Raw genomic sequence first — 115,343 nt, 5'->3', positions numbered from 1 at the left:
CTCCTCCATCTCCTCCGTCTGGACCTCCTTTAGGAACATTTTTTTCTCTTCTAAAACTTATACAACCGTCACCTCCATTTCCAGCTTTTACATGTATAATTACTTTATCAATAAATTTCATTAAATAACCTCTTGTTTTCATAAAAATTATTTATTACAACGAGTTATTTTATATAAAACAAATTAATTAAATCTGAATTATATTTTAAAATAAGATATATACTTTAAATTTATTTAATTAATTTGTAAAAATAATTTTGAATATACATAATATATAAAAAAATATTATTTGACATAGACTAAAATATTTCAATATCTTATATTATATAATATTTTTTTTAAAAAAGTAATTATATATGTTTTAATGAATAAAAATTATTCATATTATTTAATAATAAATTGTTATCTTACATGAACATATTTTTTCTTTTTTCTTCCTTTTTTTTCAAAACTAACTATCCCTTTTATTAAAGCAAATAAAGTATAATCTTTTCCACAACCTACATTTTCTCCTGGATGAAATTTAGTTCCTCTTTGTTTTACAATGATACTTCCTGATGATATTGTTTGTCCTCCAAAACATTTAATTCCTAATCTTTTAGAATTAGAATCTCTTCCATTTCTGGTGGATCCTCCTGCTTTTTTATGTGCCATAAATTAGTCAACCTTTATGTCGTTTGTTATATTTACAATAGTGATGTCTGTAAAATGCTGTCTATGTCCTTGTTGTTTTTTGTAATGTTTTCTTCGATTAAATTTTATTATATTTATTTTTTTATTTCTACCATGTATCAAAATCTTTGCTTGTACTTTTCCTGTATTTAAAAAAGGATAACCAAATGTGGTATTAGATTTTTTAGAAATCATTAAAATTTTACTAATTAAGAATGTTTCTCCAATTGCAATATCTAATTTTTCTAATCTAATTGTATCTCCTTTATAAGCTTTATATTGTTTTCCTCCAATTACAAATACTGCGTACATAAAGTTCTCCAATGTAAACAAATAATCTAATGTATTTGACTAAACTATAAATACAGTATTTAAAATACATTCAAAATATATTATGATGTTTTTTTATATAAAACAATTTTTATATTTTATATAAAATAGCTATTTTATAAATTTCAAAATCTTATATATCGACAACATATAAAATAATAAAATCTATTATTATTGTAACAATAAAGTTATTTAATTATATAAGAGTTATTTTGGCTCCTAATGAGTTTAATTTTTTCTCTATACGTTCATATCCTCTCCTTACATGAAATATGTTATTCACAATTGTTATTCCTTCTGCTATACATCCTGCTAATATTAAAGTAGCAGTAGATCTTAGATCTTTACCTATAACATAATTTCCAAATAATTTATTTACTCCGTAGCATTTTAACAAATTTTTCTTGGTTTTATTTTTAGCTCCCATTTTAGTTAACTCTGAAATGTGTGTATATCTATTTTCAAATATTGTTTCAGTGATAATACTATTTCCTACTGCTATTAAATTTAATAGTGTTATTTGCGGTTGTAAATCTGTTGGAAATCCTGGATAAGGTGAAGTACATACATTCACAGATTTAGGACGTTTATTATACATATTTAAGTTAATCCAAGTTTTTCCGCACGTAATTTTTGCTCCTGTACTGCAAAGTATGTTTATAACAGATTTTAAAACATTTGGATTAGTATGAGTACATGTAATATTACCCTTGGAAATTGCTGCAGCTATTAAAAAAGTACCAGTTTCTATCCTATCAGGTGAAATATAATACTGTTCACTATGTAATTTGTTAACACCTTGAATGTATATTGTGGATGTTCCTACTCCAAAAATTTTAGCTCCTAATTTATTCAAAAATTTTACAAGATCTGTAATCTCTGGTTCACGGGCAGCATTTTTAATAATAGTGATACCATTAGCTAAAATAGCAGCTCCAATAACAGTAATTGTAGCACCTACACTAATTAATGGCATATATATAATAGTACCTTGCAAATTTTTTGTAGTATAAACTTTAATATAATTTTTATTTATAATAAATTTCGCGCCTAATTTTTTTAGCCCATAAATATGTAAATTAATTGGTCTAGATCCAATAGAACATCCTCCTGGAAAGTCTATACAAACTTTTTTAAAACGTATTAATAATGGAGATAAAAGCCAAATAGAAGCTCTAATTTTTCTTACAAGTTTATAAGGAACTTGACATGTTGTTAAATGACTTGCATCAAAAATTATTACATCAGAAAATTTTATTTTTACTCCAATATGTGTTAACAATTTTATAGCAATTGTTACATCTTTTATTTTAGGTACATTACTAATTTTGATCGGAGACTTTGACAATAATGAAAGAAATAATATAGGTAAAGCTGAATTTTTCGATCCAGATATTTTTATCTCTCCATTTAATATAGTTGGTCCTTGAATATAAAATTTATTCATTAAACTCTTAGTAATAGATTTTTTTTAAAAAATTTAGTATCTATAATTATTTTAAAAATAATAATATTATTATTGTTAGTATTAATTATTTTTGTTGTTTATTTTTAATACTCCATTCTTTAGCTGTGTATGTATTTATTGTAATAGCATGAATATGTTTTTCAGTAATTAGTTCGATTAATGGATTATATATAACTTGTTGTCTTTGTACACTAGTCATGTTTAAAAAAATATTACCCACAGCAGTAATTTTAATAAGATTTACATCCTGCGAAACATTTAATCTGTCTAAAGGTATATTTTTTAAAAGTATTTTTATTTTTTCTTTCAGCATAACACAGATCTCTAAAATAAAATGTTATTTCATAGTAAATCTTCTAATCTATTAGATTGAAGGATAGATATTATTATATTATACTGAGTAGTAGTAGTTTCAGCAACATGATTTTTTCATCATAAAAAATTATCTTTAAATATATAAAAATAATTTTTTTAATGAAAATTAACTGTATATTTTAAAGTTATAAATATATTAATTTAATTATGTATATACTATAACATTGATTATTTACAACTTCTAAAACATTCTAATGAAAATATTAAAATAAACTTATAGAGAAAATATTATGACAAATTTGTTTCCTATGACTTTAAGAGGTGCATATAAATTACGTAAAGAATTAGAAGAATTAAAAAATAATAAAAGACCTAAAATTATTCGTTCTATAAAAATTGCTAGGGAACATGGAGATTTAAAAGAAAATGCTGAATATCAAGCGGCTCGTGAAGAACAAAGTTTTTGTGAAGGTAGAATTCAAGATATAGAGGCAAAATTATCTAATGCACAAATTATAGATATTTCTAAAATTTCTAATGTAGGAAAAATAATTTTTGGAGTTACTATTACTATATTAGATGTACGTAACAAAAAAACATTTATTTACCAAATTGTTGGACATGATGAATCTGATTGTAAAAATAAGTTACTTTCAATTCATTCTCCATTAGCTAGGGGATTAATTGGAAAATATGTAGGAGATATAGTGCAAATTAATACTCCAAAAGGTAATATCGAGTTCGAGATATTAGCAGTAGAACATATATAAATATGTATCATTAAAATTTAATTAGCAAATAATAAATAAATTTTTTTTAAATATGACAAAATTCACTCATTTTTGTTAAACTTAAATTAATTTTAATAATTAATTATTTTAAAAAATAATACTTGTATTAGTTTTTAGTTATTTATTAATTAATATTTTTATATTAGGATATCGAACATTTAATTATTGTTAATAATATTTAAATAATTTATTTGTAATAATCTAAAATTATACTAGATATTATTAAATTACTAAAATATATTTTTATTAAAATTTTACTAGTAAATTAAACAAAATATTGACGATTTATTATCATACAATTAATTAATTGATTACATCTTTATATTATAGAAATAAATGTATTAACAAATAAAAAAAATTTTATATTCTGGAACTAGTATATGTCACAAAAAAAAAGTTCTCATATATGGATAAGAGAACATCAGAAAGACATTTATGTTAAACAAGCTTTATTAAAAAAATTAAGATCTAGGGCATGGTTTAAATTAAAAGAATTAGATCAACGCGATAATTTGATTAAAAAAAAAATGTGTATATTAGATTTAGGATCATCCCCAGGCAGTTGGTCTAAATATGCTGTTAAAAAAATAAATTATAGAAATAAAGTCATTGCATGTGATATAAGACCTATGAAATTTATTCCAGGAGTAAATTTTGTTCAAGGGGATATACAAAATAAACATTTTCTAAACACATTTATTAAATATTTAAATTCTAAAAAAATAAATTTAATAATGTCTGATATGGCTCCTAATATTAGTGGTAATTCTTATATAGATACTGCACTTTCTATTAAATTAGCACAATTAGCTTTTTTTATTTGTCAATCAGTATTAATATATCAAGGTGATTTTATAGTAAAAGTATTTCAAGGAGATAATTTAAATGAGTATTTACAAATAATAAAAAACTTTTTTTTAAAAGTTAAAATTAGAAAACCAAATTCTTCAAAAACACGTTCTAAAGAGTTATATATTGTAGCAAAAGGGTGGATAAAAAAAAATTTTTCCTTATTGTCTTTTTAAATAATTGTAATGTGAGGTTGATTCCTTGAGTGACATGGTTAAAAACTTGGTCCTCTGGATAGTTATTATAATTATTTTAATGTCTGTATTCCAGAGTTTTAATACTAATGAAGTAACTAATCGCAAAGTTGCTTATTCTACTTTTTTGTCAGAAGTAAATCAAGACCAAGTACGCGAAGCGAATATTGATGGTCGTAAAATTAATGTAGTTAAAAAAGATAATACTAAATATCACACTTATATTCCTATTAACGATCCTAAATTACTTGATAGTTTACTAGTAAAAAATATTAAAGTAATAGGAAAAACTCCTGAAGAACCTAGCTTAATTACTACTGTTCTTATTTCTTGGTTTCCAATGTTATTATTAATCGGAGTATGGATTTTTTTTATGAGGCAAATGCAATTAGGTGGTGGTAAAGGAGCTATGTCTTTTGGAAAAAGTAAAGCAAAAATGCTTACAGAAAATCAGATTAAAATTACTTTTTCAGATGTCGCAGGATGTGATGAAGCTAAAGAAGAGGTTAAGGAACTGGTAGAATATTTAAGAGAACCAAAACGTTTTCAAAAACTAGGAGGGAAAATTCCTAAAGGTATTTTAATGGTAGGGCCTCCAGGAACTGGTAAAACCTTACTAGCAAAAGCAATAGCTGGAGAAGCAAAAGTTCCTTTTTTCACAATTTCAGGATCTGATTTTGTAGAAATGTTTGTCGGCGTTGGAGCTTCTAGAGTAAGAGATATGTTTGAACGTTCTAGAAAATCAGCTCCCTGTATTATGTTTATTGATGAAATTGATGCTGTAGGACGTCAAAGAGGTACAGGTTTAGGTGGTGGGCATGATGAAAGAGAACAAACATTAAATCAAATGTTAGTAGAGATGGACGGTTTTGAAGGTAATGAAGGTATTATATTAATTGCTGCAACAAACAGACCAGATGTTTTAGATCCTGCATTACTAAGGCCTGGACGTTTTGATCGTCAAGTTATAGTAGGATTACCTGATATTAGAGGTAGAGAACAAATTCTTAGGATTCACATGCAAAAAGTTCCATTATCTAAAGATGTAAATTCTATGGTTATAGCTAGAGGTACTCCTGGTTTTTCTGGAGCTGATTTAGCAAACTTAGTTAATGAAGCTGCATTATTTTCAGCAAGATGTAATTTTAAAGTTGTATCTATGTTAGAATTCGAGAAAGCTAAAGATAAAATTATGATGGGTGCTGAACGAAAATCTATGGTTATGACTGATTTACAGAGAGAATGTACAGCTTATCATGAATCTGGTCATGTTATTGTTGGTAGATTAGTACCAAATCATGATCCTGCACATAAAGTAACTATTATTCCTAGAGGTAGAGCATTAGGAGTAACATTTTTCTTACCTGAAGGTGATGCATTAAGTATTAATCGCCAAAAATTAGAAAGTCAAATATCTACTTTGTATGGTGGTAGACTAGCCGAAGAAATAATTTATGGGCCTGATCAAGTATCTACAGGGGCGTGCAACGATATTAAAATAGCAACAAATTTAGCTCGTAATATGGTTACACAGTGGGGTTTTTCAAAAAAATTAGGGCCATTGTTATACGCAGAAGAAGAAGAAGAAATTTTTTTAGGTAGAAGTGTTACTAAAGCTATGCATATATCTAATGAAACAGCGAGAATTGTTGATGAAGAAGTTAAATTATTAGTAGAGTCAAATTATCAAAGAGCTCGTAACATTTTGAATACCAATTTAGATGTGTTACATGCAATGAAAAGTGCATTAATAAAATATGAAACCCTTGAATCATTTCAGATTGATGATTTAATGAATAGAAAAGTAGTAAGAGTTCCTGTAAATTGGAAAGAAAATAATTGAAATTAACAATTTTATATAAAAAATATGTAACAATAACCTATTAAAAATAGGTATTATGATATTAATGTTTCATCATAATAATTTTATTAAAAATAATTATTTAAATAAAATGTATTTAAAATGATATTTTTTATAAAACATGTACAAAATACATATTTTAATAAATAATTAAAAATATTGAATTTGTAATTTAATCTTGTTTAATTTACATATATTTTACATATCACTACCTTATAAACAAGGTAGTATGATTGTTTATATACATAATATAGAATATAATGAACTTAACATTTTTTATCATAAAGAAATCAACTAATAACAAAAAAATTAATAATTTTATTGTATACATGTAAAAAATAAACATTTTTTAGTTATTAATTATATACAAATATATTCTAGTTTTTAAAATAATTTACATGATTTAAAAAAATTGTTCTTATAAAAAATATTTCAGTACTTTTTTGGTGCTGCTAACATGTAGCACCATTAGTAATAATTATTTAGAATTTAAAATTTATTTTATGAAAAATATAATACTATATTTTAGTAAAATATATTATTACTATAATAATAGTCTTGTAATAATAAAATATTAATTTTAAATTATATAATAAATTCATAACAAATTAAATTTTTTTGTATAAACAAAATATTGAATATTATTAACATAAAATTATATTAGATTTATTACATTTTTTTAAAATATTTTTTTGTTATTTTGATAAATAATTATTAATCAGTCATTAATAATGAATTTTCGTTCAAAATATAGAATTGTTGTAATGTACAAAATATATAAAAAATAAATATTTTTAAAAATAATTTTTTTATACAAAATTATACATATTTTTTTATATTTTATATGGTATTATTATTTTAATAACATTTATTTAAAATCAATAATGTATTTATTTAAATTGCTATATAAATAACTGATTTTTTTAAAAAAAATCAGTTATGTATTATTTATTATGTAAATTTTTGGAGATAATTTATGCATTTAACAATTTTTTTGTTATTTATATTTATTAACGTCATTTTTATTTTATTAGTTATGCTTCAAACCGGAAAAGGTATGGGAACAAATTCTTTAGATTATTTAAAAAATGATCGTTCTATACTTACAAGTACTATTTTTTATAACAATACTATTATCATTTCAAGTATTACTTTAGCAATTATCTTTTTTGTTTTAAATTTATTATTATGTAATATTGTTATTAATGAACGAAACAAAAGTGTTGTTTTAAATAAAAATAATATTTTTGTTTCTTCTTTAATTAAAAAAAATGTTAATAAATAATTGTTTAAGTTATTAGATAGTCTTAAGTAATAATTTTTTGATAATTATCACTACAATTATTATTGTTGTTGTAATTATTATTACTAATGTAATTAATCAATTAACCGAGATGGTGAAATAGGTAAACACGCTACTTTGAGGAAGTAGTACCTTGATTATTAAGGTTTATGGGTTCAAATCCCATTCTCGGTATTGTTATTAATAATAAATTTATATAATGTGTTTAAATAACATTGATAATTCATATCACATATGAATAAGATTACTTCAAATATAAAACATATAAATTTAATTAATTTTTTATATATATAATTAAAAAAACTATGTCAGAAATTTTTTTAACCCCGTTATATCGGGGTTTTTTATTACAAACAAATGTAAATAATTTGTATTAATTATTTAATTAATGATTGATGAATACATAATACGTCGCTTGTATTAAATATGAAATTAAAGTTAATATATTTTTTTAATTGTATAAATATAATTTATATATTAAATGTTTATAAATAATTTTTTTATTTTATTTAATTTAAAAAAACAATTTGTTAATTTTGTATAGCAATAATGTATTTAAAAAAGTTTAAGGTATATTTATATGAACAAAGAAATTTTAGCTGTTGTAGAAGCTGTTTCTAATGAAAAGTCTTTACCTAGAGAAAAAATTTTTGAAGCGTTAGAAATAGCTTTAGCTGCTGCTACAAAAAAAAAACATGGACAAGAAATTGATGTGAGGGTAAGTATTAATCGAAAAAATGGAGAATTTAATACTTTTCGTCGTTGGAGTGTTGTTACTAAAGTGACTAATCCTATCAAAGAAATCACTTTAGAAGCTGCTAAATTTGACAATGAATCAATTCAACTAAAAGATTTTATCGAAGATAAAATAGAATCTGTAATTTTTGATCGTATAACAACCCAAACAGCGAAACAAGTAATAATACAAAAAGTAAGAGAAGCTGAAAGAGCAATGTTAGTAGATCAATTTCGTAATTATATTAATGAAATTGTTACAGGGGTTGTGAAAAAAATTAATAGAGATAGTATTCTTTTAGATTTAGGAAATAATGCTGATGCATTAATAATAAAAGATGATCTATTACCTAGAGAAAATTTTAGGTTAGGTGATCGAGTTAAAGGGTTATTATATAATATTAAATCAGAATCAAAAGGTACTCAATTATTTTTAAGTCGCTCTAAACCTAAAATGTTAATTGAATTATTTAAAATAGAAGTTCCAGAAATTGGAGAAAAACTAATAAAAATTAAATCAGTTGCTAGAGATGCTGGGTCAAGAGCAAAAATAGCTGTAAAAACAAATGATAATCGTATTGATCCAGTAGGTGCTTGTGTAGGAATGAGGGGAGCTAGAGTTCAAGCTGTATCTAGCGAACTTTGCGGAGAAAAAATAGATATTGTATTATGGGATGAAAATCCTGCACAGTTTGTTATAAATGCTATGGCTCCAGCAGATGTCGCTTCTATTATGGTGGATGAAGATAAACATAGTATGGATATTGCTGTTGAATCTTCAAATTTAGCACAAGCTATTGGTAGAAATGGACAAAATATACGTTTAGCTTCATTACTTAGTGGATGGGAATTAAACGTTATGACCACTGAAGACTTAAAATTAAAAAATCAAAAAGAAGTTTTAGAAGTAATTAAAAAACTTAAAAAAAATTTAAAAATTAATGAACTTACAGCTAAAATATTAGTGAAATCAGGACTATGCTCATTTGAGCAATTAGCATTAATTTCAATTAAAGAACTATTACAAATTCCAGGAATAAATCAAGAAATAGCTAAAATTATTAAAGAAGAATCACAAAAACAATTATCTTTAATTAAAGATTTACAAAAAAATAATTTAACACAACAATCAAATTTAACTTCAATATTCACTTTGAATGGTATAGATAAAAATATAGCCAATAAACTCGTTGAAAAAAATATATTGACTTTAGAAAATTTAGCTGATCAAAGTATCGATGATTTAATTTGTATTAAAGAGTTATCATCCGATCAAGCAGGAAAATTAATTATGGAAGCTAGAAATGTTTGTTGGTTTCGCATGAAAACCTAATAAATAGGAGATTTTTTATGTATAATGTATATTTAAGAACATTAGCAAAAGATATCAATATTATAGAATTAGATTTAATTCAATATTTTTTAAATATTGGAATATCAAAAAATTTGAACAGTTTTGTAACAATAGAAGAACGAAAACAGTTATTTAAATATTTAAACAAACATAATATAAAATTTAACCATACTTTAGTTTTGTATAAACAAACTGAAAAAAAAATACATACAGAAAGAAAATATAAAAAAGTACAAGTAGAATTTAAAAAAATAAAAAATTATAATAAATTTAATATTAATAGGAAAGAAATTTGTTACAAAAATAATAACATTAAAAATAAAGAACTAATATGTAACAAAAATTATCAATTAAATAATCATAGTAATATTGTAAATAAAAAATTAAATGATAAAAATATTAATAGTACCTCAAAAATAACAAATAATTTTAAAAACCATATTGTATCTAAAAATAAAAATTACATTTCAGAGAAATTAAAAGAAAAAAATGTTATTAGCATCATTAATAAAAAAAATAAATCTTTAATTAATAAAGGATTGTCACTTCCTTTAAAAAATTCTCAAAAATTATTAAATGCTAATAGATCATCTCATCGTAAAAGTTCTTATTTTTTATTTAATAAGCCTAACAATTATAAAAATAATTTAAAGTTAAATCAAAAATATCAAAATAAAAAATTAAACAATACATACGAAATAAATAAAAATGAACAATTAGAAAATAAATTTGAAAAAAAAACATTGAAATTTAGTAATAGAAATAATAATGATAATTTTAAAAATAATTTTAAAAATAGTTTATTACAACAGTCATTTCAAAAACCTAACCAAATTATTAATAGAGACGTCATAATTAGCAACACTATTACAGTTACTGAGTTGGCTAATAAAATGGCTATCAAAGTACCTATATTAATAAAAAAAATGATTAGCTTAGGTATTACAGCTTCTATTGATCAAGTGTTAGATAAGTCAACAGTTAAATTAATAGCTATAACAACAGGTCATAAGGTAATTGTTCGTAAAGAAAATCAATTAGAAGAATCAATAATACATGATAGAAATACTAGCAGTAACAATATTTTAAAAATTAGACCTCCAGTAGTTACAATTATGGGGCATGTGAATCATGGTAAAACATCTCTACTAGATTGTATTCGTTCAACTAAAATAGCTTCTAAAGAATGTGGGGGAATTACTCAACATATAGGAGCATATCATGTTAAAATTAAAGATAATGTTATTACATTTTTAGATACTCCAGGTCATGCAGCTTTTACTTCTATGCGTTTAAGAGGAGCTAAAATTACAGATATTATTATATTAGTAGTTGCTATAGACGATGGGGTGAAACCTCAAACTATAGAAGCTATTCAACATTCTAAGGCAGCTAATGTACCTATTATAGTAGCAATTAATAAAATTGATAAATTAGAAGAAGGTAATTTAAATCAAATTAAAAACGAATTATCTAAATATGATCTTCTTTCAGAAGAATGGGGTGGAGAAAATATATTTGTTAATGTTTCTGCAAAAAAAAATATAGGTATTAAAAATTTATTAGATGCAATTTTATTACAATCTGAAATATTAGAATTAAAAGTTAAAGCAAATGGGATGGCTAAAGGAATTGTTATTGAATCTTATTTAAACAAAGGAAAAGGTCCTATAGCTACAGTTTTAGTGAAAGAAGGTATATTGAATCAAGGAGACATAGTAGTATGTGGTATTGAGTATGGTAAAATTCGCAATATGAGAGACGAAGATGGTAACACAATTTTTACAGCTAGTCCTTCAATACCGGTAGAAATCATAGGACTATCAGGTATTCCTATAGCTGGAGATTATTTTACTGTTGTTAAAAATGAAAAAAAAGCTCGAGAAGTAGCATTGTACAGGCAGTCGAAATTTAGAGAAATTAAACTATCTAGAAAAAAAAGATTAAATTTAGAAAATTTGTTTGATAACATTAATAAAAGTGATGATACTCAATTAAAATTAATTTTGAAAGTCGATATGCAAGGTTCTTTAGAAGCTATTTCTGAGTCTTTATATAAAATATCTACACCACAAGTTAAAATTAATATTATTAATGTTGGTGTAGGTAGTATTACAGAAACTGATGCTTCTTTAGCGGCAGCATCTAATGCTATTATCTTAGGATTTAATGTCAGAGCTGATTATTCTGCTAAAAAAGTTATTGAATCTGAAAATGTTGATTTAAGATATTATTCAATAATTTATAATTTATTAGATGACATTAAATTGGCAATAGATGGATTATTAATACCTAAAAACCAACAAGAAATTATTGGGCTAGCAGAAGTTAGAAATATATTTAAATCTCCTAAATTTAAAGTTATCGCTGGTTGCATGGTTTTAGAAGGAATTATTAAACGTAATCATCCTATTCATGTTTTAAGAAAAGATATAGTAGTATATAAAGGAGAATTAGAATCATTACGTCGTTTTAAAGATGATGTTGATGAATTAAGACATGGTATGGAATGTGGTATTGGAGTTAAAAATTATAATGATATACATATAGGTGACAAAATAGAAGTTTTTAAAATAACAAATATTAAACAAAAAAATTAACAATAATGCAGTATAAAAATTACAAATAATTATACATAAATTGTATCAGGTAACATTATGATTAAAAATTTTAATCGTATATTAAAAGTATCAAAAGAAATAAAAAGAGAAATATCTTTAATTTTACAAAAATCAATTCATGATCCTCGTATTAATTTTATTATTACAATTTCAAATATAGAGTTATCTCGTGATTTTAGCAAAGCTAAAATATTTGTAAATTTCTTAGAAAACAATAAAAAAAATATTAAAAATATAATTAATATTTTACAAGGTGCTGCTAAATATATTAGAAACTTACTAAGTAAACGTATGATACTAAGAAAAGTTCCTATCATTACTTTTTATTATGATGAATTTTTTACTAATGCTACTAGAATATTTAAGGTAATTGAAGGTTTAAATGTTACAAAGGTAAATGTATAAATAATTTAAATGGTTACATAATATGTTATTATCATCAAAAAAAAAAATATTAATGGATTATTATTATTAGATAAACCTAAATATCAATCTTCTAATAAAGCGATACAACAATTAAAAACACTTTTTAATGCTAAAAAAGTTGGGCATTCTGGTTCTTTAGATCCAATTGCTACTGGTTTATTACTTGTTTGTTTTGGTGAAGCTACTAAATTTATAAAATATTTAGTAAATTTAAATAAAAGTTATATAGTAACAATAAAACTTGGAGAAACTACTTCTACTTTTGATTCTGAAGGAATAATAACAAAAAAATGTTCAGTACGTTGTACATATATTAAAACTATACAAGTTTTAAAAAAATTTGTAGGAGAAACTTATCAAATTCCTCCTATATATTCAGCAATTAAATACAATGGACGATCATTATATAAATACGCTCGTTTAGGAATTAAAGACATTCCTATAAAAAAAAGAAAAATTTTTATACAAAATATACTATATATTAACCAATATAAGAATTTCTTAAAATTACTTGTTACATGTTCTAAAGGAACTTATATTCGTAGTTTAGTTCACGATATAGGAACTGAATTACAATGTGGAGGGCATGTAGTTAATTTAAGAAGGTTATCTATAGGAAATTATTTAATTTCTCAATCTTTTACTTTAAAACAGTTATATGCTATCAATAAGGAAATATTTAAATATAATAGTTGTTGCAAGTATCAAAGTATTAACGAATTACTACTATCTATTGACACACCATTATTAATGTTTCCTAGTATTAATATTACATATTTACAATTCGTTTTATTTAAAAAAGGTCAAAAAGTATTATTGTCTCATAGTATATATTATAAAAATAAAATAGTAAGAATTACATATGGATTATTAAAACAATTTGTGGGGATAGGATTTATAGATAATAAAAATTATTTAGTGCCACGTCGTTTAATCACTATTTATTAAAATTAATAATGATATATATATTAATATATATATTTCATTTAATAATTATCGATAATAATTTTAAAATAAGTAATGTAATGTATATCTTTAAATATCAGGAGTAGTATATGTCTTTAACAAAATTAGAAAAAGAAGGAGTACTTTCAAATTTTGGATCAAATAAAAATAGTGGTAGTACAGAAACTCAAGTAGCATTAATTAGTTACCAAATTAATAAATTACAAAGTCATTTTTTAAAAAATAAAAAAGATTATGGAGGCCGTCGTGGATTATTAAAAATGGTTTCTCAAAGAAAAAAATTGTTGAGTTATTTAAAAAAAAAATGTTTTTCGCGTTACAATTCATTATTAAAAAAATTATCTTTACGTCGATAATTTTTTTTAAGTTTATTATTTTAACGTTTATATACGTTTTTATTTATATAAAAAAAGAATTAACTGTTATAAAAGGGCTATTTAGCCCTTTTTAATAAAAAAAATATTTTAAAATTATTTTTTTATACCAACAAAAAAGTATTTTATTTATTAATGATAAATATATTAGAAATATGGTACTTATTTATAATAACAATTATTAATATATAATTATTAATTATTTAACTTTTTATATAATCATTGTATTAATACATAAATGTTAAGGATATTATTTTGTTAAATCCAATTGTACATAATTTTAAATATGGAAAACATACAGTTATTTTAGAAACTGGAATAATTGCTCGTCAAGCAACAGCTGCTGTTATTGTTAACGTAGAAGATACTACAGTATTAGTTACTATGGTTACTCAAAATAAAGAAAATTTAGAAAATAATTTTTTCCCTTTAACAATAAATTATCAAGAAAGAGCTTATGCTGCAGGGAAAATACCTGGAGGATTTTTTCGTAGAGAAGGTCGGCCAAATGAAAATGAAGTTTTAATTTCTAGGTTAATCGATCGACCTATAAGACCGTTATTTCCAACTAATTTTTTAAACGAAATTCAAATTATTATAACTGTTCTTTCTGTAAATCCTCAAATTAATCCAGATGTTGTATCCATTATTGGAGTTTCTACTGTTTTATGTTTATCAGGAATTCCTTTTAATGGCCCAATAGGTGTTGCTAGAGTAGGTTTATTAAATGATCAATATATTTTAAATCCTACAGTAGATGAATTAAAATCTAGTAGTTTAGATATGGTAATTTCAGGTACTGAAAATGCTATTATTATGGTTGAATCTGAATCGAATATATTAGAAGAAAATAAAATACTTAATGGTATATTATTTGGACATGAACAACAACAACTATTGATTGATAATATAAAAAAATTTGTTAGTAAGTCTAAAAATACTTTTGTAGAATATTCGCTGATGCCTACGAATCAAGATTTATTGGAAAAAGTTATTCAATTAGGTACAAACCAATTTTTAGAATCATATAATATTTTAAATAAAAAAGAAAGATTAAAAAAAATAAATATTATTAAAAATGAAATTATACAAGTATTATCTTGCGAAAATTATGATTTAAGTACTATTAATTTTGAAAATATGTTTTATATCTTAGAAAAAGAAATAATTCGTAATCGTATTTTAGATGGAGGATTGAGAATTGATAAACGGAAAAACGATGTTGTTAGACCATTAGATATACGAGTAGGTATTTTACCTAAAGCTCATGGATCTTCTTTATTTACTAGAGGAAATACTCAAGCACTAGTTTCTATTACTTTAGGAACATCTCGAGATGCTCAAAATTTAGATGAATTATTAGGTGATAAAACTGATAATTTTTTATTTCATTATAATTTTCCTCCGTATTCTGTTGGAGAAATAGGAATAATTGGTTCTCCAAAAAGACGAGAAATAGGACATGGAAGATTAGCTAAACGTAGTCTTTTGTCAGTAATGCCACATATAGATAACTTTCCGTATACTATTAGAATAGTTTCTGAAATAACAGAATCAGATGGTTCTTCTTCTATGGCTTCAGTGTGCGGAGCTTCATTAGCATTAATGGATGCTGGTGTTCCTATTGAATCTTCTGTTGCTGGAGTTGCAATGGGATTAATAAAAAATAGTGATAAATATGTAATTCTTTCAGATATTTCAGGAGAAGAAGATCATTTAGGTGATATGGATTTCAAAGTAGCTGGAACTTATAAAGGAATCACAGCTTTACAGATGGATATGAAAATAGAAGGTGTTACAAATAATATTATTTTATCATCTTTGAATCAAGCTAAAGAAGCTAGAATACATATTTTAGATTGTATGGGAAAAACGTTGCATGTTCCACGTAAAGAAATTTCTGAATTTGCCCCTAGAATTCATACGATAAAAATTAATCCAGAGAAAATTAAAGATGTTATAGGTAAAGGAGGTTCAGTTATAAGAATGCTAACAGAAGAAACTGGTACGATAATTGAAATTGAAGATGATGGAACAATTAAAATTTCAGCGTCGATAGAAGAAAAAGCAAAACATGCAATACGTAGAATTGAATCTATAACTGCTGACGTTGAAGTTGGAAATGTTTATTCTGGAAAGGTTACTCGTATCGTTGATTTTGGTGCTTTTATTTCAATAGGTATTGGAAAAGAAGGATTAGTACATATTTCTCAAATTTCTAACAAACATATAAACAAAGTAAGTGATTATCTTAAGTTAGATCAAATTGTATTTGTTAAAGTTTTAGAAATTGACCGCCAAGGTAGGTTAAGATTAAGTATTAAAGCAGCGACTTAATAAACACATTTATTTTAAATACTTACAAATTTAATTTTTTTAAATTTATTTCGTATTATTAACATAATATCTATCTCAGTATATTTTAAATATTGTTAAAAATATAATATTTTAATTTTGCTGAGATGCGTAATATTTCATTGTAATTTGTACCAAATATAAAAAATCCATTCTAAACAATTATTTAATTTATTATTGTTTATAACATATAAAATATATACATACATATTTCTACAAGTAGTTGTACTTAATTTATTTAATATATTTTTATATGTAAAAACATATTAAATAAATACATTTTTTTTGTGTTTTGTTTAAATAATGATTTATTAAACATAATTTTATTAGTATACTAATATTATCTTTAATAATAAAATTTTTTAAATGTAATTAGATAAAATTTCTAATTATTATTAAAATGATTGAAATTAACTATTTGATATCAGTGTTAATTATCTATTTTATCTAATTAATTAGAATAATTAAATACAAATTAATTTTTTATCGGTAAAATAAAAATAATTCTTAATTTGTAAAAACAATTTGGACCGGTTCACATTTTTTAATGAAAATAAAAAATACTATTATAAGTAGTTATGTAGACTGGTCTCTGAACAATAAGAGGCAAGATATATTACATGGCTAATATTAATGATACATTTGCTCATTTAGGTTTAAATTCTTTACTTGTAAAAGCTTTGAATAATATGGGATATACAAAACCTTCTCCTATTCAAGAAATTTGCATCCCTTATTTATTAAAAGGTAGAGATGTATTAGGAATGGCTCAAACTGGTAGTGGGAAAACGGCTGCTTTTTCATTACCGTTATTACATAATATTCAATTGAATTTAAAAGCTCCTCAAATATTAGTATTAACTCCAACTAGAGAATTGGCTGTACAAGTAGCTGAAGCATTTACTGACTTTTCAAAATATATGAAAGGAGTTATAGTATTAGCTTTATATGGAGGGCAACGTTATGATGTACAATTAAAAGGTTTAACTAAAGGTCCTCAAATAGTAGTTGGTACTCCAGGACGTTTATTAGATCACTTGAAAAGAAAAACATTAATTTTGTCAAAATTAAGTTGCATCGTTTTAGATGAAGCAGATGAAATGTTACGTATGGGTTTTTTAGAAGATGTTGAAAATATTATGAATCAAATTCCAAAAAATCATCAAACTGCTTTATTTTCTGCAACAATGCCTGAATTAATACGTAGAATTTCTCGTAGATTTATGAAAACTCCAAAAGAAATAAAGATTCAATCAAATGTTACTAATTGCCCTGATATTAAACAAAGTTTTTGGATAGTAAATAGAAGAAAAACTGATGCTTTAGTACGATTTTTAGAAGTAGAAGATTTTTCAGCTACAATTATTTTTGTTAGAACTAAAAATGCTACTTTAGAAATTTCGGAATCTTTAGAAAAAAGTGGTTATAATAGCGCAGCATTAAATGGAGATATGAATCAATCAGTTAGGGAACAAACATTAGAAAAATTAAAAGATGGTCGTTTAGATATTTTAATTGCCACTGACGTTGCTGCTAGAGGGTTAGATGTAGACCGTATTAGTTTAGTTATTAACTATGATATTCCTATGGACGCTGAATCATATATTCATAGAATCGGTCGGACAGGAAGAGCAGGTAGGAAAGGGAAAGCATTACTTTTCGTAGAGCATAGAGAGCGTCGTTTATTACGTAATATAGAACGTATTGTAAAATTTAATATATCTGAAGTTAATTTACCAAAAAACGATTTATTAGTTGAGCGTCGTTTAAAAAAAATTTCAGAAGTAATACAAAAAGAATTACAAAGCAAAGATTTAGAAAAATACCGTAACTTATTACCAAAATTATATCCTTTTTCTAATCATTTGAAAATAGAAAATTTAGCTGCTGTATTATTAAAAATGGCTCAAGGAGATAGACCATTAATTATTCCTCCAGAACTAATACGTAAATCAACATATCATACAATTAAAATGAAAGAAAACAAAAAATATTTATATAATAAAAATAATAAGTTTAATAATTTTAATAGAAAATTTATTAATAATAATGTAGATTTATATAGAATTGAGGTAGGCCGCAATGATGGTGTAGAAGTACGTCATATTGTAGGAGCGGTAGCTAATGAAGGAAATATTGATAGTAGTAAAATTGGTAACGTAAAGTTGTTTCCTGCTTATGCTACAATCGAATTATCCAAAGGATTATCTAAAGATTTACTATGTAATTTCAAAAATACACGTATTTTAAATAAGTTAATTCGAATAAAATTGTTAAATAATTTAAATAGAAAAGAACGTTTTATTTCAAATAAAAGATGTAATCGTTTTGAGAAATCTAGTAATTCTAGTTTTTTTAAAAAAAGATTATAAGTAATATTTACATGTCCAAAATAATGAAAATAATATAATTAGTATTTATGCCACTTGGTGGCATATTCATAATACTAATTTTATAACAATAAAAATATCATATTATTCAATAACATTTTATACACTAATAATTATTTTATGGCTATAGCATCGATTTCTATTTTTACATCTTTAGGTAATCTAGATACCTCTACACAGGATCTTGCAGGAAATATTGATTTATGCTGTAAAAAAAATTTTTTGTAGACATAATTTATTTTTTCAATATCAGATATATTAATAACATATAATGTCATTTTAATAATATTGTTAATTTTTAAACCAGATGATTCTACAATTGATTTAATATGCTCTAATGCTAATTTAGTTTGTTCTATAATACTAATAGGTATTTCTCCAGAAACAGTATCAATTGGAATTTGTCCAGATGTTATAACAAAATCGTTTTTTTTTAACCCTTGATTATAAGGTCCAATTGGATTTGGTGCTTGTTTAGTATGTAATATAGTTATCATTATTTTTTTATTTTTTATAAAGTTTTTTATAGTATACATATTATTAATAATTATTAGTATTATTTTAAATAATATTAATAACAGAAACTATTTATAGTTAAACAAATTTTAATAATTATCAATTGTCAGTATAATTATATATGTTATAAATTTTAGGAATTTTCTTAAAAGCAAATAAAAATTTTCTAAAAATATTTTTGTTGACCAATAACGTTACTAATAAAAATGTTTAGAATATTAACATTTTTTAAGTAAAATGTTTATATTGATATTTAACTTCAATAAGTTTATTAAAAAAATCATCTATATTTTAAAGAAAATTTTATTAGTAATTTATATTCATTTATTAATAATTTAAATATTAATTAATTTATATTTATACTATGTTTATCAATATTTCTTATTAATTAATATTATTAAAGCAGTATACAATATGGATTTTTACATAAAGTAGCTACCATTAAAGCTTTTATCGTATGTAATCTATTTTCCGCTTGTTTAAAAACAATACTATTTTTTGACTTAAACATCTCATTAGTAATTTCAACACCATCATTTAGATCATATTTATTTGATAAATAATTTCCAATTATTGTTTGCGAATTATGCAATGCAGGCAAGCAATGTAATATTTGAGTATTTATATTTTTAGTTAAAGATAATACTTTAGAATTTACTTGATATTTTTTTAAGTCACAAATCTTGTCATACCATATATTTTTAGAATCTCCCATAGATATCCAAACATCAGTATATATATAATCAACATTATTAACACCTGTTTCAATATCTTCTGTACACAAAATTTTAGCATTAGATTTCTTCCCTTGTAATATACATTTATTTAAAAAGTCTTTATCAGGCCAATATTTTTTAGGAGCTATTAGCCTAAGGTCTAGACCCATTAATACTGTTGCTTCTAAGATAGAATATCCTATATTATTACGAGTATCTCCTATATAAGCCCAACTAATTTCAGATAATGGTTTATTTTTAAAACTGTTTTCTTGAATAGTTAATAAATCAGCTAATAGTTGAGTAGGATGGAATTTATTTGTTAATCCATTCCATATAGGTATAGTAGAATTTTTAGAAAGTAATTCTATCGTTTGGTGCGATTTTCCTCTGTATTGTATTGCATTGTAGTATTGACTTAAAATTTTAGAGGTATCTTGAATTGATTCTTTATATCCCATATGTATAGTACCTGGTCCTATATATGTTACATGTGCTCCTTGATCAAAAGCAGCTGTTTCAAAAGCAAACCGGGTACGAGTCGACTCTTGTTCAAAAATAAGTATAATATTTTTTTTTAATAGGCATTGTTTTTCTTGTTTTTGTTTTTTTTTATTTTTTAACGTTAAAGCTAAATTAATTAAATAAGTAATTTCTTCATTAGTATAATCTAATAATCTTAAAAAGTTACGTTTGTATAATGTATTCATATAAATTATTCTTTAAATTTAAATTAGTTAAATATTTTTTATTATTGTTTAAAAATAATAATTTTTATTATTATTTTCACGTATTAGTTGTTACTAATTATTTTTTATTATTTATGAAAAATTCAACAATATATTAACTTAAAATAAATAATTATTTTATTATTTAAGTATATTAAGTGTTTTAATATTAGTAAATACATTATTTATTTAATGATCATTAAGGTTTTTATATTTTATATAAATATAAAACTCTATCATTATTAAATTTAAATTTAATAATATAATTTATTTTCTAATACTATCAGTGTTAATATATAAATTTTGAATTTATTAATTTTTATGTAAATTTAATTATTGATTGTTATAAAAAACATATTATACGCAAGTAATAGTAATAGTAATAGTAATAGTAATAGTAATAGTAATAGTAATAGTAATAGTAATTTTTTAAAAAGGCTTTTTAAAATACTTTTAAAAATATTTAATAATACATATATTTGTATGTCATTACATTAAAGTTACAATATGTAAGATTTATTTATAGTATAAACATATTAAAAAAATCTAAAATATTATTTATTTTACGTATGTTAAATAAGTATAATTTACATGTATAATTCATAATTTCTAAATTTTTTTAAAAAGTGCAATTTATGTTCATAGAAAAATACTGTGTTTTATTATCACTAATAGTTCAAATATTAATTAATTAATTAAATAAATAATATTTTTTTGGACAACTTAATATTAAATTGTTAATAAAGTATAAAAATATGGTTACGTAACATACATTTTATGTAATATGAAATATATGTTAAATTATCCAATTTGTATAAAATATAATAAAATGTCATTTTTTATTTCTTAAAATATATATTTTATAAATATATATTTAATTAATATTAGAATTAAGATTCTATAATTATTTTCAACAACAATAATTTAAATTTATTTAATTAATAATATTTATTAATAAATAAATTGTCTATTTTTTATTTTGATTTCATTTATAAAATCTTATACATCATATTTTTTTATATATAAATATGTAAAATATATATGCTTTTTATAAATATTAAGATATTTAACTTTAAAAAGGTGTACAAAATGAATTTTTTAGCAAAAAATTGTAATTTAAAAATTGAAAAAAGTGATTGTATTATTTTAGCAATATTTGAAACAAACGATTTTTCTGAATCAGCTAAAGAATTAGATATAGTTAGTAAAGGGTATTTGAGCAAAATTTTAAATTATAAAGATTTTAACGGAAATATAGGAGAAAGTTTATTATTATATAATGTACCTTATGTTTCATGTCGTAGAGTATTATTAATAGGTTGTGGTAAACGGTTATATTTAAGTACGTATGATTATAAAAAAATATTACAAAGTTTTATTATTGTATTAAAAAAAATTACTGCTAAAATCGTTCTTATTTGTTTAACAGAATTATTTGTATATGAACAAGACATTTATTGGAAAATTAGAATAATAATTGAACATATTACTAGTGTTAATTATTTTTTTGATGAATTTAAAAGTTATAAAAAAAATAGACCAGAGTTATTCAAGGAATTAATAATAAATGTTTCAACTGAAATTGATTCAAAAATTGGTGTAATGGCTATTAAACATGCCTTAGCTATATCGTTAGGAATAAAAGCAGCTAAAAATTTGGCCAACACACCACCTAATGTTTGTACTCCATCTTATTTAGCCAATCAAGTAATCAATTTATCAAAGCAATATAGTAAATGGATTAGTCATGAAGTTATTAATTATGAAAAAATAATAAAATTAGGAATGTTTGCATATGCTGCTGTAGGACAAGGTTCTTCTAATAAACCTTTAATGATTAATATAAATTATAAAGGTAAAAATCCAATTAATAGTAAACCAATTATTTTAATAGGAAAAGGTGTAACATTTGATTCAGGTGGTATATCAATTAAACCTTCGTCTGGTTTACATGAAATGAAATATGATATGAGTGGAGCTTCTGTAGTATACGGTATTATGTTAATATTAGCCGAATTACAATTACCTTTAAGAGTAATAGGTGTTCTAGCCACTGGAGAAAATATGTTAGGAGATTCTTCTTTTAGACCAGGAGATATAATTAAAACTATGTCAGGAAAAACTGTAGAAATTTTAGATACAGATGCTGAAGGAAGATTGATTTTATGTGATGTTTTAACTTTTGTAGAAAAATTTTCTCCAGAATTAGTTATAGATATTGCCACATTAACAGGGGCATGTGTAATTGCTTTAGGTAACATAGCTAGTGGTTTATTATCAAATGATCAATTATTGATTCAAGAATTATTAGAAGCTTCAGAAATTACTAACGATAAAGTATGGAATTTACCAATGTTTACTGAATATTTTAAAAAAATAAAATCTAATATAGCTGATATAAGTAACATTGGAGGCAATTCGGCTGGAGCAATCACTGCTGCTTGCTTTTTATCAAAATTTGCTAAAAAATACAGATGGGCTCATTTAGACATTGCAGGTACCGCTTGGACATCTGGTAAAAAAATGAGTTCAACTGGTCGTCCAATATTGCTATTAATGCAATTTTTAATGCGTAGAGGATTAACTAATACTAATATTTAGTACTTTGAAAATTTCAAATTTAATAGTTATAATATAAATAAATGTGTATTTAAACATTTTCAATTTTAAATTATAATATAATAAATTTATATAAAACATTATTACAGTATATACTGTATTAATAAATAATAATTTCAAAAAATTATTTATAATAAAACTATTTATTATTTAACTTATTTATTATTGGAAATTTTTGTATTTACAATAAATTATGTTTTTTTTTAAACAAAGGTAATATCATTACATATAATAATGACATTAAAAAATATAAATGAAAAAAATTTATGATCCAAAAAATATTGAAACTGTTTTATATAATAAATGGGAAAAATATGGATTGTTTAAGTTTCAAGATAATTTAAATAAAAAATATTTTTGTATAGTTATGCCACCTCCAAATATTACTGGCAATTTACATATGGGGCATGCATTTCAACAAACTATTATGGATATTTTAATTAGATATAATAGAATGCAAGGGAAAAATACATTATGGCAAGTAGGTACAGATCATGCTGGAATAGCAACTCAAATGATTGTAGAACGCAAAATAATGTTAGAAGAAAATAAAACTAGAGATTATTATTCTAGAAAAGACTTTGTACAAAAAATATGGGATTGGAAAAATGAAATAAATAATAAAATAACTAATCAAATAAGAAGATTAGGAAGCTCTGTAGATTGGGATCGTGAATTATTTACTTTAGATCCTAATATTACAAAAGCTGTACAAAAAGCATTTATTTGTTTGTATAAAGAAAATTTAATTTATAGAAAAAAGACTTTAGTTAATTGGGATTCCAAACTTAAAACTGTTATTTCTGATTTAGAAATTGAACACCGTTCTAAAAAAGGAAATATATGGTATATTAAATATCCTTTTGCTAATGATAACAAACAACATATTATCGTAGCGACTACTAGACCAGAAACAATATTTGCTGATGTTGCGGTTGCTGTAAACCCTAAAGATTCTAGGTATGCAAAACTTATTGGTAAAAAAGTGCTTGTGCCATTGATTAATAGAGTTATTGATATAATAACTGATAACGATATAGATATGAAAAAAGGTACAGGTTGTGTAAAAGTTACTCCTGCTCATAATTTTACTGATTACGAGATTGGACTTAAACATAAATTGTCAATGATTAATATTTTTACAGAAGATGGTAAAATTTGTGCAAATCCTAAAATATTTGATTACCAAAGTAACGAAATTACTTCAGAACGAATCGTTATTCCTAGTAATTTACATAATTTAGATAGGTTTGTTGCTAGGAAGATTGTTATTAGTTTATTAAATGATTTACATTTAATTAAATACACATTTAAACACACTTCAATAATACCTTATGGAGATAGAACAAATGAAGTTATTGAACCTAGATTAACTAATCAGTGGTTTTTAAAAGTAAAAAAATTAGCTAATACAGCTACAGCCGCAGTACATTACAATACTATAAAAATTATCCCAAAACAATATAGAAATATGTATTTCTCTTGGATGAGTAATATTAAAGATTGGTGTATTTCTAGACAATTATGGTGGGGACATAGAATTCCCGTTTGGTTTGATTCAAAAAATACAATATATGTAGGAAAAAATGAATTAGACATACGAAAAAAATTTAGTATATTAAAAAATGTTACTTTAGTTCAAGAACCTGATGTGTTAGATACATGGTTTTCTTCTGCATTATGGATTTGTACTTCTTTAGGGTGGCCTAACCAAAAAAAATTTTTTAAAAAATTTTATCCTACTAATGTTTTAGTAAGTGGATTTGACATAATTTTTTTTTGGATTGCTAGAATAATTATGCTTAGTATGCATTTTATAAAAGATAAAAAAGGAAAACCTATAGTACCTTTTAAAAAGGTATATATTACTGGATTGATTAAAGATGAATCAGGGCAAAAAATGTCTAAATCTAAAGGAAATATAATTGATCCAATCGATGTAATTGATGGAATTTCTTTAAAAAATCTTTTAGAGAAAAGAACTACTAATATGATGCAAATTAAATTAAAAAAACAAATTATTAAAAAAACAAAAAAAGAATTTCCAAAAGGAATTGAACCAATTGGAACAGATGCTTTAAGATTTACTTTTACTTCTTTAGCATCTACTTCACGTGATATATATTGGGATATGGATCGTTTAAAGGGGTATAGAAATTTTTGTAACAAACTTTGGAATGCTGGACGCTTCGTACTTATTACTATAAAACATAATACATCATTAATTAATATCGAAATTAATAATTTATCTTTTTCTAATCAATGGATTTTGATTAAATTAAATAATGTAATTAAATCGTATAGAAAATCTTTAGATAGTTATAGGTTTGATTTGGCATCGAATATAATGTTTAATTTTGTTAAAAATACTTTTTGTGATTGGTATTTAGAATTTTCTAAAATATCACTTAATAAAGAAAAAAAGTTAATATTTAATGAAACAAAATCTGTTTTAGTTACAGTATTGGAAAAAATACTTTTATTAATGCACCCTATAATACCTTTTATTACAGAATTTATTTGGAAAAAAATACAGTGTTTAAAAAAAAATAAAAATATTAGTATTATGTTAGAAAAATTTCCTAAATATAAAATAAATTATGTTGATAATCAACATATAATTATTAACGATATGAAATGGTTACAAAAAATTATCATTGGATTACGTAAACTTAAATTAGAACTTAATGCGTCTAATTTGGAATGTGTTAGTATATTTTTCGTAAAACTTTCTTCTTATAACCAATTAATTATTCAAAATCATAAGTTTTATTTAAAACAAATAACTAAATTTAACAACATTGAAGTAATGTATACCAATGTAGTAAATTTTAATAGTATTGTTAGAATAATCAACAACATAGAAATTTTAATTTCAATAAAAACAAATGTAAATAAAAAATTAGAATTACAAATAATAATAAAAAAAATAAATAAAATAAAAACATCCGTTAATCAAATTACAATTAAATTATTAAACAAAAATTTTTTACAAAAAGCTCCTAATAATATTGTTATGCTAGAAAAAAAACGTTTAATAAGTTATAAAATAACGTTAAACAAATTACTTTTAAAACAAAAAAATATATTAAAATATTAATAATATTAAATTTATATATTAATTTATTGTTTTTAATTTTAATTGAGTAATTTTAAATGTTTATAAAATAAAAAATAAAAAAAATATTAAATTTAAGTTATATTAAAAAATTAATAATTATATTTTTTTAAATTAATAGATAAATATACTATATTTATAGTATTAACAATTGGAAATATTTATTTTTAAACAAATATTCATATATTTTTATATATTCTGATTTTATTAAAATATATAAGGTTTATTAAAACATGAATTCATTGTATCTACAAAAAAATAATAGAATTACTGTGTCTTTTTATAAATATTTTTTTATAGCAGACCCTAAAATATTAAAAAACACATTACTATGTTTTTTTAAAAAAACAAAAACTTTAGGAAGAATTTATATATCTCAAGAAGGTATAAATGCTCAGATAAGCGTGTTAAAAAACTATTTTTTAAAAATTAAAAATTTTATTTACACGTTACATATCGCATTAAAAAACGTTTTAATAAATATATCTTTAGACAATACGAGGCAATCGTTTGTTACTTTAAAAATTAAGGTGCGTAAAAATATTGTAAATGATGGAATCGTAGATATAAACTTTAATCCTAATATTGTAGGCAAATATTTAGATGCATCAACAGTAAACAAAATGTTTTATTCTAATGATAGTATATTTGTTGATATTAGAAATAGTTATGAATATGCTATTGGACATTTTAAAAATTCAATTAATATTTTATCAAAGACTTTCAGGCAACAAATACCAAAATTAGTACCTTATTTAAACAAATTTAAAAAAAATAATATTATTTTATATTGTACAGGTGGTATTCGTTGTGAAAAAACAACTGCATGGATGTTGTATAACCATTTTAAAAATGTATATCATATACGAGGAGGTATTATAGGATATGTCAATGAAGCTAAAAAAAATAATTTATCTATTCTATTTAAAGGTAAAAATTTTGTTTTTGATTTACGTATGTATGAAACTATATCTAACGATTGTTTAGGTACATGTTTAAATTGTAAAAAATCATATGATTTTTACATTAATTGTAAAAATAAAAAATGTAACCTTTTATTTATACAATGTCCATGTTGTTTTAACACATTAAATGGATATTGTTCATTAAAATGTATGTATAAAAATTTTTTTTAGAATAAATAAGCGATTAAATACTATTAAAAAATTAAACAATAATTTTTTTTTTAAAGTACATTATTAATGCAACTCTTTTTATATTTTTTTATTGTTATTGCATTTAATAATAATTTTTTAATATTATCTATATAATACTTATTTAATTGTTATTAAATTAAAAAAATTTTTTTTGTACAAAATTATATATTTAATTTTTTTTAAAAAAATGTTTATTTTCATTTTTTTTAAAAAAATATCTTATAATCATTAATTTCATAATTATTAATAATAATATTATAATTTTTTATTATAAAATAAATATTTCTATAAATTAACTAATTAAGTGTATAAAAAATTTTTTTGTTTATGTCTAAAATAATTTTAAAAAGAATAGTTTAAAAAAATATTTACTTTATATATTATATATTATGCAATAATACATTAATATATTAATAATATATATACTTTTTATAATTAATTTTATAAATAATTATGTGTTCTACATATTTAGCAATAATATATAAATTACACTAATTGATTTTAAATAAAAAACACTATCACATTAATATATATATCGATAACGTTATTTTTTAAAAACATCGGATTATTGATTTTAAATATAAAATATAAAAAATTAATTAAATTTAATTTCATAATACTATATTATATAGGTACTATATAATATAGTATTATATATAATAATAATTATTTAATTATAAAGTAAAATATATTACGTTTTTATGATTTTAAATACTTTAATACTTATTTAACTTAATTTTTCATTTTATTATATAAATAATGTTATTATTAATAATAATTATACAATATCATTAAATTAATTATTTTTCATAATATGAAAAATAATGTCAATTGTTTATAACATTTTTTTATATAAAAAATGTTATAAACATAATTTAAAAACAATTTTTAATAAAATTAAAAAAATATTTTTAATAAAACATATTTTTAATATTAAATCTATTAATTACTTAATTGTTCAATCGTTCATTTTAAAGGATAAAACATAATAGTAATGTCTATAAAAAAAATTTTTGATGAAAAAATTAAAGTCAATACTGAAGTTAATATATATGGCTGGGTAAAAAATAAGAGAAATTCTAAAATGGGATTTTCTTTCATCGATGTTTATGATGGTTCATGCGTCAAATCGTTACAAGTAATAGTAGATTCATCTGTAAAGAATTATTTCAAAGAATTATTATTTTTAACTACAGGTTGTTCTATTTTAGTACATGGTATATTAGTTTATTCAAAAGGAACTAAACAAAAATACGAAGTACAAGCAAATAAAATAAAAGTTATTGGATGGATTAAAAATTCAAATAAATACCCAATATCTTCTAAAAAACATACTTTAGAATATTTAAGAGAAGTATCTCATTTAAGACCTCGTACAAATATCTTTGGAGTAATCATTAGAATTCGTAATTGTTTTGCACATTACCTACGTAATTTTCTTTATTTAAATGATTTTGCTTGGGTTCCTACTCCAATTATAACTGAATTAAATGCAGAAGGTGCTGGAAATATGTTTTATGTTTCTACTTTAAATTCTGTTAATTCATCTTACTATAAAAAAAATGTTACAGACAATACTAAAAATTTTTTTGGAAAAAAAACATTTTTAACTGTTTCAGGACAATTGACTTTAGAAACATATGCTTGTGCTGTATCTAAAGTATATACATTTGGACCAACTTTTCGAGCTGAGTCATCTAATACAACTCGTCATTTATCAGAATTTTGGATGTGTGAAATAGAACAAGCTTTTTCTAGTTTAGAAGATATTATTTTATTAGCTCAAAATATATTAAAATATACTGTAAAAAAAGTATTAGATTCATGTTTTTTAGATATTGAATTTCTTGAAAAAAATATTGATAATACAATTATTAAACGTTTATCAAATTTTATTGAAAATAAATTTATTGAAATAGAATATGATGAAGCTATACGCATTTTAAAAAAGTTTAATAATCATTTTAAAGAACCTGTTATATGGGGTATGGATATTTCAACTGAACATGAACGTTTTTTTTTAGAAATTTATTTTTTGCAGCCGATAATTATAAAAAATTACCCTAAAGAGCTTAAAGCATTTTATATGCGATTAAATAAAGACGAAAAAACGGTAGCAGCAATGGATATTTTAGTTCCTAAAATGGGAGAAATAATAGGAGGTTCACAAAGAGAAGAACGTTTAAAACAATTAGATCAAAGATTATTAGAGTGCCAACTAAATATTAAAGATTATTGGTGGTATAGAGATATTAGAAAATATGGAACTGTACCTCATTCTGGATTTGGATTAGGTTTTGAGAGATTTTTATGTTATATTACAGGATTAAATAATGTTAAAGATATGATTCCTTTTCCTAGAACAGTAAACAATTCAAATTTTTAATTAAATTTTTTAAATACATAAATATATAAATATATTTTAAAAAAATTAAAAAAGTTTAATTAAACATAATAATTAATAAATTACTATTTAAATACAATATTAATAAGTATTTTAGAATAGTTATGTACTCTTATGTTAGTAATATTTTTTAATCAAAATTAATTAATGTTAGTAAAATTTTCAGTTAAAATTTATATGACACATTAAATCACTTACTGTTTTATAGTTTATAAAAAGAAATAACTAATTTAATACAAGAGTATAACCACTATTAATTTATTAAAATAAAAATTGATATATAAATATATATACTTAATTCTAACGCATATTTAATTATATTTTTTGTATTTAACATGTTATTAATTTTATTTATAGTTTTATAAATAATTAAAATAAATTTTTTGTAATATATAGGTATATTATCAGTAAAATATTTGTAAATATTCTTACACATTGAACTAAGTGTTATTTGTTTTATATAAAATTTTCATATCTATAATAAGTAGATATTATCTATACAACATTAAATTATTTTAGTAATTACATTTTCAATATTATTTTTAAAAATTATTAATTAATAATTTTAAATATTAAAAAATTTTTAAATATTTTATAAACTAACTACTTTTAATAAAGTATATGAATTATTTTATTAATTAATAAAATATATTTTTTTAAATATAATATAAATTGTATCAGTTAACCATTACTGTAAATAAAAAAATTATTGTAGTAATATATTATGTACTTAATATATTTAAAATTTTGAATGTATCATATTATTTTGCAAATAAAAAATATTTTCTGTATTAAACAAATTTTTTAATATAAAGAGATCAAATTACTATTAAATTTAGTAATTTGATCTCTTTATATTAAAAAATTGCAATTTATTATAAATAATTTCTTTATCATCCACAGTTACTAATTCTGTATTTATCAAAATATGTTCTAAATTTTTAATAACATTATTAAATAGTATGTATCTAACATTCATATATTTAGCTATTAATAAAACTTTATCTTTAGATAAACTATTACTATTTAATGTTAATTTAAATTTTTTTAGTACATCATCTATTTCAGAAATTTTTATTATTTTAATAAATTTAAAATATTTATTTATCATTTTCCTTACGTTTTCTAAATCATTTTTTCTATTATATAAATAATTTTTATTATTATAAACAATATCTATTAACAATTTGTTTTCATAAAAAGAAATATGCGCATTTTGTAATGCTTGTATTATTATCTTATTTAAAAAAATATTTATTTTTTTATTTTCTGTATTCAAATATTTATTTTTGTTAGATTTAACGTGAAACATATTTACTTTATTTTGTACATTATTAGAAATTTGACATCTAGATAAAAAAATAACATTTATTAAAATTAATACGCAAACGCAATATTTATAACATATAATTATTTTTTTTTTAGTAATAACTTTAACTAAATTTAAAATTTTTTTCATTTTTTAATCTTATAGATTACAAATTTAATTTATATTATTTAATTTTTCTCCTCCCAATACATGTATATGTAAATACTTGATTTCTTGACCTGCATTTTTATTGCAATTCACAACAATTCTATATCCTGAATCTGATATTTTTAATTGTTTAGCAATTTTAATAGCTATATACATCATATATCCAACAATATCTTTATTTTTTTTAGTAATTTCGTTTAATGAAGAAATATATATATTAGGTATAACTAAAAAATGAACTAAAGCTTGTGGTTTAATGTCATAAAATGCAGTTACTTGTTTATCTTGATATATGATATTTTTTGATGTCTTTTTTTGTATTATTTTTTCAAAAATAATTTTATTGTTCATGTATTGAATCCTATTTTTAAAATATTTTTTATTTAACTAATTTAAAAACATTATTATATATAAAATAAAACAATAAATTTTTTGGGTGAGTTATTATATTCCCACCCGAACATTTTTTATGTTTACTATATTTTTAGGTATAAAATAATGTTATCTTACGTTTTAATTATTTAAATATTTATCTATATTAATTTTAATATCATCAGATTTAGTGCCAAAAACAACTTGAATTCCTAACCCTGAAATAACTACTGCCATAGCTCCTAATTTTTTTAATTTTATTTGTTGCACTTTAGATGTGTCAACTACTGTAATACGTAACCTAGTAATACATGCGTCTATGTTAGTAATATTTTCTTTACCACCTAAAGCTAATATCGTCTCATATGCTATTTCTTTATTCGTTTTAATGACTTGTGAAAATGTTTGTATTTCCCTTCCAGGAGTCATAAGATTTAATTTAATTATTAAAGTATAAAATATAATATAATAAACAATACCATATAATATACCAACTATTGGAAATAACCATACATGATTACTGTTACCGCTTAATATCATAAAATCTATAAAACCATGAGAAAAACTAGTACCAGATCTCATATTTAATAAAATACAAATAGGAAATGATAATCCTGCTAATAATGAATGTATAATATATAGTATAGGAGCAACCAGTATGAAAGAAAATTCAATAGGTTCTGTAATTCCTGTCAGAAAAGCTGTTAATGCAGCAGAAATCATCATACCCCCTACTTTTTTTTTATTTTCATCTTTAGCAGATTGCCATATCGCTAAAGCTGCTCCTGGAAGACCATACATTTTAAATAAAAATCCTCCAGAAAGTTTCCCAGCAGTAGAATCGCCTGCCATATATCTTGCTATATCTCCATGAAATATTTGACCTAAATTGTTACTGTACTCTCCTATTTGCATTTGAAAAGGAACGTTCCATATATGATGTAATCCACAAGGTACTAATGCTCGTTCTATAACACCATATAATCCAAAAGCTAAAATAGGGTTATGATATGCAGCCCATTCAGAAAATCGTTTGATAATATTACCAATAGGTGGCCATATTAATGCTAAAAGTATACCTAATAAAATAGCTGATAATCCAGAAACTATTGGTATAAATCGTTTACCAGTGAAGAATCCTAAATATTCAGGCAATTGAATACGATGAAAAATGTTAAACATATATGCTGAAACTGCTCCAGTTAATATACCTCCCAAAATACCAGTGTCAATGACATGTTTTTGTTGTATTTCTACTAAAGGTAAATGTAATAATATAGAAGATACCATTAATAAAGTACTAGTCATTATATTATAAGCTACTACAGTAGCCAAAGCTGCTACTCCATCATTTTTAGTAAATCCTAAAGCAATTCCAATAGCAAAAATTAAAGGCATATTTGTAAAAACAGATCCACCTGCTTCAGACATAATACAAGAAATTGTTTTAGGAATGATTTTAAAATTTGCAGAGCCTATACCTAATAAAATACCAGCTATAGGTAATACTGAAATCGGTAACATTAGTGATTTACCTATTTTTTGAAAATTAGAAAATGTACTTTTAAACATGATCCATATTCCTTGATTATATTTTTTTTAGTTTTAAAAGTAATTTATCATTTAATTAAATAAATTGTTTTTATAAATTTAATTAAAATGTTTTTATTAATCTAAATATTTAATATATATACGTTAATTAATATATATTTATACTTTTTCATATATTAAAATTTTGAAAATATTTGTAAGTTGATATATAACATAATGTTAAATAATAGTAATACAGTAATTCGAAAGTAAAATTATTAATAATTTAATTAATTTATTCGAACTATAATTCAATAAGTTTTAAAATTTAAGTTAAACAATTTTTTAAAATTATTTGTTGTAATTACAGCAATTTTGGAGATATCTATATTTAATAATTTAGAAATATAGTTTGCTAAAACATATAAATAAGCGGGTTGATTTTCTGTTCCTCTATATGGAATAGGGGATAAATAAGGTGAATCTGTTTCTAATAACAGTCGATCTAATGGTATGTATTTTATAATTGATCTTAAATTGTTTGAATTTTTAAAAGTTATTATTCCTGATAACGAAATATAAAATCCTAAATCTAATAATTTTTTTAATGCATTTAAATTTTCTGTAAAAGAATGTATTAATCCAACACATTTACTCGAATCTGAATCTTTTAATATGTTAATAACATCTTTAATAGAGTTTCTGGTATGTATTATAATAGGTTTATTTAATAAGATACTAATCTGTATTTGTTTTTTAAATAAACAAATTTGTGATTTTTTAGATACAATATTGTTAAAATAATCTAATCCAGTTTCTCCTATTGCTATTACTATTTTCTTACTACATAATGCATATAATTGATTATAATTATAACAATTATTATTTTCCAAGGGATGAATACCACAAGAATATTTTACGTTCTCTCGGTTGCCTATTAATTTATACATATTACAGAAATTTTCAACAGAAGTAGAAACGTTTAATATTAATTTAACATAATTAGAAATTGATTTTTTAAATACATCATTTATACTTTGATGAATTGTATTGTAATTTAACTGATCAATGTGACAATGAGAATCTACTAAAAACATAATTTAAAACCTTTTAAATAATTAAATGTAAATTTTCATGTTCAATATCTTTTCCCATTGCATAAGTGTTTTTAAAATTAATAGTTCAACACTAATTTCTGGATGATTATTTATTTTTTTTTTACAGTTCAACCATAAAATAATACTATTATTTATATCTTCATAAGAAAATTTTTTTGAAAAATTTTCAATAATTTTCTTTTGATCTAAATTTTGGATATAATAAAACATTTTTTTTTGATATTTTAAAATATCAACAAATAATACAATTATCCAATCAACTAATAAATTAATTTTTTTTTGATTTAAAATAGATTGTAATAATAATAAATTATTTTCATTAATCGAAAAACTTAATATTTCAAAAAAATTTTTTCTTAAGTTCCATACTAATGAACTTAAAATATTTTTTGAAAAAATTGGTATGCCATCACATAGATGTAAAGCTATTTTACATTTTTCAATAGATACTCCAGTATTTTCACGTAACCATTTTAAACTTTCTTCTTTTTGTGGTGGTTTAATATTCCATAACATACAACGACTACGCAAAGTTACAGGTACTTTATGATAAAGACTTGTTCTTATAAAAAAAAAAGTATTTTCAGGTGGTTCTTCTATACTTTTAAGCAAACAATTGATAGATGATTCAGTTAAATTATTAATATTCATAATCCATATCAATTTAGGTCCGTATTGACTTGAAGTAAGATAAATATTTTCTATAACATATCTTATTTCGTCGATTCCAACTTGTTTAGAATTATTTTTAGATCCAACAGTATACCAATCTGGACGATAATTTAAATTAAAACTAAAATTATTTGTACATTTACTACAATTATTTAAAGATAATTTACTCTTACATAAAAAATAATGGCATATATTATGCATTAAACATTTAATACCCATACCAAACGGAGAATTTATTAAAATAGTATGGTGCAATGTTTTATTGTTATATTGGTGAACAATTTTTTTTAAATGAATTTTTAACCAAGGATATTGTATTACAAACATTGTTTATTTATCCATTGATATAATTGATTTTTGATTTCTTTTTTTACAACGTTTTTGTTAAATGTAGCATCAATAGTGATAATATCAGAATCTGAAGCAGCTAATTTTAAATAACTATTTCGAACTTTTACAAAAAAATTCAAAGATTTTTTTTCTATTTTATCTAAATTTTTCCTAACACGAATTCTTTCTAGCCCTATTTTAGGAGTAACATCCAAATAAATAGTTAAATCTGGCTTACAATCATTTAAAAACATTTTTCTTAAGCTAATAATTAAATGTTGATTAATATCTAAACCACCACCTTGATATGCTAAAGAAGATAAATCATACCTATCACTAATAATCCAATTTCCTTGCATTAATGCTGGTTTAATAACTGTTTCAACTAACTGGACTCTTGATGCATAAAATAATAATAGTTCTGCTTTTTTAGTTAAAGTGTTATTATATTTAATTAATTTTCTTATTTCTTCGGATACAAGTGTACTCCCTGGTTCTCGTACTGCGACAACGTTTGTAATATTAATTTTTTTTAAAATTTTTTTTATAAATAAACAAGCTTCAGTTTTTCCTGCACCTTCAATACCTTCTAGTACAATAAATTTGTTTTTCATTATTATAGTTTATTAATAAAATTTGTTTAATTATAATAGTTAATACATATATATTCAAATCACATAATTTTTTATGTATGCTTACCATATTAAATAATATTTATTTTTTAAATAACTTTAAAAATTGTAAAAGATCATATATATGTTAATTGTATAACTACTATAAATATTAATTAATTTATTAAAAAAAATATTATTAAAAAAATATTTTTTTATTTTTTTAAAGTTAATTTGCACACGTATTTTATGATTTTTCCTACTGAATTAATTTTTTCAATAATTTCATCTGGAATTTCAATATTAAATTTTTTTTCTATAGCCATAATTAATTCTATGAGATCTAAAGAGTCTACTCCTAAATCTTCAGAAAAATAAAACGAATTAAGAATTTTATTCTTATTAATTCCTAATTGTTTTGAAATGATTAATTTAATTTTCTTTTCTACATTATTCATTTAAAAATTTCTCTTAATATTTACAATCAATATTATTTTTTTTTAAAAAAAAATAACAATAATAATACATATTTTTAATAATTATTTTAAAATAATCTATCTTTGATTTTTTATTTCATAAATAATCCACCGTTAACATGTAAAGTTTCTCCAGTAATATAAGAAGAGTAGTCTGAAGCCAAAAATAATACAGCATTAGCAACATCTTCTGCTGTTCCAAATCTAAGCATTGGAATTTTAGACATAATTTTTTTTAAATTTTTAATTTTTTTAGTCATACCATTGTTAATAAATCCTGGAGATACAATATTAACTGTTATACCTCTGGATGCAACTTCTAAAGCTAGAGATTTATTAAATCCTATAATTCCTGACTTTGATGCAGAATAATTTGTTTGTCCGTAATTCCCTATATCTCCTATAACAGATCCTATTGTAATAATTCGTCCTTTTTTTTGTAAGACCATTTTTTTTATAACACTTTTAGTTATATTAAAAATAGAAGTTAAATTAGTATTTAATACATTTATCCAATCTTTAAAAGGCATTTTTAACAATATATTATCTTTTATAATTCCAGCATTGTTAACTAAAATATCTATATGTTCAAATTTGTTGTGTATTGTTTTAACAGTATATTTTATAGCATTAGAATCTGTTATATCTAAAATCATACCTTGACACTTATTATTTAAAAATTTATTAATTTGATTTACTCCTGTTAAAGAAGTAGATGTACCAATTACAATTGCTCCATTTTTAGCTAATTTTTTAGATATATATTTTCCTATTCCTCTATTCGCCCCTGTAACTAAAGCTATCTTATTGTTTATATTCATATTTTGTTGTTAAATAATTTTTAATGCTTTATGTATATTGTTTATATTATTTAAGGGAATGACAGATATTTTTGTAGTTTGTGTATATATATTTCTTGATCTACTATTAGAACCAATTTGTAATAATGTAGAAACATTTTTGTTAATTATATACTCAATAGATTGTTTCCAAAGTACTGTTTTATACATTTGTCGTACTAAAGCACTACAAATATTTTTTTTTAAATATTCACACTTTACATCAACATTATTTACTATACGACAAGTAGGTCGTTTAAAGTTAATTGAATGTAAAGTATTTAATAATTTACTTGCAGTAGTTTTCATGAGATAACAATGCGACATAATATTATAAGGAAATTTTATCGTATATAATGCTCCATTTTTTTTACATTTTAATATAACTTGTTGTACTTTATTACTATTACCTGAAATTACTATGCAATTATTTGGATTAATACAAGCAATGTTTACTTGGTTTTTAAATAAGTAATTATTTATAATATCTTGTATTTTATTTTCATGTAATCCAATAATCATTTCCATTGCACCTGATTCTTTGCGATTAACGTCATACATTAATTTTTCTCTTAACATTACTAATGTTAATGCATCTAATAAAGTAATAACATTAGAACATACAAGCGCTGCGTACTCTCCTATACTATGACCAGCCATAAATTTTGGAACATTTTTTTTTAAAGATTGCCAATATTTATATATAGCTACTGCATTAGTTAATATCATTGCCTGAGTGTAGTATTTTAAATGTACAAAATTTATTACATGATTCTTAATATGATGTAATAAATTATATTTAATATGTTCAGATGCTTGTTCAAAAGTTGTTTTTATTATAGAATTTGAATAATTTAAATTGTTTGTTATTTTTTTTTTAAATGTATATCCTTGAAATAATATAGCAAATGACATATTAAACTCTATTTAATATTAAAATATAAAATATATAAAATCTACTTATAAGAATGATATTTTATAAATATGCTTAAATGTTTGTAGTTAACTATTTTTTACAAATTTTATTAAAAATAAAATATAACCCATCAAAATATTGAAATATATATAAAAAATTTAAATATATTTAAAATATTTTTTTGGTTAAAATATTAAAACATATATTAATAATATTAATGTATATTTTAATTATAGTTATTATACATTATAAAACACATATTTTTTACCTCTATAAAATCCCTTTTTAGTAATATTATGTCTAATATGTTTTTCTCCTGAACATTTATCTATAGACAATAATGCTTGAAAGCATTTATCGTGGGATCTTCTCATACCTCTTTTAGATCTAGATGGTTTATTTTTTTGTACTGCCATATAAAAAATTTCCTTAATGTAATTTAAAAAATTAACATTTATTTATATAAACATTATATTATATATCATAAAAAAATTATATAAAAAATATTACTAAAAATTACATAAAATAGTTATACAATTATTGTATACTACTTATAATATTTATAAGTAAATAAATAGTTACTAACAGTTATATTAAATATATAAATATTAGTTCATAAGTTACTTTACATTTTTATTATTAAAGATTTTTTAATAAATTGTTATGTTTCTACATATTATTTTAATTCGTTTATATATCTGAGAAAATGTTTTTCTAAAGGAGCATTAATACATATTTTTTTTTGATTGTGAGGGTGAACAAAATTAATGTTATTTGCATGTAAAAGAAGTTTTTTTTCAGTAGATATCTTTATTTTATTATCAAGTAATTTATTACCATAACGATTGTCAAAAATTATAGGATGGCCTGTAGATAATGTATGTACTCTAATTTGATGAGTTCTTCCAGTAATTGGTTGAATAGCAATTAATGTAGAGGAAGAATATACACGTTGGATTTTAAAACAAGTTTTAGAAGGTTTTCCATTTGCATTTATAGAAACTATACGTTTATTATTTTTTAATAAAGGAAATTCGACTTTTTTAATTTCTAAAGGCCACTTTCCATGTACTAATGCTAAGTAATTTTTTTTTATTTTTTTATCCCTAAGTTGTGCATGAAGTGATTTTAAAATATTTGCTTTTTTAGATAAAATTAGTATGCCTGAAGTATCTTTATCTAAACGATGCACTAATTCTAAATTGTTGTTCGAAGGAATCAATTGTCTAAAAATTTCTATAATTCCAAAACTTAATCCACTACCTCCATGTACAGCTATACCTGATGGTTTATTAATAACTAACAAATATTTATCTTCATATAAAATATTTTTAATTAATAAATTTTTTATTTTTACAGGGATGTTTTTTTTTATACTAATTTTATCTTGAACTTTTATATATGGTAAATATATATTATCATTTATTTTTAATTTATAACTAGGTTTAATTTTTTCTTTGTTTATCTGTACTTTACCTACACGTATAATACGATATATCATACTCTTAGGAACGTTTTTAAATTTTTTTATAAGAAAATTGTCAATTCTTTGATTGATCATTTCTTTGGTAATTTTAAAAATACATGGTAATATCATTTTTATCATAATTATAATAAGTTATAGAAATTGTATACAATATTAAATCAATAAAAAAGTTAATAATGTTAATTATAACAAATTTTTTAAATATAAAATCTATTTATTATCTAATTACGCATAAATAATTTATATATTTTTAATAAAATTGAAAATAAATGTTTAATTAATTACATAATGTTAAAACTTAAAGAAATTAATTATAATATTTTTTTGTTATTTTTTTTAAAAAATGAAAAAACTTAAAAAGTTTACTTAATTTAATTATTTTATAATCATAATATATACTTTAAAAAAAGTATGAGATGTAACTATGAAAAGAATGCTAATCAATACAACACAAAAAGAAGAACTAAGAATAGCTTTAGTAGACGGAGAATATTTATACGATTTAGATATAGAACACACTAAACATAAACAAAAAAAATCAAATATTTATAAAGGTAAAGTAACTAAAGTAGAACCTAGTTTAGAAGCAGCTTTTATAGATTATGGTACTAAAAAAAATGGTTTTCTTCCTCTAAAAGAAATTTGTAGTAAATATTTTTCTAATACATTTTCAGATAACTCTACTTTAAAAATAAAAGATGTTTTAAAAGAAGGACAAGAGTTAATTGTACAAGTAGATAAAGAAGAAAGAGGTAAAAAAGGAGCTTTACTAACCACTTATGTATGTTTAGTAGGAAGTTATTTAATTCTTATGCCTAATAATCCAGGTACGAAAGGTATTTCTAAAAAAATATTAGGTTCAGATAGAGTTGAAGTTAAATACATTTTGTCTACTTTAAATTTTCCAAAAAAAATGGGTATTATAATAAGAACAGCTGGATTAGGTAAATCTACTGAATCTTTGCAATGGGATTTAAGTTTTTGTATAAAACATTGGAACAACATAAAAAAAATAGCTAATAGTAAACCAGCTCCATGTTTAATATATCAAGAAAATGATTTAATTTCTCGATCTTTTAGAGACTATTTAAAATGCGATATTAGTGAAATTTTAATAGATGATCAAAAATCGTTAACTTTAGCTCGTAAACATATGAAAATATTAGGAAGATCAGATTTTATTAATAAAATAAAATTATATACAGGAAATATTCCTCTGTTCTCTTATTTTCAGGTAGAATCTCAAATTAATTTAGCATTTCAAAGAGAAATTAAATTATCCTCCGGAGGAGTTATAATTATAGATCATACAGAAGCATTAACTGCTATAGACGTTGACTCATCACAGTCTACCAAAGGTATAAATATTGAAGAAACAGCGTTAAATACAAATTTAGAAGCTGTTAAAGAAATTTCCAGACAATTAAGATTAAGAAATTTAAGTGGATTAATTGTCATTGATTTTATTGATATGATACTTTTAAAAAATCAAAAAATTGTTGAAGACGTACTAAAAAAATTTGTAAAAAAAGACCGAGCTCGTGTTCAAATCAGTTCTATTTCTCAATTTGGATTATTAGAATTATCTAGGCAAAGATTAAATTATTCTTTATATGAATCAAATTACCAATTGTGTTCTCAATGTTATGGTATTGGAAAAATTAGAAATAAAAAATCTTTATCATTATATATTTTAAGGTTAATAGAAATAGAAGTAATTAAAGATGATATAAGTGAAGTACATGCTATAGTTCCAATAGATATAGCTTGTTATTTACTTAATGAAAAAAGAAAGGATATTAGTAATATTGAAAATAAACAAAAAGGTAAAAAAGCAATTATTATTCCTAATAAAAAATTTAAAATTCCATTTTATTCTATTTTATCCATTAGTAAAAATAAAAAAAACAATTTTATAAACTACCATTTTCCTAATTCATGTATAAAGAAAGAAAATTATTTTTTTAATATTAGTAAAGTAAATTTTGTTAATAAAAAGATATATTTTTTAAAAAAATATGTTATGATAAACAATTTTTTAAAAAACATATTTCAAAAAATTATTAGAAACTTTATTTTTGTGATAAAATTTTACAAAAACTGATCATTTTTTTAAAAAATAATTTCTATACAAAAATTATTATATTTAAAATTCGTAATAAAATTGTATGTATAACCATATATCTATCTATCAATTAAGATTAATACAAAAAATATTGTAATTAATTAATAACTATTTTAAAAACATTTTTTTTATTTTATATTCTACATGATATTTAGTAAATATGCTTTAAATTAAGTAATTTTTAAATATATTTAACATATTTTATGTTATGCTTTAAACATTCTATTTATGCAAATAATATAATATTTTAATTATTGTAATAAATTATCCATGTATTAATATAAAAATATATGGTACATAAATATATTTAAGCACATTTATAAAAATAAAAATTATTAATAATTTAAGTAAATTTTTTAATATAAATGAAATTAATAAAAAACTATATTTTGTACATAATAAAAACAATAAATGAACATATCGTATATAATTTAAATTATTAAGTATAAACAAAAAAAATTATTTCATGAAATTAATAATAATTATTTTTAGCAAGAGGATTGTAAAAAAAATTATTCTCCTCTTGCAAATATATGAAAATATTGTAGTAAAAATAGTTTAATTATAATATAACTAAATCTATAAATATAATTTATTTTTTTAATGTCATCAAACATATGCTTCTATATTTTTTTAAACACAAAATTTAACTGTTTTTAAAAACATTAATTTGTTTTTGAATAATTTTAGATAATCCAATTCCTTTAGTACTTAATGTTTTAGATATTTGTTCATCGTATATTTCAGTATATAAATGAACTTGATCATTATTAAAAATATTTGATTGTAATAAAGATTTTCTCATAGTTTTAATGAGAATATTTATAAAAATACTTTCTACTGCTTGAGATAATTTATTCGTATATATTTTTTTTTCTTGATTTATATTGTTTACTATCAAATTATTTTTTTCAAAATTATTTTTTTGATTATAGTTAAGTATAGAATTAGTTTTCATGAAATGTCTCTATTTTAGTAGATAAACAATTAGCTAATTTCATTGTTTCTAAAATTGATATTAGTTCATGTGGTTTAATACCAAATAAATTTAAAGTATGTATTATGTTAGACAGTGTAGCATTAGTATTTATTTTACTTACATGTTTTTTATTTAAAGTTCTATTAAAATTAGTTGATTGATAAGAATATTTTTTAAATTTATCTACAAATATGGTAAAATTTTTATAGGTAATAGAACATGGATTTAGCTTAATTGATTTACTTATTACTACTGCACCCATTTTAGAATTAATAATTATTTTAGATTTTGATTGAGAACTTGGAATATCTATATTCTGAATATTGGAAATAATATTAATTTTTTCGACATTTTTAAAAGATTTAATATCTATTACTATACTTTTAGCATTAATTGCAGTTGCGATATTATTGTAACGATAGTTAATATTATCGCTAATTTGTTTTGCTAAAGTAAAATTATCTTTATATAATTGTAATTTAATAATATTATTATTATTAAAATTATTTTTTAGTTCCCTCTCTATGATACCTCCATCAATTATTTTACCAGAATTAAATTTTTTTTTGTTGAAAGATATCGTATCTTTTTCTGAATAAGAATAATTTTCTTGAATCAATATTTTCCCTTGGGCTATTGCATAAATTTGATTATCTATCCCTTTTAAGGGAGTCATTAGTAAAACGCCTCCTTCTAAACTACTAGAATTACCTATAGATGAAACAATTACATTTATTTTTTCTCCTTGTAGTCCAAAAGGAGGTAATTTTGCTGTTACAATTACTGATGCTATATTTTTTAATTGAGAATTATTGTTTATGATTGGAATTTTTATTCCTAATTGCGATAACATATTGTTCAACGTTTGTATTGTAAAAGGAACTTGACTAACACGATCTCCTGTACCATTTAAACCAACTACTAAACCATAACCTATAAGTTGATTATCACGTACACCTTCAATATTTGTTAAATCTTTAATTTTACTTGCAAAAGTTAATGAATTAACTCCTATGAATAATAATATTAATGTATATAACAATGATTTAAACATATATATATCTTATATTATAATTAAAATACTCAATAGATTAGTATTTTAAAACATATTAAATTAAATTATTTATAATATCTAAAAAATTAATTAAACTATTATAGTAACATTTTATGTTATAAAAAATTTTTTATTTTTTTTTAAATATAATGTATAATTTATATTGGCATAATATTTAAAAGCAAACGTTGTAACCATCCCATTTTACGAGACTCATTTACATATCCATGACTAATATATTCTATTTTAGAATCAGCTATTCGAGTCGAAATAACTGAGTTATTTTTAGAAATATCGTGAGGATTTATTACACCTGAAAAACGAATAAATTCTGTACCTTGATTTATAGCTATTTTTTTTTCTCCTGTAACTTTTAAATTGCCATTAGGAAATATTTTTGAAACTGTTACTGTAATTGTTCCAACAAACGAATTTTTTGCATAATTACTACCTTTCCCTAAAAAATTGTTTTTAGAAGCACCGTTTATTTCTGTTTTATTTAAATTTTCATTTAACAAGTTACCAAAAGGTCCATGTGTAGCAGCAATTCCAATATTAGCGTTACCATTTTTGCTAATATTAGCGGAAGAACTGTTACTAGCAGTAATGTTTTCTTCTAGAATTACAGAAATAATATCTCCTATATTATGAGGTTTATAATCTTCAAATAATGATTGATAACTATAATTACTAGGAATACATTTTTGGAATATTGATCCATTATTTAGTACAACGTTATTTGTAATGTACACCGAAGATATTTTTTCCGTAATATTATTTGCTGTTTTATGTGGTATTGTTGTTGTACATCCACTAATAGTACAAATTAAAAATAAAAAGATAATTAAACAATTTTTATTTTTCAACTTACGTAGTTTTAACATATAAAAGTTTTTTTATTTTAGTGTAAAATATTATATTTAATAAAAATGTGTTAATTAAAACAGACATATTAATTACAAATAAAAATATACTATAATTGATATAATCTTTGAAGCATTTGATCCGATGTATTAATTGCTTTACTGTTAATTTCATATGCTCTTTGCGTATGAATCATATTAATTAACTCTTCAGCAACATTTACATTTGAAGTTTCTATAAACCCTTGATACAATAAACCTGTTCCTCCTGTTCCAGGAATATTTTCTATAGGTACACCAGATGCTTGAGTTTCTCTATATAAATTTTCTCCTAAACTTTCTAAACCTGCATTATTTGCAAAGCTCATTAAACTAATTTGACCAATAGATATAGGTTGTATTTGTCCTTGTTCATTTGCTGTTACTATACCATCTCTACCTATATTAATATTAGTAATATCAGAAGGAAAAGCAATTGTAGGTTGTACTAAAAAACCACTATTAGTTACTAGTTGACCATTTTGATCAATTTGAAAAGATCCATCACGAGTGTAAACATTATTTCCATCTGGCATTTTTACTTGGAAAAATCCTTGTCCGTTAATAGCTATATCTTTAGAAGAATCGGTTTTTAATAAATTACCTTGAGTATGTATACGTTCAGTAGTTACCAATCTAGTTCCTGTTCCTAATTGTAAACCTGAAGGAATAGTTGATTTTTGAGAAGATTGCAATCCTGGTTGCCGTACATTTTGATAAATTAAATCTTCAAAAATAGCTCTTGATTTTTTGAATCCATTTGTACTAACATTCGCTAAATTGTTTGATATAACATTCATATTAGTTTGTTGTGCATCTAATCCTGTTTTAGCAATCCATAATGAAGGAAACATATTTTTTCTCTTAATCATTAATATTTAAAATTTTGTTAGCCATTTGTGTAATTTCATCTATATGAGAAATAATTTTCATATTCATTTCAAATAATCTAGCATCAGTAATCATATCAATAATACTTGTTGTAGGGTTAACATTACTACTTTCTAATACTCCAGATTTTACTAATGTATCATTTTTTTGATTATTGTTTATCATATTTAAAAATCTTTTTTTTATATAAAAAAATCCATTTTTTAGATGTATCATATGATTAACATTCATTTGAACAGTTTTTAATCTATCTATTTTAAACTTTTGAGTGTTTTTTTTAAACGCTATAATATCTCCGTTATTTAAAATTTTTAAAGTAATATCTTTAGGTATATTTATTAACCCTTTCTCTCCTATTACATATTTTCCATTAATATTAAGAAATCTTTTTTTATCAATATTAAAATGTCCATTACGAGTATAATAATTTTTATTATTTAAATTATCTTGAATAACGAACCATCTATCATTTTGTATAGCTACATCTAATGGTTCTTGAGTATACACTAAAGATCCTGGCGTTAAATCATAAAATGAAGTAGAACTACTGTCTAATAACTCATCTTTCTTACAATTTAAATTATTATTTTTTATAAATGAAAAATATTCTTTTTTAAAACCTGTAGTTGAAATGTTAGCTAAATTATTATTCGTAACATTTTGTTTTTCAAGTAATTGGCTAGCTGCATGCATTGCTATATTTATTGAATTTTCCATTTTTTTTTTATTAAGATTAATTATTATATTTTTTTGTTTAAAAATAAATTTATATATAATAAAAAAATTGTTTATGCATTTTCGCACATCTTATGTTATTTAATTAAACGTATTTATTACAAAATATTAAAATAATCATTTTTTTCTATTTCTTAATCTAATTATTTAATGTATTTATCATTTTTTACATATGCAATTTATTTTTTTATCAAAAGTTAATTTTTTTAATACTTTACTAGTTTATAATTTAATATTTTTATTTTTTAAAATAATTATTTTTTATGACATATTAGTAATAAAATAATTTATACTACTTATTGAATATATTAAAAATAATTATTTTAAATATTATATTTAATAAACATGTATTTTATATATTTATAATATTAATACACAGTATAACTTAATTTATTTCAATAATTAAATTTAAAAAAAATAAAATGTTTTTAGCAATTAGTATTAATTCATACTAATTGCTATCTTTAAAAAAATAAAATTTAATTTTTTATAAAGTTATTAACATATGTAAATATATTGTACAACATTTAATACATAGTTATAAAATTATGTTTTTTGTTAAAAGTACTATTTTATAAAATTTTTTTTTAAAAGTTACTTAATGTTTTTTAATAAAAAACCATTTTTTTATTTTATTTCATAAACATAAAGATTTGTATTAGTCATTACTTAATTTTATTAATTTTTTATTCATATAGATAATTATCTATTAAAAAAACATAATTACCATTTATTTATTTTAAAATAATACGTTTAGAATAAACTTTCTATTATGTTTATATATTATGAAAATACTAAAAATACATATTTATTGAAATTTTTACAAATATAATTGAAACTATTAATACACAAATTAAGTATTTTTATCAAATATTGGAATTATCATTAAATAATTTAATTAAAAATTAATAACGTCAATTATTAATGTTTTTAATTCATATTTTTGATATATAAATTAATAAAATTATATATCATATCATTATACACAAAAATAACTTTAATATGACTATTGTTATTATGTTTATTATAAATTAAATAATATTTAATATTATTTTTTATTTATATTTTATTTAAATCCAAAAATTTATTTTTAATAGTATTATTTAATTTAAGTTGATTAAAATAAGTTAATGGTTGTGTTGTTAATAATTTATTATTTTTAGTAGGTATAACTATCAATTCGTATTTTCCTTTTGGAACTATTTTTCCTAAATTGTTTTGTCCATTCCAGACAATTTTATGAATTCCTTTTTTCTGAAAACCTAAATTTTTGAAATAAATTAATTTTCCATTTTTATTAATAATTTTAATATCAACTGATGAAGCATCTTCATTTAACACAAACCCTAAATAAACTTTATCATTTGTTTTATTATATGAAAAATTAGCATGAGAAATATAAATATCATTTATATTTGGAAAATTTGTATTTATGTTTTTTTTAATTTTATCTTTTTTAAATAAATTACTAACAAGTTTTTCAATTTTTTGAATATTTGTAGCAGTGTCAATTTGAGTTAATTGTGAAGTTAAATCTGATTTTTCAATAGGATTAAGAGGATTTTGATTTTTTATTTGTTCTACTAAAATATTTAAAAAATTTTTGTGTATATTATTAACATTACTTTCATTCATCATGTAATCTTTTAAACTATTTTTATTAAAATCATTTGAAATAATAAAAGAATGATTATTGATATTATTAATCATATTTAATATCTCCTAATATTAGTATAGTTTTTATTGTCCTATTGTTAATGTTTTTGTAATTAAATTTTTTACTGTATTAATAACTTCTATATTAGCTTGGTAACTACGTGCTGCAATTAATCCATTTATAGTTTCATTAATAACATCAACGTTAGGCATTCTAACATACCCTTGAGTATTTGATAAAGGATGAGAAGGATCATATATTTTCTTAAAAGGAGTTTTAATATCATTAATTTCGTATGAATTAATTCCTCCTATTTTAGATTTGTCATGTTTGGCATATTTAAAAACAATTTGTTTAGCTGTATAAGGAACAAATTTTCCATGTTTATATATCATACTTTCCGAATTTGCTAAATTACTCGCACTAACATTTAATTTTTTCGATTGAGCTTCTAATCCAGAAGCAGCAATATTTAAAATATTTATTAAAGACATATGCAATATTTTCCTTAATTAACTTTGTAATATAACTAAAATATCTTTTATTTGATGATTTAAAAATGTAATTTCAGCTTGATATTTTAAGCTATTATTTAAAAAATTTATACGTTCAAAATTCATATTAACACTATTTTTTATAGCAGATTTCTCTAAATTAACGTTGTCATACACATGATATTTTGTGTTGTTAGAAACTAAAGGAATATGATTTCTAGAAGTTTTACTTAAACTTATATTGTCTTTATTTAGTATTTTTTTTACTTCAGTAGCAAAATTAATTTTTTTTGAAAAATAATTTGGAGTATCAGCGTTAACAATATTAGACGCTATAAGCTCTTCTTGATAAGATATTAATTTTAAAATTTTTTTATTAAATTGAAATAAATTATTTATTTCTGTAAGCATAATATTTTACTCTATAATATTAATCAATTAATTACATTTTATATAACATCATTTAATATTTAGTATTTATCTATTGTTTAATAATAAATATACTATTTTATAGTAATTTATTTTTTAAATAATCATTATTAATGAAAAATATAATTTACATAAAAAATAAAACTTAAAAAGGAATTAGTATATAATATATTGCATATCATACAACATTATTAAATTTTTTTATAAAAAAATGTTTTTTTATTAAAATTTAAATATTTCATTATTTTTAAACATTTGCAAACAATTGTAATTAAATAATTTTTTAATAATGATTATAACATTTCAAATAAATGCTTAAATTAAATAACATTTAAATTTAAAAAAATATTTTATAATGATGTATAATCAACAATAACTGGTATAATAAATCTAAATATAATAATAATTAGAACTATTAAGGTTTTTAATATGTTTATTAAAAAAAAATTGTATTATTGATTACGTTTATTATGTTACAAGTAAATGCAACAAGTTTGTTTGATAACATATTTCAATATTTAAAAGAAAGAAATATTAACTATTCTCACAATATGCATTTAATTGTATACACCCAAGCAAAAAAATGGAATCTATGTGAAAAACCTAAAATCTTAATATTAAATAATAGCAACAAAAATTGGGGTTTGATGGAATTGTTAATAGATTGTCATGTATTACATCGATATTTAAAAGTAGAATTACAATTAATAGGAAAATATATTACAGTTACTAAAACAATACCTAAAAATACTCTTTTATCAATTAATCATTTAAGATTTAAAATGGGACGTTTAGATCTTTTACCTAAAAACACTTGCGTCAAAATGTCAGATATTTTAAACAAGGTCACTTTAAAAGAAATTAAGCCAAACGAACCTATAACATTTAATTTAATTAAATCTGTATGGTTAATTAATTATAATACAATAGTGCCTATAATAATTAATGGAGAAGGTTTCCAAATTGAATCAACAGGAAAAGCTCTAAATAATGCTCAAAGTGGCCAAAAAGTACGTATTTTAATATATAACAAAATATTGATAGGCGAATCTGATGTCGATGGAAAAGTGATAATTAACGTAAAATAATTATAATTATACTAATTATTTTAAAAAATTAATACATATAGATTTTTTAAAGTATATATATCAGATTCTTTAACAGTAATAATGATATGTTTATAATTATTACGCTTTAATATTAGTATTAATATTTAAATATTACAACAGTATTCTGCAACTACACATGCAAATAATATTATATTGTTATAAATTTAAATTTTACAATATTTGAAAATATAATAACTTATTTATACAACACGTTAATAACGTATTTTATATTTAATTTTTTTGTTTAAAAAGTATTTTTAGTAAAATTGCATTCCTATGTTAAACTAAAACATCTCTAGACATGAATATATCTACTTAAAATATATATATAGTTAAGATTTTCTATTTAATATTTATTAAAACAAATATACTTTTTACATAATTTCATTACTAAAACAAAAAATATAACAATTTGTTACCCTATAATTTTAATAAAAATGTGGATTTTACTAGTTTTGCTAACTAATCTCAATTACTCTATATTTTTTAAATATTTTTAAATTAAAATGATTTCAATATTTTCCATATTATTTTAAAGTTTCATGGAATATAACGATAAGGAGTAATAATTAATGAAATTTTTGAAATCCATAGTAGTTGTTAGCATAGTAACGTTTATTTCTAGATTACTTGGTTTTATTCGCGATTGTTTAATTGCACAATTATTTGGAGCCTCTTTAGTAACTGATGCTTTTTTCATGGCGTTTAAAATACCAAATTTTTTACGTCGTATTTTTGCTGAAGGAGCTTTTACTCAAGTTTTCTTACCAATTTTAGTAGAATACAAAAAAAGAAAAGGTTGTAAATATACTAAAGAATTTATTTCTAATATATTAGGTTTAATGATTTTAATTTTGATAGTACTTAATGGTATAGGAATGATCATAGCTCCTACAATAATATCCATTATTGCTCCCGGTTTTGTTAATAATTTAGAAAAATTTAATTTATCAGTATCATTATTAAGAATTATTTTTCCTTATATATTTTTTATATCATTAGTATCTTTAGCTTCATCAGTGTTAAATACTTGGAATTATTTTTTAGTACCAGCTTTTTCTCCTATTTTATTAAATATTAGTATTATTACTACATTAGTCTTTTTCTCTCCTTTTTTTTATGCTCCCATTTTTTCTCTAGCATGGGGAGTATTTATAGGAGGCGTTTTGCAATTATTGTATCAGGTATTCTACCTTAATAAAGTTAAAATTTTAATTTTTCCATGTATAAATTTTCAAGATACTAGATTATGGTATTTTATTAACAAATTAATTCCAGTAATAATTGGTATATCAGCATGTCAAATTTCATCTATTATAAATACAATTTTTTCTTCTCTAGTAATTTCAGGATCAATATCTTGGATATATTATGCAGACCGAATAATGGAATTTCCTTCAGGAATTCTAGGTATTTCTTTATCTACTGTATTATTACCTGCATTATCAAAAATTTCTTCAAAAAGTTTACAACATAACTACTCTAAATTATTAGACTGGGGTATACGATTTTGTTTAATATTTTCTGTTCCAAGCACTGTATTTCTCAGTATTTTATCTAAACCTATAATAATAGTGTTATTTCAATATGGAAATTTTAGTATAAATGATACTAATATGACACAAAAAGCTTTATTTGCATACTCGATAGGGTTAATAGCTATTCTTTTAGTAAAAGTTTTATCATCAGCTTTTTATTCCAAAAAAGATATAAAAACACCCATGAAAATTTCTCTTTATGTAATACTGATAACACAACTATTTAATATATTATTAATTTATTTCTTTCAATACTTAGGTTTAGCTTTATCTATTAGTTTAGCAGCATGGGTAAATGTATTTTTTCTTTTTTATTATTTATATAAAAAAAATATGTTTTGTCCAGAGCCTGGATGGATAAAATTTTTTTGGAATTTATTTATTGCAACATTGGTAATGGTCCTTATTATATTAGGATTATTAAAAATAATGCCAGATTGGAGTATAGGATGCATGACATATAGAATATTAAGATTAACAGGATTATGTTTTATTGCAAGCTGTGGTTATTTAATTACTTTAATTTTATCAGGTTTTGATCTTTTGTTTTTTTATAAAAAAGTCGATAAGTTAGTAAATTGTTAAAATAATATTTTTACATAAATAATAACTAATAAATTGTAAACACTATTACATTTATCTAAAACATATAAAAAATTTGTTTAATTAATATGCATTTATTAATTCTACTTTTTTTTTAAAATCAATTTTATGGAGGAGGAGAGATTCGAACTCTCGGATAATTTCTCATCGGCGGTTTTCAAGACCGCTGCCTTAAACCACTCGGCCACCCCTCCTGAGTAAAAAAAATAACGTACAGAATACAAACTAAATTATAATTCTTCAATACTATATACCTATTTTTTTTTAATGTAAAGTATGTATTTTATATTTATAAAAATAAATTTTTTATATTTGTATTTAATATCTAAAACAATTTATTTAAATAAACATATTTTATGTAGACTTTTTATAAAAAAAAAGATAAAATCTAACTTAGATGTTAAAAAATGTTTTGTTTAATAACATAATATTTAAAATATTTTTTTTAAAAATGGCGCGTTGGCAGAATGGTTATGCAGCGGATTGCAAATCCGTATAACTCGGTTCAATTCCGAGATGCGCCTAATAATTTTTTTACATGTAATACATATTTACAAAAGTAGAATTTAGTATGATATGTTCAGCCCGGATGGTGAAATAGGTAAACACAAGGGACTTAAAATCCCTCGGCTAATTAAGCTTTGCGGGTTCAAGTCCCGCTCCGGGTATTAAAAAATACTAAGATTTTTTTTAAATTCATTTTTTAGATTATTCTAAGTAAGATTGATATACTTTATACCCATTATTGTTAACTAAAATTTTACAATTCCCAAAAATTTTTAAAATATAATTTTGGTAAAATAATGAATTATTTATGACTAATCTTAATTCTCCTTTAGGATATAAATAATTTTTAGAATATTTAATTAGTTTTTGAATAGTTTTTTTGTTTGTATTTAAATTGTTATGAAAAGGTGGATTTGAAATAATTAAATCAAATTTTCCAGTAATCCTAGAAAATAAATTACTAGCTAATACACTTCCTTTGATCATATTTATTTTTAAGGTTTCTTTACTTGATATTAAAGATTCTATATTTACATCTATTAACGTTAAATTCACTTTTAATAAAGATTTTTTAGCAATCGCTACTGCAAGTACACCTGAACCACACCCTATATCTAAAATTTTCTTTTTGGTATTACCTATAAAAGTAGACATTAATAATATACTACCTGCATCTACTTTATTGAATCCAAATACTCCAGGAAGAACTTTTATATTGTAACTATTCCATATATATTTTTTAAAAAAATTTGCTAAAAAAAATTTAGGCTTTTGACTCACTAATCCACGGATAAGAATACATTTTCTTGATTTGTCAAAATTTTTCAATGATACCCATTGTTTCAATAAATTGATTGCACTTTTAACCCCACTTCTATTTTCTCCTGCGATAAACAATTCAATATTTTCAGGCATACTAGATAATAAATTAATTAATTGAAATGTTGCATTTAATTTATTTTTAGGCCAAAAATATACCAATATATTTACATTTTTAGTTATTTTTTCATTAATTTTTAAACCAAAATATGAATTTTTGTACAAAAATTGATGAAATATACTCCAATAATGATAATTGAAAAAATGTAATTTTGTTGAATTGGTTAATATATTGTCAAATATATATTCTTTTATACAACCAGAAAAAACAACGTTTTTATTTTTAAATAAATAGCTATTTTTTAAAATAATTTTAATAGATTCAGTTATTTTCATATTTATTAGAAGTAAATCATAATTAAAAAATTAACATTTGTTTTAAAAAAACATTCTATATATACTATTTTAGTAAACATATCTAACATTTACTCAAAAAATTAAATAGTACTGTTACGTAAATTACATTCAATGATGTTAAGTAAATTTTTAACTATTTATATTCATATTTAACAATATTAACTAAATATGCAATTTAATATTCAATAAAATATTAAGTAATAACATTAATATATATATTATATTACTTAACAAAATAATAATCATCACTAATAATCAATTCAAAAAAAATATATACGAGACACATATTAACAATAATGAACGTTAACATTTTAATTTATTTAACTAAAAAAATAAAAATTTTATATTGTTGATATTGTATATAAGTAACATTAATAATATTAATTTAAAAACATTTTTGTATTAAAAAATTAATACACTTTTTATAATTTAAAAATATTTTTTATTACAATTAATATTTAAATATTATTTTATTAAAAAATATTACAAAAAAAATAAAAAAATATTTTTTTTGTTTAAATTAAATATTGTTTATTTTTATTATTGTTTATTTGATATTTAAAATAAAAAATCAAATTTTATACATTTTATTTACTAAAACAAGTAAATAGTTTTATAAAAAATGATAATTTTAACAATTAAAATACAAAACTTCAAATATTTTTAAAAAAAATAATAATTTATTTAAATAATTAATAGATTAATATTTTTTTTAAAATACAAAATTGTATGTTTCTAATATATCACTAATATATAATTAATAACTTTAAAGTTAAATTAATATTAAAATAAATATTTATAATAAATATAAATAAAAAAATAAAGTCCTAATTATTATTAAATTAATTAAATATTTTATTTTATATATTTAAAGTATATGTTTTTTTTGTTACTATACTACATTTATTCATTGATGTTATATTCTTGTATTTAACCAAAAGTATCTAAATATAAAATAATTTGATTAAATAAAATAATAATTTACTTTTAAAAAAAACTTAAATAGTTAACAAACTACATTTCAACCATTATACTTATGTTTAGTAGAATAAAAAAAAGTTAATTTTAAGTACAATTTAAATAATATTTTTATATTGTAAATAATAATAGTAAAAAAAATTTTAACATTACATAAAAAACTTAAAAAAATTAATAGCAAAACATTGTATTAAATTTATTTAATTGATTATATATAAATATATATTAATAATATAATAACAATTATAAATATATAAATTATCAATAAAAGTATCATCTATATATTTTAACATTTAAAATTACAAATAAAAATAATATGCTACTCATAACAAATTATATTTAATATTTTAAATATTAAATTATTTTAATTGTTACTTATAGATTATCATATAATATATATGTATACATACAAACAATAAAATTACTTAATAAAAAGTAATTAACAAAAAAAATAGTTTAAAAAATTTTAATTTAAATTTTAAACATATTTTATACATAATTTATTTTAAGCTAAAACTATTAAAAATAATAAGATTATAATTTAAAACATATTTTTCTTTAATTTGTTATAAATTTGTTAAATAAATGATAACCATAATATATATACATAAATCATAAACATATTAACTAAACATGTTTATTAAACATCATTAATAAATAAAACATTAATAATTTTTTAAAAAATAACGTTTTATTTATGTTATAAATTTTAAACAAACTTTAACATATCGTTTTAAATTGTGTAGTCTAATACATAAAAATTTATGTAAATGCTATAAGTGTATTAATAAATTTATAAAAAAAATATTTTATACCTATAAAAATATTGAGTACTTATTAAATAAATAAACTTATCAATAATTTGTAGTTGTTATACTTTTTAAAATATAAAAACAAAATTGCTAAAAATATTGTTAATTATATTAGTATAATTAAAAGTAATACAAAATAACAAATTAACATTTTAATTATTCTACAAACAAATACAAAAAATATTTAAAAAATATTTACAAGCAGGGTTTTGTTAGTAATAAATAATATTGTTTTACAACTAAATATAAAGTATTACAATATTATTATGTAAATGTTTAGCATTTCATCATTTAAATAAATAAACGAAAAAAATTATAGATGTTTATTTGATATTTTTAATTATTATTTTAAAATACGTATGCTTTTATTTATTTAATTTATTAAAAAATAAATAATGAAATATAATTTGCATAAATGCAATATTTTAAAAATATATTTATTCTAAATAAACAGGTATAATATTCTTTAATTTTGTTGTTTGTTTATTTTTCAATTTAGATATAGCAATAGGTATCATATCTTGAGCATGAAAGTATTTAAAATGATAATGGTATAAAAATAAATTATTTTTTTTGTTTTTAATAATTTCTTGTATTAATAATGTATTTCCTGTTATAGCCCAATATCCATTTAATTTATTAATTTTAAAAATTATTAATTTTTTTTCAATTGATTCTTCTGTTTTTTCTCCAAACCATATACCTTGTTTATTACGATTATATATAGCCCAATAAAATTTATTTTTTGAGGAATGAATTAAAATAATAACATTATTAATTTTTTTTTTTCTCCATATTTTTTCTGCTATTATATTAAAGGAAGAAATAGAAATTAAAGGTACTTGAAAACCTAAAAATAAACCTTGTGCACAATTAATAGTAATTCTGGTACTTGTAAATAAACCAGGCCCTCTAGAAAATGCAATAGCATCAATTGTATTTGTTATATTGTTACCTTGACGTAAAATTTTTTTTAACATAGGCAAAATTTTTTCTGTATGATTTTTGTTACATTTAGCAAAATAATATTTAATACAATATTTTTCTAATAATGCCACTGAGCAACTATGAACAGAAGCATCTAATGCTAATATTTTTTTATATACATTCATTTTATATGTCATATATCTAAATTTTTATAAGATATTTTTCTATTATATAATCTAATTATTTTTTTTTAAAACGATACTAAATAGTATTTTGTTAATTTTTACTATTGTGTGTTATTGCTTTGTTAATTGTGATCCTAATTAAATCAATACGGTATTCGCTTGCTTCAATAATATAAAAAGTTAAAGAATCAATAATAATCTTTTCTCCAGGATGAGGTAATTGTCCTTTCTGAGCAATTAATAAACCAGCTAAAGATGCATAACTGTCTTTATTTTTTATAAGATTAGTAGTATTAAATAATTGTGATAAAGAATGCAAATCAGTACTTCCTTTCACTAACCAACTTCCATTTTCAGATATTACATCTGGAGTTTCATCAGCATCTGGAAATTCCCCTACAATAGCTTCCAGTACATCTAAAGGAGTAATTAATCCTTGTACTGCTCCGAATTCATTAGTAACTATAACAAAATTACCCTTAGATTTTCTTAATATACTAATTAAATTAATAGAATTTAAAGTTTCTGGAATAATAATAGGAGAAATTTTAGAAGCAAAAGTTATAACGTCAATATTTTTTTCAAGTGCTACCAATAATTCTTTAGCCCTTACAATTCCTATAATTTCATCTATTTCTCCCTTACATACAGGAAATAAACTATGAGGACTTGTTAAAAGCTGTTTTCTAATATCTTCTTTTTTTTGTTCAATATCAACCCATGAAATTTTTCCTCTTGGAGTCATTATACTACGAATAGATCGACCAGATAATGTTAAAACACCGTTAATCATATATTTTTCTTCATCTTTAAATACTTCATTTTCTAATGTTGGCAATGTAATTAAATTATTTTTTTTACTTAATATATTGTTTTTTAAAAAAGTATTTTTTTCCCTAGTAACAAGTCTAAAAATTGCTTCTGCTGTTCTTTGTCTCATAGGTAATTTAGACTGATATTGCATAAAATTTCTGCAAGCTGTTTGATTAAACAATTCAATTAATATAGAAAAACTAATAGCTACATATAAGTATTCTTTAGGAATTAAAAATCCTATTGATTCCATTACTAGACTGAAACCTATCAGCAATAAAAAACTTAAACACAATACAACAACTGTAGGATGTGATCGAATAAAATTAGTTAGTATTTTAGAAGCTAATAACATTAATACCATAGCAATAATTACAGCTATCATCATAATTGATAATTTATTCACTATACCTACAGCAGTTACAATTGAATCTAAAGAAAATACAGTATCTAATATGACAATTTGAGTAATAACTACCCAAAAACTCGCATAATTTTTATTACTTATATTTAAATTATCTTTATTTTCTAATCTTTCATGCAATTCTGTAGTAGCTTTAAACAATAAAAAAATTCCTCCAAGTAACAATATCAAATTATGTCCTGATAAATGGAAATAATTATTATTTATAATTGGATTGGTTAAAGTAGCTATCCAAGATATTAACGATAACAACCCTAATCTCATAAAAAGAGCTAAACTCAATCCAATTAACCTAGCGTTATCTTGTTGAAAAGAAGGTAATTTTTCCGATAATATAGCAACAAATACTAAATTATCTATTCCTAATATTACTTCTAACATTATTAACGTTAATAAACCTGCCCAATTTGACGGGTTTAAAAAAAATTCCACTAGAAACTCCGTAAAAAAAGGGACTGATACAGTATAAAATATAATTTAAATTAGTTAAAAAATCTTTTATTATTACTAAAATATGTTAATTTTTTTGTAATATTTAAATATTGAACTAAATTAAACATATATAAAATTTATTAAAAGTTATTTTAATAATAGCATATATTTAATATGTTGTAATCATAATTTTTTAAACAACTTATCAATAACATATAGTAACATTTTATCGTAAACTGTAAAAAATATAATATTATGTAAAAAAATTTTTAAAATTATTATTGACTATATATAATTGCAAATACATTTGTATTTATTATAAAAAAATTAATTTTTTTTAAAAAAAACATTAAATATAAGATAAAAATCTATAATACTAATTATTGTAAATAATATCATATATCATCAAAAAATTTCTTTAATATAAATTTTTTGTTATCTAATTATTTTTAATAAAAAAAATGTTTTTTATATATATCAAACTTTATAAGTGTCATCATTACCATCGTCAATATTGCAAATAATAAATAAATTTTTGTTAAAAATGATATTTATCATATATAGTAATTTTTACGTAAAGCTTTAATTCTTTTATCTATAGGAGGATGTGACAAAAATAAGTTTAAAAAAGAGTTAGATTTATAATGAATACAAAAAGTAACGATATTGCTAGGTTCTTGTGTACTATAACTCATTTTTAATTTTTTTAATGCAGATATCATATTATTTTTACCAACTGTTCTAGCAGAATATGCATCTGCATAAAATTCCCTATAACGAGAGAACCACATCGTAATAATACTCGCTAAAATACTAAATGTTAATTCTAGAAATATAGATGCAACAAAATAAATTATTACATCAATACTATCGTGTTTAAAATGATCTTTATTTCTATAAAAAATACTTACAATAATTTTTGCTATTATTTTAGATAATAAAATTACAAATGTGTTAATTAATCCTTGTAATAAAACTATAGTCACCATATCGCCATTTTTAATATGACTAATTTCATGTGCAATGACTGCTTGGATTTCATTTTTAGTCATTTTTTCTAAAAGACCACTTGAAAAAGCAATAAGTGAAGAATTACAACTATAACCTGTAGCAAAGGCATTCATGTGTATGGCATCATAAATTGCTATTTCTGGAGTTTTGATACCTACATTTTTAGATTGTTTTGAAACAGCATTCATTAACCAAGATTCATTAAAATTACTTGGTTGTCTAATAATTATTCCTTTTACAGATTTTAAAGCTATCCATTTAGAACATAATAAAGATATTAGTGACCCAAAAAATCCAAATAATCCAGTGGTAACAATTAAACATAAATTATTATTATAATTTATGTTAATATTATTTAATATAATACTAAGTATAAACATCACTGTTAAATTAGCAATGATAAAAATAGTATATCTAAACATATTTATACTTCCAACAAAATAATAAACGTTATTTTGATAATGTAATAAAATATTTTAAATATCAAGTATCTATAACTGTTTAATTTTTTTTTTTAAATAATATTAATAATTACAGAATAATAATTTATTAAAAATTAATAACATTTTTACTATTTACGAGTTTTTTAATATATTTGCACAAATTTCTATAAAAAACATTTTTATTAACTTTTCTTAGAAAGAATAATAGGTATTTTCAAAATATTTGTTTTAAATAAAATTATTAATAAATAAATATTTTGTATGTCACGTTTATTTAATATAGCATTTAATTATATTTTAATTAAAAAAATTTATATATAAAACATATTGATACAATAATTTGTATATATTAATATATATATTATAAAAAATATAATATTTAAAATATAGTTAAATTAATAATTATTTATTAACACTAATTTAATCTAATTTAATAATTAAACAAAATTAATATAATTTTGTTTGTTAATGATTAAAAAATATATTAATTTAATTTAATATCTTTATTATTAAGTTGAAAATATTGAATACGATAACAATAATATTTTAAAATATTACAAATTTTTTTAATATTTAAAAAAAATTAACTTAAATAATGTTAATAATTTAAATTTATTTATATAGTAAATATTATAAAAAATGTTTTCAATTAATTGAAACTAATAGAATATTGTTGATTTTATTTGTAAATTAACTCCAAAATCTTCCATCTCTAATAATCATATTATTAGATAATAAAGGACCCCATGTTCCAGCTGAATATAATTCAGGATATTTAACATGTTTTTCCCAAGTATAGATAATTGAGTCAACCCATTTCCATGCTTCTTCTACTTCATCTCTACGTACGAACAATGATTGCATCCCTAACATACATTCTAATAATAAACGTTCATAAGCACTAGGTAAATGTTTAAAATTTTCATTTTTAGAATAACAAAAGTCTAATTTTGTTGATTTTAAAACGTGTACTAAATTGAGACTAGGAATTTTATTTAAAATTTGTATGTCTAAACCTTCGTTTGGTTCTAATCTAATTATTAATTTATTTTGTGGCAATGATTGTAAATGTTCTGAAAAAAAGTTAAGAGTAATTTTTTTAAAAAAAATAACTATTTCCGAACACTTACAAGGTAATCTTTTACCAGTTCTTAAATAAAAAGGTACACCTTTCCATCTTATATTATCTATATCTACTCGTAACGAAACAAAAGTTTCTGTATTACTCTTTTTATTAGAACCATTTTCATCCAAATAAGAGGGAATTACTTTACCATGTAAATATCCAGAAGTATATTGTCCAATAACTGTTTTTTTATTTATATCTGAATCTTTAATTAAAGATAAGGATTGTAATACTTTCACTTTTTCATTTCTTATACTATCTGCATGAAAATTAATTGGTTGTTCCATAGCGATTATTGATAATAATTGTAACAAATGATTTTGTACCATATCTCGCATTTGACCAAATTCATTAAAATATTTCCATCTTCCTTCAATTCCCACTTCTTCAGCGACAGTAATTTGTATATGATCAATAGTATTATTATCCCAATTTTTAGAAAAAAGAGAATTTGCAAATCTTAATGACAATAAATTTAATACAGTTTCTTTTCCAAGATAATGATCTATTCTAAATATCTGGGATTCTTGAAAGTATTTAGCTACTTGATTATTAATTATTTGTGATGTTTTAAAAGAAGATCCTAAAGGTTTTTCTATTATTATTCTTGACATATTATTATTCAAATTAAAAGCTCCTAATCCTCGACATATAGCACTAAAAGTATTAGGCGGCATAGCAAAATAATTAATTATTACTTTTTCAGGATCATTTAAAATTTTTTTTAATTGGGCAAAATCAGACATATTATTAACATCAATATTACAAAATTCTAAACGATTACTAAATTTAGTCCATATAAAATTTTCTATTTTTTCTTTCATAAATTTTTTTAAATATTCTTTTATAATATTTAAATATTTTTTTTTATTCCAGTCAGCACGTCCTACCCCTATAATACGTGTATTATCATATAACTTATTTGCTTTATCTAATCGATATAATGATGGAAACAATTTTCTTTTTGCTAAATCTCCTTTTGTTCCGAATATAACAAAATCACAAGAAGGTAAATTTAAATTGATCATTTTTAATATCCTTAAATAATGTTTCAAGTTAATGCATATTAATATAAATGAATTCATATAATAAAATGTATATTAAATAATCCTTAACAATTTTTTATTAATTATTTATTAGTTAATTATTAAATACATTTAAATTATATATTGTATAAATGTAACTATTTAATAAATTTATATGAAAAATAAAATTTTATTAGAAATTTGTAAAAATAGATTTTAAATTATTTTTAAAATAATTTATATTTTGATAATGTTATCAGAGTAGCTTTTATATTATAAATATAGTTTTATATTTTAAATTAAGTACAACAATATTAAATAATATTTAATTACTAATATTAATATTTTAAAATATAATTTATTACGTAGTATATTATATTTTTTTAAAAAATGTTTTTTTAAATATAAATCGTTAATTGCAATTTTTAAAAAATTAGGTAATTGTAAATTTACAATCAACTGCATTACTTAGGTAAAAGGAATGATTTTATTACGTTATACCATAATATCCTAATGTAGTAACATACATTTATTAATAATTTAAATTATATATTTTTTTATTTACTTAAAATGTGATAAGTTAAAATGAACAAATTATAAATAAATAAACTAATATTTTTTAAAAAATTAATTTCTTATTATTATAACAATTGGGATCATATATGATCATACGACGAAGAAGAACTAAAATTATTGCAACATTAGGACCAGCTACAGACAGTTTGACAATTTTAGAACAAATGATGAAATCTGGAGTTAATGTACTAAGATTAAATTTTTCTCATGGATCAACAAAAGATCATTACTATAGAGCAAAAAAAGTAATTCAAATCAGAAAAAAATTAAATTGTCACATTGCATTATTAGGAGATTTGCAAGGACCTAAAATTAGAATATCTAAATTTGAAAATGATCGAGTATTTTTAAAAAAAGGACAAATATTTATTTTAGATAATACTTTAAATAATTCATTAGGTAACGCTAAAATGGTAGGTACTAATTATAAAAATTTACCTAATGATGTATATTCTAAAGATATTTTGTTACTTGATGACGGAAAAATACAATTAAAAATAGAAAAAGTAATAAATAACAAAATATTTACAAAAGTTTTAATCGGAGGATATTTATCTAACAATAAAGGTATTAATAAGTTAGGAGGTGGTTTATCGGCTAATTCTATAACTGATAAAGATAAAAAAGATATTTTAACTGCAATAAACATTGGTGTTGATTATTTAGCTGTCTCTTTCCCTAGATCAGCAAAAGATATCGAAAAAGCAAGAAAATTGATTCACTCTTATGGATGTAATGCAAAAATTATTGCTAAAATAGAAAGAGCTGAAGCAGTTTCAAACGAAACAACAATTAAAGAAATTATTGTAGCATCTGATGCTATTATGGTAGCTAGAGGTGATTTAGGAATTGAAGTAGGAGAAGCAGAATTAGCAGGTATACAAAAAAATTTAATTAAAAAAGCTAGACAATTAAATAGAGTAGTAATTACTGCTACACAGATGATGGAATCTATGATATTAAATCCCTTCCCTACAAGAGCTGAAGTTATGGACGTAGCTAATGCAGTTTTAGATGGAAGTGATGCTGTCATGTTATCTGGAGAAACAGCTTCTGGAAAATATCCTATAGAAACTATTCAAACAATGCAAAAAATATGTAAAGGTGCTGAAAAAATGCCTAGCATCAACATTTCTAGACATCGTTTGAACGAAAAGTTTAACAATATCGAAGAAGTAATTGCTATGTCTGTAATGTATGCAGCTAATCATTTACAAGGTATATCGGCTATTGTTACAATGACGGAATCTGGAAGAACAGCTTTAATGACTTCTAGGATTAGTTCAGGATTACCTATATTTGCTCTTTCAAAAAACCAAAATACTTTAAAATTAACTTCATTATATAGAGGAGTAATTCCTGTTTATTTTAAAAATGAAGATGAAGGCTTATTAGCTGCACATAAAGCTATTGATTTGTTATTGAGTCAAAAGTTTTTATCAAAAGGTAATTTAGTAATATTTACTCAAGGTGATAAAATAGGAGCTATCGGAAAAACTAATTCAAGTAGAATATTACAAGTAAAATAAAATTTTTTAAATTATTATCTTATTTATTATCGTTTAATAATAAATAAAATTTAATAATCAATTTAATATTAAAAATGTATATTTTATATATATAATACTTTCTTTAAAATATTAATTTTATTCATAATTTACACTTAAAATTTATATTAAAAATAGTTTTAATATAAAATAAATTAATGATATATTTAAAGTACGCTAATAATATTATATAATATATTAATTATTGTTTTTTATAATAATTGACTAATTATTTTTTTATAAAAAATGTGTTTAATATTTGTTAATAATTATTATTTAGAAAGTTATATTTTAATATTTTGAATTTTTTATATATCCTTTAAAGGATACCTATTTTTTAAAAATTCATTTATTTTTTCTAAAAAAAACATTTTATTAAAAATAATTTATTAAAACTTTAAAAAAATTACTATACAATAACCATAACTAATTAATTTAAAATATAAATTAAAAAAATAAATCATAATTACATATTATTTATTAACATTTTTTTAAAACAAATGTGTAGTAATAATTTAAGTTACACATTGATCAAAAAAAACAAATATTATTCAAATAACAACAAATAAAATTTATATGTATAAATAATTTCCAAAATGTATAAAAAAATTTTTACAAATAACAAATTAAATTAATTTAATAAATTTTATTTGTTATAAGTAATACAATATATAATATAAAATTTAAATAATTAATATTAAATGATTTTTTAATTTTAATAAATTGTTTATCTGTATATTTTCAATAATACATTATTAATTTTATATTGATAATTATTGTTATTAATATAATATTATTCATTAATTTTTTTTAAACATTATTTTTAATTTTTATTTATTGATAAACATATAAAAAATACAGTTTATATTTATATACATAATATTTGTTTTATATCATATTACAATTATATAAAATATTTTAATACAAAAAATATTAATAACCTTTGAATAATTTATTTATATTAAAGTAATTTAATTTTTTTTAAACTATATTTTTAAAAAATATTATGTAATGTATAAATAAATTTTACATATATAAAATATAACTAATCAAGTTAAATTACTAAAAAAATAAAATGGATATTTTTATAGTAATTTTAAAAAAAATATCAAATAATAAATATATTATACAAATAAAAAGTTAAATGTTACTTGTTAAAAATTTATTAATTAAACAGATTATTTTTTCAAACAACCAAATGTATATTTAAAATTTTTAAGAAAATAAAATTTTGAAATTAATAATATATGTTATAAATAATTTTTTAATGGTATAGCTCATATAAAAAAATTATATTTATTCATTTTACAAACAAAGTTATATAAAAACTTATCATATTATCAATTAATAGTAATAATAAATATTATTTTATTAATTTAAAATACTTTTTTAGTAATACATTATGTACATATTAAGAAATTCTTGTTACTATTTATAATATAAGTATTATTTAAATAAATAGATAATCATTAATAATGTTAAAATAATTATTTTTTTATATACGTAACAAAAAATACTACACTTTTTTTTGTAACACATATAAACGTACATAATATTTACTGTCATTATAATAATGATGAAATTTCTACATAAAATAAAATTCATAAAAATACATTATTAAACATTAATTAAAAATAAACAAATTTTATTTTTTGATGAGAATTATTGCTTACTTTAATAAATTTGTAATACAACAGTTATTACATTTATTTATAAAAACAATTTATATAATTGAACAAAAATTATTTTTATGATCATACATAATAATTTTTTGAATTTTTTATTACTTTTTTTAAATATTTTATAAAAATTTGTATTTTATTAATTTTATTTAATATATTTATAAATACTACAATAATGTTATAAAAAACATTAATTTGTTTTAATAAATAATTTATTCAAAGTGTTAATATCTAAGTACGATGGTGCCTGAGTAGTTAAACAAGTAGCTTCTGTAGTTTTAGGAAAAGCAATGACATCTTTAATATCATTTGTTTTAGATAATAACATAACAATTCGATCTAATCCTAATGCCATACCTGCATGTGGAGGTGTTCCAAATTTTAAAGCTTCTATAAAAAAACCAAATTTTTCTTTTTGTGCTACTTTATCTATACCTAATATATCAAATATTTTTTGTTGAATATTTAAATTATGAATCCTTACTGAACCTCCTCCTATTTCATATCCATTGATTACTAAATCGTAAGAATCGGCTATTACTTTTTTAGGATTTTTAATATTTTCTAAATCATTAATATTTTTTGGAGATGTAAAAGGATGATGCATTGAATAAAAACGTGCATTGTTTTTTTTATAAAATAATGGAAAATTTATTATCCATAATGGTCTCCAAGATTTTTTATTTATTAAATTAAAATCTATATTTAATTGTTTTCTAAAAATATTAAATGCTTTATTAACTATTTTTTTTAAATGTCCTATTATAAAAATAAAATCACCATCTTTTATATTCATTCGACATATTATTTTTTGCATGCACCCTGTATTCCATAACTGTTGCACAAAATTGTTGTTGTTATTATTATTAAATTTTTTAATATTTATTTTTAAGTAAAATAAATTACATATTTCATATTTTTTCATAAGATCAAAATATTTAATAATATTACATTTATTTAATTTAATATTCTTTGGAATAACAAAAGCTGCAATGCGACTGTTTTTAACATTATAGTTTTTATAAATAAAATTACAAATATTTACACTTAATAAATCTGATATTTCAATTAATTTAATTGGATTTCTTAAATCCGGTTTATCTGTACCATATAAATTTATAACATCTTCAAAGTTCATTACAGGGAAAGGTTTTAATTTTATCTGTTTTATTTTTAGCCACAATTGAATTATCATCAATTCTATAAAGTTTCTAACTTGATCAGCAGTCATAAATGACATTTCAAAATCAATTTGTGTAAATTCAGGTTGTCTATCAGACCTTAAATCTTCATCTCTAAAACATTTAACAATTTGATAATATCTATCAAATCCAGATATCATAAGTAGTTGTTTAAATATTTGAGGTGATTGAGGTAATGCATAAAATTTTTTAGGATAATTTCTACTAGGTACTATATAATCTCTTGCTCCTTCTGGAGTAGATTTTGTTAATATAGGTGTTTCTACATTAATAAAATTGTTTAAATTCATAAAATTATGAATCCAATGTGTAATTTTACTTCTTAGTTTTAAAATATACAACATCGAAGGTTTTCTTAAATCCAAATAACGATATTTTAAACGTACTGTTTCCTTATTTTTCTTATAATTATCTAATGGTAAAGGATCAGACGAATTAAAAATTAGTAATGAAGTAGCTAATAATTCTATTGTCCCAGTAAATAACTTAAGGTTAACATTTTTTTTATTTCTTAATTGTACCTTTCCAATTACTTGTATACAAAATTCATTTTTTAATTTTTTTGCTTCTAAAATTTTTTTTGTATAAGTAAAATCGAATAAAATTTGTATTAAACCTGTACAATCTCTCATATCTATAAAGATAAAATTACCAAATTTTCTTATGTTTTGAACCCAACCACACAAAAATATTGTTTTATTAACATGTTTTTCTAATACTTCTCCACAATACATCGTACGCATATAAACCTTAATTTAAATATATTAAATATTTTAAAAAGAATAGTTACTAATAAACATTAATGTAAATTATATTAATAATAATTTAATCAATTTCAAATATATTAAATAAATTTAATAAAAATTTAAATTAAAACAAAATTTTTTTTAAAAAAAATAAATTTATAAAAAATATATTTTTACTACTAAAACAATCTATTTCAAAAATTTTTAAAAAAAATAAAATAATATCAAATAGTTTCATTCATTTATTTCATAATATTATATAAAAATAAAAATTGATATTATCGACTTCTAAAAATTATTCTTCCTTTTGTTAAATCATAAGGAGTTAGTTCTATTGTAACTTTATCTCCAGTTAATATTCTTATATAATTTTTTCTCATTTTTCCTGAAATATGAGCAATTATTGTATGTCCATTTTCTAATTTTACACGAAACATCGTGTTAGGTAATGTATCTGTTATAATTCCTTGCATTTCAATACTTTCTTCTTTCATTAATAATATTTCCTCATTTATTTTAATACAAATAAATAATTATTTTACATAAATAACGCAATTATGGTGTGTAAACAAATTTTTTATAACATATATATATAACATTTATATTTTATACATATTAATACAAACATTTTTTTTAAAAAAAAAATAAATTTATATATATTAAATAACATTTTAACTATTATAGTTTTCTAAATATTTCTCTGCATCTATAGCAGCCATACAACCTGAAGCTGCAGCTGTAATAGCTTGTTTATATATATGATCTACTACGTCTCCAGCAGCAAATATTCCTGGTATACTAGTCATAGTCGCTCCTCCATGAATTCCTCCTTTAGTATTGATATATCCATTATGCATTTTAAGTTGATTATCAAAAATTTTAGTATTTGGATAACTACCAATTGCTATAAATAATCCAGATATATACACTATTTTTGTACATTTTTTATCGATAGTAGACTGTATTTGAATAGATTTAATTGTTTTATGATCTCCTAAAATATCTTTAATAACAAAATTAGTATATAAAATAATACTTTTTTTTTGTACTTTAGAAAGTATTTTTTTTACCAAAATTTTTTCAGCTTTAAAAAAATTATTGCGATGAATTAAATGTACTCTATTTGATATTTTTGACAAATAAAGAGCTTCTTCTAAAGCTGTATTACCACCTCCAACAACTGCGACTTCTTTATTTTTATAAAAAAATCCATCACATATAGCGCATGTTGATATTCCCTTGTTTTTAAAAATATTTTCTGATTGTAATCCTAAATAACGAGGATTAGCACCTGTTGCTATAATCAACGAATGAGTAATATACGTATTTGTTCCAATTAAAACTATTGGTTTTTTTTTAAAAAATACTTTTTCAACTTCGTCTATTATTATTTCTGTTTTAAATTTGATAGATTGCTTATAAAATTTGTTCATTAAATTAAAACCACTAATAGTCATATTTTGACCTGGCCAATTTTCTACTTTATTAGTATTAATTAATTGCCCTCCTTGCAATGGTCCTGTAATTAATAATGGATTTAAATTTGCTCTAGCTGAATATATACTAGCTGTATATCCAGCTGGACCTGTTCCTATAATAATTAACTTATAAATTTTATTTTTATGTATTTTCATATATGATTCATATTATTTTTGACTAAAAACATTTAATAATTAAATTTTAAAATTTAATTGTTTTTTAGTTTTTAATGAAAAAATTTATTTTTATTAAAATAATAACATATAATGTTATATATTATATGAATTTTTGTTAAACATAGTTACAATAACTATAAATTATAATGACATTTATATTAATGTTTTTTAATATATATTATATAAATAATTGAATTTAAATAATTTTAAATATTATAATATTGCTTTTGGGTTTTTAAATTCTATTAATAATGATTATGTAAATTTTTATATAACTTTTAAATTAAACAAGCTATTTATTTACAATAATCAAAAATTTTTTTTCATTATTTTTTTTATTTAAAAAATTATTCATTATTATTATACTTACAATGTTTTTCTATTTATTATACTATAAATAATTACTTTATATAAATTTTGTTATTTATATAATCATCTTTAACATATTATATTTTATTCTATTCAATAGATCATAAAAATGATAAATTTAAAATTAATGCGTAAAAATTCTAAAGTTTTCTTTAATAAATTACAATCTAGAAATTTTTTTTTAAATTATAAACAAATTTTTTTAATAGATAACATTAGAAGGAAATTACAATTAGAAACAGAAAAATTACAAAATTCCCGTAGATTATTATCTAAACTAATAGGACAATATAAAATTGCTAAAAAAAATTATGATCATATTAAACTGAATGTAATTGTCTTAAACAAAAAATTATTATCTAAAAAAAAAAAATTAACTATATTACAAGAAAAAATTTTACAATTCTTAACAAACATACCTAATATTCCTCATAAAAGTGTTCCTATAGGAATAAATAGCAAAAATAATGTACAAATTACTCAATGGGGAAAAATTAAAAATTATAATTTTTTAATAAAAGATCACATTCAATTAGGTAACAACTTAAAAGGATTAGATTGGGACAACGCAACAAAAATTTCTGGATCTCGTTTTGTAGTTATGAAAGGCGACATTGCTTTGTTATATAGAGCTTTAGGACAATTTATGTTAGATATACATACTAAAGAACATGGATATATAGAAACTTATGTTCCTTATTTAGTTAATCCTCAGTGTCTATTTGGCACTGGACAATTACCCAAATTTAGTAAAGATTTGTTTTATGTAACAAATAATTTCTCAAATACAAAAAGTGATCATTATATTTTAATACCTACAGCAGAAGTACCTTTAGTTAACTTATTAAAGAACACTACTATAAAAGAAATAGATTTGCCAATTATGTTAACTGCTCTTACTCCATGTTTCCGATCTGAAGCATCTTCTTATGGAAAAGACATAAGAGGACTAATTCGTATGCATCAATTTGATAAAGTCGAAATTATTCAGATTGTATCACCTAAAAATTCTTTACAAGCATTAGAAATATTAACATCACATGCAGAAAAAATTTTAAAATTATTAAAATTGCCATATAGAAAAATATTATTATGTACTGGAGATATGGGTTTTTCAGCAGCTAAAACATATGATTTAGAAGTTTGGTTCCCTTTTCAAAAAAAATATAGAGAAGTTTCATCTTGTTCCTATACGAGTGATTTTCAAACTAGACGTATGCAAATAAAATATTTAGATACATTAAGTAATAATAAAAAATTACTTCATGTTATTAATGGATCTGGATTAGCAATTGGTCGTACATTAGCTGCAATTTTAGAAAATTACCAAGATTCTTTTGGAAGAATAGAAGTACCTGAAATATTACAAAAAAAATATATGAATGGTTTAAAATTTATAAAATAATAATTTTATATCATTAATAGTATAAAATATTGGAAAAACAAACATTATATATATATAATATATTATAATATAAAATAACAATATTTAGTCCATTTATTTACAAAATTTTAAGAAAATCAATTTCTCAATTAATTAAATTTATTTAGTAAACACTATCAATAATTATTATTGAATAAGTTATTTTTTTTAAAGTTGCAAAACTTAATTAGTTTTTATTATATTTTAGGCATATAAATAATGAATCAAATTTATAATTTTAGTGCTGGTCCTGCAATGTTACCTAAAGAAGTAATGCTCATAGCTCAAAAAGAATTTTTAAATTGGAAAAATTTAGGAGTTTCAATACTAGAAATGAGTCATAGAAGTGAAGAATTTTTTAATATGACAAAAAAATCTATTAAAATTTTAAGAAAAATATTAAATGTACCTCACAGTTACGAAATCTTATTTTGTCATGGTGGAGCAAGAGGACAATTTTCTGCAATTCCACTCAATTTAATTGATAAAGTTACAAAAGCAGATTATATAAATACTGGTTTTTGGTCTTTAGCTGCTGCTATAGAATCAAAAAAATATTGTAATCCTAACATAATTAACGTCAAAAAAATAATAAATAACAAAGTTAGTATATTACCAATAAAAGATTGGTTATTAAGTAATAATACAGTTTCTTATATACATTATTGTCCTAATGAAACTATAGAAGGTATAGCAATACATGAAGAACCTACATTCACTAATAAAATAGTAGTAGGAGATTTTTCTTCAACAATTTTATCACGTAAAATAAATATTGAAAATTATAGCGTTATTTATGCTGGAGCACAAAAAAATATTGGCCCATCTGGAATCACTTTAATTATCATAAAAAAAAACTTATTAAAAATATCTAATATTATTAAGCCACCTTCCATACTAGATTATAATTTATTGTCTAAAAGCAACTCTATGTTTAATACACCATCTACATTTTCATGGTATTTATCATTTTTAGTATTTCAATGGATACAACAAAATGGAGGATTATCACACATAGAACAAGAAAATGAAAAAAAATCTAAATTATTATATGATACAATAGATAATACAGATTTTTATATTAACAACATAAGTTATAAAAATAGATCTAAAATGAATGTTGTTTTTAACATTTTTAATACATCACTTCACAAAATTTTTTTAAAAGAGTCACATAAAATAGGTTTACATTCTTTAAAAGGTCATAATTTTATAGGAGGTATTAGGGCTTCTATTTATAATGCTATGCCTCTAAAAGGTGTGAAAAAATTAGTTAATTTTATGTTAAAATTTGAAAAAAAATATGGTTAAACTGAAATTATTTATGAAAATTATTATAAATAATTATTTAATAATAAATTAAATACATTATTTTGAGGTTAGTCTTAAATATGCAAACATCTTTGACTATACAACCAATTTCTTATGTTATTGGAAATGTTCAATTACCTGGATCTAAAAGTATTTCAAATCGTATTTTATTACTTGCAGCAATGTCTAAAGGAATAACTAACATTTACAACTTACTTTGTAGTGACGATACTCGACATATGTTAAATGCATTAAAAACAATTGGCATTACAATAAAAAAATTTAATAATGATAACCATTGTACTATATATGGTAATACAAATGCATTTTATCATAATTATAATAAAAAAATATTTTTAGGTAATTCAGGTACATCAATGCGTTCTCTTGTTGCTGTTTTTTCTTTAGGTAACAATAAAATCGAATTAACAGGTGATAAACGTATGCAAGAAAGGCCAATTAATGATCTTGTAAACGCATTACGACAAGGAGGTGCTATTATTAATTATATCAACGATACTAAATTTCCACCGATATCTTTAGAAGGTGGTTTCATTGGAGGAAATATATGTATTAATGGCAACATTTCTAGTCAATTCTTAACAGCGTTATTGATTGCTTGTCCTCTTGCTTCTAAAGATACTTACATATCAGTCAAAGATCAATTAGTATCAAAACCATATATCGATATTACTTTACAATTAATTAAAAAATTTGGAGTACATATTATACACAATAATTACAAAACCTTTTTAATTAAAGGAAATCAACAATATGTGTCTCCACAATCGCTATATATTGAAGGCGACATGTCTTCAGGATCATATTTTTTAGCAGCTGCAGCTATTAAAGGGAAAAAAGTTAAGATTAATGGTGTTGGTGTAAATAGCATTCAAGGAGATATACAATTTACCAAAATATTAAAAAAAATGGGAGCTATAATTAATATAAAAGAAAATTATATTACTTGTCAAAAAAATTATTTACAAAGTGTGAATTTAGATATGAATCATATTCCAGATGCAGCTATGACGATAGCTATAGTAGCTTTGTTTGCTCAAGGTACAACAGTTATTCGTAATATTTATAATTGGAGAGTTAAAGAAACAGATCGCATCTTAGCTATGTCTACTGAACTTAGAAAAATCGGAGCAATTGTAAAAGAAGGGAAAAATTACATTAGTGTTACACCTCCTAACTGTTTCCAATATGCAGTAATAAATACTTACAATGACCATCGTATAGCAATGTGTTTTGCGTTAATAGCTTTATCAGAAGTAGCTGTAACTATTTTAAATCCGGAATGTACATTCAAAACATATCCTAATTTTTTTAAACATTTGTTATCGATCAGTGTCTTTAAATAATTTTTTATTATCATCAAATCTCTAAAAAAATTAAATTAAAGATATTTAACATATAAATTTTTAATTTTAAAAAATATCATTTATAATAATAATTATAAATAGTTTATACAAAAAAAATTTTTTTATATATATTAATGTATATTTATTATTTAGAGTTTTTATATGAAAAAATTAGCTCCAGTAATAACAATTGATGGTCCAAGCGGAGTAGGTAAAAGCTTGCTAAGCACATCTATTGCAAAACGATTGAATTGGTTTAATTTAGAATCTGGGAAAATATACAGATCTTTAGCTTTTATTTTACTAAAGTATAATATTTTTTTTTTAAAAAAAAATATTATACAAACATGCAATAATATTGTTACATTCTTTTCTAAGAAACATCTAGAATTAAAAATATTGTTTTGTCATCAAGAAATATCTCAAAAAAATTTAATGGACCAAAAAGTAATTAATTTTGCTTCTGAAATTGCATCTATTCCTTTTATTAGAAAAATATTTTTTTTAAAACAAAGATCGCTAAGAATATATCCAGGAATTGTAACTAACGGTAGAGATATGGGTACTATAATTTTTCCTGACGCTATATTAAAAATATTTTTAGTTGGATCATTAAATATTAGGACTCAAAGACGTTTACAAGAATTACAAAATAAAGGAATAAACATTAATTTTTTGACACTACAAAAAGAAATCCAAATGCGCGATGAAAGAGATATATCTAGAAAAAATTCTCCTTTAATCCCAGCAAAAGACGCTATAATAATAGATACTACAAATATGACATTTATTGAAGTTTTAAAACAAGCAATGAATTACATTTACAAAATTAATTAAATAATTTTAATTATATCTGTTAATAATATGAAAATGTGTAACATATATACTTCATTCAATAAAAAGGAATATTGTTGATAACTAATAACAACTCTATTTAATATTGATATAAAATAGTTGTTGAACTTAATTTTTCACATGAACTAAAATGAAAGAATCCTTTGCTCAATTATTTAAAGAGTCTTTAAAAACAATCGAAACAAAACCTGGATCTATTATACAAGGTATTGTAATTTCTATAAACAAAGATATAGTATTAGTTGACGCAGGGTTAAAATCAGAATCTAGTATTCCTTTAGAACAATTTAAAAATACTCAAGGTTTATTAGATGTAAAAATAGGTGATACAGTGGACGTAGCTTTAGATGCGATAGAAGATGGATTTGGAGAAACTATTTTATCTAGAGAAAAAGCTAAAAGACATGAATCATGGATTATTTTAGAACAATCATATGAAAATTCTTCAGTTATTATAGGTATTATTAATGGAAGAGTTAAAGGAGGATTCACTGTAGCAATTAATGATATTAGGGCTTTTTTACCTGGATCATTAGTAGATATTAGACCTATTAGAGATACATCACATTTAGAAGGAAAAGAGTTAGAATTTAAAGTAATAAAATTAGATCAAAAAAGAAATAATGTAGTGGTTTCAAGAAAAGCTGTCATTGAATCTGAAAATAGTGCAGAACGAGATCATTTTTTAAAAAATTTAACAGAGGGTTCCGAAATTAAAGGTATTATTAAAAATTTAACTGATTATGGAGCATTTATTGATTTAGGAGGTGTTGATGGATTATTACATATTACCGATATGGCTTGGAAACGTGTAAAGCACCCTAGTGAAATAGTAAATATGGGTGACAAAATTACAGTTAAAGTTTTAAAATTTGATAAAGAAAAAACTAGAGTATCTTTAGGATTAAAACAACTGGGAGAAGATCCTTGGGTAAATATTTGTAAAAAATATCCAGAAAAATCTAAAACATCTGGAAAAGTTACTAACTTAACTGATTATGGTTGTTTTGTTGAGCTTCAAGAAGGTGTAGAAGGTTTGGTACATGTATCTGAAATGGATTGGACAAATAAAAATATCCACCCTTCTAAAGTAGTGTCTTTAAATGATATAGTTCAAGTAATGATTTTAGATATTGATGAAGGAAGACGTCGTATTTCACTAGGAATAAAACAATGTACGATTAATCCTTGGAAAAAATTTTATGAAACAAACAAAAAAGGAACTCATATAACAGGTAAAATAAAATCTATCACAGATTTTGGAATTTTTATTGGACTACATGGAGGCATCGACGGATTAGTGCACTTATCTGATATATCTTGGGTTTTAACTGGAGAAGAAGCTGTTAAAAATTATAAAAAAGGGGAAGAAATATCTGCAGTTATTCTACAAGTTGATCCAGATCGAGAACGTATTTCATTAGGGATAAAACAATTACAAATTGATCCTTTTATTGAGTACATATCTAATCATAAAATAGGTAATATAATATCAGGACAAATAACTAAAATAGATGATACGAAAGGAATCACAATACAATTATCTAATAATATTGAAGGTATTTTAAAAAAAACTGAAATTGTAAATTATAATTGTGCAAATAATTCTGTAAACTTTACAATAGGTAGCAATATTGAAGTTAAAATATATGCTATCGATAAAAAAAATAGATTAATTCAATTATCTTTTGTTAATAATCAAAAAAAATATAATAATCAATTAAATTTATCCTCAAATAAACAACTAAATAAAACAAATAATACTAATGTAATGTTAGAAGCTTTTAAAGCTGCAAAAAACACAGAATAAATTTTCTGAATATTATGTTATTATAAGACATAAATTTATGATTACATTTTGAATTAATTTTAAAAAATGATCAGAGGATTTATGAAAAATTCAGAGTTTTTTTCTAAAATTATTGAAAATCATTTAAACCTTTCCATTAAAGAAATTAAATTGTCAATAAAAGAAATTTTAAAATGTATGATATTATCTTTAATAAAAGGAAAGCGTATTGAAATTAGAGGATTCGGAAGTTTTTCTTTACATTATAAAAAACCTAGGATTGGATGTAATCCTAAAACCGGTAATAAAATTAAACTAAAAGGAAAATATATACCTTATTTTAAACCTGGAAAAATCTTGCGAACAATTGTTATAGATTAAGATTACTTAAAAATTAAAATTAACAATTTTAATTATTGTTAATTAATCTAAGTTACTGTTACCATAATCAGTAACTTAGTTTTTAGTTTTGTTAACAATTAAACTTATATGTTCTATTAGGATATTTCATGAAAAAATTACTTATTATAGGAAATTGGAAATTAAATAACAACAAAAAAATAATTCTTGACTTTTGTAAAAAATTAAACAGTTATTTAAGCACTATAAATTATGATCATCACTTAAAAATTTCTATAGCTCCTCCAATATTACATTTAGAAACATTTAATTTAATACTTCAACAATTACATAACAATCATATTTCTTTAACAGCACAAAATATTGATGTCAATATTTTAGGGTCATTTACAGGAGAAACATCTATATCTATGCTACAAGAAATAGAAAATATAAAATATGTTATTGTAGGACACTCAGAAAGACGCATTCACCATAATGAAACAAAAGAATTAATTGCTAAAAAGTTTAAATTAGTTAAAAGTTTTAAACTTATACCTATTTTATGTATTGGTGAAACAAAAGAAGAAAAAAATGCAAACAAAGCACAAAAAATTTGTAAAGAACAAATTGATACTATAATCCAATTAGTAGGATATCAAGCTTTTGATAAAGCTATCATAGCTTATGAACCAATATGGGCTATAGGATCTAATCAATCTGCTAGTACTAATTATATACAATATATGCATCAATTTATACGTCATTACATTAGTCGTTATGATATTAATATTTCTAAAAAATTAATAATTCAATACGGCGGATCAGTAAACAAAAAAAATGCTCTAGAAATACTGTCTGTAAAAGATGTAAATGGTGTATTAATTGGCAACTCTTCATTAGATTGTGATCAATTTATAGATATTATTAAATGTACAAAATTAATTAAATATTAACAAAAAAACTATTAATAAAATTTACTAGTAATATTAATAAAAAATTGAGTTGTAAAAAAAGTTCTTGAAGTAATAATCTATTGACATAAATATCAAAAATTGATATTTTAAAATTAAAAATTTATAATATTTCAAAAAAAATTATTTATTTTTAATTGAAGAAACAAATGTTTTAGCAAATAATTCATATACTAAAGTATAATGAAATATTAGTTAATGTTATTAAACAATATTTGTAAATATAAATATATTAATACTTAAAAAGTGTAAATGTTTATACTTAAGAAATTTAAAATGATTTACTAATATTAACAAATTAATTTTTATTAAAATTAATAAAATGTTAATAAAATGTGTTTCTTTTAAAAAAAAATTAAATATTAAATTTTATATTTTAAATGCTAAAATTATTACATTAATGCAAAAAATATTTATACGCATTTAAAAAATATCATTTAAATAATGGGATATTAGTTAACAATATGTAAATTTTAAAAAATAACTATTTCATTGATTAAAACATCAACACAAAATAAAGAACTTTTATATCACAAAATTTCTAAAAATAATTAAAAATATTATTAAAAAGTTTAAACTTATTTATAATAAAATTGTTTATAAACAAGTAGTTAACTTTCATAAATAATATTTATTAATGTTTATACATTGTTTATACATAAATATGTACATAAAAGAATATAAATTAGTCAAATCAATCCTTATACTAATAATTTATATAAAAATTAGTATTTGATTTTTTTAAATGCATTTATATTATTACATTTTATGATAATATTATAAATAAACATTTAATTATCATTAACACATAATTATATAATTTAAATATAAAATTTTTAAGAAAGAAATTGATACATATCTTTTAAAAAAGTGTTTTAGCTGTCTTTAACCAATCTGATTTAAAATTTTTTTTTAAATTTTTTAATGCAAATTTTATATCATAATGTACTAATTTTTCATTTTTGATACCTATACATCTACTTTTGTAACCTTTTAATAGTAATTCTACAGAATATGCCCCCATTCTAGACGCTAAAATTCTATCATATACTACAGGGGATCCTCCTCTTTGAATATGTCCTAAAATAGTTGCTCTAGTTTCTCTCTGTGTTTCTTTTTCAATATATTTTGCTAATTCTGTAACATTGCAAATGTACTCAGTAATAGCAACGATTGCATGCTTTTTCCCTTTATTAATACCTTTTTTTATTTCTTTTAGCAATTCTTTTTTATCATAATTGACTTCTGGCAACACTATAAATTCGCATCCTCCAGCAATAGCTGCTGCTAATGTTAAATCTCCACACTGCCTTCCCATAATTTCAACTATAGATATTCTTTGATGAGATGATGAAGTATCTCTTAATTTGTCAATACATTTTACAATTGTTTCTAATGCTGTAAAATACCCTATACTATAATCTGTTCCTACTACATCGTTATCTATCGTTCCTGGAATACTAATACAAGCAAAACCCATTTCAGTTAATTTTTGAGCACCAATATAAGAACCATCACCTCCTATAACAATTAGCGCATTAATATCTCTTTTTTTCATATTTTTAATTGCAATTTGTCTATTATTGTATATTTTAAAAGGTGAAAATCGAGCTGAACCAAGAAATGTACCACCTTTATTAATCACATCAGAAACACTAAATCTATTTAATTTAAATATTTTATCTTTAAATAATCCTAAATATCCATCATTAATTCCAAATATTTCTAAATCATTACTTAATGCTGTTCTAACAACCCCTCTAATAGCTGCATTCATCCCTGGAGCATCTCCTCCACTAGTTAGTACTCCTATTTTTTTTATCATAGTATTCCTACATAAGTAATTATTTTATATTTAAATAATAGTACGTTTATTTTAAACACACAGTATAGTATCTTTTAATAAAGATATCGATGAAATTAAACTTTAATTTTAAATTATATCAAACATATATTAAATATATGCATATATTTCTTTAAAAAAATCTCTGATATTGACATAATCTTATTTTAAAAAAAGAAATTTACATATCATTATTAATTACTTTAATTAATAATGAGATGTAAATAATTATCTATTATTTTTTATTTAATTTTTTTATCACAATGTGTGATAACAACAACTAGTATATTTACAAAATTATTAAAAATTAGTAATGATTATATTATTAATTAATATATAAATTTTGTATTCACATTTATTATACAATGATATTTTTACCAAAAATAATAAAACTATTACAAAAAGTAATATTGTAAAGGTTTGAAATTTTCATCAAATTCATAAATAATAGGATGTCCAGTTGGTATATCCAAATTAACAACTTTTTCATCATCTATTTTATTGAGATATTTAATTAATGCTCTTAAAGAATTCCCATGAGCAACTATTAAAATTCTTTTATTTTGTTTTAATGTTTTTGTAATTATTTTTTTCCAATATGGTATTACTCTATTTTGTGTACATTGTAAACTTTCAGAAGTTGGTAAAATATTAGGATTTACATGTAAATACTTAACATCATTTCCAGGGAAAAATTTACTAGACAATTGTACTTTAGGAGGTATAGCAATAAAACTTCGTCTCCATAAATAAACTTCTTTTTCCCCATATTGTAAAGCGGTCGTATCTTTATTTAATCCTTGAAGAGCTCCATAATGTCTTTCGTTTAACTTCCAAGTTTTATTTACAGGAATCCAAGAATGATTAATTTTTTTTAAAATAATCCATAAAGTATGTATAGCTCTTTTTAAATAAGAAGTATAAGCTATATCAAAAATAAAATTTTGATTAGATAATTTATAAGCAGCGTTAACTGCTTCTAATATTCCCTTTTCAGATAATTCTATATCTGTCCAACCTGTAAATTTATTTAATTTATTCCACAAACTTTCTCCGTGTCTAATTAATACTACTTTTTTATTCATTTTAAATACCTTATAACAAAAAATATATTTTATTAATGTTTTAGATATCAAAATATACTGCATATTATATTAATAATTTAAAATACTATTTTAAACAAAAAACTCTATATAAATATTTTTGAATATAAATGATGCAATTATTCATGCAAATAAAACACTAAATACATAATATTTTTTTATAAATGCTTTTATTATTTAATTATTATATAAATATGTTATAAAAAATAAAAAATTTGAGATCATAAATTTAATATTCTATTTTTTTAACAATTATTATAATACATAAAATATTTACATATTATAATAATAAAATTAGTAATTTATAGTAATATTTTTTTAAATTGTTACCTATAAATTGTTTTATTAACAATATGTAAACATTTATATAATTTAATACAAATAATACGTATATTTGTTTTTAAAAAATACTAATATATAATAACAAAAAATATCTCAATTTTAAACATTTAGAATTATTCTAGAATAATCTTCAATGATTTCTTTTATCTTTTTTAAAAATTTAATAGCATCTTCTCCATCTATTAATCGATGATCATAAGATAAAGCTAAGTACATCATTGGTAATATTCGCATGTCGTTTTTGTTAATAGCTATAGGTCTATTTTGAATTGTATGTAACCCTAAAATAGCTGTTTGTGGAGGATTAATAATTGGAGTAGAAAAAAGAGAACCAAAAATTCCACCATTAGTAATGGTGAAATTACCACCTGTCAAATCGTCAATTAACAATTTTTTATTATTTGCTTTCAGTTTAAAACTTTTGATTTCTTTTTCTATATCGCAGATATTCATAAAATCAACATTTTTTAATACTGGAGTCACTAAACCCCTATTAGTTGACATAGCAATACTTATATCAAAGTAATTGTAATATATAATTTCTTCACCATCAATTGATGCATTCATTTTTGGAAAAATTTTTAATGCTTCAACTACTGCTTTTACAAAAAAAGATGTTAATCCTAGCTTAATACTATGTGTTTTTTCAAATACATCACTATATTTTTTCTTCAATTGTATTATCGATTGCATATTTACTTCATTAAAAGTTGTTAACATAGCCATGTTATTTGTTGCCGCTACTAATCTCTTAGAAATACACTTTCTTAACTGACTCATTGGTACTCGATTAATTGTTCTTGTATTATCCTTTTGTTTTATAGGTAAATATTTGTTACTGTCGTTTATTTTTTTTTTATCAGTACATTGATTAGGAACAAAAACAGAAATATGATTAATATCACTTTCTTGCATAACTTTATTTATTTTTAATTTCTCATGTTTAGTAAATCTTCTTAATTTTGGACTAAAAATTCTATTTTTAATTAATGTAGAATTGTTTTTTTTATTTTCTATTAACAATTTATTATTTATTTCGTTACTATTTTTAATTAAATGAATAATACCTAATAATTCTTTAGATAATATTTTTTCTCCCTTTTTTTTTAAAATTTTGTCTAAAATACCATTAGATGTAGCAGAAACTTCAAGAACAATTTTATCTGTTTCAATGTCAACTAATATTTCATCACAATAAACCTGTTCCCCCTTTTTTTTATACCAATTAATAACTGTAGCATTTATAGTTGATTCAGGTAATTCTGGTGCATATATATGCACAATATCTTTATTCATTCATATCCCTCTACTTATTAAAACGATAAATTTAATGCTTCTTTAACAATACATTGCTGTTCATAATTATGAATTCTATTAGAACCGACTGCAGGCGCTGCACTGGAAGGACGACATACACAACTCAAAGAAGAGTTTAATGGCATAATTTGCTTTAAGTATGTTTGTACATATAACCAAGCTCCCTGATTTAAAGGTTCTTCTTGACACCAAATAAAATTTTTTACATGTAAAAAAGGAAAAATTGCTTTTAATATAAAATTTTTAGGAAATGGATATAGTTCTTCAATTCTAATGATTACAATCTTATTTATATTATGTTGCCTTCTTGCTATTAATAAATCAAAATAAAATTTCCCCGTACAAAAAATTATTTTATTGATCATGTTAATATCAAATTTATCTATTTCATTGAATATTTCTTTAAAACAACCTGTAGACAGCTCTTTTAAACTTGAAAAAGTAATAGGATTTCTTAACATTGATTTAGGAGTAAAAATGATTAAAGGTTTCAATATTTTATTTAATATTTGTCTACGAAGTAGATGGTACATTTGCGCAGAAGTGGTAGGAACAGTAATGTGCATATTTTTTTGAGCACACAATTGTAAAAAACGCTCTAATCTAGCTGAAGAATGTTCTGGACCTTGCCCTTCATAACCATGTGGTAATAAAATTACTAAATTACATAAATTATTCCATTTTTGCTCTCCAGAACTAATGAATTGATCAATGATCACTTGGGCTACATTAGAAAAATCTCCAAATTGAGCTTCCCAAATTGTTAATGTTTTCTTTGCTTCAGATGCATAACCATATTCAAAAGCTAAAACTGACGTTTCAGATAAAACAGAGTTACAGATGTAAAATTTACTTGTAGATGAACAAATATTATTTAATGGTATGTACTTTTCATTAGTTATTTGATCACAAATAACAACATGTCTATGAAAAAAAGTACCTCTACCTACATCTTCTCCTGATAATCTACAAGAAATACCTTGTTGAATCAAAGTAGCATATGCTAATGTTTCAGAAGCTCCCCAATCGAAATTTGATTCACCTCTAGCCATTTTCAATCTTTCTAAATAAATATTTTTAACTTTTAAATGTACATTTATAGAATTAGGAATCGTGTTAATAATATTTGCTAATTTAGACAAAGTATTAATTTGTATATTTTCTGATGTAAAAAAACATTTATTTTTTTTATTAATCATACTATAAGTTGTTGATTCCATCGCTATATTTTCTTTCTTATTACTCGGAAAATAAGCAGAATCTAAAAATTTTCTATATTTTTGAATTGTTAAATCTACAAAACTAGAATTTAAAATTTTTAATTTTTCTAATTTTTTACAATAAATATTTTGTACTGAAAGATGTTTTTGAATTATAGAATATAATTTTGGTTGAGTGACTGAAGGATCGTCTGATTCATTATGTCCATGTCTACGATAAGATACTAAATCAACAAAAACATCTTTATTAAAAGTAGACCGATACAATACAGCTAATTGTATAACAAAAATTGCTGCTTCGGGATCATCAGCATTAACATGAAATACAGGTGCAGATATCATCTTTGCTATATCAGTACAATAATTACTAGATCTTAAATTTTTAACATTTGAAGTGGTAAAACCAATTTGATTGTTAATAACGATATGAACAGTACCTCCTACACTATAACCTTTTGTTTGAGACATATTCAACGTTTCTTGAACTACTCCTTGACCCGTAATGGCAGCATCCCCATGTATCATAATAGGTAATACTTGCTTACTATTTATATTTTTATTGGACTCTAAATATCCTCTTAACACACCCATGATTACTGGATTTACAAATTCTAAATGAGAAGGATTAGATTGTAAAGTCAAATCTATAGCGTATGTTTTTCCAATTATTTTATAGTTAAATCCCTTATGGTATTTTACATCATCACTTCTAGTAGTACAGACTTTGTTATCATGAAATTCATTAAATAATTCTTTTAATCCTTTTTTTAAAACGTTAATTAATACATTTAACCTACCTCTATGAGCCATTCCTATAACAATTTTGAAAATAGAATTTTTTTTAGAATAATTAATTATCTCTTGTAACATTGGAATTAATACGTCTGATCCTTCTAAAGAAAATCTTTTAGCCCCAGGAAATTTGTAATGTAAATATTTTTCAAAATTTTCGGCATAAATAATATTTTTTAATATTTCTATTTTTTTAATAGCATTATGTTCAAAAAATTTAGATTTATGTTCTATATGATTTTGTATCCATTGTACTTCTCGAAAATTATTTATATACATATATTCAAAACCAATAGACGAACAATAAATATCTTTCAATATTGAATAAAAATTCGTAAATTGTGAAAATTTAGATATTTTTTTTTTAAAAAAATTTATTAAAACAATATTACTAAAATCAACCTGATTAAAATCATAAAATGATAATTCTAAATTTTTAAACTTTATATTATCATTTAGTGACAAAGGATTTGTCTTAGCTATAAGATGTCCGTACATTCTAAAATTATTTATCATTATCAAGATTTGATTTTTTTTTTCAATTAAATTATTGTTATCTAATATATTAACATTCGTACAATGAATTAAATAATCTTGAGTTTTTTTAAAAAAATTATCTTTTAAACAATCATCTTTATATACATCTTCTATATAAGATTGGTTATTACTATTAATCCAACTAGTATTCATCCATATTTTCATTAATTTTTTGTACATAAAATACCTCTTAACATATAAACATAATAAATTCATTAAAGTTACAACATGATTAAAACAACATTTAAAAAATAATTATAATTATCATCGTTTAATTAATGTGTTTATTCAGTTAAGTATATAAGCAATATAATTAATATATTAATTATTAAGTAATGTTTAAATTTATATTTATAGTAATAAAATTAGTATTTGTTATAAATAATAATAATTTAATTTCTATAATACAAATATTATTCATGTAACAAATTTTTTGTTTGAAACAATATTTCCATATACAAATAAGTAATTTTGTACATCCTATAAATTTTTTTTTAATAAAATAATGTATTTTAATTATATTAAAAAAATTTTTTAGTAATTTTAACAAATAATTTATGTTTATTAATTATATAGGGTTTTCAATATTTACAAATTTAACATTCAAACAATATTCGTTTGACAACCAATTTCCAAGCGCTTCTACACCATATTTTTCAGTTGCATGATGCCCTGCAGAAAAAAAATGTAATTTATATTCTCTGATAAAATGAATTGTCTCTTCTGATATTTCTCCTGTTAAAAATGCATCAACTCCAAAACAAGCAGCCGCATGAATAAAACTTTGACCTTTTCCGCTACACCAAGCAATTTTTTTAATTATAGGTATTTTATTTGCGCTATAGTAAAAAGGCATTCTATTAAATTTTGTAAAAATTTTATATTTTAATGCATTGTATGAAATTGGTTTTTTAAAATAACCCCACCATAAAAATGGAATAATTTCTCCTTGAATACTGATATCTAATTTTTTAGCAATTTGAATATTATTGCCTAATTTTTTATGATTATCTAATGGCATATGCCAACAATATAAATTTATATCATTACAAAGTACAGTTTTAAATCTTTTTCTATATAATCCTTTAATAACTAAAGGATCATTTTTCCAAAAAAAACCATGATGAACAATTACAGTATCAGCTTTACATTTTACTGCTACATTTAAAAATTTCTGACATGCTGTCACTCCTGTAATAATTTTTTTTATTTGAAATTGCCCTTCGACTTGCAATCCATTAGGACATGAATCTTGATATTTCGAAGAAGATAGTTCTTTATTAATAATATTTTCAAGTTCCTGATTATTCATATATTTTATTTATAGTGAATGTTATACGTTTTAATAAAAACAGATAAATTATTTTTTCGAGATAATTTATAATTAATAATTGGAGCGGGATAATTAAAATTAACTTTATTTTTAATAATCCAAGCATGAGGGTTATGAATTTCAGAAATTGGAATTTTTTTTAGTTCAGGTATATATTGAAGTATAAATTTTCCTAAACAATCAAATTTTTTTGATTGTATTTCTGGATTAAATATTCTAAAATAAGGAGTACTATTATAGCCTGTAGAAGATATCCATTGCCAATTTCCATTATTAGATGCAAAATTACCATCAATTAATTTTGACATAAAATAATTATGACCTAATCTCCAATCAATGAATAAATTTTTAACTAAAAAACTAGCAGTAATCATACGTAATCTATTATGCATCCATCCTAGTGTATTTAATTGTCGCATTCCTGCATCAATTATAGGAAATCCTGTATTACCTTTTTTCCATGCTTCTAAATAAATATTGTTATTTTTCCAAGGTATTTTTTCAGTCCATTTTTTAATAGATTGATTTTTACTTAAAATAGGATAAGAAGCTATTAAATAATAATAAAACTCTCTCCAAATGATTTCGTTCAACCAAGTACATTTTTTACTTAAAGAAAATACATTTGGTACTTTTTTTAAAATATACTTTAAACATTGTATAGGAGACAAAACTCCTATAGATAAATAAGGTGATAACAAACTAGTACTAGTCAAATAGGGAAAATTCCTATGAAGTCCATATCTTATTATTTTATTTGTGCAAAATATTTTTAGGCGATATAAAGCTCTTTTTTCACCTATTGGGAAAATCGTTTGATCAAATTCTTCCATTGGATAACAAAATGGACGAATTGTTAACATTTTTTTATATTTAATATTTTTTTTTAGCAACATTGGAGATGCTAAATTTAATTGTTTTAAATGTTTTAATACACACTTTTTAAATGGAGAATAAACTTGATACGTTTTATTTTTTTTATTTTTAACAACATGTGGTGATAGTAACATACTACCATGAAACCCATACATAAATATTTTTTTTCTATGTAAATGTTTTTTTACAAGATTATCTCTCTCACATTCATTTAACATATATTCATAATTGTAAAAAACATTTTTTACATCATGTTTTAAGCAAAATTTTATAAAATATAATGCAGCATTCAAAAAAGTACTAGATTGGTGAGTGTATAATTTTATATCAAAATGTACTAATTCATTTTTTAAAGATATAAGATTATGATAAATAAAAGCAGCTTGTTTAGGTGCCATATGATGGCTTCTCCATTGATTTGGAGTTGCAATATAAATTGCTATCACTTTAAAAGTATTATTTTGACAAGCAGCAGATACAGCTGGATTTTCAAGAGTTCTCAAATCATTTCTAAACCAAATCAAATTAACATACATAAAAATATCCACATAATATATTATTTTGAAATAAAAAAAATATTTTATTATATTAATAGTGTACAATACATTTACATAACACATCATACATATGATTAATCTTTACTTCGTAAATATTATAAATATTTTATTTAAATTCAATTTTTTAGTATTGGTAATAAACTTTTTTAAGTATTACTAAATATAATATTAATAGCAACAAATAATAATAAATATTATATATTAAAAAATATAAATACTAACCAATACTATTAAAAAAATCATGTTGAAATTAAATTTTAAATCGACAAAATAAATTAAATATTAAAAAGTAATTTTTTACGTACAAGTAATTTTTTTATTAATTTATTTTTTAACAAATAATTTTTTAATAATTTATTCAATATTTTATTAAAAATAAAACTATTTAATTTTTGAAGGATATCATAATGAATAATGTAGGTATTTTTTTTGGAAGTGATACTGGTAATACAGAAAAAGTTGCAAAATTAATTTCCAATAATATTTATCCAATACAATCACAAGTATTTGATATATCTAACACTTCTGGAAAACAAATTACATCTTTTAATTTTTTAATTTTTGGAGTACCTACGTGGTATTATGGAGAATTGCAATCTGATTGGGATGATTTTTTACCAATTTTTAAAAAAATTAATTTTGAAAATAAAATAGTAGCATTATTTGGTTGTGGAGACCAAGAAGATTATTCTGATTATTTTTGTGATGCTATGAATGAAATATACCAAATTATTAAAAATAATAAAGGATACATAATTGGTAAATGGCCTAAAACAGGATATTTTTTTCAACAATCTAAGGCACTGCTTGATAAAAATTATTTTGTAGGATTAGTTATTGATGAAGATAGACAACAAGATAAAACCACTACAAGAATAAAACAATGGATAAAACAAATTTTTTTAGAATTAGAAACGTTAAAAAATAAATAATTTTTAAAAAAATATTCAATATCTTACATAAAAAACATTTGTAAAAAAATACATATTTTTATGATTAAAAAAATCAATTACGTTAATTAAACAATTTTAATACAAAATGCAATATTTAATATATATGTTAAATATTTTAAAATTATTAATTTTACGTTATATAATATTAAAAAAATATATTACATTCAATAAATTGCCTTTATATCAGAAACTTTTGGCAGTGTCTATGTAATATCAACACCGCCTAAAAAATTTATTTAATATTACAATATAATTTTTTAATGTATATTTTATAAAATTTCAATTAATTTTAATTAAAATTTCTACGTTAAGTATCAAACAATTAGTTCATAATAAATGTAACTAAATCTAATACTTTACTAGAATATCCTGTTTCATTATCATACCAGGATACTAATTTCATAAAATTTTTGTTTAATGATAATCCAGCTTTAGAATCAAAAATTGATGTAGCTTCTGATCCATTAAAATCTGTAGAAACAACTTCATCTGCAACGTATGTGATAATACCTTTCATATCATTTTGTGATGCAAATTTGATAACTTGACATACATCTTCATATGTAGCAGATTTTTTTTGACGAAAAGTTAAATCTACTACTGAAACATTAGCTATTGGAACTCTAAATGCTATTCCTGTTAATTTTCCATTTAATTCAGGTAATACTTTTCCCACTGCTCTTGCAGCTCCAGTAGTAGAAGGTATGATATTTTGTATAGCACATCTACCTCCTCTCCAATCTTTAATAGAAGGACCATCAACAGTTTTTTGTGTTGCAGTAGTTGCATGAACAGTAGTCATTAATCCTTCTATAATTCCAAATTCATCGTTGATTACCTTAGCAATAGGCGCTAAACAATTTGTAGTACAAGATGCATTAGATACGATATTTTCATTATTATATTTAGAAAAATTAGCACCTTTTACAAACATAGGTATATCATCTTGAGATGGACCAGTAAGTACTACTTTATTAGCTCCAGCTAATAAATGACAATTAGCTTTTTCTTTTGTTAGAAATAATCCAGTAGATTCTATTACTACATCTACAGATAATTTACCCCATGACAAATTTAGTGGATTTTTTTCTGATGATATCAGAATACTTTTTTGATTAACAATTATGTGATTACCTTTTACTTCAATAGATCCATTAAATCTTCCATGTATAGAATCATATTTCAACATATAAGCTATGTATTCAGGAGTTAATAAATCATTAATCGCTACAATTTCAATATTAGATCTATACTGAGCCATTCTAAATACTATTCTACCTATACGGCCAAACCCGTTAATTCCAACTCTAATTATCATACAACCACCAAAATATTTTGTATATTACATTTATATATAAATTATTCGTAAAAAATATTTATTAATCAAAAGAAATGTTTTAAAAATTACTGTATGTATTAAAAATTAAAAATTTAATACTATTTGATGTATAGTCTTTAATGTTAATAAAAAATAACAATAACTATTTTAAAACTAAAAATTAGTATATTTTTTATGTTGAAAATTTTTTTACATTAAAGCATTTTATTTTACAAACAAATGATTTTTTACAACGTAATAATATTTTTATTAACAAATTTTTAACTTAAAAAATCAATTTTTCAAAATAAGTATTATTTAAAAATTAACTCATTAAATAAAAGCACGTATATAATTGTCGTATATAGAAATTTTTATTTGTTTAAGAAAAAATTCTATTTTCGTATTACATGTGCATATCTACATTTCTTTTTAGTATATAATATATATAGTTATTATTCAATGAATTGAATAATAACTATATACTTTTTTAGCTTTCATTAACTAATAAACAAATAATCTTATATAAAAATTATTAATTGTATACACATATTTTATATTAATAAAAAAATTACTTAGTACAAATTATTAAAAAATATTTCATACAGAAAATAATTGATAAAGTATTTAAACTAATAATATATTGACTATTATATCTTTTAATAACATTAAAATAAAAAATTATATACTTTAATAATTGATAATTGTTAAATATAAAAAACACTATTGTCACAATATGTCTGTGCGTATTTTGAAAAATAAATTTGACTTATTTATTTACACCTTACTTCAATAATTGAATTTGAAATTATTCAAAATAGCAAAACATAACATATCATAATTAATTTTTTTAAAAAAAAGTGTAAAATACATAATTTTTTGTTATCAATTATTGTTAGTCAAATTTATTTTATATGTAAATACAACATTTATATTTAAAATATATTAAATTATCGTATAACATATATATTTTATCATATAAATAAAAATGATCATTTATTAGAATGATAATACAATTTATACTTTATATATTATGATATAATATAAAAATATTATACTAAAAAAAATAAAAATTATACAATCATCACTTAAAAATTAAGTTTTTTGTTAAAAAAGTTTATTACAAGTATAATATATATATGCACTTATTTATAAAAAAATCATAAAAAATAAACATAACGTACATTTTTATTATTCAAAATTTTTTTTATTTAATTTTTTAAAATATAAATAAATATTTAAAATATTTTATTACATTATTTATTCAAACTATAAATGATAAGTTTATCAAATAACAAATAACAAATAACAAATAACAAATAACACTTATTATATAGTAATATTTTTAACTATATACTATAATTTAATTAAATAAAAAACATTTTACATTTAAAAACTATAGATACATATTATTTACTAATACCACTACATTGTTTACAATTTTAAAAAAAATTTTTTTATATGTGCATAATACTTGATACTAGTAGTATCAAAATAAATAACATATATATTATCCTCATATAATAATTAAAAAAATAATATATAATTTTTTTATTAAAATGTATTCTAAACTTTTTATATACCTATATTTGATATTAAATTTTTATAAATAAAATTATTTTTACAACAAAAATATTAAAAAATACTTTAAAAAATAAATTTTTTTAATTTAATAATATTGTTATTTAATTAATTTTATAAAAAATGGAAACATATTTTATGTTTAATAATCATAAAAATAGTAATTTTTTTTTAAAAACTATTGACAGCAAACGTAATTTTACAATTTCAAATAACAATTTTGATTCTATAAAAAAAATTGCAACTTTTCATTCAACAATTAATAATTCATTACAAATAGAACCAAATCAATTAGTTATACATATAGAGCACGGTATAGGTCAATACAAAGGATTAAAAATCATAAATGTAGCAGGTATATTAACTGAATATTTTGTTATATTGTATGCAAATAAAGCAAAACTATATGTTCCGGTTTACTATTTACATTTAATTTATAATTATTCTAACTGTATACAAAATAAAAATATAATTTTAAACAAATTAAATAACAATACTTGGATACAACAGTGTGAAAAAACATTTAAAAAAATTTATAGTATAGCTATAAAATTATTACAACTATATTCTACTAGAAAATCTAGTAAAGGTTTTGCTTTTAAAAAAAAAATACATTTTATAAACTATTCATTAAAGATTTTAAATTTCAAATTACTATAGATCAAAAAACTGCTATACATGAAGTATTAAACGATATGTATAAACCTTACCCTATGGACAGGATTGTTTGTGGAGATGTTGGATTTGGAAAAACAGAAGTAGCTATCAGAGCTGCTTTAATAGCTGTTTTAAATAATAAACAAGTAGTTTTAATGGCTCCTACGTTATTGTTAGTTCAACAACATCTTTATAATTTTAAAAAAAGATTTTCAAAATGGCCTATCATAGTTGATCAACTATCTAGATTTTACACAGTAAAACAACAAAAATTAATTATTAAATTAGTCAATGAAGGTAATATAAATATATTAATAGGAACACATCAATTACTTTTTGAAAAAATAAAATGGAAAAATTTAGGATTATTAATAATTGATGAAGAACATCGCTTTGGAGTAGAGCATAAAGAACAAATTATTAAAAAATATATTGATATAGATATATTAACATTAACAGCAACTCCTATCCCACGCACTTTAAACATGGTAATAAACGGACTAAAAAAAGTATCTATTATTGCTACACCTCCACATAAAAAACTTAATATAAAAACTTATATAATTGTTTATAATGATTTATTAATTAGAAACAACATATTAAAAGAAGTAAAAAGAGGTGGACAAGTATATTATGTACACAATGAAATTAAAACAATTTTTAATATAGCATCACATTTATCAAAATTAATTCCTGAAGTTAAAATAGTAGTAGGACATGGGAAAATGAAAGCACATATTTTAACAAAAATTATTAATGACTTTTGTCAAAAAAAATTTCATGTTTTAATATGTACAACAATTATTGAAACAGGCATAGATATACCTACTGTTAACACTATTTTTATAGCAAATGCTGATTATTTCGGATTATCCCAACTACATCAAATAAGAGGAAGAATAGGTAGATCTTACCAACAAGCATATGCTTGGTTAATTATTTCTAATATTAATAAAATAACAATTAATGGAAAAAAAAGATTACAAGCCATTATTTCTAATACAAAATTTGGATCAGGACTAAAATTGTCTATAAACGATTTAGAAACTAGAGGATTTGGTGAATTTTTAGGAAAAAAACAAAGTGGACATATAAAAAAAAATATAAAGCATCCTTTATATACTCAGTTTTTAAACACTGCTATTACAAATATTAAAAAAAATAAAAATACATCTTTAGAACCACTATTAAATTTAAATCCTAAAATTGAACTTAATATTTCTACTATATTTCCTATAAATTATATCACTGACATGAATCAAAGATTATATTTTTATAGATTAATTTCTAATGTAAATAATATTGTACAATTTGTTACAATTAAATCCCAATTAATTAATATGTTTGGAACAATACCTAATACAACAAAAAATTTAATAAAGATAATAAAAATACAACTAATGTCTAAAATAATAGGTATCCAATCAATAAAAATAAATAAAAATGGAGGTTTTATAAAATTTAAAACAAATAATTCTATTAATTTATCATTCTTAATAAAAACTATTAATAAAGAACCTAAATGTTGGAAGATCAAAAATAATGTTTATTTAATGATTAACCGCAAATTACCCCAAGAATGTAAAAGAATAAATTGGATATTTTATTTTGTTAAAAAATTAAAAAATATGAGCGTATATTAAATATATAAATAACTACAATTTATCGAAATATTCTAAATACAACATAAAAAATATTTTATATATAAAGGGTATTATAAATTTTCAAAATTTATGTTGATTAGTTATTAATTAATTAACATTATTTAAATAAATAGTTAATTTAAAATTTTGTTTATAGTATATATTGTATAAAAAAAATCTATTTTTTTAGAGAAGAAATTAGTATTTACATGTTCTAAAGAAACATTTGTATATTAAATATATAAACTATTTTTTAATGTTTTTCAAAAAATATATGTTTTATATAACATATATTTTAATATATATAATTTTTTTATTTATATAATAAAAATTTATTAAACTAATATAATTTAAAAATATAATTAATAATTATATTTTTGTTACTAAATAAATAACAACTAATTATAATTAACCTACAATACATTAACACTAATAAACTTTTATCATTTAATGTTAGACATTAAACAATGTTACCAAATAATACAAAGTATTATAATATTAAATCGAATAAAATTAAATTAAATTCAGTTAATATAATTTGAATTTAATATATTTATTCTTACAAAACAAATTAAACAATTTAAAATATATGTTGCTGTAGCAAAAAACCATTTTAACAACAACTAAAAAATTAATTTAACAGCGAATTGCAATCAATTTTATGAAAAAAATAATTTACGTATCTAATTATTTAGATGAAGAAATACAAGTGTTACAAATTGATAACAATTTGTCATTGCAAACAATTCAAAAAATAAAAATTAAATCTCAAGCACAACCGTTGATTATCTCCGAAAATAAAAAATTATTATATGCAGGTGTGCGACCAATACCAAAAATTATAGTATACAAAATTTTAGATGATGGAATATTACAAAAAATTTACGAAATAGCAACAATAGGAGCTCCCAATCATCTTGCATTCAATAATGATAAAACATTATTATTTTGTAGTTCTTATCATGGAGAATGTATAAGTATATTTTTAATAAACAAACATGGATTACCTTACAAATTAATAAATACCATTACTAATATTAAAGGATGTCATTATTCTATATATATTAACACTAATACTATTATAACTACTGCGCTTAAATCAGATCAAATATTAATTTTTAATTCCCTAAAAAATGAAAATTTTTTAGAAAAAAAAATAACAGCAATCAACGTTACAAAAAAATCTGGACCTAGACATTTAGTCTTACATCCATTTAAGTCTATTTTATATAGTATAAATGAATTAAATAGTACTATTGACGTGTGGTTTTTATCTAATGCAATGAATATGTTACATTTTGTACAGCGAATTAAGATTCTTCCTGAAAGTTATAAAGGTAATTGTTGGGGAGCTGATATTCATATAACTCCTTGTGGTAATTATTTATATGCAAGTGACAGAATAACAAATATAATTACAGCCTTCATAATAAATCAATACAATGGTAAAATTCAAATTTTAGAATATTATGTTACAGAGAAACAACCACGTTCATTTAATATTGATAATTTAGGAAAATATTTAGCAGTGACTGGAGAAAAATCTAATAATCTTACTTTATACGAAATTAAATTAAATACAGGTCATTTAAATAAAATAGGATCTTATCCTGTTGGCAACAACCCTATATGGACTTTAATACATTCAATTTAATATACTTAAAAAAAACAAAATTTATACACACAAACTTATTTTATATATTTTTACTAAAAAACAAATTAGTATTATTTAAAGATAGCTTAATAGCATTAGTTAATTTGTTAATAGAATCTTCATCAATAATATATGGAGGGACTATATAAATAATTTTGTTATAAGGTCGAATCCATACCCCTTGTTCAACAAAAAATTTTTGCATAGCAATAATATTAATTTTATTAAAACATTCAACAACTCCAATAGCCCCAATAACTCTTACATCACGTACTCTGAAATGAGTACGTAAAGGAATTAAATGATATATTAATTGTTGTTCTATATGTTTAATCTTTTGTTGCCAATTAGTATTTAATAATAAATTAATACTAGCATGAGATACAACGCAAGCTAATGGATTTCCCATAAAAGTAGGTCCATGCATAAAATAACCTGGTTTTCCAATACTAATTGTTTTAGCAATTTTTCGATTAGTCAATACTGCTGATAAAGATAACATACCTCCAGTTAGTGCTTTTCCTAAACATAAAATATCAGGAACTATATTAGCATGTTCAAAAGCAAAAAGTTTTCCTGTTCGACCAAATCCAGTAGCTATTTCATCTAAAATTAAAGGAATATCATACTTTACTGAAAATTTCTTTACTTGCTTAAGATAATTAGGATGATAAAAGTTCATACCTCCCACACCTTGCACTATAGGTTCTAATATTATAGCTGCTATTGTTGATTTATTTTTATTTAATAAATTTGAAAAAGATTTTATATCATTTTTATTCCATTTATCCGAAAAAGAACATTTTGGAATTTCTGCAAACAAATGCTTAGGTAATAAAGATTTATGATACATACTATGCATAGAATGATGAGGATCGCAAATTGACATAGCATAAAAAGTATCTCCATGATATCCCCCTTTTATAGTTAAGAAAAATTTTTTTAATTTTCCTAAGGACTTCCAATATTGTAATGCCATTTTCATTGCAATTTCAATTGCTACGGAACCTGAGTCAGCCAAAAATACACATTCTAAACTTCTAGGAGTAATTTGTATTAATTTTCTACATAAAGAAATAGCAGGAGGATGTGTAATACCTCCAAACATCACATGAGACATTTTTTGAATTTGATGTTTTAAAACACTATTTAATTTAGTATGATTATAACCATGTATTGCAGCCCACCAAGATGACATTCCATCAATAATTGTTTTACCTGTATTCAATTTTAATAAAATTCCTTTAGCTGAAACTACAGTAAAACGAATGTTAGAATTAATCATTGAAGAATAAGGATGCCAAATATGTTTTGAATCAAATAATTGATCAGAATTTTTCATAAAATTTATAAAATAAACACATTTTACTTATAAATAACATTATAAACTTTTATTAACTTAATACTAGGAATTTAACAATGAAAATAAAAAAGCAATGGAATATAAAACAAGTAGATACTTTATTTAAAACATCTTTTATAGAATTAATGTTTCATGCGCAAATAGTACATCGAAAAAATTTTAATCCTAATATAATACAAATCAGTACATTACTTTCAATAAAAACAGGATCATGTCCTGAAGATTGTAAATATTGCCCTCAAAGTGCTAGATATAAAACTGATATTAAAAAAGAACATTTATTAAATATTACAAAAATATTAAAAGCTGCATACGATGCTAAGAAATCTGGATCTACTCGTTTTTGTATAGGGGCAGCATGGAAAAACCCTGCTGATAAAGATATTCCATATTTAGAAAATATTATTAAAAAAGTTAAAAAAATAGGAATGGAAACTTGTATGACATTAGGTAGCTTAACTAAATATCAAGCTAAAAAATTATCTCAAGCTGGTCTTGATTTCTATAATCATAATTTAGATACTTCTCCTAAATACTATCATAAAGTAATTACCACAAGAAGTTACCAAGAAAGGTTAGATACCCTTAAAAATGTTAGAGACTCTGGAATGAAAATATGCTCAGGAGGAATTATTGGATTAGGGGAAAAAACAGAAGATCGAAAAGAATTGTTATTGCAATTAGCTAATTTACCTCAACCTCCAGAAAGTGTTCCTATAAACATGCTAGTGCAAATAAAAGGTACTCCATTAGAAAAAATAGAAAAAATTGATTCTTTTGAATTCATACGTATTGTTGCAATCGCCCGTATTATGATGCCTCAATCATATATCAGATTATCTGCTGGTCGAAATCAAATGAACGAAGAAATGCAAGCAATGTGTTTTATGGCAGGTGCAAATTCTATTTTTTATGGCTGTAAATTATTAACTACAAGTAACCCAAAAAAAATAGAAGATTTTAAATTGTTTAAAAAATTAGGTCTCACTTTTGAAAACAATTTATTATTAAATAATAAACATACGTTTCAACGACAGCTATTTAGTAAAACAATAAATGAAGTAAATAACAAATATTATAATGCAGATATATAATTTTAGAAATATTTATTTATTATAAAAAATTATAAAACAATTTATATTAAATTTATTGTAAATAACTATTTTTATGATAGTTAAAAAATAATTGTTGTTAACTTAAAACATTTATATTTTGTTAATTTTAAATTTATAATAATAATTATCTTATGGATAAGATAATTATTATAATTTTTTTGTATATTTAACACTAAAAACATTAATTTTTTAATATTAACAATGTAATTTATATTAAATTAAGTATAAAAAGTGATTTGTTTACAACTATTTAAGATTAAATATTGCTTTATTAAAACTCTTATATTATAAGATATAAGCTCATACTTATATGAAATTTTTTATATATATAAAAATAATAATTTTTAAATAATTAATTTTTTAAGGGTTTTATGAAAAAAAATGTTTGGTTTATTACTGGAACAGACACTAATGTAGGTAAAACTGTAGTTTCTAATTGTATCCTTAGAATAGGCATACAAAAAGGTTATAAAACTGTAGGATATAAACCAGTTTCTTCAAGTAAAACTATTGATCTAAACGTTAAAAATAAAAATGAAGATATTATTTTATTAAAACAATATAGTAATACTAAATTGCCTGATAATTGTTTAAATCCATTTCGTTTCAAACAAGAAGGCCCTCCCCATTTATTAAGTATTGTGTATAACCAACCTATCGAATTAGATACTATGTCAGAAAAATTAAATTTAATTAAATCAAAAGCTAACTGGATAGTTATAGAAGGTGCAGGGGGATGGTACACACCTTTAACAAATACAACAACTTTCGCAGATTGGGTTAATAGAGAAAAATTATCTGTAATTTTAGTAGTAGGAATAAAATTAGGATGTATTAATCATGCAATATTAACACAAGAAGCAATAACAAAAACAAAAGTTAATTATATAGGATGGATTGCTAATCATATATATCCATACAATCAATTTAGCCAACAATATATAAATACACTTAAAATGTATTTAAAATCTTGTTTGTTAGGAGAGGTACCTTATTTCAAAAAAAAAATATGTACAAATAAACTATATAAAATGTTTAATAGTTTTATCAATATTTTTTAATATCGATTAAATAAACAAACAAAAAAAAATTGTTAACATTTATATAATGAAATTAAGTTTATTAATCGTAAAATTACTACTAAAATAATATCTCTCTTAAGAGAGATATTGTAATTACTTTTATAAACTGATTTTAAAAAAACTAATAATTAAATTTTTTTATAAACAGGATATTTTAAACATAATTCTAATACTTTATTTTTTATACTTAGTATATTTTGAACATTGTAAGGATCATTTAAAATATCAACAATCCAATTAGCTACAATTATAACTTCTTTTTCTTTAAAACCTCTACGAGTAACTGCAGGGGTACCTATTCTAATACCAGAGGTAACGAAAGGGTTTTGTAAATCATTAGGAATAGAATTTTTATTTACTGTAATATTTGCATCATTTAATAATAAATCTGCTTTTTTACCTGTAATATTTTTATTTGTAAGATTTATTAAAAACAGATGGTTAAAAGTATTACCAGAAATAATATTATAACCTTTATCTAAAAATACTTTAACCATAGCTTTAGCATTATTAACAATTTGATACTGATAATTTTTAAATTGTGGGCACATTGCTTCTTTAAAAGCTATTGCTTTAGCAGCAATAATATGCATTAATGGTCCACCTTGGTTGCCCGGGAATACAGATGAATTTATTTTTTTATACAATAATGTATCTTTTTCATTAGATAGTATTATTCCCCCTCTAGGCCCAGCCAATGTTTTATGTGTTGTACTGGTTACAATATGAGCATAAGGAATTGGACTTGGGTACAAATTAGCAGATACTAATCCTGCAACGTGTGCCATATCTACTAATAAGTACGCCTTTACATTATCAGCAATATATCTCATGATTTTCCAATCACACAAACCAGAATAGGCAGAAAATCCACCTACAATCATTTTAGGTTTATATTTTTTAGCTAACCTTTCAATTTGGTTATAATCAATTTCTCCTTTATGATTAATACCATATGAAATAAATTTATATAATTTTCCAGATAAATTAGCTGAATGTCCATGTGTTAAATGTCCACCATGTGATAAACTCATACCTAGTACACAATCTCCAGGTTTTAACAATGCAGTATATACAGCAAAGTTAGCTTGAGTACCCGAGTGTGGCTGAACATTAGCAAAATCTACACTGAATAATTGTTTTACTCTCTCAATAGCAATTTTTTCTATATCATCTACATATTTACAACCTCCGTAATAACGATAGTTTGGATAACCTTCTGCATACTTGTTAGTTAATTGTGATCCTTGTGCTTGCATTACAGCAATGCTTGCATAATTTTCTGAAGCAATTAGTTCAATATGATGCTCTTGGCGAACATTTTCTTGTTCTATTATCTTCCATATGTCAGGATCTTCATTTTTAATATTTTGGCTAAACATTATTTCCTCTAAGTAATATTAAAAAATTGTTTTTAAAATTATGCCTACTTAAGTATTATTTAATATTATTGTTTTCAAATAAAAATATATTAAATCGTACAAATATCAAAATAGTTTAACTAACTGCATTTTAGATAAACATATTTATTATTTATTATTTGTTAAAAAATGAACAAATACATCCTTAAAATTTTGATACACATATACTAAAATTTTAAAAAAATGTATGTAATTTTTTTAATAAATTTTTTCTAGGCACACTTTCTTGATTATTTGTTTTTAAGTTCTTAATCACCACACATTTAGAATTAAATTCTTGTAAACCTATTAACAAAATGAGATAAACATTAATTTTATTTGCATATTGAAATTTTTTTTTAATACTTTTGTTAAAAAAATTACTTTTAACTCTGAGATTAGGAAATTCTTCTCTAATTTCTTCAGCTATTTTTACAGATTCTATCTTTAGACAAGGTTCAATAAATATAATTCCTATATCAATAATATTATGAACATTAGTAATATTATTATCTAAATTTAATGTTTGTATTAACAAAATTAATCGCTCTATCCCTATTGCAAAACCAGCGGCAGGAGTACTATATCCTCCTATTTTTTGTATTAATTCATCGTATCTTCCGCCAGCACAAATAGTTTTTTGTGCACCTAATAAATTACTTTTCCATTCAAAGACAACATCATTATAGTAATCTAATCCTCTTACTAAATGTTTATTTATAACAAATTTAATATTCATCTTTTCTAATAAACAACATACATCTTTAAAATACTCAATAGAATCATCATTTAAGTAATCTTGTAAATTTGGAGATTCTTGTAATATTTTCTGTACCGTGGAATCTTTACTATCTAAAATTTTTAAAGGATTGTTTGATAATTGTAATAAAACGTTCTTATTTAATACGTTTTTGTATTGTTGGAAAAATGAAACTAAAATTTTTTCATATAACATACGATCTTTAAATGATCCTACAGTATTTATTTCTAATGTCAAATTATCATAAATGTTTAATATTTCCCAGAATCTCTTAGTTATCATAATTAATTCTAATTCTACTTCTGGTTTTGTGAATCCAAATACTTCAACTCCTATTTGATGAAATTGACGAAATCTACCTTTTTGAGGCTGTTCACGTCTAAACATAGGGCCCCTATACCACAATTTTTGTTCCTTATTACAATGTAACAAATTATTTTCTACAATTAATCTAGCACATCCTACTGTGCCTTCTGGTCTTAAAGTAATCTGTTTACCACTTTTATCTTCAAATGAATACATTTCTTTTTCAATAATATCTGTACCATAACCAATAGTACGTTGAAATAATTTTGACTCCTCTAGAATAGGTATTTTTATTTCATTAAAACAATAATTATTCAATATTTTTTTAAATTGTCTTTCTATATAATTCCATAAAAAAATATTTTTTGGAAGAATATCATGCATACCTTTCAAAGAATTTATATAAGTTTTCACAACTACTTCCTTAATTTTAAAAAACAAATTTTAAAAAATAATTCGTTCCTAATAATAGATAAATGTTGTTAATTTAATTATTTATTTAACTACTCATTTTTTAATATTTTAACATTTAAAAAAAAACTAAACATACAAAAAATTTTTCGTATATCACTATATATACTATAAATATAGCATTTTTTAATAAAAACTTTAATAAAATACAACATTTATAATGTTACTTATTAACTAATATATATTTAATAATTAAATATTTTTTAAATTTAATACATACCTTTTTAACAAAAATATTTATTTTGTTAGTAATTTTACATTTATTATTATTGAAATTTATATCTTAAACATATTTATTTGTACTTACGCACATATTTAATATATATATTACATATTAAAAATGTTAATAACTAATATAAAAAATAAATGTAACATGATTAAAAACGTTAATAGCGAACGTTTTTAATCATGTTACTTTTTATAATTTATATTTTATATATCTATTTTTTTAATATTAATTATTTACTTTAAAATATATATAAAATATTTATATACGTTATATATAAGATATATAAATTATAAATTTTATAAATAAACTAATTCTAATACTATTAAAATAATTTTATTGAACAAAATTAAATATTATTTAAAGTTGTGCTAGTTAACTGACCACAAGCAGCGTTAATATCTTGCCCTCTAGGTTTTCTAATAGTTGTCACAAATCCTTTTTTGATTAATATTTTACAAAAAACTATTATTCTACGCATATTGCTACAAACATAAGATGACCCAAAAAATGTATTCCAAGGGATTAAATTAATCTTTACAGGAATTTTAAACAAAATTTTAGATAACTCCTTAGCATGTAAAGGAGTATCATTAATTTTTTCTAACATAATATATTCTATAGTAATACCATTACGGTTAGCTTTAGAATTTTTAGAATAATCAAAAGCAGCTTTTAATATATTAGATATATTATATTTATAATTGATAGGCATAATACTATTACGTAATTTATCATTAGAAGCATGTAAAGAAATAGCAAGTTTAATATCTAGTTCAGTTTTTAATTTGTTAATTCCAGGTACTATTCCAGAAGTAGACAAAGTAATACGATATTTAGATATATTAAAAGCAAATTTACTTAACAAAATACTTATAGCATTCACAACATTTTTAAAGTTTAATAAAGGTTCACCCATACCCATCATTACTATATTTTTTATAATTGGATATTTACTTTGTTTATTAACATAAATGAATTTAAAAGCTTGCCATACTTGACTAATAATTTCAGAAACAGTTAAATTACGACTGAAACCTTGTTTCCCAGTAGCACAAAAATTACACTTTAATAAACATCCTATTTGAGAAGAAATACATAAAGTAGCTCTATTTTTATGAGGAATATAAACAGTTTCTACAATTTTTTTATTAATTAAAGTGCCCCATTTTATCGTTCCATCTATAGATTTCTGTTGTTTTACAAAATTTAAAATTGATATTTTACTAATATTGTTAAGTTTTTTTTTAATTGGTGACTAATATTAGTCATTTTTTCAAATGTGACACAATAATTATTGTATATCCAATGCATAACTTGATCGGCGCAAAATGGTTTTTCTCCTATAGAGATAAAAAATTGACGAAGTTGCTTGTAGTTTAAATCTAACAAATTAATTTTCTGTTTGTTTTTTGTTATATTATATATTGGAAAATCCATAATTCTCGTCTCTTTACAATAAAATTATATAATAAATGTTTTAAGTTATTTTAGTGATTACTATTATCTTAATAACTTAAATCATATAATAAATAACAAAACTTATTATTTTTTTTATATTACAATAATAACAAATATTAATTAATTGTATGTAAAATTTCGCACAAATTGTTACATAAATTCTAATAAAATAATTTAAGGAAAATTTAACAATGCATCCTATTTTAAATATAGCTATTAAAGCAATTAGAAAAGGTGGTAATTTTATTATTCAAAATTATGATACTTATAAACCTGTTCAACACAACACAACACATTATTATAAACTAATAAATAAAATAATTGAGTACTCAGAAAAAACAATAGAAAATATTATATATAAATTTTATCCTAAACATTCTGTTATTCATCAAAGATTATGTAATAAATCTATCAGCAAAAAAAATATTTGTTGGGTAATTAACATTATGGATGGTATTTTAAATTATAGTAAATTGTTTCCTCATTTTTGTATAACAATATCTGTATATAATAGAGGCAACATTGAAATTTCTGTAATATATGATCCTTTAAAAAATGAATTATTTAGTTCAGTTAAAGGACAAGGATCAACTTTAAATGGCTATAGAGTAAGATGTGGTGTCCATTTTAATGACGTGAATAATTTAATTATTAGTACTAACTTTTTAAAAGCTTTAAATATGACAAATTGGATAATGTTTAATCATATTTTACAAAAAATATGTTTGTCTAACATTAATGTACGATGTACCGGATCTTTATCATTAGATTTAGCTTATATAGCTATTGATAGGTTAAATTGTTTCATAGGTTATAAAAAAACAAATATGAGTTTTTCAGTTGGAGAATTATATGTAAAAGAATCTGGAGGCGTAATTTTAGACATTCCAATTAATATCGATACCAATAAAAAACATATAATAACTTTTATAGGTTCATCTAAATCAATTAAATATTTGTCTAAAACATTAAATATTAACTAATTATTAATAATAATATCAGTATTATAAACATTTTTGTAAATGTATTTAATACTTATAATATGTATTTTTTAACATTGTTGTATATAATATAAATTTTTTATTTTTGAAAAAATATAAGATTTGTCTTAATTAGAACATATTTATAAAACATAAATATTTTGTTTATTACAATTTTTATAAAAATAATTTAATAAATAATATATGAATCAACAATAATTTTAAAAAAATATATATTTAATTATTTCAACACAAAAAAATTATTAAAAAATAAATTAATTTTAAAACACTTAATTTTTTAATTTTACGCATATTTAAATAATAAAAATATCTTAAATTTATCACATAAAATTATTAATATTTTATTTTTGTAATTACTCTAAACAAGAATAATAAATATATAAATTATACTTACTAATATATTTTTTATATTTACAATTAAAATTGTGTATTTAATACACATTAAATACACACGTTTATTACTGAATAATTATTTATTAAAAAATAAATAATATTTTTTATTATTGATGTTATACAAATATATTTATAAAAACATTTGACAATATGTTTTAAATTAAAATTTAATTTTAGAAAATAAAATATTTCCAATTTTTTGTATTTTATAAAAAAAATTTTGTAAAAAACTTTGTTGTACAACATATACTACTTGTAATATATTAAAACTATCAATTTTAGAAAGGATAAACTCGTCACTTGTATTAAGTTCGTCAATTAATTTATTATTGATTGCTATAGTACCAAACCAGTGCTCTCCATTAGATACTTTTTCTATATTTAGTTGAGGGCGCATTTCATATACAAATTTCTTAAATAATTCATGAGTAATATTTAATTCTTCACAAAATTTTTCACGTCCTTCTTTAGTATTTTCTCCAAAAATTGTTAAGGTTCGTTTGTATTTACCAGATGTATGTTGTTCAATATCAATATTTTTTTCTTTCAACAACTTATTAAAATTTGGAATTTGAGATACTACTCCGATAGACCCTAATACTGCAAAAGGAGATGCAATAATATAATTAGCAACACATGCCATCATATAACCTCCACTAGCAGCTACCTTATCAACCGAAACTATTAAATATATATTTCTTTTACGTAAACGCTGTAATTGGGCGGCTGCTAAACCATATCCAGTAACTATTCCTCCTGTACTTTCTAAACATAATAAAACTTGATCATTTTTTTTTGCTATTAAAATAATAGCAGTAATTTCTTTACTTAAACTACTAACATTTGTTGCCTGCATATCTCCTTTAAAGTGCAAAACAAATAAATTAGGATTAATAGTATTTTGAATTTTTCGTTTAGTCCATACAAAAGATATTATTTTTTTTAGAATGTTACGTTTATAATTATTTTTTTTAGAACCTATTAAACAATAACTTTTCTTAATTTTAATAAATTGATTTTTAATTTGTTTATACTGCTTATTTAAAATAATAAATTTTATATTTTTCTCATTTTTTTTCTTTTTTATTTGAGACAATAAAACAATACTAATTACAAAAAACATAAAAAGTGAAATTGTAATAACTTTAGCCAAGAAAAATAAGTAATTTATTATGAAATTCATTAGCTGATCCTATTATTATGCTAACTAAGTTAAGACATTTAATCAAAAGTGATAATGAATATACACAAAAAAATAAAATACTAAATTTTTAAAAAATAATTGTATATTGTATTTAACATTTCTGTTAAAAAATTTTAAAATATAAAAATATTTATTTATATAAAAAAATTATTTTAACTCAATAAATTGTCCCGGCAATAAATTTCTTGGTAAATGAAAATTACCGTACCTAATTCTAATTAATTGATTAACTTGAAGATTTAATGATTTAAATAAGTTTCTAATTTCATTTTTTTTTCCTTCAGTTAAAGATACTCTAAACCATGTGTTCGAGTTATTTTTTTTGTAAAAAATAATATTTTGAAATTTTGTATATAAATTATTTATTTGTTTTTTTCTATTATTTAAATATTGAATATGATGAATGTTTACTTTTCCAAAAACGCGAACCAAATATTCTCTAAAGATGTTAAATTTAGGATGCATAAGATTATTAGCAAAATTTCCATTTGTTGTAAATAATAGAAGACCTTTAGTGTTAATATCTAATCTACCTACACTAATCCATCTACAATTTTTTATTTTAGGTAAATTATCAAATACTGTATTACGATTTTTAGGATCTTTTCTAGTGCATATTTCACCTAATGGTTTATTATAAATTAATGTACGACATATTTTTTTTTTAATAAAAAAAACATTTTTTTCTTTAATTGTAATTGTATGTATTATACGTGTATCAATACGCTGTCCTATGTTAATTTTTATATTGTTAATTTTAACCCATCCTAATGCAATCATTTCTTCAATTTTACGACGAGAAGCATATCCGATGTTAGAAAGTATTTTTTGAACTTTTTCTGTCATATAACATTTTTTTAAAAAATATGATTATTAATTCTAACATAACTGCAAATTTATTTAAAATAATTAGTTATTTAAATTAACTAAAAAACAAACAGCAATTTATAATTATTAACTACTTTTAAAAAAATTTATTCATTAAAAATAACTGACGTTAAAATATTTTTGTACACAATTATGTATTTTAAATATTGATTAAATAATCACAAATTTTTTTTTAAAACTTATATTAATAATAATTATTTATTCTAAAATTTTATTTTTTGACTTTTAAATTTTTAAATACAAAAATTTTAGGTGCTAATGTTAATAATGTACCTATTATTAAAAAAATAATTATTAATATTTCATTCTTAGAAATATTATATTTATAAATATATTTTTCTAAAGTAATAGAAATTAATGGAAAAATTAAAAAAACTATAGAAGAAATAAATGATTTAACTTTTTTTTGTAAATAAAAAAAGGATAATATTCCAAATAGTCCGGAAAAATTAGATAAATAAAATAATGCTAACATAGATTTTATTGAAAATGTTTGGTAAGAAGGATGTTCAATTATTAAAGATAAAATTAAAAGTATAATTCCTGAAACTAAAGATGGTAAAGTATTAAAAGTAAATACAGAAATATTACAACATTTAATTTTACATTGAATATAAATAAAGGCATGACTTAATATTGCTAATATAATAGAAAATATACCCTTTAATTCGTAATAATTATTAAAGTCACATTTTATTATTAATAAAGTAATTAATGACACAATAGCTAATGTTATTCCTAATATTTGAATTAAAAAAATTTTTTCTTTTAAAAAGAACCATGAAGCTATTAAAATTACTATAGGCATAATAGAAAACATCATTGATGATAAAATAGAATTAATATAAGTACCAGCATATAACATTAAAGTAAAAGGAATAAAAAAATAAAATATAGTTATCAACATCTGTAATTTTTTTTTTCCTAATGGAAACAAAAGAGGTACCTCATTTAAGTAAGATATTATTAATAACAAAGGAGAAATCAATAAAAATCTCATGCCTGTAGCAAACAAAGGAGGTATTGTTTCAACTATTATTTTCATAGCAATCCAAGTTGTTCCCCAGGTAATAGAAACTATTATGAACAATAAAATTAATTTTAATATACGCATATTTAACACGTCCCTTTTCAAAAATACAAAATTAATTATATATTAGTTGTACGTTGATAATTTTAACTTTTTTAATAATAATTAAAAAAACTACTAAAATAGTAACTTTATTAATATACAAAATATCTTCATTATTCTAACAATTATTAAAAAACTATTATTTTATAATAATATGCATCATATTTTAAACAACGTTTATTAATTAATTTTCTAATATAAAATAAATATTTACAACAACAATTAAAAAATTTTAATACTCTAAAAAAATTAAATGATTGAATAAAAACACTATAATAGGAAATATATGAAAAAAATATTAAATAAACTATATCAATTGCAACCTTTAAGTGAAATAGAATCTTATAATCTATTTAATTTAATTAATACTAATAAGGTAAATAATGTTCATTTAGCATTAATTCTTATTTTAATTAAAATGCATGGAGAAACTATTGACGAAATATTAGGAGCAGTAAAATCATGTATACGTTATAAAAAATTTTTTCCAGATTTAAGTAACTATTTTTTTTCTGATATTACGGGAACTGGAGGGGATAATAAAAATAATATCAACGTTTCCACTATTAGCGCGATTGTAGCTGCTACTTGCGGTTATAAAATTGTAAAACATTGTAATTATGCTATTAGTGGAAAATTTGGGTCTTCTAACTTTTTAGAAACATTAGGTATTAATGTACATGTATCTTCTGAAATATCAAAAAAAAATTTAGAAAAATTTAACATTTGCTTTTTATTAGCACCTCTATATTATAATTCTTTTAAACATGCTGCTAAAGTCAGAAAAACATTATATACACGAACATTATTTAATATAATAGGACCGCTATTAAATCCTTCTTCTCCTTTATTAACGGTCATAGGTGTATATAAAAAATCTTTAATGATTCCAATGATTACAATATTAAAAAAATTACATTATCAACGTGCTATATTAATTCATAGTGCAAATACTGATGAAATTACATTACATTCAAAAACATATGTTACAGAATTAAAAAATAAAAAAATTTATAATTATCAATTATTTCCAAAAGATTTTGGTCTATATTCACATGCAATTAAAGAAACATTAAATTATTCTTTTCATACAAAAGTAAAAGATTCTATAAATGTATTAAAAGGAAAAGGATCTCACATTCATGAAGAAATAATTGCAGTTAATGTAGCTATTTTAATGAAAGTGTTTGGAAACGAAGATTTAAAAGAAAATACTAAATATGCATTAAAAATAATTAGAAGTGGTCAAGCATATAATTTAGTTAATAAATTAACTAGTAGGAATTAATTATGAATAATATAGTTCTAAAAAAAATTTTACAATCAAAAAAAGAATGGATTTATAATAGAAAAAAAACGCAACCTTTCAACACTTTTCATTATAAAATATCTAAAACAAATAAAAATTTTATTGATGCTCTGCAAGCTGTTCGTCCTTCTTACATTTTAGAAATAAAAAAAGCATCACCTTCCTTAGGGACTATTAGAAAAAAATTTAATATTATAGAAATTGTTAAAGTATACAATAAATACGCTTCTGCTATATCTGTACTTACTGATTCTCAATATTTCCAAGGAGATTTTAATTACTTATCAATAGTACGTTCTAACTCAAATTTACCAATATTATGTAAAGATTTTATCATTGACCCTTATCAAATTTATTTAGCTAGATATTATCAAGCAGATGCTATCTTATTAATGTTATCCGTACTAAATGACTGTGATTATCAACATCTTGCTTCGGTTGCACAAACTATGAATATGAATATATTAACTGAAGTTAATAATAAAAAAGAATTAAAAAGAGCTATTAATCTAAAATGCAATATTATAGGAATAAATAATAGGAATCTAAATGATCTCACTATTGATATGCATAAAACAAAATTAATGGCACCTTTATTGCCTAAAACTACAACTATAGTCAGTGAATCTGGGTATTCAAATTATAAATATATAAGAAAATTTACTAAATTAGTAAACAGCTTTTTGATAGGTTCTCATTTAATGAAACAAAACGATCTTAATACAGCTATAAAAAAAATAATTTTAGGAAAAAATAAAATATGCGGTTTAACCAAACCTGAAGATAGTAAAATATCTGCAAATGCTGGAGCTATTTATGGAGGTATGATTTTTGTACCAACATCTCCAAGATATATTTCTTTAGATATAGCAAAAAAAATTATTAAAGAAAAAAATTTAAGATATATTGGAATATTTAAAGATGAAGAAATAAATTTAGTCATATTTTATGCTATAAATTTAAATTTATATGCAGTACAATTACATGGATCTGAAAACCAATTATATATTAATAAATTAGCTTTAAAATTACCTAATACAATACATATATGGAAGTCAGTGGGAATTAAAAATAAAATTTGCTTATATGCAATGAATCATGTACACAAATATATTTACGATAATAATATAGGAGGAAGTGGTAAAACATTTGATTGGAAATTATTAGTTAATAAAATTCCTAACAATGTTTTATTAGCTGGCGGACTAAACTTAAATAACTGTGTTACAGCATCTTATCTAGGATTTTCTGGATTAGATTTTAATTCCGGAGTAGAAATTACTGCAGGAATTAAAAGTGCTGTAAAAATATTTGAAGTGTTTAAAAAATTAAGATATTACTAAAAATAATACATATTATATTTCAAATAAAATATACTGAGAAAAATAATGACGTTACTAAATCCTTACTTTGGACATTTTGGTGGAATGTACGTTCCACAAATATTAATGCCAGCGTTATACCAATTAGAAGAATGTTTTGTATCTTCAAGGCAAGACATCACGTTTCAAAAAAAATTATCCAATTTATTAAAAAATTATGCAGGAAGACCAACTCCTTTAACTTTATGTAAAAATATTACTAAAGGTACTAATACTAAAATATATATTAAAAGAGAAGATTTATTACATGGAGGAGCCCACAAAACTAACCAAGTATTAGGACAAGCATTGTTAGCAAAAAAAATGGGTAAAAAAGAAATTATTGCAGAAACTGGGGCAGGACAACATGGTGTTGCTACTGCACTTATATGCGCTCGATTAAATTTAAAATGTAAAATTTACATGGGATCAAAAGATATAGAGAGGCAATCTTTAAATCTTCTTAGAATGAAATTAATGGGAGCTACTGTTATACCGGTTAATAGTGGTTCTAAAACATTAAAAGATGCTTGTAATGAAGCATTAAGAGATTGGTCAGAAAATTATATTACGACTCATTATATGTTAGGAACAGCAGCTGGACCTCATCCTTATCCAACAATAGTTAAAGAATTTCAAAGTATTATAGGTAAAGAAACAAAAAAACAGATTATAAAATATGAAGGTACTTTACCAGACGCAATAATAGCATGCGTTGGAGGAGGATCAAACGCTATTGGTATATTTTCTAATTTTATTACTAATAATAAAGTGTTACTAATAGGAGTAGAACCTGCAGGTCAAGGAATAAATACAAAATTTCATGGAGCAGCTTTAAAACATGGAGCAACAGGAATATATTTTGGAATGAAATCTCCTATTTTACAAACAAAAGATGGTCAAATTAAAAAATCGTGGTCAATTTCAGCTGGATTAGATTTTCCTTCAGTAGGTCCTGAACATGCTTGGCTTAATCATATTAAAAGAGCTAAATATGTATCAATCTCTGATAAAGAAGCCATAAATGCTTTCGAAATTTTGTGCAAACAAGAAGGTATTATACCCGCATTAGAATCATCTCATGCATTAGCTTATGCAATAAAATTAATGCGTAAAAATCCTTTAAAAAAACAAATATTAGTAGTAAATTTGTCTGGTAGAGGAGACAAAGACATTTTTACCGTACAAAATTATTTAAACAATAATAAAGGTGATAAATGAATCGATACCAACAATTATTTCGTTTATTACGAAAAAAAAAAGAAGGTTGTTTAATACCTTTTTTAATCTTAGGTGATCCCTCAATAAATGTTTCTTTAAAAATTATTGATAATGTTATTTTTTCAGGAGCGGATGCTATAGAAATAGGTATTCCATTTTCAGACCCGTTATCTGATGGACCTATAATACAAGAATCTAATATTAGAGCTTTTAAATCTGGAATTACACTTAATCAATGTTTTAAAATGTTAAATTATATTAGATTAAAACATCCTATGTTACCTATAGGATTGTTAGTATATGCTAATATAATTTTTAATTATGGTATAGAGCAATTCTACTATAGATGTGCTCAATCTGGTGTAGATTCTGTTTTAATTGCCGATGTTCCTATAGAAGAATATTCTGCATTTAAAAATAAAGCGTGTCATCAAAAAATATCATCCGTTTTTATTTGCCCTCCAAATGCTAATATAGATTTAATAAAAAAAATTTCATCTTACTCAAATAGCTATATATATATATTATCTTGTGCTGGAGTAACTGGTTATAAACATATCATACAATCAAATCTTAAACATTTTGTACACAAATTCCATCAACTTGCATCTGTTCCATTAATACAAGGGTTTGGAATTCATACACCTATGCAAGTAAAAAATGTAATTTTATCTGGAATGTCTGGAGTAATATGTGGTTCAGTTATTATACGTAAAATTGAACAATTTTATAATAAGAATTTACTAATGATAAAAAAAATAAATGAACTTATTAAAATACTAAAAAATTCCACAAAAAAATATAACATATAGAAAAATATCATAATTGCTTAATTTTTTTTATTGAAGGAAATTATATGTCTATTGTAGGAAATTCATTGTACCATGATACTTTTCATTTTTTTTATAAAAAATTGAAATTTATCTTTTTAATATCATTGTGCACAGCTTGTATCACTTCTTATATAGATTATTTAATCATACCAGATATAAGTAATATATATCATATATGCACAAATAAATATTTACATTCACATTCTTTTGTTGGTTTAATAAAAGAAATGAATCAACAACAACAAAAAATTTTATTTAAATATTCTATAATACGCAGTGTTTCTTCCTTAATAGGCAATGCTTTATTAGCATATAGTACTATTACATTTGTACATATTATTTGCACTAATAAATCCTTTGACTATTTTTTGCTAGCTCAAGATTGTATATCTATATTTCCTAATCTATTTTTATTGATTTTATTAATTACTTGTATAATTCAATTAGGTTTTATGTTATTAATAATTCCTGGTATTTTATTTTGTATTTTATGTGCTTTATCTCCAATAATTTTAATAACAGAAAAAAAGAACATACTACAATCTTTACAAAATAGTATTATTATTACTACCAATGCTATTAAAATGCTAATATCTCCTATTATTATTTGGTTGTTTTTCAAGTTTATATTGCTTATAATACATTCAATTTTTACCTTTATTCCAGAAAATATACTAATGTTAACACTAAATGTTATTATAAATTTAATTACTAGCATATTAATTATATATTTATGTAGATTCTATATGTTACTACCTACTTTTAAAATTATTTAAAAACTATTAAGACTAATATTATGAAAGAATTTCTTAATTTTGTTCCAATGTTATCCTTCTTTATTTTTTATAAAATATATGACATTTTTATAGCCTCAGAAGTATTAATTTTTACATCAGCTATGACATTAATAATAAATTATATTGTTTACAGGGAATGTAGTATATTAAATTTAATTAGTTTTATTCTTATTTGTATATTTGGCACATCCACTGTGTTATTTCATAATACTTTATTCATAAAATTAAAAATAACCATACTATATTGTACTTTGTCATTAATATTGTTATTAAGTCAATTCTGTGCCCATACACCTTTAATAAAATATTTATTTCAAAAACATATTAATTTACCTATACATTTGTGGTATCAATTAAATTTAATATGGTCTGTTTTTTTTATGATGTGCGGTTTAATTAATTTTTATATTGCTTACTACTTATCAGAAAATACTTGGATTTTTTTTAAAGTATTTGTATTAACTATTATAACTGTAATATTCTCTTTAGGAAATTTTCTATATATAATATATATGTTAAAATAATTGTAAATTTTTACTATATTAAATATATTATAAGTGAACATCAATGTTACAACTAACATACCAAAAACCCAGAGGAAAAATAGTTTTAAGAACATTAGCTACACCTGCTTGCACTAATGTTAATGGTAATATTTGTGGTGGATGGATAATGTCTCAAATGGACATAGGGGGTGCTATTTTAGCAAAAGAAATATCTAAAGGACAAGTAGTAACCCTCAAAATAAATCAAATGATTTTTATAAAACCTATAAATGTAGGAGATTTAGTAAGTTGTTATGCTCAACTAGTTAATACAGGTAATAGTTCTATAACTATTAATGTTGAAATGTGGATTAAAAAAATCACTTCAAAACCTATAGGTATAAAATATTGTACTACAAAATCAACATTTATTTTCGTAGCTATAAATAG

Annotated in this window: 87 protein-coding genes, 4 tRNA genes and 2 pseudogenes (2 of these 93 only partly in view); 44 read left to right on the top strand and 49 right to left on the bottom strand. The window is 21.5% G+C overall.

Annotated features, from left to right (window positions below):
- The 5 genes from cgtA to BUCNMO_RS01565 form a co-directional block, all read right to left on the bottom strand.
- Positions 1 to 121, bottom strand: the start of a protein-coding gene (gene cgtA, locus BUCNMO_RS01585; protein WP_158344995.1) for an Obg family GTPase CgtA. It extends 887 nt beyond the left edge of the window; 121 of the gene's 1,008 nt are visible here — the first part of the coding sequence; it begins with the start codon at positions 119 to 121; its stop codon lies beyond the left edge, outside the window.
- A 281-nt stretch (positions 122 to 402) separates the two neighbouring features.
- Positions 403 to 654 carry a 50S ribosomal protein L27 gene (gene rpmA / locus BUCNMO_RS01580; RefSeq protein ID WP_158344993.1) on the bottom strand — a complete coding sequence of 84 codons (252 nt, stop codon included), beginning with the start codon at positions 652 to 654 and terminating at the stop codon, positions 403 to 405.
- 3 nt (positions 655 to 657) lie between these two features.
- On the bottom strand, positions 658 to 984 hold the full coding sequence (rplU, locus tag BUCNMO_RS01575) for a 50S ribosomal protein L21 (RefSeq protein ID WP_158344991.1): 327 nt from the start codon (positions 982 to 984) through the stop codon (positions 658 to 660).
- A 214-nt stretch (positions 985 to 1,198) separates the two neighbouring features.
- A complete protein-coding gene (gene murA / locus BUCNMO_RS01570; RefSeq protein ID WP_158344989.1) occupies positions 1,199 to 2,449 on the bottom strand; it encodes a UDP-N-acetylglucosamine 1-carboxyvinyltransferase in 1,251 nt (416 codons plus the stop codon).
- Positions 2,450 to 2,534: 85 nt separating this feature from the next.
- Positions 2,535 to 2,783: a BolA/IbaG family iron-sulfur metabolism protein gene (locus tag BUCNMO_RS01565; RefSeq protein ID WP_158344987.1), complete on the bottom strand. Its 249-nt coding sequence runs from the start codon at positions 2,781 to 2,783 to the stop codon at positions 2,535 to 2,537.
- Between the two features lie 292 nt (positions 2,784 to 3,075).
- Between BUCNMO_RS01565 and greA the strand changes: the two genes are divergently transcribed.
- The 13 genes and pseudogenes from greA (at position 3,076) to BUCNMO_RS01505 (ending at position 18,986) form a co-directional block, all read left to right on the top strand.
- On the top strand, positions 3,076 to 3,555 hold the full coding sequence (gene greA / locus BUCNMO_RS01560; RefSeq protein WP_158344985.1) for a transcription elongation factor GreA: 480 nt from the start codon (positions 3,076 to 3,078) through the stop codon (positions 3,553 to 3,555).
- 401 nt (positions 3,556 to 3,956) lie between these two features.
- Positions 3,957 to 4,601, top strand: a complete 645-nt coding sequence (locus BUCNMO_RS01555; protein ID WP_158344983.1) for an RlmE family RNA methyltransferase — start codon at positions 3,957 to 3,959, stop codon at positions 4,599 to 4,601.
- A gap of 34 nt (positions 4,602 to 4,635) precedes the next feature.
- Positions 4,636 to 6,462: an ATP-dependent zinc metalloprotease FtsH gene (gene ftsH / locus BUCNMO_RS01550; protein WP_158345278.1), complete on the top strand. Its 1,827-nt coding sequence runs from the start codon at positions 4,636 to 4,638 to the stop codon at positions 6,460 to 6,462.
- A gap of 994 nt (positions 6,463 to 7,456) precedes the next feature.
- Positions 7,457 to 7,765 carry a hypothetical protein gene (locus BUCNMO_RS01545; protein ID WP_158344981.1) on the top strand — a complete coding sequence of 103 codons (309 nt, stop codon included), beginning with the start codon at positions 7,457 to 7,459 and terminating at the stop codon, positions 7,763 to 7,765.
- Between the two features lie 103 nt (positions 7,766 to 7,868).
- Positions 7,869 to 7,957 (top strand) — tRNA-Leu (locus BUCNMO_RS01540).
- Positions 7,958 to 8,363: 406 nt separating this feature from the next.
- Entirely contained in the window at positions 8,364 to 9,851 is a 1,488-nt protein-coding gene (gene nusA, locus BUCNMO_RS01535) for a transcription termination factor NusA (protein WP_158344979.1), read from the top strand.
- A gap of 17 nt (positions 9,852 to 9,868) precedes the next feature.
- A complete protein-coding gene (gene infB, locus BUCNMO_RS01530) occupies positions 9,869 to 12,472 on the top strand; it encodes a translation initiation factor IF-2 (RefSeq protein ID WP_158344977.1) in 2,604 nt (867 codons plus the stop codon).
- 57 nt (positions 12,473 to 12,529) lie between these two features.
- Positions 12,530 to 12,898 carry a 30S ribosome-binding factor RbfA gene (gene rbfA / locus BUCNMO_RS01525; protein ID WP_158344975.1) on the top strand — a complete coding sequence of 123 codons (369 nt, stop codon included), beginning with the start codon at positions 12,530 to 12,532 and terminating at the stop codon, positions 12,896 to 12,898.
- Between the two features lie 27 nt (positions 12,899 to 12,925).
- Positions 12,926 to 13,648: pseudogene (truB, locus tag BUCNMO_RS02485) on the top strand (tRNA pseudouridine(55) synthase TruB); the annotation flags it as partial.
- Positions 13,649 to 13,669: 21 nt separating this feature from the next.
- Positions 13,670 to 13,867, top strand: a complete 198-nt coding sequence (locus tag BUCNMO_RS02460; protein WP_232037624.1) for a tRNA pseudouridine(55) synthase TruB — start codon at positions 13,670 to 13,672, stop codon at positions 13,865 to 13,867.
- 107 nt (positions 13,868 to 13,974) lie between these two features.
- Entirely contained in the window at positions 13,975 to 14,241 is a 267-nt protein-coding gene (rpsO, locus tag BUCNMO_RS01515; protein ID WP_158344971.1) for a 30S ribosomal protein S15, read from the top strand.
- A gap of 273 nt (positions 14,242 to 14,514) precedes the next feature.
- The gene (pnp, locus tag BUCNMO_RS01510; protein WP_158344970.1) at positions 14,515 to 16,596 is read left to right on the top strand and encodes a polyribonucleotide nucleotidyltransferase; all 2,082 of its coding nucleotides are present in this window, start codon (positions 14,515 to 14,517) and stop codon (positions 16,594 to 16,596) included.
- A gap of 638 nt (positions 16,597 to 17,234) precedes the next feature.
- The gene (locus BUCNMO_RS01505) at positions 17,235 to 18,986 is read left to right on the top strand and encodes a DEAD/DEAH box helicase (protein ID WP_158344968.1); all 1,752 of its coding nucleotides are present in this window, start codon (positions 17,235 to 17,237) and stop codon (positions 18,984 to 18,986) included.
- A 131-nt stretch (positions 18,987 to 19,117) separates the two neighbouring features.
- Here BUCNMO_RS01505 and BUCNMO_RS01500 read toward each other — a convergent pair whose 3' ends face one another.
- Complete coding sequence (locus BUCNMO_RS01500; RefSeq protein ID WP_158344966.1) at positions 19,118 to 19,501, bottom strand: Rid family detoxifying hydrolase; 384 nt, start codon at positions 19,499 to 19,501, stop codon at positions 19,118 to 19,120.
- Positions 19,502 to 19,917: 416 nt separating this feature from the next.
- On the bottom strand, positions 19,918 to 20,946 hold the full coding sequence (gene argF / locus BUCNMO_RS01495; protein ID WP_158344964.1) for an ornithine carbamoyltransferase: 1,029 nt from the start codon (positions 20,944 to 20,946) through the stop codon (positions 19,918 to 19,920).
- A 1,107-nt stretch (positions 20,947 to 22,053) separates the two neighbouring features.
- On the opposite strand from argF, the gene BUCNMO_RS01490 reads away from it, so the two are divergent.
- The 4 genes from BUCNMO_RS01490 to asnS all read left to right on the top strand — a co-directional run bounded on the left by BUCNMO_RS01490 (position 22,054) and on the right by asnS (position 30,244).
- Positions 22,054 to 23,565, top strand: a complete 1,512-nt coding sequence (locus tag BUCNMO_RS01490; protein WP_158344962.1) for a leucyl aminopeptidase — start codon at positions 22,054 to 22,056, stop codon at positions 23,563 to 23,565.
- A gap of 271 nt (positions 23,566 to 23,836) precedes the next feature.
- Positions 23,837 to 26,683 (top strand): valine--tRNA ligase, encoded by a 2,847-nt coding sequence (locus BUCNMO_RS01485; RefSeq protein WP_158344960.1) that lies wholly within the window; start codon positions 23,837 to 23,839, stop codon positions 26,681 to 26,683.
- A gap of 251 nt (positions 26,684 to 26,934) precedes the next feature.
- Positions 26,935 to 27,837, top strand: coding sequence for a rhodanese-related sulfurtransferase (locus BUCNMO_RS01480; RefSeq protein WP_158344958.1), 903 nt, complete (start codon positions 26,935 to 26,937; stop codon positions 27,835 to 27,837).
- A 1,006-nt stretch (positions 27,838 to 28,843) separates the two neighbouring features.
- Positions 28,844 to 30,244: an asparagine--tRNA ligase gene (gene asnS / locus BUCNMO_RS01475; protein ID WP_158344956.1), complete on the top strand. Its 1,401-nt coding sequence runs from the start codon at positions 28,844 to 28,846 to the stop codon at positions 30,242 to 30,244.
- A gap of 853 nt (positions 30,245 to 31,097) precedes the next feature.
- Here asnS and BUCNMO_RS01470 read toward each other — a convergent pair.
- The 11 genes from BUCNMO_RS01470 to BUCNMO_RS01420 all read right to left on the bottom strand — a co-directional run bounded on the left by BUCNMO_RS01470 (position 31,098) and on the right by BUCNMO_RS01420 (position 40,209).
- Positions 31,098 to 31,721, bottom strand: coding sequence for a hypothetical protein (locus BUCNMO_RS01470; RefSeq protein ID WP_158344954.1), 624 nt, complete (start codon positions 31,719 to 31,721; stop codon positions 31,098 to 31,100).
- Positions 31,722 to 31,745: 24 nt separating this feature from the next.
- Positions 31,746 to 32,090: a histidine triad nucleotide-binding protein gene (locus BUCNMO_RS01465; protein ID WP_158344952.1), complete on the bottom strand. Its 345-nt coding sequence runs from the start codon at positions 32,088 to 32,090 to the stop codon at positions 31,746 to 31,748.
- A 162-nt stretch (positions 32,091 to 32,252) separates the two neighbouring features.
- Positions 32,253 to 33,683 carry a PTS glucose transporter subunit IIBC gene (gene ptsG, locus BUCNMO_RS01460; protein ID WP_158344951.1) on the bottom strand — a complete coding sequence of 477 codons (1,431 nt, stop codon included), beginning with the start codon at positions 33,681 to 33,683 and terminating at the stop codon, positions 32,253 to 32,255.
- A gap of 269 nt (positions 33,684 to 33,952) precedes the next feature.
- The gene (locus BUCNMO_RS01455; RefSeq protein WP_158344949.1) at positions 33,953 to 34,738 is read right to left on the bottom strand and encodes a YchF/TatD family DNA exonuclease; all 786 of its coding nucleotides are present in this window, start codon (positions 34,736 to 34,738) and stop codon (positions 33,953 to 33,955) included.
- Between the two features lie 21 nt (positions 34,739 to 34,759).
- Positions 34,760 to 35,758 (bottom strand): DNA polymerase III subunit delta' C-terminal domain-containing protein, encoded by a 999-nt coding sequence (locus tag BUCNMO_RS01450; protein ID WP_158344947.1) that lies wholly within the window; start codon positions 35,756 to 35,758, stop codon positions 34,760 to 34,762.
- Complete coding sequence (gene tmk / locus BUCNMO_RS01445) at positions 35,749 to 36,378, bottom strand: dTMP kinase (RefSeq protein WP_193554155.1); 630 nt, start codon at positions 36,376 to 36,378, stop codon at positions 35,749 to 35,751. The genes BUCNMO_RS01450 and tmk overlap by 10 nt, the downstream gene beginning before the upstream one ends.
- A 209-nt stretch (positions 36,379 to 36,587) precedes the next feature.
- A complete protein-coding gene (gene acpP / locus BUCNMO_RS01440) occupies positions 36,588 to 36,830 on the bottom strand; it encodes an acyl carrier protein (RefSeq protein ID WP_158344943.1) in 243 nt (80 codons plus the stop codon).
- A 110-nt stretch (positions 36,831 to 36,940) separates the two neighbouring features.
- A complete protein-coding gene (locus BUCNMO_RS01435; RefSeq protein WP_158344942.1) occupies positions 36,941 to 37,669 on the bottom strand; it encodes a beta-ketoacyl-ACP reductase in 729 nt (242 codons plus the stop codon).
- 9 nt (positions 37,670 to 37,678) lie between these two features.
- Entirely contained in the window at positions 37,679 to 38,602 is a 924-nt protein-coding gene (locus BUCNMO_RS01430; protein WP_158344940.1) for an ACP S-malonyltransferase, read from the bottom strand.
- A 240-nt stretch (positions 38,603 to 38,842) separates the two neighbouring features.
- Entirely contained in the window at positions 38,843 to 39,019 is a 177-nt protein-coding gene (gene rpmF, locus BUCNMO_RS01425; RefSeq protein WP_158344938.1) for a 50S ribosomal protein L32, read from the bottom strand.
- A gap of 260 nt (positions 39,020 to 39,279) precedes the next feature.
- Positions 39,280 to 40,209, bottom strand: a complete 930-nt coding sequence (locus BUCNMO_RS01420; RefSeq protein WP_158344936.1) for an RluA family pseudouridine synthase — start codon at positions 40,207 to 40,209, stop codon at positions 39,280 to 39,282.
- Positions 40,210 to 40,513: 304 nt separating this feature from the next.
- Here BUCNMO_RS01420 and BUCNMO_RS01415 point away from each other — a divergent pair, with 304 nt between their 5' ends.
- Positions 40,514 to 42,193, top strand: a complete 1,680-nt coding sequence (locus BUCNMO_RS01415) for an Rne/Rng family ribonuclease (protein ID WP_158344934.1) — start codon at positions 40,514 to 40,516, stop codon at positions 42,191 to 42,193.
- A 667-nt stretch (positions 42,194 to 42,860) separates the two neighbouring features.
- On the opposite strand, the gene BUCNMO_RS01410 is transcribed toward BUCNMO_RS01415, so the two are convergent.
- The 8 genes from BUCNMO_RS01410 to flgB form a co-directional block, all read right to left on the bottom strand.
- Positions 42,861 to 43,172, bottom strand: coding sequence for a rod-binding protein (locus BUCNMO_RS01410; protein WP_158344932.1), 312 nt, complete (start codon positions 43,170 to 43,172; stop codon positions 42,861 to 42,863).
- On the bottom strand, positions 43,162 to 44,247 hold the full coding sequence (gene flgI, locus BUCNMO_RS01405; RefSeq protein WP_158344930.1) for a flagellar basal body P-ring protein FlgI: 1,086 nt from the start codon (positions 44,245 to 44,247) through the stop codon (positions 43,162 to 43,164). The genes BUCNMO_RS01410 and flgI overlap by 11 nt, the downstream gene beginning before the upstream one ends.
- Before the next feature lie 158 nt (positions 44,248 to 44,405).
- Positions 44,406 to 45,131 (bottom strand): flagellar basal body L-ring protein FlgH, encoded by a 726-nt coding sequence (locus BUCNMO_RS01400; RefSeq protein WP_158344928.1) that lies wholly within the window; start codon positions 45,129 to 45,131, stop codon positions 44,406 to 44,408.
- Positions 45,132 to 45,220: 89 nt separating this feature from the next.
- On the bottom strand, positions 45,221 to 46,003 hold the full coding sequence (flgG, locus tag BUCNMO_RS01395; protein WP_158344926.1) for a flagellar basal-body rod protein FlgG: 783 nt from the start codon (positions 46,001 to 46,003) through the stop codon (positions 45,221 to 45,223).
- Positions 46,004 to 46,013: 10 nt separating this feature from the next.
- Positions 46,014 to 46,757 (bottom strand): flagellar hook-basal body complex protein, encoded by a 744-nt coding sequence (locus BUCNMO_RS01390; protein WP_158344924.1) that lies wholly within the window; start codon positions 46,755 to 46,757, stop codon positions 46,014 to 46,016.
- 1,077 nt (positions 46,758 to 47,834) lie between these two features.
- On the bottom strand, positions 47,835 to 48,485 hold the full coding sequence (locus BUCNMO_RS01385; RefSeq protein ID WP_158344922.1) for a flagellar hook assembly protein FlgD: 651 nt from the start codon (positions 48,483 to 48,485) through the stop codon (positions 47,835 to 47,837).
- 30 nt (positions 48,486 to 48,515) lie between these two features.
- Positions 48,516 to 48,926: a flagellar basal body rod protein FlgC gene (gene flgC, locus BUCNMO_RS01380; RefSeq protein ID WP_158344920.1), complete on the bottom strand. Its 411-nt coding sequence runs from the start codon at positions 48,924 to 48,926 to the stop codon at positions 48,516 to 48,518.
- An 18-nt stretch (positions 48,927 to 48,944) separates the two neighbouring features.
- On the bottom strand, positions 48,945 to 49,337 hold the full coding sequence (gene flgB, locus BUCNMO_RS01375; RefSeq protein WP_158344919.1) for a flagellar basal body rod protein FlgB: 393 nt from the start codon (positions 49,335 to 49,337) through the stop codon (positions 48,945 to 48,947).
- Positions 49,338 to 49,825: 488 nt separating this feature from the next.
- On the opposite strand from flgB, the gene flgA reads away from it, so the two are divergent.
- Both flgA and murJ read left to right on the top strand, forming a co-directional pair.
- Positions 49,826 to 50,443, top strand: a complete 618-nt coding sequence (gene flgA / locus BUCNMO_RS01370; protein ID WP_158344917.1) for a flagellar basal body P-ring formation chaperone FlgA — start codon at positions 49,826 to 49,828, stop codon at positions 50,441 to 50,443.
- Between the two features lie 593 nt (positions 50,444 to 51,036).
- Positions 51,037 to 52,587, top strand: a complete 1,551-nt coding sequence (murJ, locus tag BUCNMO_RS01365) for a murein biosynthesis integral membrane protein MurJ (protein WP_158344915.1) — start codon at positions 51,037 to 51,039, stop codon at positions 52,585 to 52,587.
- A 127-nt stretch (positions 52,588 to 52,714) separates the two neighbouring features.
- Here murJ and BUCNMO_RS01360 read toward each other — a convergent pair.
- Positions 52,715 to 52,799: transfer RNA gene (locus BUCNMO_RS01360), tRNA-Ser, on the bottom strand.
- A 259-nt stretch (positions 52,800 to 53,058) separates the two neighbouring features.
- On the opposite strand from BUCNMO_RS01360, the gene BUCNMO_RS01355 reads away from it, so the two are divergent.
- Positions 53,059 to 53,129, top strand: a tRNA-Cys gene (locus tag BUCNMO_RS01355).
- Between the two features lie 59 nt (positions 53,130 to 53,188).
- Positions 53,189 to 53,273 (top strand) — tRNA-Leu (locus BUCNMO_RS01350).
- Between the two features lie 40 nt (positions 53,274 to 53,313).
- On the opposite strand, the gene rsmC is transcribed toward BUCNMO_RS01350, so the two are convergent.
- The 5 genes from rsmC to zwf all read right to left on the bottom strand — a co-directional run bounded on the left by rsmC (position 53,314) and on the right by zwf (position 62,527).
- Positions 53,314 to 54,327 (bottom strand): 16S rRNA (guanine(1207)-N(2))-methyltransferase RsmC, encoded by a 1,014-nt coding sequence (gene rsmC, locus BUCNMO_RS01345; RefSeq protein WP_158344914.1) that lies wholly within the window; start codon positions 54,325 to 54,327, stop codon positions 53,314 to 53,316.
- Between the two features lie 2,248 nt (positions 54,328 to 56,575).
- Complete coding sequence (gene tsaB, locus BUCNMO_RS01340) at positions 56,576 to 57,250, bottom strand: tRNA (adenosine(37)-N6)-threonylcarbamoyltransferase complex dimerization subunit type 1 TsaB (protein ID WP_160118322.1); 675 nt, start codon at positions 57,248 to 57,250, stop codon at positions 56,576 to 56,578.
- 91 nt (positions 57,251 to 57,341) lie between these two features.
- Positions 57,342 to 58,919: a TerC family protein gene (locus tag BUCNMO_RS01335; protein WP_158344910.1), complete on the bottom strand. Its 1,578-nt coding sequence runs from the start codon at positions 58,917 to 58,919 to the stop codon at positions 57,342 to 57,344.
- Between the two features lie 554 nt (positions 58,920 to 59,473).
- A complete protein-coding gene (htpX, locus tag BUCNMO_RS01330) occupies positions 59,474 to 60,352 on the bottom strand; it encodes a protease HtpX (protein ID WP_158344908.1) in 879 nt (292 codons plus the stop codon).
- A gap of 711 nt (positions 60,353 to 61,063) precedes the next feature.
- Positions 61,064 to 62,527 carry a glucose-6-phosphate dehydrogenase gene (gene zwf / locus BUCNMO_RS01325; protein WP_158344906.1) on the bottom strand — a complete coding sequence of 488 codons (1,464 nt, stop codon included), beginning with the start codon at positions 62,525 to 62,527 and terminating at the stop codon, positions 61,064 to 61,066.
- A 659-nt stretch (positions 62,528 to 63,186) separates the two neighbouring features.
- Between zwf and pyk the strand changes: the two genes are divergently transcribed.
- Positions 63,187 to 64,629, top strand: a complete 1,443-nt coding sequence (gene pyk / locus BUCNMO_RS01320) for a pyruvate kinase (protein ID WP_158344904.1) — start codon at positions 63,187 to 63,189, stop codon at positions 64,627 to 64,629.
- Positions 64,630 to 66,519: 1,890 nt separating this feature from the next.
- Here pyk and aspS read toward each other — a convergent pair.
- The 3 genes from aspS to trxB form a co-directional block, all read right to left on the bottom strand.
- Positions 66,520 to 68,274 (bottom strand): aspartate--tRNA ligase, encoded by a 1,755-nt coding sequence (aspS, locus tag BUCNMO_RS01315; RefSeq protein ID WP_158344902.1) that lies wholly within the window; start codon positions 68,272 to 68,274, stop codon positions 66,520 to 66,522.
- A 281-nt stretch (positions 68,275 to 68,555) separates the two neighbouring features.
- On the bottom strand, positions 68,556 to 68,771 hold the full coding sequence (gene infA, locus BUCNMO_RS01310; protein ID WP_158344900.1) for a translation initiation factor IF-1: 216 nt from the start codon (positions 68,769 to 68,771) through the stop codon (positions 68,556 to 68,558).
- Positions 68,772 to 68,948: 177 nt separating this feature from the next.
- Positions 68,949 to 69,911 carry a thioredoxin-disulfide reductase gene (trxB, locus tag BUCNMO_RS01305; protein ID WP_158344898.1) on the bottom strand — a complete coding sequence of 321 codons (963 nt, stop codon included), beginning with the start codon at positions 69,909 to 69,911 and terminating at the stop codon, positions 68,949 to 68,951.
- A gap of 499 nt (positions 69,912 to 70,410) precedes the next feature.
- On the opposite strand from trxB, the gene serS reads away from it, so the two are divergent.
- The 7 genes from serS (at position 70,411) to tpiA (ending at position 78,341) form a co-directional block, all read left to right on the top strand.
- Positions 70,411 to 71,706 (top strand): serine--tRNA ligase, encoded by a 1,296-nt coding sequence (gene serS, locus BUCNMO_RS01300; protein ID WP_158344896.1) that lies wholly within the window; start codon positions 70,411 to 70,413, stop codon positions 71,704 to 71,706.
- Positions 71,707 to 71,943: 237 nt separating this feature from the next.
- A complete protein-coding gene (serC, locus tag BUCNMO_RS01295) occupies positions 71,944 to 73,035 on the top strand; it encodes a 3-phosphoserine/phosphohydroxythreonine transaminase (RefSeq protein WP_158344895.1) in 1,092 nt (363 codons plus the stop codon).
- Between the two features lie 80 nt (positions 73,036 to 73,115).
- The gene (gene aroA / locus BUCNMO_RS01290; RefSeq protein WP_158344893.1) at positions 73,116 to 74,402 is read left to right on the top strand and encodes a 3-phosphoshikimate 1-carboxyvinyltransferase; all 1,287 of its coding nucleotides are present in this window, start codon (positions 73,116 to 73,118) and stop codon (positions 74,400 to 74,402) included.
- 162 nt (positions 74,403 to 74,564) lie between these two features.
- Positions 74,565 to 75,239, top strand: a complete 675-nt coding sequence (gene cmk, locus BUCNMO_RS01285) for a (d)CMP kinase (RefSeq protein WP_158344891.1) — start codon at positions 74,565 to 74,567, stop codon at positions 75,237 to 75,239.
- 148 nt (positions 75,240 to 75,387) lie between these two features.
- Entirely contained in the window at positions 75,388 to 77,067 is a 1,680-nt protein-coding gene (rpsA, locus tag BUCNMO_RS01280) for a 30S ribosomal protein S1 (protein ID WP_158344889.1), read from the top strand.
- An 81-nt stretch (positions 77,068 to 77,148) separates the two neighbouring features.
- Positions 77,149 to 77,427, top strand: a complete 279-nt coding sequence (locus BUCNMO_RS01275) for an HU family DNA-binding protein (RefSeq protein ID WP_158344887.1) — start codon at positions 77,149 to 77,151, stop codon at positions 77,425 to 77,427.
- Between the two features lie 128 nt (positions 77,428 to 77,555).
- Positions 77,556 to 78,341, top strand: a complete 786-nt coding sequence (tpiA, locus tag BUCNMO_RS01270; RefSeq protein ID WP_158344885.1) for a triose-phosphate isomerase — start codon at positions 77,556 to 77,558, stop codon at positions 78,339 to 78,341.
- A gap of 880 nt (positions 78,342 to 79,221) precedes the next feature.
- Here tpiA and pfkA read toward each other — a convergent pair.
- The 6 genes from pfkA to phrB form a co-directional block, all read right to left on the bottom strand.
- Entirely contained in the window at positions 79,222 to 80,184 is a 963-nt protein-coding gene (gene pfkA, locus BUCNMO_RS01265) for a 6-phosphofructokinase (protein ID WP_158344883.1), read from the bottom strand.
- 413 nt (positions 80,185 to 80,597) lie between these two features.
- The gene (gene gpmA / locus BUCNMO_RS01260) at positions 80,598 to 81,287 is read right to left on the bottom strand and encodes a 2,3-diphosphoglycerate-dependent phosphoglycerate mutase (RefSeq protein WP_158344881.1); all 690 of its coding nucleotides are present in this window, start codon (positions 81,285 to 81,287) and stop codon (positions 80,598 to 80,600) included.
- Between the two features lie 459 nt (positions 81,288 to 81,746).
- The gene (gene sucB / locus BUCNMO_RS01255; protein ID WP_158344879.1) at positions 81,747 to 82,943 is read right to left on the bottom strand and encodes a dihydrolipoyllysine-residue succinyltransferase; all 1,197 of its coding nucleotides are present in this window, start codon (positions 82,941 to 82,943) and stop codon (positions 81,747 to 81,749) included.
- 17 nt (positions 82,944 to 82,960) lie between these two features.
- On the bottom strand, positions 82,961 to 85,693 hold the full coding sequence (locus tag BUCNMO_RS01250) for a 2-oxoglutarate dehydrogenase E1 component (protein WP_158344877.1): 2,733 nt from the start codon (positions 85,691 to 85,693) through the stop codon (positions 82,961 to 82,963).
- A gap of 388 nt (positions 85,694 to 86,081) precedes the next feature.
- A complete protein-coding gene (locus BUCNMO_RS01245) occupies positions 86,082 to 86,825 on the bottom strand; it encodes a Nif3-like dinuclear metal center hexameric protein (RefSeq protein WP_158344875.1) in 744 nt (247 codons plus the stop codon).
- 5 nt (positions 86,826 to 86,830) lie between these two features.
- Positions 86,831 to 88,258: a deoxyribodipyrimidine photo-lyase gene (gene phrB / locus BUCNMO_RS01240; RefSeq protein ID WP_158344873.1), complete on the bottom strand. Its 1,428-nt coding sequence runs from the start codon at positions 88,256 to 88,258 to the stop codon at positions 86,831 to 86,833.
- A gap of 428 nt (positions 88,259 to 88,686) precedes the next feature.
- Between phrB and fldA the strand changes: the two genes are divergently transcribed.
- Positions 88,687 to 89,211, top strand: coding sequence for a flavodoxin FldA (fldA, locus tag BUCNMO_RS01235; protein ID WP_158344871.1), 525 nt, complete (start codon positions 88,687 to 88,689; stop codon positions 89,209 to 89,211).
- A 343-nt stretch (positions 89,212 to 89,554) separates the two neighbouring features.
- Here the strand turns inward: fldA and gap are convergent, their stop codons facing one another.
- On the bottom strand, positions 89,555 to 90,550 hold the full coding sequence (gene gap / locus BUCNMO_RS01230; protein WP_158344869.1) for a type I glyceraldehyde-3-phosphate dehydrogenase: 996 nt from the start codon (positions 90,548 to 90,550) through the stop codon (positions 89,555 to 89,557).
- A gap of 1,719 nt (positions 90,551 to 92,269) precedes the next feature.
- On the opposite strand from gap, the gene BUCNMO_RS01225 reads away from it, so the two are divergent.
- The 3 genes from BUCNMO_RS01225 (at position 92,270) to BUCNMO_RS01215 (ending at position 96,085) form a co-directional block, all read left to right on the top strand.
- Entirely contained in the window at positions 92,270 to 92,791 is a 522-nt protein-coding gene (locus BUCNMO_RS01225) for a CarD family transcriptional regulator (RefSeq protein ID WP_160118321.1), read from the top strand.
- Between the two features lie 35 nt (positions 92,792 to 92,826).
- Positions 92,827 to 94,431 (top strand): DEAD/DEAH box helicase, encoded by a 1,605-nt coding sequence (locus BUCNMO_RS01220; RefSeq protein WP_232037623.1) that lies wholly within the window; start codon positions 92,827 to 92,829, stop codon positions 94,429 to 94,431.
- Positions 94,432 to 95,092: 661 nt separating this feature from the next.
- Entirely contained in the window at positions 95,093 to 96,085 is a 993-nt protein-coding gene (locus BUCNMO_RS01215; RefSeq protein WP_158344863.1) for a beta-propeller fold lactonase family protein, read from the top strand.
- Between the two features lie 40 nt (positions 96,086 to 96,125).
- Here BUCNMO_RS01215 and bioA read toward each other — a convergent pair whose 3' ends face one another.
- Positions 96,126 to 97,427, bottom strand: a complete 1,302-nt coding sequence (gene bioA, locus BUCNMO_RS01210; protein ID WP_158344861.1) for an adenosylmethionine--8-amino-7-oxononanoate transaminase — start codon at positions 97,425 to 97,427, stop codon at positions 96,126 to 96,128.
- 77 nt (positions 97,428 to 97,504) lie between these two features.
- Here bioA and bioB point away from each other — a divergent pair, with 77 nt between their 5' ends.
- Positions 97,505 to 98,542 (top strand): biotin synthase BioB, encoded by a 1,038-nt coding sequence (bioB, locus tag BUCNMO_RS01205; protein WP_158344859.1) that lies wholly within the window; start codon positions 97,505 to 97,507, stop codon positions 98,540 to 98,542.
- A 392-nt stretch (positions 98,543 to 98,934) separates the two neighbouring features.
- Positions 98,935 to 99,624, top strand: coding sequence for a dethiobiotin synthase (gene bioD / locus BUCNMO_RS01200; protein WP_158344857.1), 690 nt, complete (start codon positions 98,935 to 98,937; stop codon positions 99,622 to 99,624).
- Positions 99,625 to 99,773: 149 nt separating this feature from the next.
- Here bioD and glyA read toward each other — a convergent pair whose 3' ends face one another.
- From glyA to rlmN, 3 genes and pseudogenes are all read right to left on the bottom strand, one after another.
- Positions 99,774 to 101,027 (bottom strand): serine hydroxymethyltransferase, encoded by a 1,254-nt coding sequence (glyA, locus tag BUCNMO_RS01195; RefSeq protein ID WP_158344855.1) that lies wholly within the window; start codon positions 101,025 to 101,027, stop codon positions 99,774 to 99,776.
- A gap of 214 nt (positions 101,028 to 101,241) precedes the next feature.
- Complete coding sequence (gene hisS, locus BUCNMO_RS01190; RefSeq protein WP_158344853.1) at positions 101,242 to 102,525, bottom strand: histidine--tRNA ligase; 1,284 nt, start codon at positions 102,523 to 102,525, stop codon at positions 101,242 to 101,244.
- Positions 102,526 to 103,157: 632 nt separating this feature from the next.
- A pseudogene (gene rlmN / locus BUCNMO_RS01185) lies at positions 103,158 to 104,248 on the bottom strand (23S rRNA (adenine(2503)-C(2))-methyltransferase RlmN).
- Positions 104,249 to 104,460: 212 nt separating this feature from the next.
- Here rlmN and BUCNMO_RS01180 point away from each other — a divergent pair.
- Complete coding sequence (locus BUCNMO_RS01180; RefSeq protein ID WP_158344851.1) at positions 104,461 to 105,252, top strand: inositol monophosphatase family protein; 792 nt, start codon at positions 104,461 to 104,463, stop codon at positions 105,250 to 105,252.
- Between the two features lie 571 nt (positions 105,253 to 105,823).
- On the opposite strand, the gene sohB is transcribed toward BUCNMO_RS01180, so the two are convergent.
- The 3 genes from sohB to BUCNMO_RS01165 all read right to left on the bottom strand — a co-directional run bounded on the left by sohB (position 105,824) and on the right by BUCNMO_RS01165 (position 108,869).
- On the bottom strand, positions 105,824 to 106,846 hold the full coding sequence (gene sohB, locus BUCNMO_RS01175) for a protease SohB (protein WP_158344849.1): 1,023 nt from the start codon (positions 106,844 to 106,846) through the stop codon (positions 105,824 to 105,826).
- Positions 106,847 to 107,014: 168 nt separating this feature from the next.
- On the bottom strand, positions 107,015 to 107,713 hold the full coding sequence (locus tag BUCNMO_RS01170; RefSeq protein ID WP_158344847.1) for a pseudouridine synthase: 699 nt from the start codon (positions 107,711 to 107,713) through the stop codon (positions 107,015 to 107,017).
- Between the two features lie 253 nt (positions 107,714 to 107,966).
- Positions 107,967 to 108,869: a DMT family transporter gene (locus BUCNMO_RS01165; RefSeq protein WP_158344846.1), complete on the bottom strand. Its 903-nt coding sequence runs from the start codon at positions 108,867 to 108,869 to the stop codon at positions 107,967 to 107,969.
- A 304-nt stretch (positions 108,870 to 109,173) separates the two neighbouring features.
- Here BUCNMO_RS01165 and trpD point away from each other — a divergent pair, with 304 nt between their 5' ends.
- The 7 genes in view from trpD to yciA are tightly spaced (at most 45 nt apart) and all read left to right on the top strand, a layout consistent with a single transcriptional unit that may run on beyond the window.
- Positions 109,174 to 110,175 carry an anthranilate phosphoribosyltransferase gene (gene trpD / locus BUCNMO_RS01160; protein WP_158344845.1) on the top strand — a complete coding sequence of 334 codons (1,002 nt, stop codon included), beginning with the start codon at positions 109,174 to 109,176 and terminating at the stop codon, positions 110,173 to 110,175.
- A 2-nt stretch (positions 110,176 to 110,177) separates the two neighbouring features.
- Complete coding sequence (gene trpCF, locus BUCNMO_RS01155) at positions 110,178 to 111,539, top strand: bifunctional indole-3-glycerol-phosphate synthase TrpC/phosphoribosylanthranilate isomerase TrpF (protein ID WP_158344843.1); 1,362 nt, start codon at positions 110,178 to 110,180, stop codon at positions 111,537 to 111,539.
- A 45-nt stretch (positions 111,540 to 111,584) separates the two neighbouring features.
- A complete protein-coding gene (trpB, locus tag BUCNMO_RS01150; protein WP_158344841.1) occupies positions 111,585 to 112,778 on the top strand; it encodes a tryptophan synthase subunit beta in 1,194 nt (397 codons plus the stop codon).
- Positions 112,775 to 113,590 carry a tryptophan synthase subunit alpha gene (trpA, locus tag BUCNMO_RS01145; RefSeq protein WP_158344839.1) on the top strand — a complete coding sequence of 272 codons (816 nt, stop codon included), beginning with the start codon at positions 112,775 to 112,777 and terminating at the stop codon, positions 113,588 to 113,590. The genes trpB and trpA overlap by 4 nt, the downstream gene beginning before the upstream one ends.
- Positions 113,591 to 113,634: 44 nt before the next feature.
- Positions 113,635 to 114,387: a YciC family protein gene (locus tag BUCNMO_RS01140; protein ID WP_158344837.1), complete on the top strand. Its 753-nt coding sequence runs from the start codon at positions 113,635 to 113,637 to the stop codon at positions 114,385 to 114,387.
- Positions 114,388 to 114,407: 20 nt separating this feature from the next.
- The gene (locus tag BUCNMO_RS01135) at positions 114,408 to 114,932 is read left to right on the top strand and encodes an inner membrane-spanning protein YciB (RefSeq protein ID WP_158344835.1); all 525 of its coding nucleotides are present in this window, start codon (positions 114,408 to 114,410) and stop codon (positions 114,930 to 114,932) included.
- Between the two features lie 43 nt (positions 114,933 to 114,975).
- Positions 114,976 to 115,343, top strand: partial view of an acyl-CoA thioester hydrolase YciA gene (gene yciA / locus BUCNMO_RS01130; RefSeq protein ID WP_158344833.1) — the 5' portion only. 31 nt of this gene lie beyond the right edge of the window; the window shows 368 of its 399 coding nt (coding positions 1-368); the start codon lies at positions 114,976 to 114,978; the stop codon falls past the right edge of the window.

The sequence above is a fragment of the Buchnera aphidicola (Nipponaphis monzeni) genome (assembly GCF_006741185.1).
Lineage (GTDB): Bacteria > Pseudomonadota > Gammaproteobacteria > Enterobacterales > Enterobacteriaceae > Buchnera_H > Buchnera_H aphidicola_T.
Note: the sequence above shows the minus strand (reverse complement) of the source record. Positions and strands in the feature narration are given on the sequence as shown.

What these genes read in the sequence shown, in the direction of transcription:
- BUCNMO_RS01140 (WP_158344837.1), top strand. Translation starts at nt 113,635, where the DNA reads ATGTCTATTGTAGGAAATTCATTGTACCATGATACTTTTCATTTTTTT.
- BUCNMO_RS01390 (WP_158344924.1), bottom strand. Translation starts at nt 46,757, where the DNA reads ATGGAAAATTCAATAAATATAGCAATGCATGCAGCTAGCCAATTACTT.
- BUCNMO_RS01420 (WP_158344936.1), bottom strand. Translation starts at nt 40,209, where the DNA reads ATGATAAAAATGATATTACCATGTATTTTTAAAATTACCAAAGAAATG.
- rbfA (WP_158344975.1), top strand. Translation starts at nt 12,530, where the DNA reads ATGATTAAAAATTTTAATCGTATATTAAAAGTATCAAAAGAAATAAAA.
- phrB (WP_158344873.1), bottom strand. Translation starts at nt 88,258, where the DNA reads ATGTATGTTAATTTGATTTGGTTTAGAAATGATTTGAGAACTCTTGAA.
- glyA (WP_158344855.1), bottom strand. Translation starts at nt 101,027, where the DNA reads ATGTTTAGCCAAAATATTAAAAATGAAGATCCTGACATATGGAAGATA.
- flgI (WP_158344930.1), bottom strand. Translation starts at nt 44,247, where the DNA reads ATGTTTAAATCATTGTTATATACATTAATATTATTATTCATAGGAGTT.
- BUCNMO_RS01165 (WP_158344846.1), bottom strand. Translation starts at nt 108,869, where the DNA reads ATGCGTATATTAAAATTAATTTTATTGTTCATAATAGTTTCTATTACC.
- BUCNMO_RS01505 (WP_158344968.1), top strand. Translation starts at nt 17,235, where the DNA reads ATGGCTAATATTAATGATACATTTGCTCATTTAGGTTTAAATTCTTTA.
- tsaB (WP_160118322.1), bottom strand. Translation starts at nt 57,250, where the DNA reads ATGAATGTATATAAAAAAATATTAGCATTAGATGCTTCTGTTCATAGT.
- serC (WP_158344895.1), top strand. Translation starts at nt 71,944, where the DNA reads ATGAATCAAATTTATAATTTTAGTGCTGGTCCTGCAATGTTACCTAAA.
- BUCNMO_RS01545 (WP_158344981.1), top strand. Translation starts at nt 7,457, where the DNA reads ATGCATTTAACAATTTTTTTGTTATTTATATTTATTAACGTCATTTTT.
- BUCNMO_RS01430 (WP_158344940.1), bottom strand. Translation starts at nt 38,602, where the DNA reads ATGTCATTTGCTATATTATTTCAAGGATATACATTTAAAAAAAAAATA.
- gpmA (WP_158344881.1), bottom strand. Translation starts at nt 81,287, where the DNA reads ATGAATAAAAAAGTAGTATTAATTAGACACGGAGAAAGTTTGTGGAAT.
- gap (WP_158344869.1), bottom strand. Translation starts at nt 90,550, where the DNA reads ATGATAATTAGAGTTGGAATTAACGGGTTTGGCCGTATAGGTAGAATA.
- sucB (WP_158344879.1), bottom strand. Translation starts at nt 82,943, where the DNA reads ATGAATAAAGATATTGTGCATATATATGCACCAGAATTACCTGAATCA.
- BUCNMO_RS01220 (WP_232037623.1), top strand. Translation starts at nt 92,827, where the DNA reads ATGTATAAACCTTACCCTATGGACAGGATTGTTTGTGGAGATGTTGGA.
- greA (WP_158344985.1), top strand. Translation starts at nt 3,076, where the DNA reads ATGACAAATTTGTTTCCTATGACTTTAAGAGGTGCATATAAATTACGT.
- rplU (WP_158344991.1), bottom strand. Translation starts at nt 984, where the DNA reads ATGTACGCAGTATTTGTAATTGGAGGAAAACAATATAAAGCTTATAAA.
- flgC (WP_158344920.1), bottom strand. Translation starts at nt 48,926, where the DNA reads ATGTCTTTAATAAATATTTTAAATATTGCTGCTTCTGGATTAGAAGCT.
- sohB (WP_158344849.1), bottom strand. Translation starts at nt 106,846, where the DNA reads ATGAATTTCATAATAAATTACTTATTTTTCTTGGCTAAAGTTATTACA.
- BUCNMO_RS01225 (WP_160118321.1), top strand. Translation starts at nt 92,270, where the DNA reads ATGTTTAATAATCATAAAAATAGTAATTTTTTTTTAAAAACTATTGAC.
- BUCNMO_RS01410 (WP_158344932.1), bottom strand. Translation starts at nt 43,172, where the DNA reads ATGAAAACTAATTCTATACTTAACTATAATCAAAAAAATAATTTTGAA.
- infA (WP_158344900.1), bottom strand. Translation starts at nt 68,771, where the DNA reads ATGAAAGAAGAAAGTATTGAAATGCAAGGAATTATAACAGATACATTA.
- murJ (WP_158344915.1), top strand. Translation starts at nt 51,037, where the DNA reads ATGAAATTTTTGAAATCCATAGTAGTTGTTAGCATAGTAACGTTTATT.
- BUCNMO_RS01245 (WP_158344875.1), bottom strand. Translation starts at nt 86,825, where the DNA reads ATGAATAATCAGGAACTTGAAAATATTATTAATAAAGAACTATCTTCT.
- BUCNMO_RS01470 (WP_158344954.1), bottom strand. Translation starts at nt 31,721, where the DNA reads ATGAAAAAAATTTTAAATTTAGTTAAAGTTATTACTAAAAAAAAAATA.
- BUCNMO_RS02460 (WP_232037624.1), top strand. Translation starts at nt 13,670, where the DNA reads ATGTTTCCTAGTATTAATATTACATATTTACAATTCGTTTTATTTAAA.
- ftsH (WP_158345278.1), top strand. Translation starts at nt 4,636, where the DNA reads ATGGTTAAAAACTTGGTCCTCTGGATAGTTATTATAATTATTTTAATG.
- BUCNMO_RS01275 (WP_158344887.1), top strand. Translation starts at nt 77,149, where the DNA reads ATGAAAAATTCAGAGTTTTTTTCTAAAATTATTGAAAATCATTTAAAC.
- BUCNMO_RS01415 (WP_158344934.1), top strand. Translation starts at nt 40,514, where the DNA reads ATGAAAAGAATGCTAATCAATACAACACAAAAAGAAGAACTAAGAATA.
- aroA (WP_158344893.1), top strand. Translation starts at nt 73,116, where the DNA reads ATGCAAACATCTTTGACTATACAACCAATTTCTTATGTTATTGGAAAT.
- infB (WP_158344977.1), top strand. Translation starts at nt 9,869, where the DNA reads ATGTATAATGTATATTTAAGAACATTAGCAAAAGATATCAATATTATA.
- BUCNMO_RS01180 (WP_158344851.1), top strand. Translation starts at nt 104,461, where the DNA reads ATGCATCCTATTTTAAATATAGCTATTAAAGCAATTAGAAAAGGTGGT.
- pfkA (WP_158344883.1), bottom strand. Translation starts at nt 80,184, where the DNA reads ATGATAAAAAAAATAGGAGTACTAACTAGTGGAGGAGATGCTCCAGGG.
- BUCNMO_RS01485 (WP_158344960.1), top strand. Translation starts at nt 23,837, where the DNA reads ATGAAAAAAATTTATGATCCAAAAAATATTGAAACTGTTTTATATAAT.
- BUCNMO_RS01565 (WP_158344987.1), bottom strand. Translation starts at nt 2,783, where the DNA reads ATGCTGAAAGAAAAAATAAAAATACTTTTAAAAAATATACCTTTAGAC.
- rpmA (WP_158344993.1), bottom strand. Translation starts at nt 654, where the DNA reads ATGGCACATAAAAAAGCAGGAGGATCCACCAGAAATGGAAGAGATTCT.
- serS (WP_158344896.1), top strand. Translation starts at nt 70,411, where the DNA reads ATGATAAATTTAAAATTAATGCGTAAAAATTCTAAAGTTTTCTTTAAT.
- pyk (WP_158344904.1), top strand. Translation starts at nt 63,187, where the DNA reads ATGATCATACGACGAAGAAGAACTAAAATTATTGCAACATTAGGACCA.
- BUCNMO_RS01250 (WP_158344877.1), bottom strand. Translation starts at nt 85,693, where the DNA reads ATGTACAAAAAATTAATGAAAATATGGATGAATACTAGTTGGATTAAT.
- rpsO (WP_158344971.1), top strand. Translation starts at nt 13,975, where the DNA reads ATGTCTTTAACAAAATTAGAAAAAGAAGGAGTACTTTCAAATTTTGGA.
- BUCNMO_RS01455 (WP_158344949.1), bottom strand. Translation starts at nt 34,738, where the DNA reads ATGTTTTTAGTAGATTCTCATTGTCACATTGATCAGTTAAATTACAAT.
- trxB (WP_158344898.1), bottom strand. Translation starts at nt 69,911, where the DNA reads ATGAAAATACATAAAAATAAAATTTATAAGTTAATTATTATAGGAACA.
- BUCNMO_RS01555 (WP_158344983.1), top strand. Translation starts at nt 3,957, where the DNA reads ATGTCACAAAAAAAAAGTTCTCATATATGGATAAGAGAACATCAGAAA.
- acpP (WP_158344943.1), bottom strand. Translation starts at nt 36,830, where the DNA reads ATGAATAATGTAGAAAAGAAAATTAAATTAATCATTTCAAAACAATTA.
- bioD (WP_158344857.1), top strand. Translation starts at nt 98,935, where the DNA reads ATGAAAAAAAATGTTTGGTTTATTACTGGAACAGACACTAATGTAGGT.
- BUCNMO_RS01450 (WP_158344947.1), bottom strand. Translation starts at nt 35,758, where the DNA reads ATGTTTGTAATACAATATCCTTGGTTAAAAATTCATTTAAAAAAAATT.
- rpsA (WP_158344889.1), top strand. Translation starts at nt 75,388, where the DNA reads ATGAAAGAATCCTTTGCTCAATTATTTAAAGAGTCTTTAAAAACAATC.
- BUCNMO_RS01215 (WP_158344863.1), top strand. Translation starts at nt 95,093, where the DNA reads ATGAAAAAAATAATTTACGTATCTAATTATTTAGATGAAGAAATACAA.
- BUCNMO_RS01480 (WP_158344958.1), top strand. Translation starts at nt 26,935, where the DNA reads ATGAATTCATTGTATCTACAAAAAAATAATAGAATTACTGTGTCTTTT.
- ptsG (WP_158344951.1), bottom strand. Translation starts at nt 33,683, where the DNA reads ATGTTTAAAAGTACATTTTCTAATTTTCAAAAAATAGGTAAATCACTA.
- rsmC (WP_158344914.1), bottom strand. Translation starts at nt 54,327, where the DNA reads ATGAAAATAACTGAATCTATTAAAATTATTTTAAAAAATAGCTATTTA.
- BUCNMO_RS01465 (WP_158344952.1), bottom strand. Translation starts at nt 32,090, where the DNA reads ATGAACAATAAAATTATTTTTGAAAAAATAATACAAAAAAAGACATCA.
- nusA (WP_158344979.1), top strand. Translation starts at nt 8,364, where the DNA reads ATGAACAAAGAAATTTTAGCTGTTGTAGAAGCTGTTTCTAATGAAAAG.
- BUCNMO_RS01490 (WP_158344962.1), top strand. Translation starts at nt 22,054, where the DNA reads ATGAATTTTTTAGCAAAAAATTGTAATTTAAAAATTGAAAAAAGTGAT.
- zwf (WP_158344906.1), bottom strand. Translation starts at nt 62,527, where the DNA reads ATGATCAATTTAAATTTACCTTCTTGTGATTTTGTTATATTCGGAACA.
- trpB (WP_158344841.1), top strand. Translation starts at nt 111,585, where the DNA reads ATGACGTTACTAAATCCTTACTTTGGACATTTTGGTGGAATGTACGTT.
- flgG (WP_158344926.1), bottom strand. Translation starts at nt 46,003, where the DNA reads ATGTTTCCTTCATTATGGATTGCTAAAACAGGATTAGATGCACAACAA.
- murA (WP_158344989.1), bottom strand. Translation starts at nt 2,449, where the DNA reads ATGAATAAATTTTATATTCAAGGACCAACTATATTAAATGGAGAGATA.
- rpmF (WP_158344938.1), bottom strand. Translation starts at nt 39,019, where the DNA reads ATGGCAGTACAAAAAAATAAACCATCTAGATCTAAAAGAGGTATGAGA.
- argF (WP_158344964.1), bottom strand. Translation starts at nt 20,946, where the DNA reads ATGAATACATTATACAAACGTAACTTTTTAAGATTATTAGATTATACT.
- bioA (WP_158344861.1), bottom strand. Translation starts at nt 97,427, where the DNA reads ATGAAAAATTCTGATCAATTATTTGATTCAAAACATATTTGGCATCCT.
- trpD (WP_158344845.1), top strand. Translation starts at nt 109,174, where the DNA reads ATGAAAAAAATATTAAATAAACTATATCAATTGCAACCTTTAAGTGAA.
- bioB (WP_158344859.1), top strand. Translation starts at nt 97,505, where the DNA reads ATGAAAATAAAAAAGCAATGGAATATAAAACAAGTAGATACTTTATTT.
- BUCNMO_RS01170 (WP_158344847.1), bottom strand. Translation starts at nt 107,713, where the DNA reads ATGACAGAAAAAGTTCAAAAAATACTTTCTAACATCGGATATGCTTCT.
- htpX (WP_158344908.1), bottom strand. Translation starts at nt 60,352, where the DNA reads ATGTTTAGATATACTATTTTTATCATTGCTAATTTAACAGTGATGTTT.
- flgA (WP_158344917.1), top strand. Translation starts at nt 49,826, where the DNA reads ATGTTACAAGTAAATGCAACAAGTTTGTTTGATAACATATTTCAATAT.
- tpiA (WP_158344885.1), top strand. Translation starts at nt 77,556, where the DNA reads ATGAAAAAATTACTTATTATAGGAAATTGGAAATTAAATAACAACAAA.
- BUCNMO_RS01400 (WP_158344928.1), bottom strand. Translation starts at nt 45,131, where the DNA reads ATGTTAAAACTACGTAAGTTGAAAAATAAAAATTGTTTAATTATCTTT.
- trpCF (WP_158344843.1), top strand. Translation starts at nt 110,178, where the DNA reads ATGAATAATATAGTTCTAAAAAAAATTTTACAATCAAAAAAAGAATGG.
- BUCNMO_RS01500 (WP_158344966.1), bottom strand. Translation starts at nt 19,501, where the DNA reads ATGATAACTATATTACATACTAAACAAGCACCAAATCCAATTGGACCT.
- trpA (WP_158344839.1), top strand. Translation starts at nt 112,775, where the DNA reads ATGAATCGATACCAACAATTATTTCGTTTATTACGAAAAAAAAAAGAA.
- BUCNMO_RS01435 (WP_158344942.1), bottom strand. Translation starts at nt 37,669, where the DNA reads ATGAATATAAACAATAAGATAGCTTTAGTTACAGGGGCGAATAGAGGA.
- aspS (WP_158344902.1), bottom strand. Translation starts at nt 68,274, where the DNA reads ATGCGTACGATGTATTGTGGAGAAGTATTAGAAAAACATGTTAATAAA.
- BUCNMO_RS01385 (WP_158344922.1), bottom strand. Translation starts at nt 48,485, where the DNA reads ATGATTAATAATATCAATAATCATTCTTTTATTATTTCAAATGATTTT.
- BUCNMO_RS01135 (WP_158344835.1), top strand. Translation starts at nt 114,408, where the DNA reads ATGAAAGAATTTCTTAATTTTGTTCCAATGTTATCCTTCTTTATTTTT.
- cmk (WP_158344891.1), top strand. Translation starts at nt 74,565, where the DNA reads ATGAAAAAATTAGCTCCAGTAATAACAATTGATGGTCCAAGCGGAGTA.
- fldA (WP_158344871.1), top strand. Translation starts at nt 88,687, where the DNA reads ATGAATAATGTAGGTATTTTTTTTGGAAGTGATACTGGTAATACAGAA.
- flgB (WP_158344919.1), bottom strand. Translation starts at nt 49,337, where the DNA reads ATGCTTACAGAAATAAATAATTTATTTCAATTTAATAAAAAAATTTTA.